Below are 89611 nucleotides of genomic sequence, written 5' to 3'. Positions count from 1 at the left end.
GGGCGGGGGCCCCGGGCGGCCACTCAACCACCCCCCCCCCCTGCCAGGGGCCGGGCGCGTCGCGCCGGGCCCTTCCGCCTTGTCCCCTCCCCCGCCCGGACCCCGCCCGGACCCCGCCCGGACCCCGCCCCGCCCCGCCCCGCCCCGCCCCGTCGATCATGGAGTTGTGGTGGGGGACGAAGCGGTGAAGTCGCCTCGTTCCGGGCACCACGAGTTCATGATCGACGGGGCGGGAGCGGGGCGGAGCGGGGGCGGCAGGGATGGGGCGGCGGTGGGCCGACGTTCCTGGTGGGGACGCCGGGCCACCGCCGGGGCGGGTGACGCCGGGAGGACGCGGCTGGTCAGCCGACGGCGGCCAGGTCGGTGAGCCGGGCCAACGAGTCCTCCAGGTCGGCGCCGACCCGGCGCAGGCCCAGGCGCAGCAGAGCCGCCTTGACGGGGCCGGCCGGCCAGCGGACCACGATGAGCCGCACGACCGTCCCGCCCTCCTCCTCGTCCTCGGTGAGCTGGACGTAGATTTCGGTGCGCGCCTCCGCACGGGCACCGGCCCCCTTGGCCCGCTCCCGCCAGCCGATCAGTGTCGGCTCCTGATAGGCGATTACCTCGGCCTCATGCGCCGAGCGCCCCGCCTGGACCAGTTGTCGCCGCCCGAAGCCCTCCCCCGAGAGCACTTCGGCCGCGCGAACCCCCGCCAGCCAGGCCGGCAACTGCTCGGCCCGCTGGACGACGTCCCAGACCACTTCCATCGGCGCCGCCACGTGCGCACTACGTTCCACGAGGATCATTTCCGTCTTGCCTCCAGTGAGGACATCCCACGATATCGGCACTCTATGCGTCAAATCGGACTTACCTGGACGGGTTCGGAAAAAGACACGCCGATCAACCATTGCGGATTACGCCAGCCCGACCTATGGCGCATTCATCGACAGCGTCCTAGAGTCCCGAACACGTTTCACGTTCACCGGGAGAGCGCATGTCGACCGCACCGATGCCCGAGTTCCCCGACGGCTTCCGCTGGGGCGTCTCCACCTCGGCCCACCAGATCGAGGGCGCCACCACGGCCGACGGACGCGGAACGTCCATCTGGGACACCTACGCGCGCGAGCCGGGCCGGATCAGCGACGGCAGCAGCGGCGCGGTCGCCTGCGACCACTACCACCGGTACGCCGAGGACGTCGCGCTGATGGCCGGGCTGGGCGTCGGGGCGTACCGGTTCTCGATCGCCTGGCCCCGCGTGCAGCCGGACGGCAGCGGCGCGACCAACGCCGCCGGCCTGGACTTCTACGACCGGCTGGTCGACGACCTGCTCGCCGCCGGCATCGACCCGGTGGCCACCCTGTACCACTGGGACCTGCCGCAACCCCTCGAGGACGCCGGCGGCTGGCTGCACCGGGACACCGCCGCCCACTTCGCCGAGTACGCCGAGCGGACCGCAGCCCGCCTCGGCGACCGCGTCCGGCTCTGGATCACCCTCAACGAGCCGTTCATCCAGATGAGCCTCGGCTACGGCATGGGCGTGCACGCCCCCGGCCAGATGCTCCTCTTCGGCGCCTTCCCGGTCGCCCATCACCAACTGCTCGGCCACGGGCTCGCGGTACAGGCGCTGCGGGCGCACACCGACAGCCCCGTCGCGATCGCCAACAACTACTCGCCGGTGCGGGTGCTCGGCGACAGCGACGCCGACCGGGCCGCCGGGGCCGCGTACGAGACGTTGCACAACCGGCTCTTCACCGACCCGCTGCTCGGACGCGGGTACCCCGACCTGCCCGGCCTCGACCCGACCGTCATCCGCGCCGGCGACCTGGACACCATCGCCGCGCCCATCGACGTGCTCGGGGTCAACTACTACAACCCCACCGGAGTACGGGCAGCCGAGGAGGGCTCGCCGCTGCCGTTCGACCTGGTGCCGCTGGACGGTTACCCGCGTACCGCCTTCGACTGGCCGGTCGCCCCGGACGGGCTGCACGAGCTGCTCCGCTGGCTACGGAACACGTACGGCGAGGCGCTGCCACCCATCGAGATCACCGAGGGCGGCTGCGCGTACGACGACGAGCCGGACGCGCACGGGCAGGTGGCCGACCCGGAACGGATCGCGTACCTCGACGGGCACCTGCGGGCGGTCCGGGCCGCCATCGACGACGGGGTGGACGTCCGCGGGTACTTCGTCTGGTCGCTGCTGGACAACTGGGAGTGGGCCGAGGGATTCACCAAGCGCTTCGGTCTGGTGCACGTCGACTACGCCACGCAGAGGCGTACGCCGAAGTCGTCGTACACCTGGCTGCGGGACGTGATCGCGGGCAGCGCGCCGGGGGCGGCGCGGTGACCACCGTCGACCCGGCGGCGGCGGCGCTGCCGGCGGCGCTCGCCGAGCCGACCGTGCCGGTCCGGCGCGGCTGGATCGGCCTGGTCTTCGCCGCCAACCTGGGCGTGTGGATGGCGTTCTTCACCCCGATCCAGGTGCTGCTGCCGCAGCAGATCGAGCGGATCGCGCCCGGCGACAAGGAGACCATGCTGGCCGTGGTCACCGGCCTGGGCGCGTTGGCGGCGGTGCTGGCCAACCCCCTGGCCGGCGCGTTGTCCGACCGGACCTGCCTGCGGGTCGGCGGTCGGGAGTTCGGTCGGCGGCACGTCTGGACCGCCGGCGGGGCGGTGCTCGGCGCGGCGGCGCTGGTGCTGCTGGCCCAGCAGCGGACCATTCTCGGGGTCGCCGTCGGCTGGGTCGCCGCGCAGGTCTGCTTCAACGCGATGCTGGCCAGCCTCACCGCCGCCATCCCGGACCGGGTGCCGGTGACGCAGCGCGGCAGCGTCTCGGGCTGGGTGGGCATCCCGCAGGCGCTCGGGCTGGTCCTCGGGGCGGTGCTGGTCACCGCCGTGGTCACCGGGAACGCCGCCGGCTACCTGGCGATCGCGGTGGCCATCCTGCTGCTGTCGCTGCCGTTCGCGCTGCTCACCCCCGACGACCCACTGCCCCGCGCGAACCGCCCGGCACTGCGCGTCCGTACGCTGTTCGCCTCGATGTGGATCAGCCCGCGCCGGCACCCGGACTTCGCCTGGGCGTGGATCACCCGGTTCCTGGTCCAGCTCGGCAACGCGCTGGGCACCCTCTACCTGCTGTACTTCCTCACCGACGGGGTTCACTATCCCGACCCCGAGGGCGGCCTGCTGGTGCTGATCCTGCTCTACACGTTGGGCATGATGCTGACCGCCGTGGTCTCCGGCCGGCTGTCCGACCGCTCCGGGCGGCGCAAGATCTACGTGATCGTCTCCGGGCTGATCATGGCCGTGGCCGCGCTGTTGCTCGCGGTCGCACCCACCTGGCCGATGGCGATCGTCGCCGCGCTGCTGCTGGGCGCGGGTTACGGCGTCTACCTCTCGGTGGATGCCGCGTTGATCACGCAGGTGCTGCCACGCGCCACCGATCGGGCCAAGGACCTTGGCGTGATCAACATCGCCAACTCGGCGCCGCAGGTGCTCGGTCCGGCGCTCTCCGCCCCGCTCGTGGTCCACCTGGGCGGCTATCCGACGCTCTACGCGGTCACCGCCGTGGTCACCGTGGTGGGCAGCGCCCTGGTGGTCAAGATCCGCTCAGTCGCCTGAGGTGTAAGGAAGGGCACCTTGTACAACACCAGGCGATAAGAAGGGGCCCTTCCTTACCGGGTCGACGGCCGCCGTAGGCTGGAGGACGTGACGGTACGTGTGCGCTTCGCCCCCTCCCCGACCGGTATGTTCCACGTCGGCGGCGCCCGCTCGGCGCTGCAGAACTGGATCTACGCCAAGCAGCAGGGCGGGGTGTTCGTGCTCCGCATCGAGGACACGGACGCGGCGCGCAACAAGCCCGAATGGACCGAGGGCATCCTCTCCGCGCTGGACTGGATCGGCATCTCCCGGGGCAGCTACGAGGGGCCGTACTTCCAGTCCGAGAACGCTGGCGAGCACCGGGCCGCCGCCACCCGGCTCTACGAGTCGGGCCGCGCCTACTACTGCGACTGCACCCGCGAGGACGTACAGGCCCGCACCGGCTCGCAGTACCAGGGCTACGACGGCTACCACCGCGACCGTGGCCTCGGGCCGGGGCCGGGCCACGCGCTGCGCTTCCGTACGCCCGACGAGGGCACGACCGTGGTCGTCGACCTGATCCGGGGCGAGCCCACCTTCGAAAACAAGCTCATCGAGGACTTCGTCATCGCCCGGGGCGACGGATCGCCGGTGTTCCTGCTGGCCAACGTCGTGGACGACATGACCATGGGCATCACCCACGTGATCCGTGCCGAGGAGCACCTGCCCAACACGCCCAAGCAGCAGCTCCTGTGGGACGCCCTCGGGGTCAAGCCGCCGGTCTGGGCGCACGTGCCGGTGGTCGTCAACGAGAAGCGGCAGAAGCTCTCCAAGCGCCGCGACAAGGTCGCCCTGGAGGCGTACCGCGACGAGGGCTACCTCGCCGGCGCGATGCGCAACTACCTCATGCTGCTCGGCTGGGCGCCCTCGGGCGACCGGGAGATCGTGCCCTGGTCGGTCATCGAGGACGAGTTCCGCCTGGAGGAGGTCAACCCCTCCCCCGCGTTCTTCGACGAGAAGAAGCTGCGCGCGTTCAACGGCGAGTACATCCGCGCGCTGCCGGTGGCCGAGTTCGTCGACGCCTGCCAGCCGTGGCTGACCGGCACCGGGACCATCGCGCCGCCGCCATGGCAGCCCGAGGAGTTTGACGCCGACGCGTTCGCCGCCGTGGCGTCGCTGGCCCAGACCCGGATCGCGGTGCTCAGCGAGATCGTGCCGAACGTCGACTTCCTCTTCCTGGCCTCGCCCACGATCGACGAGGCCGCCTGGACGAAGACGATGAAGGACGGCTCCGCCGAACTGCTGGACGACGCGGTCGCGGCCTTCGAGGCGCTGGAGTCCTGGGACGCCGAGGCGCTGAAGTCGACGCTGGAGGCCGTCGGCGCCGAGCGCGGCCTCAAGCTCGGCAAGACGCAGGCGCCCGTACGCGTCGCGGTCACCGGCCGCACCGTGGGCCTGCCGCTGTTCGAGTCCCTCGAGGTACTAGGCCGCGAACGCACCCTGACCAGAATGCGCGCAGCCCGCCTCCGCCTCCCCTAACCCCCTGCGCCGCCGCCTCCGCCGCTTCGCGGCCCCGCCCCGCCCCGCCCCGCCCCGCCGATCATGGAGTTGTGGTGCCGGGTTGGGCACCCTTATGACGGCTTTGTCCTCCACCACAAGTCCATGATCGACCCAGACTGGGCGGGCGGCGGGGACGGGGCGGCGGGACGGGGGCGGCGAGGGTCCGGCTCGCTTTGGGCGGTGTCGCGTCTGCGCTCTCCGCCGCGCCGATCTTGCAGTTTCGGTTGTCGATATGAGTGGGTTGCACGCTATGTCGCCACAGAAAGCGCAAGATCGGCGCCGAGACGCAGCGGCTGTCGCCGAGCCACGCCCTGCCTTCGCACCCCGCCGCGCCGATCTTGCAGTTTCGGTTGTTGGTATGGGGTTGGATGCCCGTTACGTCGCCACAGGAAGTGCAAGATCGGCGGACGCGGGGACGCGGGGCGGTTAGCGGGTTCGGCGGCGGAGCAGCAGGGCGGCCGTCAGGGCGGCTAGCAGTAGCGCGCCGCCGAGTGCCCAGGGCCACCAGCGGCTCCCCGAGTCGGATCGTTCCTCGGCGGCCGGTACGGCGGAAACGGTGTCGGCGGACGGCGACACGGGTCCGGCGGGGGATGCCGTGGGCGAGCCGGGCGCTGACGGGCCGGTGCTGGCCACTGACGGACTGCCGGACGGGCCGAGGGCTGAAGAGGGGCTGGCGGACGGGTCCGCAGCCGTGCCGGTGGTGAGGGTGAACCGCACCTCGCCCTTGATCGGGTGGCCGTCGTTCGACGGCAGCTGGTAGGCGACGGCGTAGAGCCCCGCCGCGCCGGGCGTGAACGGCACGCGTACCCGGGTGCCGTCGAACGTGGGCCGCCCGCCGGCGACCACATTGTCCGGTCCGGTTATTGTGATCTTCGTCGTAGCCGGCGGCGGCTTGGCCAGGAAACGTAGCTCGATCCGGGTGGGCGCGGTGGCCACCCGGGCGCCGTCGGGCGGATCGCTGCCGGTCAGCGAGTTGTGCGCGGCGGCCGGCGTCGCCGGGGCCAGTAACGACACACCGAACGCCACGCCGAGTACCACTGGCACGAGCCGTGCCATCCGTGTAACCCTGCCCCCCATGAACCCCTCCGTAAGGGTACGATCCGCCCGCTGATCAAACAGCTCCTCGTTAGTCGAGCAGAGATCGCAGATAGTTCCAAATACTGTTCCACAAGCTGCAATCCATCGACGTTCTGCGGAGTCTGTGAGAGTGGGACCGACCCGGTCGGTGCCGTCACCGGCCGACCGACCCGGACGTCACGGCGAAGCCATCCATCGAACGGGGCGAGGAGGCGGGATGGTCCGACAGATGAGGCGCCGGCTCGCCGTGCTGGCGGGCACGCTGGCTGCGGCAGTGCTGGTGCTTGGCGTGGCCGGCCCGGCGAGCGCGGCGCCCAAGCCTGCGCCCGCCGGCGTGGACGTCACCGGCGAAGGGCTCACCGAGCCGCTGCGGCTACGGTCCGAGACCCAGCCCGCGCACGTCCTCGCGGTCATCGACCAGATCAACTTCTTCGGTCGTACCGGAATGCCGACCGGCCCCAAGGCGGCTGACCTCGGTCCGAAGTACACGGTCGTGGTGCTCGCCGGGGAGACCCCGAAGCAGATCTTCGACCTCTACCCCAAGGCGGCCGGCGGCCCGCGCGTCTACCGCCCGGCCAAACAGCCGGACGGTCGCCGGACCAGCGCTGGCTGGTTCCTGGGACGGCTCAGCATGTCCGAGACGCTGCGTACCGCCGGGGTGCCGCTGGAGCGACAGTTCGACACGGTCAGTGGCGGCGTGGGCGGCGGCGAGCGGGTGCTGCCGGAGGACACGATGGATCCGGTGCGGGACATCGACGAAGCACTCGGTGAGTTGCAGCGGCTGCTGCTGCTCAACGTCGGGGTGATGCTGACCATCACGGTCGGCCTCGCCGGGATCGCCCTGCTGATCCGCCGCCGGACCCGCTGACGCGGCCATCCGCCGGACCCGCTGAGGGCCGCCGGAAGGCGCGGGTACGCCAGAAGGCACGGGTACGCCAGAAGGCACGGGTACGCCAGAAGGCACGGGTACGCCAGAAGGCACGGGTACGCCAGAAGGCACGGGTTCAGCGAGCCACAGCGCTCGGCCCCCACGGGGTCAGCACCAGCGGCGCGGCGGGCGCTCCCGTCGAGTGCCCCGCTGACGTGGCCGGACCGGGCCGTGCCGGTGGGCACCCGCCCATCCAGGAAGTTCACTGAGGCAACCAGCGGGGTCACCCGGCTCCGGCTCGCCCAGGGCCACCGGCTCGGCGGCCCGTTGGCGCGGGATCTCCTCGTCCGGCCGCCCGGTGGACGCCTCGCTCGGGTGCGCCGCCGCCGGGCCGATCGGCCGGCGAGGCTTGCCGGCCACCTGCGGGTCGTGGTGCCCCAGGCGGCAGGGCTCGCCCTGGGCGCAGCCGTGCTCGGCCTCCCCGTGCGCCATCCCCGGTCTCCTCACGCTCGCACTCACGCGCAGGTGCTCCCCCCGTACGTGCCCTGTCACCGTACTGGCCGGGACCGACGGCCTGTGCACGGCGTACCCCGGGGTCAGCGCTTCGGGCGACCGGGGAACAGGGGCGCCCAGACCGGGAAGGCGACCAGCCAGATGAGGATCACGGTGGTCAGGCTGCGGATCCAGTTGCCCAGTTCACGGGTTCTTTCCGCGTCGTTCACCCAGAGGATCGCCGCACCGAGCTGGCCGCACGCGACGGCCCAGCCGAGGAGTGCCCTGGCCCACTCCCGCCACCCGTGGCGGGCGTGGGCCCAGCCGGCGCGAGGAGGCCGCACGGGCGGCCGGCCACCGGCGAACCGGTGGGCGAAGCACTCGTCCGGCCACCGGACGATCGAGCGCCCGAAGGCCACCGCGAAGCCGAGGTAGGCGGCGGGGCCGTGACCGAGGTCCGCGGTCGCGCCGCGCGCAGGTCGAGCACCGACGCGGCGAGCAGTGCCAGATCGACAAGCGGTACGCGGACCGGCAGCGCCCCGCCGAGCCGTGGCCGGCGCAGCGGATAGCGGGCCACCAGCCCGGCGGCGATCAGCACCCGGAACGCGATCTCACCACCGATGATCACCGCGACCAGCATGGCCGCTCCCCTCGTCGCCTGACGGCAGCCTGCGCAGCCGGGTGCGGGCCGCGATCCTGGCCCGGGGGGCTGGGCCTGTCCGCGCCGCCGCGACCCTGAGTCGGCTGCTCCACAGGGGACACCCTGCCGGACTGCCCTGTCGTACGCTGCCCGCCAGCGGTACCGATGATCACTGCCCGACGGAGACGACATGCGACGCCTGTGGGAAACGACGGTCCTGGTGGCGCTGATCGTGGGGGTGAGCGGCTGTGACAGCGGTCCCACCGAGGCGGAGGGCTCGACCTTCGCCCCCGCGTCGGGAGTGTGCCATGCCACCGCCTCCGACGATCGCAGCCCCGAGACGTACGCGCCGATCCCCTGCTCCTCCAAGCACGAGGCGGAGACGTTCCTGGTCGGCGTCATCCGTGGCACGGACGGTGTCGCGTCGGCGCCTCCGGCGGCGGACACCGACGCGATGTGGCGTCTCCACGATGCCTGCGACAGTGCGGCGGCCCGCTTCCTGGGCGGGGAGTGGCGCGAGTCACGACTGGCGATGCGGACGCTGACCCCGTCGACGGCGCGTTGGCAGGCGGGCGAACGGTGGTACCGCTGTGACCTGGTGGAGATGCTCGCGCTGGACCGGTGGGTGCCGAACCCCCGGGCGAACAGCCTGCGGGCCGGCCTGACGGGTGACTCACCGCTGCGGCTGACGTGCTTCACCGCGCCCGAGGAGAACGCCGACGACCTGGTCGACCTGCCACCGGCCTCCTGCACCGGGCCGCACGGCACCGAGTTCGCCGGCATCTGGCCGGCCGGCCCGGAGGTGGAGGAGCTCACCGAGGAGGTCATGCAGGCGGGATGCCGATCGACGGTCGCCCGGTACGTCGGTGCGCCAGAGGCCGCCCTGGAGGGCCGGCTGGAGGTGTTGGCGTACGTCCTGGAAAGTGAGCCGGAATGGCTCGCTGGCCGACTCAGCGCCATCTGCTTCCTGCACAGCCCGAACCGGCATCTCGACGGGTCCCTCAGGAATACCGGCCTGCCGCCCCGCTGATCGGTGCCGGCGTTCGTGGCCTGCTCACGACGTGTCAGGCTAGAGGGGTGAGCACGGCCGAGGGTGGGGAGCTGGCGGCCACGCTGCGCCGGATCGAGCGTTCGGCGGGAGCGTTGGCCACTGCCAGCGTGGCCCGGATGGACGAGACGCTGCCGTGGTTCCGGGCTCTGCCGGCCGACCAGCGCTCCTGGGTGATGCTGGTGGCCCAGGCCGGCGCCCGCTCGCTGGTGCAGTGGCTGCGCGAGGGCGGCGGCACGGCGGACAGCACGCAGGAGGTCTCCGACGACGTGTTCGACGCGGCGCCCCAGGCGCTGGCCCGGTCGATCACCCTCCAGCAGACCGTGGCGCTGATCAAGGTGACCATCGACGTCGTCGAGGAACAGGTGTCGCAGCTCGCCGCCGAGGGCGAGGAGCAGTTGCTACGCGAGGCGGTGCTGCGCTTCTCCCGGGAGATCGCGTTCGCCGCCGCCCGGGTGTACGCGCGGGCCGCCGAGTCGCGCGGCGCGTGGGACGCCCGGTTGCAGGCGCTGCTGGTCGACGCGCTGCTGCGGGGTGACTCGCCGGACGTCCTGGCGAGCCGGGCCGCCGCGTTGGGCTGGGCGGACGCGCCACCGGTCGCGGTGGCGGTCGGCCACTCCCCGGGCGGGGAGGTCTCCGCCGTGCTGCACGTGGTGTACCGGCTGGCGCGGCGGATCGGTGTCGAGGTGATCGGCGGGGTGCACGGCGATCGGTTGGTGATCGTGCTGGGTGGCGCGGCGGACCCGCTGAGCGCCACCGGCAAGCTGCTGGACGCGTTCGGTGACGGCCCGGTGGTGGTCGGTCCGGCCGTACCCAGTCTGGACGAGGCGACGGAGTCGGCGCGGTCGGCGCTGTCCGGCTTCCGGGCGGCGCCGGCGTGGCCGGCCGCCCCCCGGCCGGTGGCCGCTGCCGACCTGTTGCCGGAGCGGGCCCTCGCCGGCGACGCGGAGGCCCGCCGGCGGCTGCGGCACGACGTGTACGCGACGCTGGTCCGCGCCGGTGGCGAGCTGCTGGAGACCCTGGACGCGTTCCTGGCCGCCGGTGGCACGCTGGAGAGCGCGGCGCGGGCGCTGTTCGTCCACCCGAACACGGTGCGGTACCGGTTGCGCCGGATCGCGGAGGTGACCGGTTTCTCGCCGCTGTCGCCCCGGGACGCGTTCGCCCTCCAGGTGGCGTTGACTGTCGGTCGGCTGGACCCGGTGGTCCCGGTGGCCTCGGCGGTCCCGACCCAGACATTGACCCCGGCCGCCCGGAAATCCGCCCAAACCAGCGATGATCCCCGCCGATCTTTGTAAGAAACCTCCAAAGGTTCTAGTGCGGTTTGGTCGGCCCCGGCACAGCGCTACCCACGCGTATCCGGGAGAGTCATAGGCGTGCTCGCCGTACTTAGTCCCGGCCAGGGTTCCCAGAAACCCGGCTTTCTGACTCCCTGGCTCGACCTGATCGGCACCGAGGCGCGTCTGCGCTGGTGGTCCGCGCTGGCCGGCGTGGACCTGGTGCACCTGGGCACCGCCGCCGACGCGGACGAGATCAAGGACACCGCCCGTACCCAGCCGCTGCTCGTCGCGGCGGCGCTGCTCGCCGCCGAGCACCTGCCGCTGGACGGCGTGGCGCTCACCGCCGGGCACAGCGTCGGCGAGCTGGGGGCCGCGGCGGTGGCCGGGGTGCTGTCGGCCGAGGCCGCGATCACCCTCGCCGGCATCCGTGGCCGCGAGATGGCCGCCGCCTGCGCGCTGGAGCCGACCGGGATGGCGGCCGTGCTCGGCGGCGACCCGGACGAGGTGCTGGCCGCGATCAGCGCCGCCGGGCTGCACCCCGCCAACCGCAACGGCGCCGGCCAGATCGTCGCCGCCGGCTCGCTGGACGGCCTGGACAAGTTCGCCGCCGCGCCGCCGGCGAAGACCCGGGTCATCCGCCTCCAGGTGGCCGGGGCCTTCCACACCCCGTACATGGCCCCGGCCGAGGCCGCGCTGGCCGCCGTCGCCGCCGGGATCGCCCCCGTCGACCCGGCGCGGATCCTGCTGTCGAACCTTGACGGCACCGCCGTCACCGACGGGCACGAGCTGGTGCGACGCCTGGTCCGCCAGGTCACCGCGCCGGTGCGCTGGGACCTGTGCATGCGCGCCCTTGCCGAGCACGGCGTGACCGGCGTGATCGAGCTGCCCCCGGCCGGCACCCTCGCCGGTCTGGTCAAGCGGGAACTCCGGGGCGAGGGCGCCCCGGAGATCGTCACCCTGAACACCCCGGACGACCTGCCGGCCGCACGGGACCTGATCGCCCGCCACGCCACGCCGGGCCAACCGCTCGCCCCCATCGGAGGACACTCATGACTGGCAGTCGCATCGTCTCGATGGGGCACTACCAGCCCTCCCGGGTGGTGACCAACGACGACATCGCCCAACTGGTGGACACCAACGACGAGTGGATCCGCGACCGGGTGGGCATCGCCACCCGGCGGATCGCCGACAGCGAGACGGTGGCCGACATGGCCGCCGCAGCCGCCGGTAAGGCGCTGGCCAACTCCGGGCTCAGCGCCGCCGACATCGACCTGGTCGTGGTCGCCACCTGCTCCTCGATCGACCGGAGCCCCAACGTGGCCTGCCGGGTCGCCGCCAAGCTGGGCATCGCCGCACCGGGCGCGTTCGACGTCAACACCGCCTGCTCGGGCTTCGCGTACGCGCTGGGCACCGTCGACCACGCCATCCGGGCCGGCGCGTCGCGCAACGCGATCGTGATCGGCGCGGAGAAGCTGTCCGACTTCACCGACTGGACCGACCGCTCCACCTGCATCATCTTCGGCGACGGCGCCGGCGCCGCGGTGGTCACCGCCACCGCCGACGACGAGCCCGCCGGCATCGGCCCGGTGGTGTGGGGCTCGGCGCCGGAGAAGAGCGACGCGGTACGCATCGAGGGCTGGCGCCCGTACATCCAGCAGGAGGGCCAGTCGGTGTTCCGCTGGGCCACCACCGCGCTCGCGCCGCTGGCCCTGCAGGCGTGCGAGCGGGCCGGGGTCGACCCGTCGGAGCTGGCCGCGTTCGTGCCGCACCAGGCCAACGCCCGGATCATCGACGGCATCGCCAAGCGGCTCAACATCCCCAACGCGATCATCGCGAAGGACATCGTCGAGTCCGGCAACACCTCGGCGGCGAGCGTCCCGCTGGCCCTGTCGAAGCTCGTCGAGCGGCGGGAGGTGCCCTCGGGCGCCCCGGTCCTGCTGTTCGGCTTCGGCGGTGGCCTGACCTACGCCGGTCAGGTCGTCCGCTGCCCCTGAAGCCCCCTTGAGGCGCGTACGCGCTCCAGGAGCGGCGCCCGGCGACGCCGGCCGCCAGAGAACCCCCTATGAGAGGAACCAACCGCAATGACCCGTGACGAGATCACCACCGGCCTCGCCGAGATCCTCGAAGAGGTTGCCGGGGTGAACCCGGACGACGTGGCCGAGGGGAAGTCCTTCACCGACGACCTCGATGTCGACTCGCTCTCCATGGTGGAGGTCGTGGTGGCCGCCGAGGAGAAGTTCGGCGTCAAGATCCCGGACAACGAGGTGCAGAACCTCAAGACCGTCGGGGACGCCGTCAGCTTCATCGAGGCGCAGTCCTGATCATGAGTCGTCCTGACGTCGTCGTCACCGGGCTCGGCGCGACGACCCCGCTTGGCGGGGACGTCGCGTCGACCTGGGACGCCATGCTCGCCGGCCGCTCCGGGGTGAGTGCCCTCACCCAGGAGTGGGCCGCGCAACTGCCGGTGCGGATCGCCGCCCAGTTGGCCGTGGAGCCGTCCGAGGTGCTGGACCGGGTGAAGCTGCGCCGCCTGGACCGCTCCGAGGCGATCGCACTCATCGCGGCGCAGCAGGCCTGGGCGGACGCCGGTCTGGCGGACGCCGGCCTGGACGCCGAGCGGCTCGCCGTCAGCGTCGGCTCCGGCATCGGTGGCGCCACCACCCTGCTCGCCCAGGACGACATCCTGGAGGCGTCCGGGCCGCGGCGGGTGTCCCCGCACACGATCCCGATGTTGATGCCCAACGGGCCGGCCGCCTGGGTCGGGTTGGAGTTGGGCGCCAAGGCCGGCGTGCACACGGTGGCCAGCGCCTGCGCGACCGGCGCGGAGGCGATCGCGCTCGGCCTGGACATCATCCGCGCCGGCCGGGCCGACGTGGTGGTGGCCGGCGGCACCGAGGCCGTGATCCACCCGCTGCCGATCGCCGGCTTCAGCTCGATGCGGGCCATGTCGACCCGCAACGACGACCCGGAACGTGCCTCCCGCCCGTGGGACACCGGCCGCGACGGCTTCGTCCTCGGTGAGGGTGCCGGCATCGTGGTGCTGGAGCGGGCCGACCACGCCGCGGCCCGGGGCGCCCGGGTGTACGCGCGCCTGGCGGGCGCCGGCATCACCTCTGACGCGTACGACATCGTGCAACCGCACGCCGAGGGTGAGGGCGCCATCCGGGCCATCGCCAAGGCGATCGCGGACGCGGACATCGCCAAGCAGGACATCGTGCACGTCAACGCGCACGCGACGTCGACCCCGGTCGGCGACATGCTGGAGATCGGCGCGCTGCACAAGGCGCTCGGCGACCACCCGGTGCTGGCCGCGACGAAGTCGATGACCGGTCACCTGCTGGGCGCGGCCGGAGCGTTGGAGTCGATCGCCACGATCCTGGCGATCCGCGACAGCGTCGTGCCTCCGACGATCAACCTGGACGACCCGGAGCCCGGGCTCAGCCTGGAGGTCGCCGCGCACAAGGCACGCCACATGGACATCCCCGCCGCGCTGAACAACGCGTTCGGCTTCGGCGGTCACAACGTGGCGCTGGTCTTCGCGCGGCCGTGAGACAGCGGCCGTGAGACAGCGGCCGTGAGACAGCGGCCGTGAGCTGGCCGATCTGCGGATCACCGAAAGGGTCCCCTCTCGCGAGGGGGCCCTTTCGCGTGTTCAGCGTCGGTTGCGGGGGTGTTGCCGGGCGGTGCGCTCGTTGCCGTGGCGGTAGTTGCCGGTCCAGCGGGCCATCACCAGTTGCGGGTCGTCGTCGACCTCGGCGAGGAACTCCGCCGCGCGGGCGCCCCGCAGCGTGCCCGCCACCCGGCCGTGGTGGGTGATCACCACCGTGCCGTCGGCACGCTGGTCGTACCGGAAGCCCTGCGCCTGACCCATGGGCGACACGCTGCCAGGGTGGCCGTGCCGGCGCGACCGGATTCCCGGGCCGCGACCTCTTGCATAGAACATGAATATAAAAGCGCTATGCTTTTGGCGTGCGTCGTCCAGACACTCCTCCTGGCACGTCCGCCGCCATCGGGGCGGCCCTCTACGGCCTGGCCACCAGGGCCGCGAGACGCCTACCCCGGGACATGAGCCTGACCTCTGCCGCCACCCTGGCGACCCTGGACCGGACGGGTCCGCGGCGCATCACCGATCTGGCCACGGTCGAGGGCGTCACCCAGCCCGCGATGACCACCCTGGTCCGGGTGATGGAGGAATCCGGCCTGGTCGAGCGGCGGGGCGACGCGTCCGACAAGCGGGTCACGCTGGTGTGCCTGACCGAGGCCGGCGCCGCCTATGTCCGGACGCGCCGCCAGGCGGGGATCCACGCGTTCGAGCGGTTGATCGGCCGGCTCACCGGCGACGAGGTCGAGGCGCTGGTGGCGGCCCTGCCGGCGTTGGAGCATCTGGCAGCGCTCGAAGGACAGGACCGCGAAGGGCCGAAGCGGTGACCGGGCAGCCGATCGGCGGGGGTGCGCCGAAGGCGTTCCCGGTGCCCCGCCCCGAGACGCGGCTGCTGGTCCCCGCCCTGATGTTCATCGCCCTGGTCGTGGCGGCGGTCGCCAGCCTCGGTACGCCGCTCATCACCAGCGTGGCGACGTCGTTCCACGTCTCGCTCGGCAGCGCGCAGTGGACGCTGACCGTCGCGCTGCTCAGCGGCGCCGTCGCCACGCCGGTCCTGGGCCGGCTCGGAGCCGGTCCACACCGACGGGCCACGATCCTCGCCACGTTGGCCGTCGTCGTCGCCGGCAGCGCGCTCACCGTGCTGCCACTGCCGTTCGCGTGGCTACTGACCGGCCGGGCGGCCCAGGGCGTCGGGCTCGGGCTCACGGCGCTGATGATGGGCGTGGCCCGGGACCACCTCCCCGAGGAGCGCGGCGCGGCCGTGATCGCTCTGATCTCGGTGGTCTCGATCATCGGCGCGGGCGTCGGCTACCCGCTGGCCGCCCTGCTCGCCGAGCTCGGCGGAGTACGGGCCGCCTACGGCCTCGGCCTGGTCGTCACCGCAGCCGCCCTCCTGACCGCGTGGCGCGCCATGCCCGAAGCTCCCGAAGGCCGGTCCGCCCACGTGGACGTGGCAGGCGCGGTCGTCCTGAGCGCTGCGCTGCTCCTGGTGCTGTTCCTCGCCGGTGAGCGGAACCTGTGGAGCAGGCACCTCGCCGTGGCGGCGGGCCTCGCCGTCGGCGCGGTGGTGCTGCTCTGCGTCTGGGCCGTCATCGAGCTGCGCAGCCCGACGCCCCTGGTCGATCTGCGGGCGGTACGGCACCCGGCGGTCGCGGGGGCGAACCTCGCCATGTTCGTCGCCGGGATCGGCATGTACCTCCTGCTCACGCTCATCACCCGGTACGCGCAGACGCCGCCCGGCGTCGGCTACGGCTTCGGGCTGACGACCTTCGTCGCCGGGCTGGTCCTGATCCCGTTCTCGGTGCTGGGGTTCGTCGCCGGCAAGCTCACGCCGCGGGTCCGCACGCGGGTCGCCGACCCCCTGCTCCTGGCCGGCAGCGCTGTCGTGGTCGGCGTCGGGTTCGCCCTGTTCGCGGCGGCCCGGTCGAACCTGGCCGAACTGTTCGCGGCGATGGGCGTGCTCGGCTTCGGCGTCGGCGGCTTCTCGGCCGCGATGCCCGGTGTCATCCTGGCCGCCACTGCCAGGAGCGAGACGTCGAGCGCCATGAGCTTCAACTACGTCGTCCGCAGCGTCGGGTACTCCCTGGGCAGCGCTGTCGGCGGCCTGGTCCTCGCCGCGGGCACCCGCCCCGGCCACCTCTTTCCCGACGACCGCGCCTACCGCACCGCGGCAATGGTCGGGATCGGCGCCATGGCGATCGCGACGCTGACAAGCCTCGCTCTCGCCCGGCGACGCTCGGCCACGACCAACACGTGAGTCGGACGCACTCCCCCACCACAGGAGGTTCCATGCTTAAGGGCTACTGGGTCAGCGCCTACCGCACCGTTTCCGACCCCGAGAAGCTGGCCGCCTACAACGAGCTGGCCGGCCCCGCTGTCCGGGCCGGGGGCGGCCGGGTCCTCGTCCGTGGCGGTCGGATCGCCGCGTACGACGCCGGAATCGCCGAGCGTACGGTCCTGATCGAGTTCGACAGCTTCGAGCAGGCCGTCGCGGCGCACGAGAGTGCGGCCTACCAGGAGGCGCTGGCCGCACTCTCCGACGGCGTCGAGCGCGACTTCCGCATCGTCGAGGGCATCGACTGACCGAGTCGCGGTCGGATCTCCTGCCGGTGCCGTCAGCTCTTGCAGGTGGTGGCCGGCAGTCCGGGCACCAGCACCGGTGACCGGCCACCCGGGCGGGCCTTGCCGGCCAGTACGGCGGCGAGCGCGGTCATCGACGCCCGGCTGGAGGAGTACGTGGCCAGCAGCGTCGGCGACTTGGCCTTGGCCAGCACGTACGGCGTGTCCATGGCGACGGTGACCGCCGCACTGGCGCTCAGGTCCTTCTCCCCGTCGCCGTAGCCGACCAGGTGCACCACCGTCCCGCCGCTCGGCTTCACCGTCACGCCGGCCGCGGTCAGCGCGGCGGTGAGCGCCGCCCGGGTGCCGTCCCGGCCGCCGGAGGAGGTGACGGTGACGGGGCCGTGCACCGCGCCGCCGCAGGCCCCCCGCAACACGGTGACCGCTCCGGCGGCCAGCGCGTCCGCCGCCGCCCGGTGCGCCGGGGTGTTGAGCGTGGACATCGGCTCGGCGGGTCCCGCCGCCAGCCGGAACTTCATGGTCAGGATCCGGGTGACCGCGTCGACGAGCCGGGCCCGGGGCAGCGACCCGCCACGCAGGGCGGCGAGCAGCCCGTCGTACGCCTGACCGACGTTCGGGGTCATGAGGATCAGGTCGTTGCCGGCGTTCAGCGCGCGGACGGCGGCCTCGCCGGGCGCCCACCGCTTCGCCGGTGGCATGTTCATCCCGTCGGTGATCACCACGCCCTTGAAGCCGAGCTGACCACGCAGCACGTCGGTGAGCAGCTTGTGGGAGAAGGTCGCCGGGGTGCCGGGGTCGATGGCCTGCACGTCCAGGTGGCCGGACATCACGGCCATCGCGCCCGCGTCAAACCCGGCGCTGAACGGCGGCCACGCGCCGCTCTGCAGCGCCGCCGCGGACTGGGTGAGCACCGGCAGGTCCTTGTGCGAGTCGTCCGCGCTGTGGCCGTGCCCCGGGAAGTGCTTCAGGGTGGCCGCGACGCCGCTGGCCTGTAGGCCCCGGACCGCGCCGCCGACCTGCGCGGCGGCGATCTTCGGGTCGGCGCCGAACGACCGGGAGCCGATGACCGTGCTGCGGGTGGCCAGCACGTCGGCGACCGGGGCGAAGTCGATGTTGATGCCCATCGCGGCGAGTTCGGCGCCGGCGGCCTGCCAGGCGGCCTCGGTCAGCTTCGGGTCACCGGCGGCACCCGCCGCGAGGGCGCTGGGCAGGATGGTGACGCCGTCGGTGACGCGGGTGACCACGCCGTACTCCTGGTCGGTGCCGATCAGGAAGGGCGCCGGGCCGGCGGCCAGCCGTCCGGCGGCCCCCCGCAGTCCGGTGGTCAGGTCGTGGACCTGCTTCGGGTTGTCGACGTTTGTCGTCTCCTGATTGCCCTTGGTCGGGTCGTCGGCGCTGAAGCCGACCAGGATGAGCCCGCCGAGCCGGTACTTGGCGATCATCTCGGCGGGGGTGTCGACGCCGGCGAGCGCCTGGTTGCCGGCCGCCGAGCCGGTGGAGACCTTGGTGGCCGAGTCGCCGTACGCGTAGGGCATCAGCACCTGCCCGACCAGGTCCTCGTCGGAGAGCGTCGCGACCAGCGCGGCGGCCCGCGCGGCCGGGTCGTCGTTCGGCGGCGAGGCGGGTGCGCTCGGGGCCGCCGACGCGCCGGTCGGGCCGGGCGTCGGGTCGGGACGATCCGGGGTACCCGAGCAGCCGGAGACGATCAGGGCGGTCAGGGCGGCGACGGCGACACCTGCGTGTCGCGGGCGAATCGGCACGCCGACCATCCCACCAGTTCCCCCTTATCGGGGCAACTTGACCTTACCGGTCGCCAGCGTGAGGGTGACGCAACACCCAGGTCCGCAGCGCGTGCGGCCCCGCCGTCAGCCGACCCGGGTGAGCAACGTCACCGGTGCGCCGTCACCGGCGTACCGGTAGGGCTCCAGGTCCGCGTCCCACGCGGTGCCGAGCGCCTTGTCAAGGGCGTGCGACAACGCCTCCGGGGCACGGGCGGAGGCCATCAGGGTCCGCAGCCGGTCCTCGCCGAGCTGGATGTCACCGGCCGCCCCGACGGTGGCCCGGAACAGGCCACGGGCCGGCACGTACATGAAACGCTCACCGTCGACGCCGGGACTCGGCTCCTCGGTGACCTCGAAACGGATCATGGGCCACTGCCGGAGGGCAGCAGCCAGCTCGGCGCCCGTTCCCGGACGGCCGGTCCACCCACACTCGGCCCGGCGGGCGCCGGGGTCGACGGGCTGAGCCGTCCACTGCAGGTTGACCGGCGCGGCTAGGACGCGCGCGATCGCCCACTCGACGTGCGAGCACACGGCGAGCGGGGTCGAGTGGACGTATACGACGCCACGCGTTGGCACGGTGACCTCCCGGAGAGCGAGGTGCGTCTTCCCCTACGACCTCGTCCACCCGAGTGGTTGCTGCAACACATGATGACTCGTGTGACGGATGGTGCGCCAGAGAATCGGAAAAAACGCCACCCGGAATAGCCGGACGGGTGGTCTCCGTTGCCTCTCAGGACACCGCGACGACCAGCCTGATGTCGTGGTCATGTACAGTTCCATCGGCGGCTTCTGCCGCGTTCCACCTCTGCGGGCCGACGCAGTGTCACCCGCACACAGCCCCCGGACGTCCAGTCCTCCCGTACGTCTTGCAAGGAGTACCTCCGTGGCGAGCAACACCTCTAAGACCGCGCGCGCGTCCGTCCGGGCCGGCCAGGCTGGCCAGGGTGGCGCCCTCAGCGTGCTGGGCGAGTTCAAGTACCTCATCCCGCTCAACGGCGGCAAGCACGCCTACGTGCGTAACCTGACCAACGGCAAGACCGCGCACCTGCGTACCGACTCCGACGCGTTCGTCGAGGAGATCCGGGCGCTGGCCGCCGCCGGCCACGCCGCCAAGATCCGGGCGGAGATCAACAACCTGGCCACCGTTCACCCGAACGACGGCTGGGAGGCCACCGAGAAGCGTCTGGTCGCGGCCGGCGTCTTCGAGGGCTGAGCCCTCCCCCACCGCACCACCGACCGCCCGCCGGGAGTTCCCGGCGGGCGGTCGTTCGTTTGTCAGGACGCCTCGAGCAGAGCAACCTCGCCGGTGCTCAGGTCGTAGAGGCCGCCCACCACGGCCACCCGGCCGGTGGCCACCGGCCCGGCCAACAGGTCGTCGACGCGCAGCGCGTCCACGGTGCGCCGGACGTGTCGGCGGACCGTGAGCGCGAGCACCGCCGGATCGTCGAGCCCCACCTCGACGACCGCCGGGGCGATCTCGTCGACCAGGTGGGCCAGCGACCCACCGGGGCGCTCGCCGGTGCGCAGGGCGTCCACGGTCGCGCCGACCGCACCGCAGCGCTCGTGCCCGAGCACCATGACCAACGGCACGCCGAGCTGCCCCACCACGTACTCGATGGAGCCGCACACCGCCCGGTCGAGCACGTGCCCGCCGGTGCGGATCACGCAGATCGCCCCGAAGGTCTGGTCGAAGATCGCCTCCAGCGGCACCCGCGAGTCGATGCAGCCGAGGACCACCGCGTACGGCTGCTGGTCTCCGGAGGCGGCCGCCGCGGCGGCGGTGACGTCGTGCCCGTGGATCGGCTGGCCGCTGACGAACCTCCGGTTGCCGCCGAGCAGGTCGGCCAACGCGGCCCGGGGCGTGCCGCCGGCCTGCCGTCCCCGCCCCCCGGACCCGCCCGTCGGCGGAACCGGCGTCGCCCGCGCCGACTCCATGCCGTTCAGCTTGGCCCGCCGGCGCACGGCCAGGGGCGGGGTCGGGAATGTTCGCCCGACCGCGATTGGCGTGGCGTCCCGACGGGTAGCCGGTGTTACCGCCGGGTATCGGAGGTACGGGTGATGCCGGGGCGAGCCTGGGAGGTGGCGATGCCGGAGCGACTCGAAGTCGGTATGCCCGACGGCGTACGGCTGCACGTCGAGACCACCGGTCCCGTGCACGCCCCGGTGACGGCGGTCCTCCTGCACGGCTGGACGCTGGACGGGCGCAGCTGGCACCGGCAGCTCGACGCGCTCACGTCGTCCTTCGGCGACTCGGTGCGGGTGGTCACCTACGACGCGCGGGGTCACGGCCGGTCGAGCTGCATGGCGCTGCCCACGGCCACCCTGGCCCAGCTCGGCGACGACCTGGCCGCCGTCCTCGACGCGGTCGCGCCGAGCGGTCGGGTGGTTCTGGTCGGGCACTCGATGGGCGGAATGACGATCATGGAGTACGCGCACCGCCACCGGGAGCACTTCGCCGCGCGTACGGCCGGACTGGTCTTCGTCTCGACCACCGCCGAGGGGCACACGCACACCGTGTACGGGCTCTCGCCACGCATCGCCCGGCTGATCCGGCTCGCCGAGACGACCGGTGCCGGCGTGCTGGCCCGCTGCGGCTCGTGGCGAGCGCCCCGGGCGCTGCTCAACGCGCTGCAGCCGAGCATCCGGTGGATGCTCTTCGGCGACCGCTGCGATCCCTCCGACATCCGGTTGGTCACGTCGGCGGTGGCCCGCGCCTCGCTGCGCTCGATCGGCGGTTTCCGCGCCTCGATCGGCGCTCAGCGCCGGCTGGACACCCTCGCCGCCCTGGCGCACCTGCCGGCCGCCGCCCTGGTCGGTGACCGGGACCGGCTGACCCCGCCGCCGTGCGCCGAGTCGATCGCCGCCGTCCTGCCGGCCACCGAGCTGACCGTCTGCCCGGGCGCCGGCCACATGCTGATGATGGAGCGTCCGATTGAGGTGAACGCGGCCCTGACCGGTGTCCTGGGCCGGGTGCTCGCCGCACCCTCGCCGCACGGGCCCGGCCCCAGCGCCGCACCCCCGCCGCACGGGCCGGTCGTGAGCGCCGTCGCGGCGGGTCGCTGAGCACGTTCGCGCACCTCGGGCGCGGCGGGTCGGGTCGGGGGCCGTACCCTTCTGCGGTTGGCCCGCGCGGTTCGCGCCGCTTGCCGGCGACATCGAAGGAGCGTGCGTTGACCGACCAGACCGCCCTGGAGCAGGAGATCGCCGTCGAGCAACGGCACCTCGACCGGGTGTACGCCCGACTGGCCGAGCTACGGCAGTCGGCGGTGCGCGCCGAGCGGGACGGCTACCGGATGGCGCGGGTGGGCACGTTCGGCGCGCTCGTCGAACGCGACGCGATGGTCTTCCACGCGGCTCAGCGGCGGCACACCCTCGACGCCGAACACGAGGGCCTGGTCTTCGGCCGGCTGGACCTGCGCGACCGGCAGGTGCTGCACGTCGGGCGGCTCGGCATCCGTGACGAGGACGCCAGCACCCTCGTCGTCGACTGGCGGGCGCCGGCCGCGTCGGCGTTCTACCAGGCCACCCCCGCGCAGCCGCTGGGCGTGGTGCGTCGCCGCACCATCCAGTCCCAGCGGGAGCGGGTCACCCGCATCGAGGACGACCTGCTCGATCCGGAGGCGGCCCCGGAGGGGATGACGGTCGTCGGTGACGGCGCGCTGCTGGCCACCCTCTCCCGGGCCACCGGTCGCGGCATGCGCGACATCGTCGCGACGATTCAGCGGGAGCAGGACGAGGCGATCCGGTCGCCCGGCTCCGGGGTGACGATCGTCGCGGGCGGCCCGGGGACCGGCAAGACGGCGGTCGCCCTGCACCGGGCGGCCTTCCTGCTCTACTCCGACCGCAGCCGGTACGCCGGTGGCGGCATCCTGGTGGTCGGGCCGTCGACCGTCTTCGTCGAGTACATCGCCTCGGTGCTGCCGTCGCTCGGCGAGGACACCGCGACCCTGCACTCGCTGGGCACCCTGTTCCCGGGGATGACGGCCACCCGAACCGACCCGCCCGAGGTGGCGGCGGTGAAGGGCTCGCTGCGCATGCGCCGGGTGCTGGAACGGGCGGCCCGCGACGCGGCGCCGGGGGCTCCTGGCGAGCTGCGCCTGCTCTACCGGGGCGGGCTGCTGCGGTTGGACCGCCGCGAGCTGGACGCGATCCGGGACCGCGCGCTGCACCGGGGCGCCCGGCGCAACGAGGTTCGCCGCGCCGGCTTCGACGGTGTCTTCGCCGCGCTGTGGGCGCAGGCCCGGCGCGTGAACATCGGCCGGCTGCCCGAGCAGCGGGCCTTCGAGGACGAGATCGCGGAGCGGCCGGAGTTCCGGGAGTTCCTCAAGGCCTGGTGGCCGCGCCTGCACCCCCGGCACGTGCTGGGCTGGCTGGCTCGACCGGATCGGCTGCGCCGGTACGCCGGCGGGATCCTCTCCGGCGCGGAGATCCGGCTGCTCGGCACGGCGTACCAGAGTCTGGACAGTGCGGGCCTGACCATCGCGGACGTGGCGCTGCTCGACGAGCTGGACGCGCTGCTCGGCAAGCCGGTGAAACCGGCGCGGGCCCGGCGCGACCCGTTCCAGCTCGCGGGCGGCGTTCGTGAGCTGAGCACCGCGGCCGACCGGCAGCGGGCCGCCCGCGCGGCGGCCCGGGAGCGGCCGGAGGACTACCGGGAGTACGCGCACGTGGTCGTCGACGAGGCGCAGGACGTCTCGCCGATGCAGTGGCGGATGATCGGTCGGCGTGGGCGGTTGGCCTCGTGGACGGTGGTGGGCGACCCGGCGCAGACCGCCTGGACCGGTGACCCCGAGGAGCTGACCCGCTCCCGCGACCAGGCGCTGGGCCGGCGCAAACGGCACGAGTTCACGCTCACCACCAACTACCGCAACTCGGCGGAGATCTTCGCGGTGGCGGCGGCGGAGATCCGCCGGCTCTATCCGGACCTGCCCCTGCCGAGGGCCGTCCGCTCCACCGGCGTCGACCCGGTCGAGCTGGTGGTGCCGCCCGCCGGGCTCCAGGCCGCGGCCGTACAGGCGGCCACCGGCCTGCTGGGCGAGGTCGACGGCACGGTCGGGGTGATCACGCCGGTCACCCGCCGCGACGAGGTCGCCGGCTGGCTCGACGCGCTCGGCGCGACGCGCTTGCAGGTGGTGACCAGCCTGGAGGCCAAGGGCATGGAGTACGACGGGGTCGTGCTGGTCGCCCCCAGCGAGATCCGGGCCGATCCGGGCTCGGGTGTACGCACGCTCTACGTGGCGCTCTCCCGGGCAACCCAGCGGCTCACCACCGTCGACCCGACCGGCTGACCGTCGGGTTGGCGCGCCCAGGGGCCGGCCCTCGCCCTACACTTGCACACATAGCGATGTGAGCATACATTTGACCGGGTCCCGGGCGACGTCGGAGGGTGGGTCTCGTGGGAGCAGGACATGACCACCACCACGGGTCGGTCGCCAACGCCGCCCACCAGCATCGCGGACGGCTCTGGGCGGCCTTCGGACTGCTCGCTGCCCTGATGGTGGTCGAGGCGGTGACCGCCTTCCACACCGGCTCGCTGGCGCTGCTCTCCGACGCCGGGCACATGTTCACCGACGTACTCGGCATCGGGATGGCGCTCGCCGCGATCACCGCCACGCGGCGGGCCACCGGCGACCCGCAACGCACCTTCGGGCTCTACCGCCTCGAAGTTCTCGCCGCGCTGGCCAACGCCGTCCTGCTCTCCGGCGTGGCGGTCTACGTGGTGATCGAGGCGATCGGCCGGTTCGGCGACCCGCACCGGGTGCTCAGCGGTCCGATGCTCACGGTGGCCATCCTCGGCCTGCTCGCGAACGTGGTCGCCTTCGGGCTGCTGCGCGCCGGCGCCCGGGAGAGCATCAACCTCCAGGGCGCCTACCTGGAGGTGCTGGGCGACCTGCTCGGCTCGCTCGGCGTGATCGGCGCTGCGCTGCTCATCGCCGTCACCGACTGGTGGTGGGCCGATCCGCTGGTCGCGGTTGCGATCGGCGTGTTCATCCTGCCGCGCACCTGGCGGCTGGGGCGGGCCGCCGTACGCATCCTCGTGCAGGCCGCCCCGGAACACCTCCAGGTCACCGCCGTGCACGACCGTCTGGCCGCGGTGCCCGGCGTGGTCGAGGTGCACGACCTGCACGTCTGGACGCTCACCTCGGGCATGGAGGTGGCCTCCGCGCACCTGACCATGGCGCCCGGCGCGGAGGTCGGCGCGGTGCTCACCGCGGCGCGTACCGCCCTGCGGGACGACTTCCGCATCGAGCACGCCACGCTGCAGACCGAACCCGGTGCCGCCCCGGGCGCCTGCGGTTCCGTCGAGTGGTGACCGTCATCCTTCGCGATGGTGCCGGCACCTTCCGTCACATCGGCTGCACAGACCCCACCAGCACCGGTAGGCTCTGTCCCGGCCACCACCCGGCGGCGCCTCCCGGCGCCGGTGGCGGCCGTCGCCTAATCGCCCGGCAGGGCGAACCGGGGAACCATGTTCCTGGGGTGCATCCGCGTCAGCGGTAGGGATCTTCCGTCCCGAACCCGTCAGCTAACCCGGTCGGCGGCTGACGGAAGGACATGCGTAGTGGCACCAGCACGACCACCCGCCGCCCGGCTTGCGGCACTGATCGTCATGATGGTCACCCTCGGCGTCGCGCTTCCGGTCGGCGCCGCCACCGCCGCTCCCCCCGCCGGCCTGCGGGCCGCCGCCGCGCCCGACGGCGACGAGGAGGGCGGCACCCCGGCGCTACGGGCCCAGCTCGAGGCGGCCAGCAAGGGCTACCTGGACGCGAAGCGCGCGCTGGACACCTCCATCCAGCGGCAACAGCAGCTCGCGGTCAAGCTGAAGGACACCGAGGCCGAGATGACCGTACGCAACGGCAAGGTCGGCGAGATCGCCGGCGTCGCGTACCGCACCGGCCGACTCAGCACCGTCTCGGCCCTGCTCAACAGCAACACCCCCGAGGGCTTCATGGACCGGGCGGCCGCCCTCGACGTGGTGGCCGCCAACGAGGACCGGGTGCTGCGCGACCTGCACGCCACCCGGGACGAGGCGAACCGCACCCGCGTCGCCCTCGACGGCGAGATCCGGGAGCAGCGTAAGCAGGTCGAGGTGATGGCCAAGCGCAAGGAGCAGGCCGAGCGGGCCCTGACGGTCGCCAACGACAAGGCACGCGCCAGCGCCGCCGCCGACACCGACACCGGCTCCAACCGTGGCACCTCCACCGCCAACGCCCAGCCCGCACCGCGCAACTCCGACGGCTCCTGGCCATCCGAGTCGTGCAGCATCAACGACCCCACCCCGGCCAGCGGCTGCATCACCCCCCGCACCCTGCACGCGCTCAACCAGGCCAAGGCCGCCGGCTTCACCCGGTACGTCTCCTGTCACCGCAACGGCGGCTCGGGCGAGCACCCCAAGGGCCGGGCCTGCGACTTCGCCGCGCAGAAGGGTGGCTTCGGCGGCATCGCCACCGGCGGCGACAAGACGTACGGCAACAACCTGGCCGCGTACTTCATCCGCAACGCCGACCGGCTCGCGGTGCTCTACGTGATCTGGTTCAAGCAGATCTGGCTACCCAGCAGCGGCTGGAAGTCGTACAGCGGGGGGAACGGCGACCCCTCCAGCGACCACACCAACCACGTGCACCTGTCGGTGTACTGACCACCGACGCCGTCCGGGGTACGTCAGCGGGCGTACCCCGGACGTCGTCGCTGGTCGGACGACCACGCGGGGTCGGGCCGGGAGCATTCGGGTATGCCGCGAATCGCGCCCCGCACGCGCAAGGCCCTGCTCACCCTGCACCTGGTCACCTCCCTCGGCTGGCTCGGGGCCGACCTGGTGCTACTCACCCTCGGCATCGCGGCACAGCGCGGCGCCGACCCGGCCGTGGTCTACCCGGTCGCCGGGCTCGTCGGCACCGTGCTCTTCGCGCCGCTGAGCGTGCTCGTGTGGCTCGTCGGTGTCGCCAGCGCGCTGCTCACCCCCTGGGGCCTGCTGCGCTACCGCTGGGTGGTGATCAAGCTCGTGATCACCACAGTGATGGTCGGGCTGGTGCTGTTCCTGCTCACGCCGAACCTGCGGCACGCCGCCGCGCTGGGCGCCGCGCTACCGACGCGGGACCGCGCCGACCTGGTGATCGCGCCCGCGGTGTCGACCAGCCTCATGATCATCGCGACGGTCCTGTCGACGTACAAGCCCTGGGGACGCCGACCCGCCGGCGGCACGACGCGGGATCGCCCTGCGCGCCCCGTGACGCCACGTCACGCACCAATAAGGAAGTAGTGGGCGCGGGACCGAGGGCTCACGGCGCGGGGTCGTCGAGGGCCGCGCCGAGGCGCGCGGCCAGGGCGAGGTGGGCGGCGCGGGCCTGACCGAAGGCGTACCGGAACAGGGGTGTCGGCGCGCGCAGGGTGATGTCGACGTCGATGCGGACCAGACCGTCCGGCTCGGCGCGCAGCCGGGTGTGGTTGCGAACCGTGGTGGCGGGCCACTGGCGGGCCACGGTGACGATCTCGTCGGGCTCGCTGACCAGCACGTCCGCGTGGTACGTGGTGCGAAAGCGCAGCGGGCCGGCGACCAGCCTGTCGTTGATCGTGTAGCTGGCGCGGGCCCCCGGGCGGGGCGGCACCTCGCGCACCCGCACGATCAGGGGATGCAGTTCACCCTGACGGGTCAGGTCGCTCAACAGCGCCGCCGCCTCGGCGACTGAGCAGCGGGCCTGGACGGTGTAGCTGAAGGTATCGCTGCCGAACACACCGTCTCCCGACGTCGCTGGTCGCACGATCGTCCCGTACGCCGCCCTGGGCTGGCAACGGCCGGACGGACTGGTGCTGTCCCTCGGGGTCGACGTGGTGCTCTGCGCCGCCTCGTTGCAGGAGCCCGGGCAGGCCGCGCAGCCCGGCACCGACGTGGCGTTGCTGGCCGCCGGCTACGCGTCGGTCACGGCGATCCGGGCAGTCACCGAGGTGACCGACGTGGACCTGACCGGTCCGGACGCGCAGGCCTGACGGTGGCCGCCCGCGCCTCAGGCGCCGGGAAGCACCTCGGGGGTGGCGGCCCCGGCGAAGTAGGGCTCCGGTGCGCCGAAGAGACCGAGCAGGCCGGTCACCCAGAGCTGACGGTGCACGAACCGGCTCGGCTCGGTGACGACCAGCTTGACGCCACTGACCTCGGCGGTCTGGAAGCCGGCGACCATGGCGCTGATGCCCACGGAGTCGATGAAGGTGACCAGCCTCATGTTCAGCTCGATGCGCAGCGGACGGCTCTTGGCCAGCACCTCCGCAATCGCCTCTCGCACCTCGTACGCTGTGTCGACGTCGATCTCACCCCGCGGGGCGATCTCGACGACACCACCGGACAGGACCGACTTCACGATCGACAGGCTCACGCGAGCACCTCCACCCGCCCGTCCCCCGGGCGCCTCATCAGTACGCGGGCCGCGACCGAGAGTATTCCTCCAACGGCCTCGGTCGCCACCCCTCGGGATGAGCAATTCACGGATCCGAGCGGACAAAGTCGCCCATATCCCCACTTTTCGGCATCTGATCATTCAATACTTTTCGTTATCTGATCAGTCGACGATCGGTCGGAACCGACGCGTCGCCGGACCAGGGTAGCGGTCGCGGTCCGGCAGGCCCGGCATCCGTGCCGTCCCGTACGCCCGCCCCGCGTGGGACCGGCGTGTCGCGCCAGCGGTCCCGGCCCGACCCGCCAGCGTGGTTGCCGACGCTTCCTAGCATCGGCCCGGAACACCCACCGTGACGGAGAGGACCTTCGATGATCAAGCGACTGGCCGGGTTGGCCGGCGTCGGTCTGCTGCTCGCCCTCGTACTGGCCTGCGGTTTCGGCGGCGGAGACGACGACGATGACGATGACGACGATTTCGCACGCGGCGTGGCCGCGGTGGCGGTGCGCTGACCCCCGACGGGTGCGCCACGCGGGGCCGGGTTTGCGCGCCACCGGCCCGGGGCACTGCGCAGTCAGCGAACCGTGTCGCGCTGGACGGACGCCGAGGTCCGAAGTGGCCGGCGGCTTCGGCACCTGAGGAGGTAACCACGATGTTCGGAACCAACCTACTGGACCGGCGAAGTAAGCCGGAGCGGATCGCGGACCAGGCGTGGGAGCAGCTGCTCTCCGCCGTCAGCTCCGCGGGCGACAGCGTCCGGGACACCGCGCGGTCGGCCCGTCGCAGCAGCGGCGACCTCGCCGACGGCGCCGGTGACCTGGTGGGCTCGGCGGCGGAGGAGGCACGGCGTCGCGCGGCGCGCGCCTTCGACGCGCTCGCCGGACGCCAGCCGGCGCTGCCGTGGACGCTGCTGATCGGCGCCGCGCTGGTCGGCGCGGCGGTCGGCTGGGCCGTCGGCTCCGCCGCTCGCGCCGCCGGCAGTCGAGACGACCGCGCGGTGGACGACGTCGAGTTCGTCGACGTCGACCGCCCCAACTCCCCCGTCGGCCTGGACGACTAGCCACCGGTACACCGAGCGGGCCCCGTCGACATCGCGTCGGCGGGGCCCGCTCGCGTACCGGTGGCGGTGCTGGGCGGAATGTGCGCCCGGTCCGCCGGGGTGCCGGACCCCTCAGGCAACCCCGGCGGACCGGTGTTCTCGGGTGGCCCGGACGACGCCGGGCCACCGGGTCAGCGACTCGTGCAGCTCACCGAGGCCGGCGGCGAGTTGGTGCCGGTCCAGGAACCGAGGAAGCCGATCGTGGTGCTGGCCCCGGGGGCGAGCGCGCCGTTCCAGCCGCTGTCCACAACCGAGACGACCGCCCCGGTCTGGGTGTGGGTGCCGCCCCAGAGCTGGCTGACGCGCTGGCCGTTGGGGAATGTCCAGCCGAGCGTCCAGCCCGCGATGGGCCTGGTGCCGGGGTTGCTGACCACGACCTCGGCCTGGAAACCGCCCGTCCACGAGCCGGTCACCCGGTAGGTCGCCGCGCACCCACCAAGCGGAGGCGGCGTCGTCGGAGGCGGCGTCGTCGGAGGGGGCGTGGTCGGAGGGGGCGTGGTGGGAGGTGGCGTGGTCGGAGGGGGCGTGGTCGGAGGCGGCGTGGTGGGAGGCGGCGTGGTGGGAGGCGGCGTCGTCGGCGTGCCGCCGGTGCGGTCGGCCACCAGGATGCCGCGACCGTTGGTGCCCAGGTAGACCCGCCCGTAGACCCGGGGATCGCCGGTCAGCGCCTCGGTCGGGTTGCCGTACTGGTGACGGTCGTCGTTGACGCGTACCCACGTCGTGCCGCCGTCGTCGGAGCGGTGTACGCCGGGCTGGCCGTCCACCGTGCCGTAGAGGAAGACGGCGGGGTTGGTCCGCCCCGGCGCGGCCTTGCCGAACCCGACGTTGCCGGAGGCGCTGACGCCGCCCAGCTTGGTGAAGCTGGCCCCGGAGTCGGTGGACCGCCAGAGCCCGCCCGGGCCGGCCAGCCACAGCTCGCCGGCCTTGCCGGGCAACGCCTTGAAGCGCACGTCGGAGGTGGGCAGGCCGGTCGCCGCCGTCGCGGTGAAGCTCGCTCCGCCGTTGGTGCTCAGGTAGAGCCGGCCGCCGCTGAAGCCGTAGAACCGGTTGGGGTCGACCCGGTCGGATTCGATCGTCGCGTTCGCCGGAATGCCCGTGGACGGCGCCCACGAGTTGCCGAAGCCGACCGCGTAGACGACGCGTTGGCCCGCGTCGCCGGGCGACCAGACGAACCGGCTGCCGTCGGCCGCCGCGGCGACCGTGCCGCCGGCGTTGACGCCCGACGGCTCGGTGCCCTGGAACCAGGTGGCCCCGCCGTCGGTGGAGAAGGCGACGTGGCTGTCGTTGGGCCGGTCGGAGTCGGTGAAGTTGCCGGCACGCACCAGCACGGCGGGCTTGCTCTCGGCGTAGTCCAGGCTCGTGGTGCTGGTGAAGACCGGCTGGGTGAAGAGCATCGACGGAATGGTGTCCAGGTCGGTGTGCCGGAAGCCGCCGACGTCGCCGAGCGCGCTGATCAGGGGTGCGCCGCTGGGTGGGCTGACCAGATCGAGGACGGCCGTCTCCTCCAGGCCCCGGACCATCGGCCGGATCGTGAACTGACCGCCGGTGTCCCACTTGGTGAGGTCGGTGGTGCCGTAGATGGTGGCCCCGGTGCCGTACATCATGCGGTTGGAGTCGTGCGGGTCGATCTCCACCGACTCGTTCATCCAGCCCAGCTTGGGGGTCTCCTCGGGGGGCGCCGGGTTGGTGCCGAAGGTCAGCCAGGGCACCGAGCTGATGTCCATGGTGTAGCGCTTGGACCGCTGCGGGTAGCTGGTGAAGTCCCAGATGCGGGTCCAGCTCGCCCCGCCGTCAGTGCTGCGGAAGAAGATCGCGTCCGGCCACCAGGAGACCTGGGTGGCCACCATCAGCGTGTTCGGGTGCTGCCGGTCGATGGTCAGCCCGCTGTAGCCGAAGTAGTCGTCGCCGCTGGTGGAGGGGATCGGGCTGATCCGCGTCCAGGCCCCGGTGGACCGGGTGAACTTCCAGACGTCGCCCTTGCCGCCGTCGTACGGGCCGCCGGTGTCGCTGGTGGCGATGTAGAGGTGACCGCCGACCGGGTCGACGACGCCCTTGTGCGCCAGGTAGCCGGTGGGTTGCCCGGGAATCCGCGCCCAGGTGACACCACCGTCGGTGCTGCGGTAGACCGGGTTGTCCTTGTCCGCCACACCCACATAGATCGTCTGCGTGGTGGTGCCGGCGGCGCCGGTGCTCTTGTCGAAGCTGACCCAGGTGAGGCCCTGGTTCTGCCCGTTGTAGCCGTTCGGGTCGCTGGGGTCGGCCCGGTAGTTGCCGACGTTCGGGAAGGCGGTGACCTTGGCCCAGGTCGCCCCGAAGTCGGTGCTGCGCCACAGCCCGTTCCCGCCCTCGGCGGCGTAGTAGAGGGTGCTGTTCCGGTTGGGGTCCACGGCCAGCCGCTCGCCCATGCCCCGGCCCGGCATGTTGCCGCCGTTCTTGAACGGCAGCTCGGTGACCTGCCAGGTGGCGCCCTTGTCGGCCGAGCGCAGGATCGCGCCGTTGTTCGGGTCCCAGCCGTTGGTGTACATGCCGACCGCCGCGTACACCCGGTTGGTCTGCACCGGGTCGGTGGCGATGCTGACCACGCCGTTGTAGCCCCAGCGGTCCGCGCCGACCCAGTCGAGCAGCGGCGTCCACGACTGGCTGGACTGCTCCCAGCGGTAGGCCCCGCCGATGTCGGTCCGGGCGTAGATCAGGTTCTTCTCGGTCGGGTTGAAGACGATGCCGGGCACGAAGCCACCGCCGCCGACCGGGACGTTGCGCCAGGTGTACGCCTCGGCGGCGGCCGGTGCCGGCGCCGATCCCGCGGCGGTGATCGGGACCGCCACGACGGCCGTGGCGACGGTCAGCGCCGCCACGACCACGCTGGTCAGTGATCTGGGCATCTGCGTTCCTCTCCGGGGGTGGGGGCCCGGGAGTCGGGATCGACCGGGGTGGCGTCGCGGCCCGGGGGACGAGCACGGCGGCGCGGGGACGGGTCGACCAGAAGTGGCGCGTCGGGGCCCGGGGGACGGACGACGACGCGGGGGGACGGATCGGAGCTGCCCTGGCTCCAACCACCCGACGCGAGGCTCCCGCGATCGAGGAACGCACTCACCCTAACCGATCCGACGCCGCTATGGAAGCGCTCCCAACACTGCTGGCGAGCCCGCCACGCACGCAGGTCCGCAGGGTGGCCCCACCCGCATCGGGTGAGGACGGGTAACCCGCCCGGCCGGCAGGATCGGACCTCGGCGGGCCGGTCACGGCCAACACCCGGTCCGCCAGGCACGCGAGCGGATGGGAGGGGCAGATGGCCATCGCGACGATCACGCGCACCGACCAGGACATCCAGTCCGCCGTCCTCGACGAGTTGACCTGGGAACCCCGGGTGCAGCCACACGAGATCGGCGTGACCGTGGCCGAAGGCGTCGTCACGCTGAGCGGACGGGTGGACAGCTACGCGAAGAAGTGGGCCGGCGAACGGGCCGCGCACCGCGTCGCCGGTGTCCGGGCGGTCGCCAACGACCTGACCGTGCAACTGGCCGGCAGCGACGAACGCGCCGACCCGGACCTGGCCGGCGCGGCCAGCGACGCCCTGGAGTGGGACGCGTTCGTACCCATCGAGAAGCTCCAGGTCACCGTCTCGGCCGGGTGGGTGACGCTGCACGGTGAGGTCGAGTGGGAGTACCAGCGCCGGGCCGCCGAACGAGCGGTGTGCCGGCTGACCGGCGTCCGTGGGGTCAGCAACGGCATCACCGTCCAGCCGAACGCGACGCCGGACGGCGTGAACCTGGCCGGGAAGATCGTGGACGCGCTGGCCCGGGCCGGCGCCACCGAGGCCGAGCGGATCACCGTCCGGGTGCACGGCGACACGGCGGTGCTCGCCGGGTTGGTGCACTCCATGCCCGAACGCGCCGAGGTCGAGCAGGTGGCCTGGTCCGCGCCGGGCATCCGGGAGGTCCAGAACCACATCGCGGTCGCCCCGGTGCTGCGCTGAGCGCGGGTACCACCCGGGACGGGTGAGTCCGTCTCACCCGTCCCGTCGGCAGGCTGGTGGCATGAGTGATCCGAACGGGCTGATCCAACCCGGGCACCCCGCCCCCGGCTTCACCCTGGCAAGCACTCCGGACGGGCGTCAGACCGGCCCCGAGCAGTTCCGGGGTCGGCCGGTCGTCCTGGTCTTCTATCCCGCCGACTGGAGCCCCGTCTGCGGTGACCAGATGTCGCTCTACCAGGCGGCGGCGCCGGTGTTCGAGCAGTACCAGGCCATGGTGCTGGGCATCTCGGTGGACAGCATCTGGTCGCACCGGGCGTTCGCCGAGAACCAGGGCATCACCTTCCCGCTGCTGTCCGACTTCGAGCCCAAGGGTGAGGTGTCCCGCCGGTACGGCGCGTACACCTCGCGGGGTGAGTCGGCCCGCGCGCTGGTGGTGCTCGACCAGGCCGGGACGGTGGCGTGGAGCTACCTGTCGGCTCCCGACGTCAACCCGGGCGCGGACGGGATCTTCGACGCGCTGGACAACCTGACCAACGAGCGGAAGGTGATGGCCCGATGACCACGCCACTGCAGGTCACCGCGCGGCTGCGCGAGCCGCTGACCGTCGAGGACCACGTCCGCGGGCCGTCCGACGCCGCGGTGACCATCATCGAGTACGGCGACTTCCAGTGCCGGTTCTGCGGTGCCGCGTACCCGAACCTGCACGAGCTGCTGCGCCAGCGCGCCGACACGGTACGGCTGGTCTACCGCTACTTCCCCATCGCCAATGTCCACCCGTACGCCGAGCGGGCCGCCGAGACGGCGGAGGCCGCCGCGGCGCGCGGCAAGTTCTGGGAGATGCACGACTGGCTGTACGAGCACCAGGACCAGTTGGACCCGGTGCACCTCTCGCTCGGCGTCGAGCAGCTCGGGCTGCCGACGGACGAGGTGAACGGCGAGGTGGACCGCCGGACGTACGCCGACCGCGTACGCCGGGACTTCGTGGGCGGGATCCGCAGCGGGGTCAACGGCACGCCGACCCTGTTCGTCAACGACGTCCGGCACGACGGCGGGTACGACCTGCCCGACCTGCTGGCCGCCGTGGACGCGGCGGCGAACGCCTGACCCGCTCCGCCGCTCAGATCAGCCGCAGCTCGCGCGCCCGCCGGACCGCCTCGCGCCGGCGGGTCGCGCCGAGTTTGCGGTAGATGTTGCGCACGTGCGTCTTGACCGTGTTGACCGACAGCGACAGCTCGCCGGCGATCTCCACGTTGGACAGGATGCTCTGCAGGTACCGCAGGATGGTCAGCTCCCGCTCGGTGAGCGGCTCGTCGAGCAGGCCGCCCGGCTCGACCGCCGGCCGGGCGGCGCCCTCCTCGACGCCCCGGACCAGGTCGCCGACCAGCGGGAAGTGCGCGGTGCCCGCGTCGAGGTGGGCGGCCAGCAGGTCCCGGACCGACGGTTGTGCCCGGGTGAACGCCCGACGGGAGCCCTGCGGGCCGGCCAGGTCGAGCACCTGTTCGAGGACCCGCCTGGCCCGTCGTCCGTCCCCGGCCCGTTCGGCGAGCACCGCCTCCAGCAGCCCGGCGTCCAGGCGTACCGACAGGGGCCAGGCTGCGGCCGGCGGCCCCTGCCAGTCCGGTAGGGCCCGCCCGGCGGCGCCGAGGTCGCCGGCCCGCAGCTCGACCCGGGCCAGAACCACGTCGAGCGCCGGGGTGGCCGGGTCGCCGGCGACGTCCGCGAGCAGGTCCCGGGCGGCGTCCAGGTCGCCCCGCTCGGCGCGGGCGTCGGCCTCGGCGGCCCGGAGCAGACTCGACAGTTCGGCGGCGGCCGGCTCGTCGGGCAGTGCCTCGCGCGCGCCCACGAGCAGCCGCTGGGCGGCGGCCGGGTCACCGGCGTCCCGGGCCAGACCCGCGCGGCACAGCGCGAGGACCGCCGCCGCCACCGGCTCGTCGCCGGGCTCGTCGGTGGCCGGTGCGGCCAGCGCGAGGTTCGCGGCGGCCTCCTCGGGCTGGTCGCGGTGCAGGGCCACCGCCGCCAGGGCCAGGTACGCGTAGCCGCAGTCGAGCCGGCAGGACCAGCCCCGGCAGGGCGGCATGCCCAGCGCGTCGTGCGCCGCCTGCTCCGCCGCACGCAGGTCACCGCGCACGGCGAGTAGTAGCGCGGTGCGGCTGGCGGCGACCAGCTCGGTACGCGGCCGGCCGGCCTCCCGGGCCGCCGCCCGGGCCCGGACGAACCGGGCGTCGGGCAGCCCGCCGGCGGACATCCCGACCAGGCCCAGCGCGGTCCCGGTGAACGCCCGCAGGTCGGCGTCCCCGGGCCGCGGGGCGTCGGTCAGCGGCCCGGCGGGCGGGCCGTCGGGTGAGCCGGCGGTCGGGGCGGCCGTCGGGCGGGTGCGCAGCAGTCGGGCTGCGGCCGCACGGGTCTGCGGCAGGTCACCGGCGAGCCGGGCCAGGGTCAGCTCCAGCGCGGTCGCCAACCGCAGGAACCGGTCCCGCCGTGGCGTCGGCAGCGCGTCCGCGTACGACGCGGCGGTGCGCAGGTGGGCGGTGGCGGCGCTCAGGTCGCCGGCGTACGCCCGCTCGGCGGCACTGGCGAGGGCCACCTCCGGATCGGCCTCGACCGCCTCCGGGGGCGCGGACGGCGGCGGCGGGCCTCCGACCGGGTCGTGGTCGTAGCGGGTCAGCTCCGGCCAGTGCGCGACGAACAGGTCGGCGGCCAGGTCCCAGCGGCCGGCGGCGAGGGCGTGCCGGAGGCCGTCGGCGGGTCGGCCCGCGCCGGCGTACCAGTCGGACGCCCGCGCGTGCAGCTCCCGCACCTCGTCGGCGGGCAGCCGGGCCAGCTCGGCGCGGAGCAGGTCGGCGAGCAGCGGGTCGCAGCGGTACCAGGGTGGTCGGCTGTCCTCCCGGCGTAACAGGCCGCCGGCCCCGGCCAGGTTTGCCAGCGCCTGCTCGGCGTCCGCGCGGCCGGTCAACGCCTCGGCCAGCTCGGCGCAGACGCTCTCGGCGAGGGCCGTACGACGCAGCAGGTCCCGATCGGCCGGGTCGATCGCGGCCAGCACCTCCTCGTGCAGGTAGCCGGCGATCTCCGGCTGGTCGCCGCCGAACTGCCCCACCCACCGTTCCGGGTCGGGCTGGCCGCGCAACGCCAGCGCGGCGATCCGCAGCGCGGCCGGCCAGCCTCCGGCGCGCTCGCGAAGCCGGTGTACGGCGGCGGCCGGCAGCGGCGCACCGTGCGCGGTCAGCAGGTCGGCCACCTCGTCGTCGGTGAAGGCCAGCTCGTCCGTGCCGACCTCGGTCAGCTCGCCGGCGAGGCGTAGGCGGTGCAGGGCCAGTGGCAGCCCGGCCCGCGCGCCGACCACCAGGCGCAGCCGCTGCTCGGAGTGCCGCAGCAGGAACTCCAACCCGCTCAGCGCGGCCGGGTCGGTGATCCGGTGCAGATCGTCCAGGACCAGCAGTACGGGTCGTTCGGCGGCGGCCAGCCCGGCCGCCAGCAGTTCCAGCTGGTCGGGGCGCGGCGGGCCGGTCGGCAGGGGGGCGACCAGGTCGTCGTCCGCCGCGCCGGTGGCCGTGCGCAGGGCCGCCGCCAGGTACGCCCACAGCCGGTCGCCGTCGTCGCCGACCTCCACCGAGACCCACGCCGGCGCTGGGGCGTCCTCGGGTTCGGTCAGCCGTACCCAGGAGGCGAGCAGGGTCGTCTTGCCCCACCCGGCGGGCGCGACAACCAGGGTGACCGGCCCGGCGCTGCCCTCGTCGAGGCGGCGCAGCAGGCGCGGCCGGGCCACCACCGGCTCGGGCGGCACGGTCGGCGTCAGCCGCGACGACAGCAGCGGACGCTGCTCCCCCGGCCGCACCGCCGCCGTGCCGACCCGTGCGGAATCCTGCTGTTCCGGCACCCGGCCCCCACCCCCACCGCCCGCGTTCCGCCCCCCGGTCGGCGAGCGGTTACCCGGCGGGGGCCGGTTCACCCCTTCCGGGCGAGCCCGCTTCACCCGGGCCCGACCGACGATCGGGGGACGTGGACCGGGAGGACCGATGGGACGCAGGAGACGGCTGGCACGGGCGGGATCGGCCCTCGGCGGCGGCGCGTTGGCCGGGGCGGCACGGCTGCTGCGCGTACCCCGGTGGCGTGGCCGGTCCGGCGCGGACCGCGACCTCACCGCGGCCGGGTGGGAGGTGGTGACCGTGGACCGCCCCCCGGAGCAGGTGCTTCCCGACGGCCGGTGGCCGGAGCCGTTGCGCCGCCTGGACGGCGTGGTGGAGGTGCGGGTGCGGCAGGCGCCGGGTGAGCGGGGCACCGAGCTGGCCGCCCGGCCACTGGCCCGTGCCGCCGCGACGGCAGGCCTCGCCGCCCACCTCGTCGGCGACGATCCGCGCCTGCTGGTCCGGCGGACCCTGCGCCAGGTGAAGCAGCGCGCCGAGGCCGGCGAGGTGCTGCGCGCGGACCGTTCGGCGCTGGACCGCCTGAGGGTCCCCGGGTGAGGGCGCTGTGCTGGGTGGCCGCCGACGAGCTGGCGGTACGCGAGGTGCCCGACCCGGAGTTGCGCAACGAGCGGGACGTCATCGTCCGCGTCCGCCGCAGCGCCACCTGCGGGGGTGACCTGCCCCTGCTGGCGGGGCGGGACCCGCTGCTGCGCGCCGGTGACGTGCTGGGGGCCGAGTTCGTGGGCGAGGTGGTCGAGGCCGGGCCGGCGATCCGGCGGCACCGGATCGGCGACCGGGTGGTGGTCGGCGCGGGCGTGGCGTGCGGCGGCTGCTGGTACTGCCGCCAGGGGCGGCACTCGTGCTGCGACAACTCCGCCGTCGACGTGCCGAGCGTCGATCCGGGCCGGGAACGTCCGGACGCCGGCTGCTTCGGCCGGCCCCGGGCGGCGGGCGGCTTCGCCGGTGGACACGCCGAGTACGTGCGGGTGCCGTACGCCGACGTCGGCGCGTTCCGGGTGCCGGACGCGGTCGACGACGACCGGGCGCTCTTCGCCGCCGACGCGGCGCCGACCGGTTGGCTCGCGGCCGAACTGGGTGAGGTACGACCCGGCGACGTGGTGGCGGTCTGGGGGGCCGGCGCGGTGGGCCAGTTGACCGCCCACGCCGCCGTGCTGCGGGGCGCGGCCCGGGTGCTCGTCGTCGACCGGTACGAGGAGCGCCTGCGGATGGCCGAACGGCACGCCGGGGCGGAGCCGCTGGACTACCGCCGGGCCGATGTGACGGCCGAGCTGCGCGAGCGCAGCGGTGGGCGGGGCCCGGACGTGTGCGTGGTCGCGGTCGGTCCGCCGCCGCCCCGCTCGGTCGTCGACCGGTTGGCCGGCGGTGGCCGCCCGGACCCGGTGCGCGAGGCGGTGCACGCCTGCCGCAAGGACGGCGTGGTGGTGGTGCTCGGCGGCACCGACGGGTCCGTCGACGGGTTCGCCCTGGGCACGGTCACCGACAAGCGGCTCACAGTGCGCGGGGCCCGCCGGCCGGACCTGCGGGACGTACCGATGCTGCTGCACCGGATGGCCCGCGACGAGCTGCGGACCGAGCACCTGGCCACCCACCGGTTGCCGCTCGCGGACGGCCCCTCGGGGTACGCGCTGTTCGCCGACCGCGCCGACGGCTGCGTCCGGGTCGTGTTCACGCCGTGACCCGCCCTCGCCGGATCGGCGCGCGACGATGACCGGTGGCAGACTCGGAGGATGACTGGCGAGCGGGCGTACGACGTGGTGCTGTTCGGCGCGACCGGCTTCACGGGCGGGCTGACGGCCGAGTACCTGGCCCGGCACGCGCCGCCCGGGTTGCGCTGGGCCCTGGCCGGGCGGGACCCCGCTCGCCTGGCCGCCGTGCGGGACCGGCTCGCCGCGATCGACCCCGCCCTGGTCGACCTGCCGCTGCTGCACGCCAACGTGGGCGACGCCGGGTCGCTGCGGGTGGTGGCCGAGAGCGCCCGGGTGGTCGCCAGCACCGTCGGGCCGTACGTCCACCACGGCGAGCCGCTGGTCGCGGCCTGCGCCCGCGCCGGCACCGACTACCTGGACATCACCGGCGAGCCGGAGTTCGTCGACCTGATGTACGTCCGCCACCACGCCGAGGCGACCCGCACGGGCGCCCGGCTGGTGCACGCCTGCGGGTTCGACTCCGTCCCGCACGACCTGGGCGTCTGGTTCACCGTCAAGCACCTGCCGGCCGGCGAACCGATCACCGTGGACGGTTACGTGCGCGCCGGCGCCCGGTTCTCCGGTGGCACCTACCATTCCGCGCTCACCGCCTTCGCCCGGACCGGGCAGGCCAGCCGGGCCGCCCGCGCCCGCCGGGCGGTCGAGCCGCGTCCCACCGACCGCCGCGTCCGCGCGGTACCCGGCCGGCTGGCCCGCTCGGCGGAGCTGGGCAGCTGGACCGTGCCGCTGCCCACCATCGATCCGCAGGTGGTCCGCCGGTCGGCCGCGGCCCGCCCGGAGTACGGGCCGGACTTCCGCTACCGGCACTTCGCGGCGCTGAAGCGGCTGCCGACGGTGCTCGTCGGCGCGGTGGGGCTCGGCGCGCTGCTCGGCCTGGTGAAGGTGCCGCCCACCCGGCGGTGGCTGCTCGGGCGGCTCGCCTCCGGGCAGGGGCCCAGCGCGCAGCAGCGGGCGTCGTCCTGGTTCCGGGTCCGGTTCGTCGGCACCGGGGGCGGGCAGCGCGTGGTCACCGAGGTCGCCGGCGGCGACCCGGGCTACGACGAGACAGCCAAGATGCTCGCCGAGTCGGCGCTCTGTCTGGCGCTCGACGACCTGCCGCCGACCGCCGGCCAGCTCACCCCGGTCACCGCGATGGGCGACGCGCTGCTCGACCGGCTGGTCCGCGCCGGGCTCACCTTCCGGGTGCTGAAACGGGACGAGGTCGCAGCCGGCTCGTCGGCGGCGGGAGCGACACGCGATGCGGCGGCCGGAGCGACACGCGACACGGCGGCGCGTGGGACCGGGCCGGCCGCTTGACCCTCAACCAGGTCGAGGGGGCAGGATGCCCGACGTGGTGAGCGACCTGCACAGCATCGGCGAGTTGGCCCGCGCCAGCGGCCTGACCGTCAGCGCGCTGCGCTTCTACGACTCGGCGGGCGTGCTGACGCCGGCCCTGGTCGACCCGGTGACCGGCTACCGCTGGTACACCGACGCGCAGGTCGCCCCGGCCCGGCTGGTCGCCGGGCTGCGCCGGGTCGGTATGCCGGTGCCCGACATCGCCGCCGCCGTCCGCGCCGAGCCGGCCGAGGTGCACCGGCTGCTCGACGCGCACCTGCGCCGGCTGACCGACGGGCTCGCCGACGCACGCCGTGAGATCACGCGGCTGCGTACCCTGGTCGATCCGGCCCCGGCCGTGGTGACCACGCTGCTACTCTCCCCCGCCGAGCTCACCGCCGCGCTCGACGCGGTCCGCTTCGCCGTCGGCGTCGACCCGGAGCTGCCGGCCCTGTCCGGGGTGCTGCTCGACGTCGAGCCGGACGGGGTGCGGTTGGTCGCCACCGACCGGCACCGCCTCGCGCTGGCCCGAGCCGGGGCCGCCGTCGACGGGCCGCCCGTGCGGGTGCTGCTGCCGGTGGACCTCGTCGACCGGCTGCGCCGGCTGCTGGACACCGACGACGGGCCGGTACGACTGACGGTGGCCGGGCCTGAGCTGCGGGTCATGGTGGCCGGCCGGACGCTCACGGGCGTCGCCCTGCCGTACGACTTCCCGGACTACCGGCGGCTGCTGCGCGAGGCGGTCGGCGCGCGGCCGGCCGCGTACCGCATCCCGGTGGACGTGGTGGCCCTGCGCGCCGCGCTGCGCGACCCGGCCGCACCCACGCTCGCCCGCGAGTACGCGGGCACGCCGCTGGCGGTCTCCGTCCTGGGCCTCGACGAGGCGGGTGGCCTGCGGCTGCTGCACCCCACCGAGCTGACCGGGCTGCCCGCCGATCCGAACGGCGAGCTGCGGTTCGGGGTGAACGGCGCGTACCTGCTCGACGCGCTGGACGCGGCCGGCGGCCCGCAACTGGTGCTGGAGCTGGACGGGCCGATCGCCCCGCTGGCCGTACGCCGCCCGGACGACGAGGACACCTTCTCCGTCCTGATGCCGATCCGGTTGTAGAAACCCCTCGCGCTCCCCGTCCCCGGGTGGAAACGTGCGCGACGGTAACATCTGATGGTTCACCAGTGAACCCCGGACGGAGGCGTACGGAGCAGCATGCTCGACATGGAGTTGATCCGGAAGGATCGCGAGGCGGTGGCGACCGCGCTGGCGAAGCGACTGGATCCCGCCGAGGTCACCCGATCCCTGGACGAGATCCAGCGGCTCGACCAGGAACGCCGCGCCCTGATCACGGAGATCGACGCCGAGCGGCAACGCCGCAAGGCCGAGGCCCGGGCGTACGCGCAGGCCAAGCGCGCCGGCACCGAGCCGCAGGTCTCCGCCCCCGAGGCGGAGCGCAAGCAGCTCGCCGACCTGGAGTCCCAGTTGGACGAGGTGCAGGCCCGGCTGCGCGACGCGATGAGCGAGCTGCCGAACCTGCCCGCCGACGACATCCTCCCCGGCGGCAAGGAGGCCAACCGGGTCGTCAAGACCTTCGGTGAGCCACCGGTGATCGAGAAGGTCCGCGACCACGTGGAGCTGTCCCGGGCGCTCGGTCTGGTCGACTACGAGCGCGGCGTCAAGCTCGGCGGCTCCGGCTTCTGGATCTACACGGGTGTCGGTGCCCGGCTGGAGTGGGCGCTGCTCAACTACTTCGTCGACCAGCACATCAAAGCCGGGTACGAGTTCCTGCTCCCGCCGCACCTGCTGCTCGACTCGGCCGGGTTCGCCGCCGGCCAGTTCCCCAAGTTCTACGACGACGTCTATCACCTGGACGCCGCCTCCGCGCCGCGTGGGCAGTTCCTGCTGCCCACCTCGGAGACGGCGATCCTGGGCGCGTACCAGGACGAGATCCTGGAGACCACGAAGCTGCCGTTGAAGGCGTTCGCGTACACGCCGTGCTACCGCCGCGAGTCGGCCGGGTCGCACTCGGACGAGCGCGGCACGGTGCGCGGGCACCAGTTCAACAAGGTGGAGATCTTCCAGTTCACCCTGCCAGAGCAGGCGGACTCGGCGCTGGAGGAGATGCTCGCCCACGCCGAGAGCCTGGTTGAAGGGCTGGGCCTGCACTACCAGCGCACGCTGCTCTCGGCCGGCGACGCCAGCGCCTCGATGAAGAAGACCCTCGACATCGAGGTGTGGATGCCGAGCACGGGCAAGTACAAGGAGGTCTCGTCGGTCTCCTGGGCCGGCGACTACCAGGCGCGTCGGGCGGCCATCCGCTACCGCGAGCCGGGTGGCAAGCAGACCCGCTTCGTGCACACCCTCAACGGCTCCGCCCTGGCCACGAGCCGCCTCTTCCCGGCCATCCTGGAGCAGTACCAGCAGGCCGACGGCAGCGTCCTGGTCCCCAAGGTCCTCCAGGACCGTCTGGGCACCGACCGGCTGACCCCCCTGCGCTGAGTCAGTCGGCGGCGGGGCTGGTGCGATCCGCACCAGCCCCGCCGTCGTTTGTTCGAACTTTCAGGCGGCGAACACCTCCACGGAGGTCAGCCGGGCGTCACCGGGCTGCCAGTCGGCGACCGCGACCGCCAGGTACCGCGCGGAGGACGTGGTCGTGACGGTGGTCTCGGGCTTCGGCTTCGGCACCGAGGCGACCGTCTTGTAGCCGAGTCCGTCGGCCGAGGTGGCCACGGTGATCGGCCGCCGCCGACCGGGCGTCCAGGTCAGGCGGACCGAGGCCAGTTCCCGCGACGATCCGAGGTCGATCACCATTCGGCCGTTCGGGCCCGGTTGCCAGGCGGTCCCCGGGTCGCCGTCGACGGCGGCCGACGGGTCGGTCATGCCGGCCGGCAGCGGTGACGTCGGGTAGGTCGTCCGAGACCGGGCCAGGTCGCTGGTCGGCGTCACCGTTGCGCCCGCGAACGCGACGTCCTTGCTGTGTCCGGCGGGAACCGTCAGCCGCTGGCGGGCGCCGCCGGCCGCGGACTCCACCTGCACCTTCACGATGTGCCCGGCGGGCGCGGTGACTCGGACCTGGTGCGAGTCGGTGACGTCGAACCGGGTACCGGCGGGAATCGCCTTCTCCGGCTGTGCCGCGGTCACGGTGAAGCGGGGCGGCTCGACGCGTGCGGTCGCGGCGGCAAGGTCGACCTGGTAGGTCGTGGTCCCCGATCCGGTGACCTGGCTTCCGTGGTACAGCCGCAGCGTGGCGGGCTGCGAAAGCGTGACGGCCGCCGCCGTGATGGCGCTGTCGGACAGGTTGAACAGGCTCAGGTATCCGTCCGCGTCACTCACCCGCAATGCCTCCGGACCGCCGCCGGGCAGGGTTCGCGACGCCGCGGCGGCCAGGGCCGGCCGGCTCGCGCCCGCGTACCCCTCGATGATCAGCCGGGTGCTGCCGGTGGCCGGCCCGCTGGACAGGGTGACGGTGGTGGCGGTCACGGTGATCGGGTTCTGCGCGTTGTGGACCACCAGACCCGCTCGTCCGTCGATGTCCAGCCAGGAGCCGGCGATGGTGGGGCTGTCCGGCACCGCCGCCGCGTCGCTCCAGTCGGAGCCGTCGAGAGAGGTCTGGATGACGTAGCGGGTGCCGTACGCGGACTCCCAGTCCAGGCGTACGCCGCTGATGTCGATCGGCTCGCCGAGGTCGACGGCGAGCCAACTGTCCACGCGGGCGCGTTCCTCCCGGGCGACCGCCCAGCGGGTGCCGGGATTGCCGTCGGTCGCCCGCGCCGCGGGGTAGGCGGGGTCGGCGGACGAGGCCGTGGCGGTCCGGCCGGCGGCGCGGTCGACCCCACCGGCGTCGAGCACGGCGAAGGTGAACAGCGAGTAGCCGTACTGGGTGGCGGGGGAACGGCCGAGCATCCGCACGTACCGGGCGGAACGAGACGCGAAGCTGATCTGGTCGGTTCCACCGTCGCCGACGCCCGATTGTCCGGCCAGGGTGACGGATCCCTGTTCGCCGGTGAAGGTACGGGTGCCGGTGAGCCCGGGTACGCCGGGCATGTCCAGGTTGAACAGGGTGAGCGTGCCCTCGTCGGCACTGATGCCGGTGGTGGCGTACACGACCGTACCGGTGGGTAGCGTGACGTATCCGGCGGTGCCGTCGGCGACGCGCAGAACGGTCGCCGTGGCGTCGACACCGTCCCGGGCCACGGTGTACGCGGCGGAGGTACGGCCGAGGACCGGCGCGGACTGCCTCGGCAGCAGCGAGGCGGCCCGGGTGTCGAACAACCAGTTGTCGTGGGCGGGCGCCCACTGGAACGAGACGAATCCGGTCTTGCTGACCGCCGCGGCGAACGCGGCCGGGGTTTGTTGGGCGGTCAGCCCGGCCTGCTCCCCGAAGTCCCGGGTGCCCGCAGCCGCCGCGAAGAACGTGGTGCTGGCGACCGGCTGGACCACGCCGCCGTTGGCTGCCCGCCGGGAGTGGAACAGGTAACTGATCGCGATCTCGGCCCGGGCCTCGGGCTCGTACTTCGGCTCGCCGCTGAACTTGGTGAGCCGATTCTCGGGTGGGTAGTTCAGGTAGGGCATGAGCCGGTCGGCGAGGTCCGCCTCGGCCCGGGCGGCGTGTCGGTCGCCCTGGACCTGCGCGAGGAAGGCCAGCGGTAGGACATCACGGCCGTACAGGTGGTAGCGGTCCGCGACCATCGGCATGAAGGGTTCGCCGGCGTCGCTGGCCAGCAGCCGCATGGTCCGCCACAGTTGGTCGCCGCTGGGCTGCCGGGTGAGTGCCTCGGGAAGCGGTTGGCCGGCGGTCAGGAAGTGCGCCGCGGTACGACCCCCGGTGCGCCACAGTTCTTCCTGGTAGTGCGGGCCGAAGGAGCCGTGGTTCTCGACGAGGAACGTGTCGTGGATGTTGTGGGCGGTGTTCCAGTCCGCGATCGCCCGCCCGTCGACGACGGCGGGGTTGGCGCGGTCGGCTGCCGGTAGTCCGGTCGCGTTGAGCGTCCACATCGAGAACCGCTCGCGCCACGCCGCGGCTGCGGGGTCGTCCGGCGCCCAGGCCAGGCCGGGAGCGATCGCCTGTGCGTAGACCCCCATCTCCTCGAGCTTGGTGTCACCGATCCAGCCACCGGTGCGGCCGTTCGGCGTCCAACTGCCACTCAGTGGGTCGTTACCGGTGCCGAGGGAGTGGGCGTACGCGGCCTGTCCCCGGGCGATGCGGTCGACGTTGGTGCGGGTCACCTCGTCCAGGTCGGACCAGAGCAGTCGGGCGGCCAGGACGAAGTACAGCTCGAAGGTGCTGTCCCAGAAGAGCTGTCGGCCCCACTCGGTGCCGCCGGCGAGCCGGTTGGTGGCCGCGAACCGGCGGATGGTGGCGATGGTACGGGCGTGCAGCGTGTCCCGGTCGACGCCGGCCGCCGCCGGGTCGTACCCGGGCGAGATGAGCAGAACGGCGTTACCGAGGACGACCGCGAACCTGAAGTCCGCGAGGCGGTACGCGTTGATCGCCGGATCCCACTGCTCCTCGGCCCACCGGGTGTGGGCGAGCAGCAGCGAGTGGTAGGTGTGGGCAACCGGGCCGGTGGCCGCGGCCGGTGGCGTGGGGGCGGCCGACGCGGCCTGGGCGGCGGCGGGTCGGGCGATGGCGAGTCCAGCGCCGATGGCGCCGCCGAGGATGAGCAGCCGCCGCCTGCTCAGCTCGAATTCGGAGATACGCATGGTGGCCCTTCGGTGGTGACAACGTTGTCAGCCAGGCTCCGACGATCGCTTCCGGATGTCAAGACCCATACCCCCCCCCCGCGCGCTAGACCAGCTCACCCCGCCGATCTTGCACTTGCTGTCGTCTCGATGCCCCGATCCGCGTCTTTTGGGGCGACAGAAAGTGCAAGATCGCGGGCATGACGGCGGGAGCGCGCGGTGCGGGCTGCCAGGAGGAGCAGCGCTGCCAGGGTGGCCAGGAGCACCGCCGGGCCCAGGGTGTCGACGGTGTTCGACAGGGCGTGCTGCACCTGCGCGGCTGCTTGGATGACCGGGTCTTCGAGGGCTTCTCGCCGGCCGGCGGCCAGCCGTAGCTCGTACCAGCCGTACCAGGCGACGTAGCCGCCCGCCAGCAGCAGAACCAGGCCGCTGAGCCGGGGCACCAGCGCGCCCGCGACGCGCAGCCGGGCCACCAGCGAATCGCGCAGCAGCGCCACCCCGACCGCGGCGACCGCGACCACCAGACCCATCCCGAGGGCGTACGCGCCGAACAGCGCCAGCCCACGCCCGGTCGAGCCGGCCTGGAGGCTCGTCACCACGATGGCCAGAAAGGGCGCGATGGCGCACCCCAGCGAGGCCAGCGCGTACGCCGCCCCGAACAGCGCCATCGACGGCCACGACCTGGTCAGCCGGGGCGCCCGAGCGGTCCAGCCCGGCGCGGGCAGTCGCCGGCCGGCGAGCAGCCAGCAACCGGCCGCCACCAGCAGCAGCCCGAGCACCACCGTCAGCCACGGCAGCCGGGGTCGCAGCCAGCCGGCCAGCGGCGCGAGCGCCAGACCGAAGGCGCCGAAGACCACCACGTACCCCAGGGTGAGCCCGGCCGCCGCGGTGAGCGCGCGGCCGACCGCGCCGCGGGCGTCCGACGCTCCGGCGACCAACAGTGAGAGGTACGCGGGCAGCAACGCGAATCCGCACGGGTTGACCGCGCCGAGCATGCCGGCGGTCAGCGCGAGCAGCAGCGGGCCGGTCACGCCCCGGCCAACGCGCTAACCCGGGCGGTGAGTGACTCACCGTCAAGGAAGCCCTGGTGGACGACCTTGCCGTCGCGGTCGATGATCACGAAGATGCTCTGTTCGGTGACCTTGAACCGCTTCCAGAGCACGCCCTTGCGGTCGTCGATCTGGGGCATGTCGCCGAGGTCGAACTCGGTGACGAAGTTCTTCATGTCGCGCTGCTCGCCCAGCCCGGCGACGCCGACGATCGGCACGGTGTCCCGATACTTCGGGGCGATCTCGGCCACCGTCCAGGCCTGGCTGGCGCAGGTGGCGCACCACGGCGCCCAGAACCAGAGCACCACCGGTCGGCCGGCCAGTCGCGTCGCGTCGAAGGCGCTGCCGGCGAGGGTCGTGCCGGTGAAGCGCAGGGTGTCCGGGACCGGGGCCGCCGGGGCCGACGACGCCCCGGCCGAGGGGGTCGGGGAACTGGTCGGGGCCGGCGCGGTCCCGGCGGCGGCAGCGTCGGGCGGCACCGTGCCGGTACAGGCCGTCGTGGCGAGCAGGGCGGCGACGAGTACTGCTGCCGCCGCCGGCCCGATCCGCTTGCGCATCCGTGCTCCTCCACAGTCGTAAGGAAGGGCCCCTTGCTATACACGAGGCGGTAAAAAGGTGCCGTTCCTTACTCGGCCTTGGCGAGGCGCAGGGCGAGTTCCGGGCAGACCTTGACCGCCTTGAGGGCGCCCTCGCGCAGCCACGTCGGCACGGGCGTGGCGGGGAAGGCGGGGTAGCCGTTGGCGTCGAGCCGGATGAAGTCCGGCACCACGTGCGCGCAGAGGCCGTGCCCGTCACAGCGGGACCAGTCCAGGGTGAGCTTCTGCGGGTTCGGGTCGGGTGCGCCGGGCAGCCCCATGACGCCCTTGACCCGCCGACCGCAGCCGTCGCCGGTGCTGTGCAGCCGCAGGTCCTCGGCGAAGACCTCGATCGCCGAGAGCGCGAACCGGGCCGTACCGTCGGGGTGGCTGCATGCTCCCCGGCCCTTGACCTCGCCCGCGGCTGCGCGGACGACGTCGGCCGGTTGGCTGCCGGCCACGGCCAGGTCGACCGCGCGGGCCAGGTCCGGCAGGCCCATCTTGCACGGGCCGCACTGGCCGGCGGACTCGCCGGCCAGGTAGCGCACCACCTGCGCGGCCTCCCCGAGCGGGCAGGTGTCCACGCCGATCGGAATGATGATGCCCGCCCCCAGGGTGCCGCCGACCGCGGCCAGGCCCTTGCGGGAGACCTCGGCCTTCTCGGCCGCCTCGGCGGTGATCCACTTGCCGTGGTAGCCGCCCATCAGGATGCCCTGCACGTCCGGGACCTCGCACAGGTCGAGGACGTCGCGCAGCGGCATGCCGGCGGTGCACTCCACCACGGCCGGCCGGGCCGCCGCGCCGGTCACCGTGAGCAGCACGGTGCCCGGCTCGTCGTCGGTGCCGAGGGCCGCGTACTCGTACGGGCCGAGTCGCGCGCCGACCGCGAGCTGGGCGTACGTCTCGGCGTTGGACAGCAGGGTGGGCAGGCCACTGACCCCGGAGTCGCTGGAGCGCTTCTTGGTGCCGGGCGGAATGTGCGGCAGCCCGTTGATCCCGTTGACCAGGGCGCCACCCTCGCCGGAGATGAACCGGTGCGGCACGGTGACGATGGTGGTCGGCACCGGCATCCGGCGCTCGTCGAGGGCCTCCATCAGGGAGTCCCGGCCGACCCCGTCGTCCGCCACGCCGATGACGATCTCGTCGGCGTCCAGCGCGTACGCGGCCAGCGCCGCGCCGTCGAGGACCAGGTGCGGGGCGCGGGTCAGCAGCACCTTGTCCTTCCAGCTCGCCGGCTCGCCCTCGGTGGCGTTTACCACCACCACCGCGGAGAGGTCCTGCCGCTCGCACGACTCCAGCACGGCGCGCATCTTGCGGGCGAACGGGAAGCCCGCGCCGCCCTTGCCCTTGAGCTGCATGCCCTCGGCGAGCCGGAGCAGTTGCGCCGGCTCCATCGGGCCGATCGGTCCGTGCACCTCCTCGTGCGCGGCCAGGTCGAGGCGTCCGAACTCGGCGAACCCGGCGGTCAGTCGAGGCTCACCGACGCAGGCCACCGGAGGCACGGTCGTCCGCATCACTTGGCCTCACCCCGCAGACCCGCCCAGTACGCCCCGTCCACGGCGTCCGCGCTGGCCTTGCGGCGCTTGGCGGACCGGCCCTCGGCCCGCCGCGCGCGACGAGATGCCAGGTCGACCAGGGTCGGGGTGTCGTCGACGGGCGGCGGAACCTCGTCGGGGACGTACCGGGCCGGCGGGCGCCAGTAGTCCGGCTCCTCCGGCAGGTCGTCCTCCGCGCTGTGCCGGCCGCTGCCGCTGCGCGGCGCCGCCGAGATCGGACCGGCCGAGATCGGGCTGCTCGAGATCGGGCCGGCCGAGATCGGCTCGACCGAGACCGGACCGGCCGAGATCGGCTCGGCGGCCTGCCAACGGCGCGGGCTGTCCCACGGCTCTTCGGGCTCGTCGGTGGCCCGCCGGGGCGGGGCGGAGTACCGGGTGCCCTCGTCCTCGGTGCGGGACCGTCGTCCGCTCCGCTCGGCCGCCGGTTCCTCGGCGCGCCGCCGCCGGGTGGGGGCGGTCTCCTCGTCCCGGTCGCGGCTGCGCGACGCGCGCCGCCGGGTCACGGGCTCCATCTCCTCCTCGTCGTTGCGGCGGGCGGAGCGGCGGGTCGCCGTCGTCTCCATCTCTTCGCGGCGGTCCTGCCGGGCGGCGGGCTCCTCGTCGCGGCGACGGCGACTCGGCCGGACCGGCTCAACCAGCGAACCGGGCTCGGGCACCACCGGAACGGTGAACCGCTCGGGGTCCCGCCGCCGCGGACCGGTCGGCGCCGTCCACGTGGCGGTGGTGGCCTCCGCCCAGGCCGGACGCTTGTCCTCGCTCTTCTCGCGGCGGCGACCCAGGCCGGCCAGCAGCGAGCGTCCACGGCCCTCGTCGGTGGCCCGCCCGGCCATCGCCGCGTTGCGCACGGCGGCCTGCTGCTGCTCGCGACTGCGCCGGCCGATGGTGACCGAGAGCCGCACCAGCAGCGCCAACACGACGAGCAGGACGCACGCGAAGTAGCTGAGGACCACCCAGGACGCCGCGGCCCGACCGGCGTTGAGGCCGTGGAAGATCGCGAACGGCCAGGCGAGGTAGGCGGCGGAGTGCAGCGTGCGCCACAGCCACTTCGGACCGACGCCGGCGAAGCGGGCCCGGATGATGCCGGTCCAGATCACGCTGACCATGAGCAGGGCGGCCACGGTGCCGAGGCCGACGTAGAGCCCTCGGCCACCGATGAACGGCACGAGTGAGTCGGTCGCCGCGGCCCGACCGGTGGCGATCTTGGTGAGCACGTGGAAGACCAGTCCGGCCGTACCCAGGACGCCGGTGGCGCGGTGCGCGGACTGCATCAGCACGCGGTGCGAGATGTTCAGCACCAGCCGGTCGGTGGCGAGCAGTCCCAGCATCACGGTGAGACTCAGCGACACCAGGGCGATCACGCCCGCGAAGAACTCGGTGAAGAAGAAGCCGTACGCGTACGCCATCTGACCGGCGCCGGTCAGCATGGTCGCCGCCCAGAAGGCGGCGAGCAACGAGGCGATCAGCATCGTCGTCGCCGAGCGGGACCGCGTCCGCACCCCCCGACTGCTGGTGCTGGTCCGGACCTCGGCGGCCTTCTGGTTCTGCTTTGCCCGGGCCATCTGCTCCTCGATCGTCTCGCGGCGGCGTACCACCGGCCGACCCCTGCTCCCCCATCCAGTACGGACCGGCGGCGCGCGCGGATCACCCGGGGGGAAAAAATTCTGGGCCGCCATCGAACCAAGTGACGTCCCGGTGCGTTGTGCACGCTCCCCGCACGTGGCAGGCAGTGACGCAGGTCCATGCATTGACAGTCCTTGCAACACGCTTGTAACCTTTCGGCAAATTTTCAGCACGTATTGCAAGATCCGAGCAGCCCTGTGCTCCCCCCGGCACCACCACCCCCACCCCCGCTCCCGTCAGGAGTCCCGATGCGCCAACGTCGACGCGGCTCGGCGATCCTCGCCCTCGGCCTGGTCGCCAGCCTGTTGGTTCCCCTCACCGCGACGGCGTCCCCGGCCGCCGCCAGCCCGTCCGGCGCCAAGAAGGTCATCGTCCAGCTCTTCGAGTGGAACTGGCCGTCGGTCGCCAGCGAGTGCCAGAGCACCCTCGGCCCCAAGGGCTACGGCTACGTGCAGGTCTCGCCCCCGCAGGAGCACGTGCGGGGCAACCAGTGGTACATGGCGTACCAGCCGGTCAGCTACCGGATCGAGTCCCGCAAGGGCACCCGGGCGCAGTTCCAGTCGATGGTGAACACCTGCCACGCGGCCGGCGTCAAGGTGATCGTCGACGCCGTCATCAACCACATGTCCGGCCAGGACAACGGCGGCACCGGTTGGGCCGGCTCGTCGTACGCGCACTACGACTACCCGGGCATCTACCAGACCCAGGACTTCCACCACTGCGGACGCAACGGCGGCGACGACATCGCCAACTACAACGACCGGTACGAGGTGCAGAACTGCGAGCTGGTCAACCTGTCCGACCTGAAGACCGAGTCGGACTACGTCCGTACGAAGATCGCGTCGTACCTCAACGACCTGCTGTCCCTCGGTGTGGACGGCTTCCGGATGGACGCCAGCAAGCACATGCCGGCCGCCGACATCGCCGCCATCAGGAGCAAGCTGTCCCGCTCGGTGTACGTGGTGCAGGAGGTCATCTACGGTGCCGGCGAGCCGGTCCAGCCGACCGAGTACACCGGCAACGGCGACGTGCACGAGTTCCGCTACGGCAAGGACCTGGCCCGGGTGTTCCGCTCCGAGCGGCTCGCCTACCTGAAGAACTTCGGCGAGGGCTGGGGGCACCTGCCCTCCGGCTCGGCCTCGGTGTTCGTGGACAACCACGACACCCAGCGCGACTCCAGCGGCGTGCTGACCTACCGCGACCGGGGGATCTACGCCCTCGCGAACGCCTTCATGCTGGCCTGGCCGTACGGGTCGCCGACCGTCATGTCCAGCTACACCTTCAGCGACCGGGACGCCGGCCCGCCCTCGGACGGCAGCAACAAGACTCTCAACACCACCTGCTACTCGGGCTGGGAGTGCGAGCACCGTTGGCCGGTGATCGCCAACATGGTCGGCTTCCGCAACGCCACCGAGGGCGCCGGCGTGGCCAACTGGTACGACAACGGCAACAACCACATCGCGTTCAGCCGCAGCGGTAAGGGCTACGTCACCGTCAACGACGAGGACGCCGCGGTGAACGGCCGCTCGTACTACACCGGACTACCCGCCGGCCGGTACTGCGACGTCATCCACGGCACGTACGCGAACGGATCGTGCAGCGGCCCGGTGATCACCGTGGACGGCAACGGTTGGTTCGCCGCGAACGTGCCGGCGCACGACGCGGTGGCCATCCACATCGGCGCGCGGCTCTGACCGACTCCCGGGGCCTCCAGGCGGCGGGTATCGCCGAACCGGGGGCCCCGGACCGTTCACCGCCCTAGAGTGGTTTAGTGCCGTTTGACCGAATGTCCCCGTACCGTCGTCGCGCCGGCTGGATCGTCGGCGCGGTCGCCGTACCCGTGCTGCTGGTCGCCGCGCTGCTGACCGGCCAGGCTCTCACCCCACGCTCGACGGCCCCCGACGACCAGAACGCGGCGATCGCCGACCCGACGCCGAGCAGCGTCGAGCAGAGCCTCCAGGAGTCGGTCCCGCCGGCCGCGCCCGCTCCGGACGGGCTGCCGGTGCTCGACTACGACCCCGCGCCCAGGGGCTTCCCCGCCGACCCGGCCACGATGGACACCACGCCACTGGCCGAGGGCGTGCACCCGACCCGGCGGATCGCCGCGTACGACGCTCCCGGTGGCCGGCCGCTGGCCTTCGTCGAGCCGACGCTCGCGGGGGCCGAGCTGACCGTGCCGATCGCCCAGCGGCGGGCCGGCTGGACGGCCGTCCTGCTGCCGTCGGCGAACCGGCAGCTCGCCTGGCTGCCGCCGGGCGGGTTCGACACCGTGGCGCTGCGCGACCAGATCGTGGTGGAGCGCAGGGCACACCGGCTGACCTGGTACCGGGCCGGCAAGGCGGTGCGCTCCTGGAAGACGAGCCTCGGCCAATCGGGGCAGGAGACGCCGCTCGGGCGCACCTTCATCCTGGGCCGCACCCCGCCACCCGAGGAGGTCTACGGCGGCGTGGACATCTACGCCCTCGGCTCGGTGCCGGACGACCCGGAGGCGGTGCCGACCGGGCTCAGGGGCGCGCACATCGGCCTGCACACCTGGCAGAACGACGACGAACTGGGCGAGAACACCACCAACGGCTGCATCCGGGTGACCCGCAGCGGTCAGCGGGAACTGCTCGCCGAGGTTCGGCCCGGCAGCAGCCTGGTGGTCGTCGACCAGCTCCCCACCCCGCCGTCGACCGCCTGAGCCGGGCCGCTCAGTCGCCGAGCAGCCACCCGTTCTGCTCGGCGATGTGCACGGCCGCGGCGCGGTTGCGGGCACCGGTCTTGCCGATCGCCGCCGACAGGTGGTTACGCACCGTCCCCTCGGACAGGTGCAGCGTCTTCGCCAGTTCGGCGACCGCGCCGCCGCCCCGCGCCGCGCGCAGCACCTCGGTCTCGCGCTCGGTCAACGGGCTCGTCCCGGTGGCCAGGGTCTCCGCGGCCAGCGTCGGATCCACCACCCGCAGTCCGGCGTGCACCCGGCGGACGGCGTCGGCGAGCTGCCGGGCCGGGGTGTCCTTGACCACGAAGCCGTTCGCGCCGGCCTCCATGGCGCGACGCAGGTAGCCGGGCCGACCGAACGTGGTCACCACCAGCACCCGGCAGGCCGGCAGCGCGGCCCGCAACGCGGCGGTGGCGGCGATCCCGTCCAGGCCGGGCATCTCCACGTCCAGCAGGGCCACGTCGGGCGTGTGCCGCAGGGCCTCGGACACCACCTCGTCGCCCCGGCCCACCTCGGCCACGACGGTCAGGTCCGGCTCCAGCGACAGCAGCGCGGCCAGCGCGCCACGCACGAGCGCCTGGTCGTCGGCGAGCAGCAGTCGGATCGGCGTGGACGGGCCGCTCACCGGGCCTCCGCCGGGGCGTGCACCCGCAGCAGGAAACCGGTGCCGTCCCGCCGCCGACCCACGGTCACCACGGCATCCAACCGGCGGGCCCGCTCCCGCAGGCCCACCAGCCCGTACCCGGCGGCGTCGACGTCCGGCGTGGACGGTCCCCGACCGTCGTCGCTCACCTCGACCCCGTCCGGGCGGACCCGGATCGTGCAACACCGCGCCCCGCTGTGCCGGACCACATTTGTCACCCCTTCGCGTACCGTCCACCCGAACAGCCGGTCCCACTCGGGCGGCAGCTCCGGCATCTCGGCCGGCAACTCCGCCGCGATGCCCGCCGCGGCGAGGGCGGATCGCGCGCCGGCCAACTCCCCGGCGAAGGTGACCTCCCGGTACGCCCCGACGGTCTGCCGCACGTCGGCCAGCGCCGCCCGCGCCAGCTTCTCCACCTCGGCGATCTCGGCGGCCGCCCGGACGGTGTCGACCTCGATCAGCCGCCCGGCCAGCTCGGCCTTGATCGCCACCACGGTCAGCGAGTGCCCGAGGATGTCGTGCAGGTCGCGCGCGGCGCGGGCCCGCTCCTCGGCGACCGCGAGCCGGCCGATCTCCTGCTGCGCGGCCTGCAACTCGCTGTTGCGCTGGGCCAGCCCGGACACGCCGAACATTGCGAACGAGGCGAGCAGCACCGCGAAGACGATGCCGTTCTCCGCCTCCCACCCCGGCACCAGCCGGGACGCCAGCGCGGGGGTCACGGCGCAGAGCGCCACGGTGGCCAGCGCCTCCGACAGCGGCAGCAGGAACACCCCCGCCGCGGCCACGTAGACCAGGGTCGCCAGCCAGTCGCCGCCGGTGCCCGGGATGCTGGCCAGGCCCACCCCGAGCAGCACCAGCAGGCCCAGACGTGCTCGCCCCGCCGGAATCGGCAGCAGCAGCCGACGCAGCCGACGGGCCCACTGGAACAGCAGCACGTAACCCAGTCCGAAGACGACGAGGGCGGTCACTCCGACGAACCGCCGCCACGGCTCCGACTGGTGCAGCGCGGTGGAGATCGGCACGTTGAGGAAGAACAGCCACACGGCGGCCAGCAGCCAGCCGATGTACCGCCAGTGGCGGTTCATCGGCTGGGGCTGCCCCGTCGGGAGGTCCATCGGGTTCACGCTAGCGGTCGGACCGGTCAGACCCGAGCGGTGTCCCGGCGGAACAGCCGGGTCGCGCCGACACCGAAGGCCAGGGTCCAGAGGACGATGTTGGCCACCGCCGCCATGCTCACGCCGTCGCCGGTCAGTGGCGAGCGGGCCAGCTCACCCATGCCGTACACCGGGGTGAACTTCGCGACCTGCTGGAGCACGTGCGGCAGCACGTCGACCGGCACGAACAGCCCGCCGAACATGGCCAGCACCGCCAGGATCGGCCCGATGAACTGCATGACGTTCTCGGCCGGCACCAGGTAGCCGATGAACAGGCCGAACGCGGCGAACACCAGTGAGCCGACCCAGGCGGCCAGCCCGGACAGCAGCCAGACGTCCAGCGGGAGGCGGACGCCGGCCGCGGCGCCCACCACGAACTCGATGACGACCGCGATCAGGCCGAGCGTCATCGCGGTGGCCAGCTTCGTCGCCACGTACGCGGTCGGCCGCAGCGGAGTGAGCCGTAGCTGCCGGCTCCACCCCAACGCCCGCTCGGTGGCGACCGCGCCACCCGCGCTGGTCGTCGCCACCATCGCCGCGTACACGGCGAGGCTGATCATGACGTACGCCGTGACGGGCCGGCCGTTGTCGAGGGTCTGCCCCCGTTGCGGCAGACCGAAGATGAGGAAGAAGACGCCCGGCATGATCAGCGTGAAGGCGAGGGTGCGGCGGTTGCGCAGCACCCGGCGCAGCTCGATGCCGAGAACCGCCGGTGCGGGCAGGGTGGTCATGGGTCAGGCTCCGATACGTTCGGTGGTCAGGGCGAGGAAGGCGTCCTCGAGGTTGCGGGAGGTGATCTCCACGTCCCGGGCGGCGGTCCGGGTGAGCAGGTGCCGGGCGACCGCGTCCGAGTCGCCGGTACGCACCAGCACGCTGTCGCCGCGTACCTCCACGGCGTCGACGCCGGGCAGCGCGGCGAGCGCGGCCTGGTCCGCGCCGGGCAGGGTGGCCCGCACCGTACGGCCGGCGGCCAGGTTCTTGATCTCGGCGGTGGTGCCGTCGGCGACGACGCGTCCCTGGCGGACCAGCACGATCCGGTCGGCGTACGCGTCCGCCTCGTCCAGGTAGTGGGTGGCGAAGATGACGGTCCTGCCGTCGCGGGCGTCGCGGCGCAGGGCCTGCCAGAAGTCCCGCCGACCCTCGACGTCCATGCCGGTGGTCGGCTCGTCGAGGACCATCAGGTCCGGGTCCGGCAGCAGCGCCAACGCGAAGCGCAGCCGCTGCTGCTGACCGCCCGAGCACCGCCCGACGAGCCGGTCGGCGATGTCGGCGATACCGGCGCGCGCCAGCACCTCGGCTGCCGGTCGGGTGCGCCGGTAGAAGTGCGCGGTCATCCGTACCGTCTCGCCCACGGTGAGGTCCTTGAGCAGGCCGCCGGTCTGGAGCACGGCGGCGATCCGCCCCCGGGCCACCGCCTCGTCGGCGGTGCCGCCGAGAACGCGCACGGTGCCCGCGTCCGGGCGGGCCAGGCCGAGCAGCATGTCGATCGTGGTGGTCTTACCCGCCCCGTTGGGGCCGAGGAACGCCACCACCTCGCCGGGCTGCACCCGCAGGCTCAGTCCGTCGACCGCGGTGACCGTACCGAAGGTCTTGGTGAGGCCGTTCAGCTCGACGGCCGGATGCGTACTCGTCATGGCATTGATGCTGGGGTGTCGCGGACCTCGACTCCTGAAGCGGCCGTCACGTTCCGGCCGTGACATTTGTCAGGGCCGGACGGCACGGCTCAGAGCCCGGCGGGCACGCAGCGTGACGGGCCGGCGGGCGAGGACCCCGACGAGCGTGATGCCACCCAGTCATCAAGATGCCCCTGAGTCATCACGCCCACCGGCACATCCGCCCCCGACACAGGCATTCCGGGTCCGGCAGCGGGTAAGCGCGCCGCCGGACGCCGCGACACCGGGAGGACGCGATGGGTGCCACACCGCAGGGCCAGGTCGACACGATCGTGCTGATCCACGGGCTCTGGATGACCCCACGGAGCTGGGAGGGGTGGGCCCAACGATTCACCGAGCGCGGCATGCACGTCATCGCTCCCGCGTGGCCCGGCATGGACCGCTCCGTCGAGCAGTTGCGCGACGACCCCAGCCCGATCGCCGAGCAGAGCATGGCGACGATCGTCGCCCACTACGACCGGATCATCCGGGCGCTCCCGCGTCCGCCGATCATCATGGGCCACTCGTTCGGTGGGCTGTTCGCCCAGGTCCTCGCCGACCGGGGACTCGGCGCGGCGGTGGTGGGGGTACATCCGGCGGCGATCAAGGGGGTGCTCAAGGTGCCGTTGAGCCAGTTGCGCTCCGGCTTCCCGATCCTGCGCAGCCCCGCCAACCGGAGCAAGGCCGTCCCGTTCACCCCGGACGACTTCGCCTACACCTTCGGCAACACCTTGAGCCGTGAGGAGTCCGACCGGGCCTGGCAGCGGTACGCGGTCCCCGGAGCGGGCCGGGTGTTCTTCGAGGGCGCGTTCGCCAACGTCGACCCGCGCTCGCCCGCCCGCGTCGACACCGGACGCGTCGACCGGGCGCCGCTGCTGCTGATGGCCGGCGGGCAGGACCACGTGGTGCCGGCGTCGGTGGTCCGCGCCAACGCGGGGCTCTACCAGAAGTCCCGCGCGCTCACCGCGTACGAGGAGTTTCCCGGCCGGTCGCACTTCACCGTCGGAGCGCCCGGCTGGGAGGAGATCGCCGACTACGCGCTGGACTGGGCGATGCGGGCGGCGGCGCTGCCCCGCGAGGCGACCATCGCCAGCGAGACCCCCCGCCGCTGACGCCCGGCCAGAGGTAATCCGCTCGCCGGCATCTACGTCCGGGGCTGCGAACGGCGCGTGATGTCGGTTAGTGTTCGTCCCTCCACGGAACGTACGAAGATGGCTCGCGTCGCGCGTGGTCGAGCGGGGAGGACAGCATGGCCAGCATCGAACAGGTATTGGTCCGGCTGCGCGCCGCCGGCACCGGCCACCCGACGCTCGCCGAAGCCATCGCTCGCGCCGAGCAGAGCAAATAGCGGCTGGTCGAAGGGGCAACCACCCTGCAGGGCAGCAGTCAAGCAGCGCGACAGTACATGAGCGTGCTGGGCTGACCGTGAGCATCGGCGAGATCAAAGCGATCCTCTACGAAGCCGACCGCTCGCTCAGCGAAGCCGCCGCCACAGTCAGGGAAATCGGCACTCAGCTCGACGAGGCGACCGGCCTCGCCCTCGCCACTCTGCATGACAGCCAGCACGCCGAGGCCAACAAGGTCCGTGCTGACCTCATTTCGGCCCAACGCGAGGTGGAACTGACCCTCCGCGTGATCACGGTGGTCAAGGACAACGCCGGCAGCTATCGGGAGTCACTCGGATGACTGGGCTTCTGGCCCAGGTCGTGGCGCAGCTTAACGCCGCGATCGACAAGTTGGACGCCCTCGCCGTGAGAGCGGGCCACGCCCAGCAGGACGTCGCCGAGGCTCGGCGAAATCTCCACCAACTCGCTAGCGGAAGCGAGAACCCGAAGCTCGGCCTGGCGATCAGCAAGAGCGGCACCGCTGTCGACAAGGCCGGCCGGCTCGGCCGACTGAGTAGCAACGCCGCACAACATCTCGCCAACTACGTCAACGTGATCGCCCCTGGATCTGCCCCCACCCGCCTCGACGAAGACCGCGGATCACCAACGGGTGAGCGGGTGGTCGCAGAGGCAGAAGCCAGGGGCAACCGAGCCGAAGCCTTCCTCCGGCGTCACGTGAAGAAGGCGGACGAGACCGAGGGCAACCTTCAGGACGCCGAGCAGGCCACCACGGCCGGGCTTCGTGAGTTGATGCATCAGATCAAGAGCGGCCCCGGCGGCACCGCGACCTCCACCACCGGTCGGTGACGCCGACAGCCTGATCGACCTTCTGTCACCAAGGCGGATCCGCGCCCGATCTCAGCTGCTGCACCTTCCGCAGCGACGACCTGAGCGCCGCGTGTCGCATGGCTCGGCTGACCGTGGGTATGAGCCCGGGATGAGGGCGAGTTTCCGGATCGGTCGGATCGCGGGAGTGCCGGTCGGCGTCAACTGGAGCGTGCTGGTCATCTTCGCGCTGATCGCGTGGGGGCTGGCCGCCAACCAGTTTCCCCGCTCGTACCCGGATCGCTCCGCCGTGGCGTACACCCTCGCCGGCCTGGCCGCGGCGGTGGTCTTCTTCGTCGGCCTGCTCGCCCACGAGGTGTCGCACGCGGTGGTGGCCAAACGCAACGGGCTGGAGGTCGACGGCATCACGCTGTGGCTGTTCGGCGGCGTGGCCGAGCTGAAGGGCGAGCCGCGTGACCCGGGCGCGGAGTTGCGCATCGCGGGCGTCGGCCCGCTGGTCAGTCTGCTGCTCGGGGCGTTCTTCGGCGTCATCGCGCTGCTGTTCGCGCTGGCCGGGCAGGGCGGGCTGCTCTTCGGGGCGATCGCCTGGCTGGCCGGCATCAACGTGCTGCTGGCGATCTTCAACGTGCTGCCGGCCGCGCCGCTGGACGGCGGTCGGCTGCTACGTGCGGCGGTGTGGAAGGCCACCGGCGACCGGACCCGGGCGTCAGTGGTCGCCGCGCGGGCCGGCTGGGTGCTCGGCGCGCTGCTCATCGGCCTCGGGCTGTGGCAGTTCCTGTCCGGCGTCGGCTTCGGCGGGCTGTGGCTGGCGCTGATCGGCTGGTTCCTGATCGGGGCCGCCGGGGTGGAGGAGCGACAGGCCCGCACCGGAACCGCGCTGCGCGGAATCCGGGTCGGCGACGTGATGACACCGCAGCCGCAGACCGCGTCGGCGGACATGACGGTCGCCGACTTCGTCGACCACTACCTCTTCGCGTACCGGCACTCGGCGCTGCCGCTGACCGACCAGGGGCGGCCGACCGGCCTGGTCACCGTGGACCGGGTGCGGGGCGTACCGCCCGAGCGGCGCGCGTCGACCACGCTGGCCGAGGTGGCCTGCCGGGCCGACGAGCTGGTGCTCGCCCAGCCGGGTGAACAGCTCAACGACCTGCTCCCCCGGCTCACCGAGTGCGCCGACGGCCGAGCCCTGGTGGTAGCCGAGGACGGCCGCCTGACCGGAATAGTCTCCCCCAGCGACATCAGCCGCGCAGTCCAACGCGCCACCCTACGCACCCCCACCCCCACCCCCACCCCTTCCCGCTAACGCCCCTCTCCCGCCCGCCCACGCCGCGTCGATCATGGAGTTGCGGTGGGATCAAAACGTCTTCGAAGCCCCCTGAACGGGCACCACAACTCCATGATCGACGTGGGTAGGGCGGCGCGGGGAGCTAGCGGGGGAAGTAGTGGTTCAGCTGGTCGGTTCCGAACTTGTTTTTGGGGTCCAGCTTCGTCAGCAGGGACGTGAAGTCGGCGTACCTCGGGTAGCGGCCCGACAGGTCCTCCGGGTCGGTGACGAAGACCTTGCCCCAGTGCGGGCGCGGAGCGAACGGGGCCAGTCGCGCCTCCACCTCGGCCAGCACGGGTAGCACCGCGTCGGTGTCGTCGACCCAGGTGAAGTGGACGACGAAGCTGTCCCGCTGGTGGTTGGGGCTCAGCCACAGCTCGTCGGCCGCCACCGTCCGCAGCTCGCACACGTGCAGGACCGGGGCGATCAGGTGCGCCACGTCGGCCAGGGCGGCGAGCGCGTCGGCGACGGCGGTACGTGGCAGGTGGTACTCGGACTGCAACTCGTCACCGCTGCTCGGGGTGAAGCCGAGCTTGAAGTGCGGCAGGCGCTCGTGCCACGGGCCCGGCTCGCCGAGTTGCGGGGTGCAGTTCTCCGGCGGCATGCCGAGCACCGGGTGCCGTGGCTGGTCGGCCGGGGTGGTGCCGAGCCAGTCCGCCTCCGGCGGCGGCTGGTCCGCGAGCTGCTTGCGCCACACCTCCCGCAGTCGCGGCCTACGCCAGTCGGTGAAGACACTCACGCTGTACGCCGAGTCGAGCGCCTCGTCCAGCGCGGCCGGGTCGAGGTCGAGCCGTACGTACTGGCGCAGCTCGAAGGCCGGCACCAGGTCCAGGGTGACCCGGGTGACCAGGCCGAGCGCGCCGAGCCCCACCACCATGCCGGCGAACGTGTCGTCGTCGCGGTCGACCCGCAGCAGGTCGCCGTCGGCGGTGACCAGCTCCAGGCCGGCGACGGCGCTGGCCAGGTTGCCGTGGGTGGGGCCGGAGCCGTGGGTTGCGGTGGCCACCGCGCCGGCGACCGAGATGTGCGGCAGCGAGGCCATGTTGGCCAGCGCGTACCCCTGGGTGTGCAGGTGTCCGGCGAGGTCGCCGTAGCGCATCGCGCCGCTCACGGTGACCTGGCCCCGTTCGCGGTCCACCTCGACGGTCGGCGGCAGACCGGCCAGGCTCACGAGGTCGCCGGCGGTGTCGCCGAAGCGGTTGAAGGAGTGCCCCGTGCCGAGGGCGCGGACGCGCCGACTGCCGGCGACGAGGCGACGCACCTCGTCGAGGGAGGTCGGTCGGTGGAACGCCCGCGCCGCGTACCGGACGTTGCCGGCCCAGTTGCGGCGTGGCACCTCGGAAGCTGCGGTCGACGTGGCGTTCGGTCCCGGGGTGGTCACGTGGCGGTCTCCCGATCGGTGGACTGCTGGTCGCTCAGAGCGGCGATGAGGGCGTCTAGAACCGTATCCACCTGGAACGTGTGGTAACCACGTTGGGCGCGCGGCAGACCGGCCGCGCTGGCGCGTTCGATCTCGACGCGGGCTGCCTGCCGGGCCGCCGCGTCGCCGGACAGCAGGGCGTCCTGGCCGCGCCGGATCAGCCGATCGACCCGGTCCATGGCGTAGCCGCGCAGGCCCACCGCGATGTCCGGGACGGCGAAGGCGGCGCGCCGCAGAGCGAGCAGGTCGACGAAGCGGTCTCCGGCATGCCGGGTGAGCGCTTCGGACACCTGCTCGGGTTGCTCGCGGACCTGGTCGAGAACGAGCAGCTCGATGGCCGGCCGGCCGTCGAGCGGGTGGCGGGCGGTCACCAGCTCACGCGGCATACCCTGCACAGGCACCAGCAACAGCCTCGGCGGGGTCGGGTAGCCATCCTGTCGAGGCGGCTCGTCGAGGACCACCGTGTCGACCTCGGCCCACCGGAACTCCCGGCGCAGGCCCGGCCGCCGGATGCTCAGCCCGTCCGCGTGGATCCCGAACCGGAACGGCCGCAACGCGCTGACCAGCGCCACCGTGCCGAGCGCGATGACACCCACCGCGATGATCGTCCGTAGCAGGGCGCGGTCGCTGGGATAGGCCAGCAGGATTACCCCACCGAGTACGCAGGCCAGGGCGAGCGCACGGGCCCCCCGATTCCGGCGCAATTCCACCCGCGGACCCCCGTTTCATGACCGTGGCGTCGGTCCCGACATCTTCCGCCAGACCGGGCACCGAGGACACCGGACGATCGGGCACGGTTGTTCTCGCCGTCGGCGGGGAACCCTACGCCCATGAGCAGCTACCGTGATCCGGCCGCGCGGGGCGACGTCTTCCCGTCGGAGGAGGAGCTGGACCCGACCGGCAGCGCGGTCGAGCCGGCCAGTGCGCCGCCAAACGTCCGGTTGCCGAACCACCCGGCGCCCACACCCGGTCCCCGGCCGACGCCCGCTCCCGCTCCCGCGCCGACGCCCGTACCGTCGCCGGGGCCACCGCCCCGCGAGCCCGCCGGCGAGTCGCGGTCGATCGTGACGCGCCACCTGGACGGGTCGGTCGAGATCGTCACCGACCTCAACGGTGACGGCGTGGCCGACGTCGTCCAGATCGACGTGGACGGTGACGGCGTACCGGACATCACCTATGTGGACAGCGACCGTGACGGCCGGTTGGACACGGTGCTGCGCGAGCCGGGCCGGCACGCGCAGCACCGCGCCTGACGGGTCACAGGTTCGCCAGCACCTCGCTCGCTACCAGGTCGAGGTGGTCGAGGTCGGCCAGGTCCAGCACCTGGAGGTAGATCCGCTGGCTGCCGATCTTGGCGTACCGGTCGATGGTGTTCAGGACCTCGTCGGGCGTGCCGGCGATGCCGTTGGCCCGCAGCTCGTCCGGGTCCCGGCCGATGGCGGCGGCCCGGCGGGCCACCTCGGCGTCGTCGCGTCCGCAGCAGAGCACCAGGGCGTTGGACCAGACCAGTTCCGCCGGGTCGCGGCCGATCTCGGCGCACGCCGCGCGGACGCGCTCGAACTGCGCCGCCGAGTCCTCCGGCGAGGCGAACGGCAGGTTGAACTCGTCGGCGTAGCGGGCGGCCAGCCGGGGCGTCCGCTTCGGCCCCATCCCGCCGAGCAGGATCGGCGGGCGGGGCTGCTGCACCGGCTTGGGCAGGGCGGGCGAGTCGGTGACCGGGTAGTACCGGCCCGGGTGGCTGAACGTCTCGCCCGCCGGGGTGGACCAGAGGCCGGTGATGACCGCGAGCTGCTCCTCCAGCCGGTCGAACCGTTCACCCAGGGCCGGGAACGGGATGCCGTACGCGGTGTGCTCGTCGCCGTACCAACCGGTGCCGATGCCCAGCTCCACCCGACCGCCGCTCATCTGGTCGACCTGCGCCACCGTGATCGCCAGCGGGCCGGGCAGCCGGAACGTGGCGGCGGTCATCAGCGTGCCCAGCCGGATGCTGCTGGTGTCGCGGGCCAGACCGGCCAGCGTCGTCCACGCGTCGGTGGGGCCCGGGTCGCCGCTCACCGAGCCCATCTTCAGGTAGTGGTCGGAGCGGAAGAACGCGCCGAAGCCGGCGTCCTCGGCGCGGCGGGCGACCGCGAGCAACTGGTCGTAGGTGGCACCCTGCTGGGGTTCGGTGAAGATCCGCAGTTCCATGCTCCGAGCATAGGTAGCCGTCCCCGATGCCGCTCCGGGACGGCCGCCACCGTCATATACTTTGACAGACATATGACGGCAGGGGCATATTGAGCGGGTGTCCAGCGACGCCTTCACCGTCCTCGCCGAGCCCACCCGACGCCGGATCCTCGACGCCCTCCGCGACGCCGACCGCAGCGTGAACGAGCTGGTCGACGGGCTCGGTGTCAGCCAGCCGGCCGTCTCCAAACACCTGCGGGTGTTGCGCGAGGCCGGCTTCGTCTCCTGCCGGGTCGCCGCCCGGCGGCGGATCTACCGCCTCGACCCGGGTCCGCTGCGAGCGGTCGACGGCTGGCTCGACCCGTACCGCCAGCTGTGGAGTCGTCACCTGGACGCCCTGCAACGGCACCTCGACAGTCAGGAGCAGTGACATGGACCGCGACACGTTCCGCCCGAGCCCACCCGCCGAGGCGCGCGCCGAACACGCCGACGGCGGTGCGACCCTGGTGTTCGTCCGCGACCTGCGGCACCCACCCGGCGCGGTCTGGGCGGCGCTGACCGATCCGGCACAGCTCGCGCAGTGGGCGCCGTTCCTCGCCGACCGGGACCTCGGCAGCCCCGGCGCCGCCGTGCTCACCCTCGTCGACGGCGAGACGTCGGTGCAGCAGACCGCGGCCGTACGCCGAGCCGAGCCGCCTCACCTGCTCGAGTACACCTGGGGCGACGACCTGCTGCGGTGGGAGCTGACGGCCTCGGGTAGCGGCACCCGGCTCACCCTGCGACACACCGTCGCCGAGCCGGGCGCGCTGCCGATGGTCGCCGCGGGCTGGCACCTCTGCCTCGACGTGGCCGACCGGCTGCTCGACGGAGACCCGGTCGGCCCGATCCGCGGCGCCGAGGCCAAGGACTTCGGCTGGCCCGCACTGCGCGACGCGTACGCCGAGCGGCTCGAAGCGGAGTGACCGCGTCGATCAGACGTACGGTCGGGTGGCGTACGCGGTGCGCAGCGCGGCCAGCCCGGCCGCCTTCGGCGACAGGGTGCCCCACCCGGAGTTGAAGTAGTTGGTCCGCGCGATGAGGGGACCCCGCTCGGCGTTGAGCTGGGCGATCGCCGCCGGAACGGTGGCGATCCAGGCGGCCTGGTCGGGGATCTCGGCGGACCGCACCCCGTACTCCGCGATGATCACCGGCCGGGACAGCGCCACCGGGCCGAGGTCCGCCACCGCCCAGTCCTTGGTCCGGCGGAAGCGGGCCAGCGCGGTCTGGCCGGAGGCGGTCGCGTAGGCGTTCCACTGGAGGTAGTCCAGTCGGGACATCAGCGCCTCGGTGTGGGTGCGCTGGAAGCACGCCCGGTCGAAGCCGCCCACCCCCACGGAGAAGGTCGTGCCGGTGGGCAAGGTCCGGGCCTTGAACCAGGTGACGATGTACGACACGGCCTGCACCGCCCGCGCGTCGGACTCGGCCCAGGTGTACGCCTTGCCGGCCTCGGTCGTACCGAACTCGTGGTCGGTGTCCAACTCGGACGCGAGTTGGATGTTCACCCCGAAGCCGAGCGTCCGGTACTGGGACAGGGCCCGCGCGAACAACCCGTCGCACTGGCCGTTGAGCACCTGGGTGTAGCCGTACGCCTTCGGCCAGCTGGTGCCCGGACGCTGCTGGATCGTCATCGACGGCGCGGGCACGGTGTAGGTGACGCCGTCCACGGTGAAGGTCTGCGGCCCGGCGTCGCCCGCGCCGTAGTGCTTCAGCTCCAGGACCATGTTCATCTGCACGCCGGCCTTGCCCAGGTTGACCAGCCATGGCCGGTTGTAGCCGGGAAAGATGTACCCGTCGGCGAAGCTGCGGTACTGGGTCAACGAGCGGAAGTTGCCACCGGCCATGTCGGCGGTGGGGTCGGCCCCGCCGGACAGGTAGTAGCCGCCGAGCACCGGTTGGCGCACGGTGTAGTCGACCCCGGCCGTCGCCGTGTGTCCGGCGGCGTCGCGGACCTGGACGGTGACCCGGGGCATCACGCCACCGCCCGGTACACGGCCACGGAGCCGTTGTCGGAGACCCGGGTCCAGGTACGCCCGGAGTTGTCGGAGACGGTCACGGTGAGCGGGTCGATGACCGCGGTGACCTTGACCGGCGCGCTGCTGTTGCCCTGCGCGTCGGTGACCACGATGGTGACGGTCAGCGGTTTGGTGTCGGCGTCGGAGTACGTGACGGTCAGCAGCATCTGGTCACCCGGCGAGAAGACGGATGCGTTCAGGGCTGCGGTCGCGGTGGGAGCCGCCATGACAGGGCCTCTCTGATTCGGTCGCCCGGCCCGGCGCGCGGGTGAGCGACGCCGAACAGGGCGGGATCCACGATGCGTGTGGTCGGCAGGGCACGTGGGCGACGTGCCGGTGGGCGACGTCGCCGGCGGTGGACGGTGACACCGCTGCGGGCGCCTCCAGCGGTGTGGGACGGCCGAGCCGTACGCGTCGTCGGGGCCGGCGGCGGTGCCGGGCCCGCACCGGCGGGGCCGGGCCGGCGAGGGCGGCACCGGAGCGGACGATGCTGTCCGCACCGGGCGCGCGGGTGGGGATGTGGCCCGACATCCCTCGCCCTCTCGCCTGCCTTAAGGGTCCTCTACCAGGGGCTTTACCGTCTTGTCCGGTTAGCGACATCTGTCCTCGACGGACGGATTGATCACCTTCGCAGCCGCTGGCCACCGCGGCGCGGCGCACGCCGCGAGCGCTGACACATTCGTAAACTTGGACGGCAACTCGGCGTAAATGTGGTGGTTTCTACTGCGGATACCATGCGGTCGTCTCCGTCAGGTGCGACCGAAAAGGTGCCGAGTGCTCAGGACGGCGAGAAGAGTCAGCACGACGATGAGCATCTGGCGGCAGGGCCTGTGGCGGTACCGCCTGACCGCCGCCGGCGTCGGCCTGGCGATCCTGAGCGCGGCGACCGCCACCCAGAGCCCACCGCTGGCGCTCAGCGTCGCGGCGGCCACGGCGGGTCTCCTGGTCTCGACCCTGGAGATCCTCGCCAACCGTCGACGGACTCGACAGTTCCGCTTCCATCCGCGCGACGGCGACGACTATCGGGACATCGTCGAACAGGTCCGGTACCCGAGGCGGGTCCTCACCAGTGCCCACAGCACCGGCATCATCCCCACCGACGAGAGTTCCCGGCTGCGGGGCCAGCGCATCCGCTGCGCCGTCTCGCCGACGAGCTACGTCCTCGGCCGGGACCTGCGGCGCTGGTCGTTCGACTTCCTGGCCCGGCACGCCCGGACGGCCGCCATGTACAACGGAGCGGTGTTGGGCCTCGCCGACGACCTGCCGACCGGTGCCGACGACCCGGTCGTCACGCTGCGGCCGGCGCACTACTTCGACTTCTTCTGCAGCAACCTGCTCGCGCCGTACGACGTCTACGAGGCAGGTCGGGACACCCGACCGATGCGTGGCCGTGACCTGATCCTCGACCACCGGGACCGGCTGCGACGGTTCGCCGACAGTCGGCTGGCAAACGTGGTGGGCATCTCCACCCTGGCGTTCACCCTCGACGGACGGCTGCTGCTCGTCGCACAGACCCGGGACAACGTGGGCAGCCCCGGGCTCATCGCACCCTCCGGATCCGGTTCGTTGGAGCCCGGGGACGCGGCGGCGACGGTTACCGCGCCCAGCCTTCAGGAGGTCATCGTCGCTGGCGCGCTGCGCGAACTGCGCGAGGAGTGCCACCTCGAACCACACGAGATAGCCGAGAGCGTGGTCCTCGGCTTCGGGCGGTGGATCAGTCGGGGCGGCGTGCCGGAGTTCTGCACGGTCACCCTGCTCAAGGTCACTGCCGACGAGGTGCTGCGGCGGGCCGTCCTCTGGACGGAACGGCCGTACGTGGGTGAGGTGCTCGCCGTACCCGTTCCGACCACCGCACAGTGGGATCCCGACGACCCTCTCGCGCTGCTGCCCGCCGAGAATCGGCACAGCGCCTCGTGGCCGCTTGCCTTCGGTCTCTCCTGCCTCACCGACTGCATGACCGACGAGGCCTGGCCACAACGCGCGGCCCTGACGGCGCTCGTCGACCAGTAGGGACGTGTGTCAGAGGCTCTGGTCGAGGTGGTCGGCGGGGGCCGACTGGAGCAGCCACGCCAACGGCATCTTCGCGTGCTCCTCGTACGACCCGTTTCCACCCAGCCGGTAGAGGGTGACCGTCTGCGCCCCGTCGCGGTCCACGACCCAGTACTGCGAGATGCCGGCCGACGCGTACTCACGGACCTTGGTCACCGAGTCCATCGCCTCCGAACCCGGCGAGACGATCTCCACTACAAGCGCGATTTCGGTCACCGACGCCCAGACACTGCGGCCCGGCGGCTTGCGCCAGACGCTGAGATCGGGAATCCGGCCACCGTCACCATCCGGGCCGGAGATCCGCACACCGACGGCTTGAAGCACCTGCTCGGCGGGCCAACCAGCCATAATCAGCCAGGCAAAGAGCCGACTCGCGATCGTGGCGTGCTCCGAATCGGGCGGCGGCATGACCGACAGGACCCCCTCGGGGCTGGTCTCGTAGCGGTGGCCATTCGGATCGGCGGAGTTCATCGCCGCGACGTCGTCGAGCGTCACGACGGCGGGCATGTACATGCCTACGGCCTCGGCGCTCATGGCCCACATCCTAACGGCCAGTAGTGGGATCTGCGGCCGCTGACGTCCCGGTTTGCGCCTACCGAGCGCGCCGAATCACCGCGCAACCGGCTCGCCGAGCCGCGCGACAGGCGCGGTTACTGTCGAGCCATGCCACTGCGTTCCGACGAGATCGAGGTGTTCGAGCGCTCCCGGCCCCGCCTGGAGGCGATCGCCTATCGACTGCTGGGCTCGGCCAGCGACGCCGAGGACGCGGTCCAGGACACGTTCCTGCGCTGGCAGGCCACCGACCGGGAGCGCGTCGAGACGCCCGAGGCCTGGCTGACGAGGGTGCTCACCAACCTGTGCCTCAACCAGCTCACCTCGGCGCGCGCCCGGCGCGAGACCTACGTGGGCACCTGGCTGCCCGAGCCCGTCCTCGCCGGGGACCGGATGCTCGGGCCGGTCGACACCGTCGAGCAGCGCGAATCGGTCTCGATGGCGGTGCTCACCCTCATGGAGCGGCTGTCGCCCAACGAGCGCGCGGTGTACGTGCTGCGCGAGGCGTTCGGCTACCCGCACAGCGAGATCGCCGAGATCCTCGACCTCACCGAGTCGAACTGCCAGCAGATCTACCGGCGTGCCAAGCAGCACGTCGCCGCCGGCCGGGCGCGCGGCGAGGTGGACGACGCCGCCGCCCGGCAGATCGTCAGCGAGTTCCTCACGGCGGCCAACAGCGGCCAGATCCAGCGGCTGGTGGAGTTGTTGACCGGGGACGTGACGAGCGTCGGTGACGGCGGCGGCAAGATCCCGGCCCGCACCACGCCGGTCGTCGGCGCGCTGGCGGTGGCGAAGTTCCTGCGCGGTCTCTTCCGGCCCAGCGACGTGAAACGGAACCTGGTGGGCGGCAGCAGCCCCGCCCTCTACGCCGAGGTCGTCAACGGCGGGCCCGCGGTCGTCGTCGTGACCGGCGAGCAGGTCGTCGGTGTCATGTCCCTGGAGATGACCCCCGAGGGAGTCGCGGCGATCCGCGTCCAGGTCAACCCCGACAAGCTCGAACGCGTCACCCGCCAGTGGTCCGTCACCGCGCACTCGGAGCCGCTCCTGCACGTCTGGTGACCCAGGTCATAGCCGCCTCCTGTCAGCAACGGCGTCGCCGCCCGGTTCAGGTAGCGACCATCGCCGAGACAGGAGCGCCGCCATGAAGCACCGCATCGTCGTCCTCGGAGCCGGCTACGCCGGAGCGACCGCCGCGGGCCGCCTCGCCCGCCGGTTGCACCCCGACGACATCGAGATCACCGTTGTCAACGCCGAGGCCGACTTCGTCGAGCGGGTCCGCATGCACCAGCTCGCCGCCGGCCAGGACCTCACGCGCCGCGAGCTGAGCCGGGTGTACGCCGGCACCGGCGTGCGGGTCCGCGTCGCCCGGGTCACCGCCGTCGACGTCGACCGCCGCACCGTCGCGCTCACCGACGCGCACGGCAACGACGAGATCGCGTACGACACGCTCGTCTACGCCCTCGGCAGCGCCTCGGCCGACCACGGCGTTCCCGGCGTCGCCGAGCACGCGTACGACCTCGCGGGCCGACCGTCAGCGCTGCGGCTGCGGGACCGTCTCGCCCACCTCGCGGCCGGGCAGCGGGTGCTCGTGGTCGGCGGGGGTCTCACCGGCCTCGAGGCCGTCACCGAGATCGCCGAGGCCCGGCCCGACCTCGACGTCGCGATCGCCGTCCGCGGCGGTCTCGGTGACTGGCTGAACGGCAGGGCGCGACAGCACCTGCGGGGCGTCACGAACCGGCTCGGCATCTCGGTGCACGAGCACACCGACGTCGTTCGGGTCGAGCCGGCCGGCGTGGTCAACGCCGACGGTGGCACGATCCCGGCCACGGTGACCGTGTGGACGGCCGGCTTCGCCGTCCACCCCATCGCCGCCGCCACCGGTCTGACCGTCGCGGCCACCGGGCAGATCATCGTCGACGACACCATGCGGTCCGTCTCGCACCCGGACGTGTACGCGGTCGGCGACGCCGGACTCGCCGCCGGGCCGGGCGGCAAGCCGCTACGGATGTCCTGCGCCTCGGGAACTCCGATGGCCTGGCAGGCGGCCGACGCCATCGCCGCGCGCCTGACCGGCCGGACGAAGATGCCGAATGCCCCGCTGCGCTACTTCAACCAGTGCATCAGTCTCGGCCGCCGCGACGGCATCATTCAGTACGTGACCGCCGACGACCGGGCCAAGCCGTCCCAGCTGACCGGGCGGCTGGCGGCCCGCTACAAGGAGGTCGTCTGCAAGGGCGCCGCCTGGGGGATCTCCCACCCGATCCCGTACCCGGTGCGCCGCCGCCGGGTCGTCGCGACCCGGACGCGGGCCACCGCCTCGATGTGACCCTCAGGAGAAGGTGCGGCGTGCCCACGTCCGGAAGTCGGTCGTGGGCAGGCTGAGCGCCCGGGTGATCTCGGGACGGGCGGGACTGCCGTTCGCGTTGATCCGCTCGACCGAATTGACCATGGCGGGAAGCAGTCCGCGTTCGACGGCTTCCCGCGGAGTGAGCACGGGCGCGGAGATCGTCCGGCCGGTGACCTCGCTGAGGATCGCGGCCACCTCGGTCATGGTGAGCAGGTCGCCGGCGAGTTCGACGTCCAGGCCGTCGAGCCGTCCCGGCTCCGTGAACGCGATCGCCGCGGCCTCTCCGATGTCGTCGACGGCGACCCAGGGAAGCTGGGTGTCCGCCGCGAAGCCGGTGATGATCGTGCCGCTGGACCAGTCACCGAAGAGGTACGACCAGCCAACGAGGTTCTCCATGAACGTCGAGGGCGCCAGGACGGTCCAGTGCGCGAAGCCACCGGTGCGGACCATCTCGTCGATCGCCGCCTTGCTCTCCCAGTAGTGCCGGTCCCAGCGGCCCTCGGCCCAGCCGGGCTGGCTGCGGTGGAAGTCGCCCGCGCCGGACACGCTGCTGTGTACGACGTGTGCCACGCCAGCCCGGCGGGCGGCCTCGACGACGTTCCGACCGCGAGTCAGCTCGGCGTCGCCCTGCAGGTTCGCCACGTCGGGAAACGGGATCGAGAAGAGGCCGTCCATCCCCTGGGCCGCGGCGAGCAGCGACGCGGGATCGTCCAGGTCGCCCTTGACCAGTTCGGCGCCGCGCGCGGCCAGAGCCTGTGCGCTGTCGGTGGCGACGTCGCGGACCAGGGCACGGACCACGACGCCACGGTCGAGCAGTGCTCGGGCGGTAGCCCCTCCCTGCTTGCCGGTCGCGCCGATGACGAGGACAGCCATGATGCCTCCAAAATAAGTGGGGCATCCCCCCACTTGTCGCCGGTTACGATATGGGGGACCACCCCACTTTGGCAAGGGCGGGCCATGAGAGCCGACGCACAACGCAACTACGACCTCATCGTGAAGGCGGCCGCCGAGGCGATCGCCCGCGATGGCGCGTACGCCTCGCTGGAGGAGATCGCCCGCTCCGCCGGGGTCGGCTCGGCGACCCTGCACCGGCGCTTCCCGTCCCGGTGGTCCCTGCTCCAGGCCGTCTTCGGGACCTGCGTGCAGAACCTCGCCGGTCGCGCCGAGGACCTGCTGGCCGAGCCGGACGCTCTCGCCGCCTTCACCACCTGGTTGCGGGAGGTCACCGTGTACGCCACGACGACCCGTGGGCTCGCGGTGACACTGCTGAACGCGCCACCTGAGGAGAACGAGACCTGCGGCGCGACGCTCTGCGCGGCGGGCGAGAAGCTGTTGCGTCGGGCCGTCGAGCAGGGAACCGTACGCGCGGATGTCGTCATGGCGGACGTGATGACCCTCGCCAACGCCATCTCACTCGCCGCCCAGCCGGCCGACGCCACGAAGGCGGAACGACTCCTGGCCCTCTCCCTGGCGGGAATCCAGCCCCCCGCACGGTGACCGACCTCAATCCACGATGGAGTGTTCGGGGCTGGCGAGCTTGACTCGATCGTCATGCTGGAACCCGATGCCCGCGCCCGTACCGTCGTTGGAGGACCCGTGCGCAAGCCAGCCAGGACCGCAGCCGTCCTCGTCGGGCTCGGCGTCGGCGGCGCGGTCGGTCCGGCCCTCGGGCCGGCCGCCGTCTGGTCCGGTGTCGCGGTCGCCGCGATCGGAGTCGCGCTCTCCCTGATCGGCACCGGCGAGTCCCACCTCGTCGAGGACGGCCTGGCCGACCGGGGGGAGGACGACCAGGCCGCCGCCGCTCCGCGACGGCGCAAGCGGGAGACGCCGACCCTCAGCGGCCTGGGCACCCGGGTGGAGCAGATCCTCGACCTCGCCGAGAAGCAGGCCGAGGACCACCGCGCCGTCGCGCGACTCGAGGCGGAGAGCATCGTGACCGCCGCGCGGCGGGAGGCGGAGTCGATCCTCAACCGCGCGCACGAACAGGCGGCCGGGATTACCGGTACCCGCTGGGAGCCGCCTTCCTACGGCGTCGGCTCGCCGTAGCGGCCGGAAGGTAGCCGCGCAGGTCCGCGTGCGATGTCACCGGACCGACGATGCTCGGTGGTCGGTGCCGCACAGCGCCGTCTCGACGCTCTCGTTCACCTCGGCGAGCATCTGCTCACCGGTCGGCAGGCCGGTCACGGCGACCACGGCACCGCGGCCGTCGCGGGTGACCAGGTTGCGGGTCTCGAACCCCTGGATGTCCCCGCCGTGACCCCAGGCTTCGACGCCGCAGGGCAACTCGTGGCTGGCGATGCCGAGCCCGTACGCGTACTCGCCGGTCGGCTCGAAGCCGGGCGCGGGCACGGTGGTCATCATCGCCTTCTGCTGCGCGGGCTTGAGCAGCCGGCCGTCGACGAGCGCCTGGAAGAAGGTCCGCAGCTCGTCCGGGGTGGAGACCAGTTGGCCGGCGGCCCAGCCCAGCGACGGGTCCATGTCGGTGACGTCCACCCACGGTGCGCCGGGGCCCACTGCGACGTAGCCGTGCGGGTGCGTACCCCGAAGAGACTGCTCCCCCACTCCCGGCCAGTAGGTGTCGCGCAGGCCGAGCGGCCTGATGATCCGGTTGGTGATCTCCTCGCCGATGGGACGCTCGGTGACCTGCTCGACGATGAGCCCGGCGAGGACGTAGTTCGTGTTGCTGTACTCCCACCTCGCGCCGGGCGCGAAGTGCGGCGCGTTCGTCAGCGCGGCATCCACCAGCCGCCTCGGCTGGTAGTACGAGTGACTCTTGTCGATGAGGTCCTGCGCCTTGGTGAAGAGCACGTCGTCGTAGTCCGCCAGGCCGCTCGTCTGCTGCAACAGCTGACGTACGGTGATCGCGTTGCCGTCGTTGCCGTGACCTCGCACGACTCCGGGCAGGTAGTGCTCGACCGTGGCATCCAGGTCGATGCGTCCCTCCCCCACCAACTGCAGGACGACCACCGCGGTGAAGGTCTTGGTGTTGCTGCCGATGCGGACCTGGCCGTCCCGGGGAACCGGGCGACGCGTCTGGAGGTCGCCGACCCCGGCGGTGTAGTCGCGGACCCGGCCGTCGGCCCCCCGTACGGAGGCGAGGACGCCGGGGAAGCCACTCTCGCTGACCAGGTCGTCCAGTTGCCGCTGCACGGCATCGGGTGGCCCGGCCGGGCGACCGCTGTCGGTGGCGGCGAACGCGGCGGACCCGGTCAGGATGGTGGCGGCGGCCAGTGTCGCGGCGACCGCCCGCAGGGCTGGGCGGCGCGTGGACGTGACGGCGTGCGGCGGCATGACTGCTCCCTGGAGTCTCGGAAACGCTTGACGCCATCAAGGGTTCAAGAATTCCGATCCGGGGACGATCCCCGCAGCTGCCCTCCTGCCGGTACAGCCTGCGCTACCCGGCCGGCCGGGTCTGCTCGACCAACCACAGCGGCGGTGGTGAGCGGTATACCTCAGTGGAATGTTCATACCTCTGAGGCATACCGCACTTCAGCACAGCTAGAACCACCCGCTTCAGGGGCGGGACGAGCACTTCCATGTCGTGCCGTCGTGGTGCGGAACGCAGACCACCCGGATCTTCCCGATGAAGGTCACCCTCGACGGTCGGCGCGGCGGAGCATCTCCTCCATCTCGGGGTCGGCCATGATCTCCCGGACCTCCTGGGCGCAGCGGCAGCCGGCGGCGAACTTGGCAGCCCATCCGAGCGCCTCCTCGCGGGTGGTCACGTCGACGACCACGAACCCGCCGATGACCTCCTTGGTCTCCGGGTAGAGGCCGTCGGTGACCGACCCGTCCGTGGCCACGATGTTGGCCCGCTGCCGTTGAAGGCCGCCGCCGAACACCCAGACGCCCGCGTCGACGGCCTCCTGGAGTACGGCGTGCGCCGCCTTGCCCACCTCGGGCAACTCCTCGGCGGGGATGTGGTCCATCGCGCCGTCGTTGAACGAGATCAGGTACCGCGCCATCTCAGAACTCCTCGTCTCCCGGGCGGCCTTCGCCGACCGCCTCCACCCGTACCACGAACGAGCAGCCCTCGATTCGACGCCGGGCCGGAAAAAGTCCCGCCGCCCGCCGATCTGCTGCTCGTGGCGTGGTGTTCGTGGTGTGGTGTGGTGTGACAGCAACTTCGGGGATGTTGCTGTCTCCGGCGCGGCTGAGGCAGCAACATCGGGGATGTTGTCCGGATCTTGGCGTCGATCCGACCCCGTCAGCCGGTCTCCCGCACGAGGCGGTACAGGTCCTGGCGCACCGCCGGCCACTCCTCGCCGAGCGCGTGCCGCGCGGCGCCCAGCGCGTCGACGCCGGCCATTCCCGCACCCAGCGCCGCGTGCAGGGCATGCACGGCATCGGCGCCGGCCCGGACATCACCGCCCTGCGCCGTGAGGCGGACGATCCTCCACCGGGTCTCCTCGTCCACGGTCAGCCCTCGCTCGACGGCGTCGATCGCCTGCCTCGCCAGCTCGTCGTCGCTGAACCGGAGCCGCATGGTCACCGCCCGTACGGCGTGCGCCACCGCCGCCCGCCGTACCTCATCCGGCGCGGACCGCAGCCGAGCGTCCAGGTCGGGCTCGTAGTGACCGAAGTTCGACGGCGGCCTCGGGTCGGCCGGGATGTGCGGCAGCCGCACCGTCACCCACGGCCCGGCCTGCGGGTCGACCCCCTCGTCGCTCATCCACTCGGCCGGCAGCCGCACCCCGGTCCGCCGTTCGACGAACGCCATCGCCGCCGACCGCACGTACCCGGTTCCGCGCGCGGCGCGTACGTCGTCCAGGTCGTCGGCGAACGCGGACGGGTCGTCGCCGTGCCGCCGCTCCGGGTCGTTCAGGTCCATCCAGGCGAGCACCCGGCCGTACACCGCGTACGTGAGGCCGCCGTTGCCGTTCACGGTCCACTCGACGGTGTGCACCCGCGTGCCGTCGCTGAGCCAGCGCAGCACCTCGGGCCGGCTCAACGCGCAGCCATTGTCCTGGAACACCAGCACGTTCGGGCCGATCTGGGCCAGGTCGGCGAGCTCGCCCGACTGGTCGTCACCCGGCTCGACACGCCTGGCCCGCAGCCGCTTGATGATCCCGTCGACGGTGGCCTCGGCACTCGCCGGCTGCACCACAGCCCAGCTCAACCCCTCGGCGAGCCAGTCCCGCTCGGTGAGGAAGTCGTCGTAGTACCGCACCGCGTCCGAGACCATCGGAACACGGTACGACGTTCATCGACGCCTAGGACTGCGTGATCCACTCGGGTTCCTGGAAGTCGGTCCGAAAACGGCGTCCTGATACCCCGATTTCCCGGAGGCCGAGTCGATCAATCGTCCGCCGCGGCGACGGGGCGTGGTGTGTGTCGATCCGGTTGTATCGTCTCGCTGATGGGGCGGCTCATGGACCGGCGCCGCGATCTTGCCGGATGGTTGGTAACGCCACTGTTCACCCTCGTGGCGGCACCGGTGTTGGCTGGCATAGTCGGAGTGTTGGGAAACATCGGAGACAGCAACGGCCCGCCGATGCTGTGCAAAGAGGCAATCGCCGACAACAGTTGCGAGGAAACCAGCCTCAGAGTGATCGGCGTACATGTGGCGATCGCGGGCACCATGTGGCTGCTGCTATGGATCATCCCGTGGTGGCGAGGTCTTCGCACCGTGCGCGTGCTGCTCGCCGTCGCCGCGACCGTCGTCCTCGTACTCCTGCCGGTACGCATGTTCGACTGGTCCATCCGGTACTTCTGATGTCCACAGTGATGCGAGGCCCTCGCCGTCGCCGGCGCACGCCCCCGGGGGACGGCGGGCGACGGCGTTGTCTTCTAAAATCTCGTGGGCAGCACTGAACGCAGATCCGGGGGGGCTGAGGTGACATCGACGAACCCCAACGGGATCGACAAAGTGCTCACCGACACGCTGCGTGCGCTGTCCGCACAGCAGTCCGGCGGGGCGGACGGGGCGGACGTGCCCCAGCCTGAGGGTCACGGCGAGGCGGCGGACGGGATGGTGCGGGCCACCGCTGCGCCGCCGGGCCGGCTGACCGCACTGGAGGTCGACCCAGGCCTCCGGCGGCTCGACCTCACGACCCTGACCGAGCACATCCTCACCGCCGTCAACGACGCCATGGCAGACCTGCAGCAGGCGACGACGTCCACCACGGAACAGGTTGACCTGAGTGACCTCGGGCGGCAGTTGACCGAGATTCAGCGGGATGCCGCCCGGCAGTTCACCACGTTCCTCGACGGGCTCGCCGACGCGCAGGACCGGCTGGGCCGCCGAGGCGGGTGACGGCGCCGTGCAGATCGACCCGGAGGGCATCTCGGCTGCCGGCACCACCATGCGGTCGTTGGCGGACGGTTTCGCCGACAAGCTGACCGCCTTCCAGGCCCGACTGGCATCGATCGGTCCCGCGTTCGGCGACGACGAGACCGGGTCACTGCTCGGCGTGGCATACGACGAAGCGGCGGCGTACGTCTTCGAGTCACTGCTCGAGGCGCTCGATGAGGTCGGTTTCGCTGGCGACGACCTGACCGGGATGGCTCGTGCCCACGAAGCCAACGAGGCCGACACCGGCGACCTGTTTCGCGTGCTGCTCAAACGAATGGAAGGCTGACGGGTGGGTCTGCAGATTCCGGGTGAGCTGCGCAGCCTGCTCGACATCCTGGGCTACACCTGGCCAGCTTCTGACGAGCAGAAGCTCTTTGAGCTCGGCCAGGCCTGGTGCGAATTCAGCAGTGACGTGGCCGAGTTCATTCAGCAGGCGGAGACGGCCGCCAAAGCCGCGCTGAGCGGCAACGAGGGTGCCGATATCGAGGCATTCCGTGCCTGGTGGGGCCAACAGGAGAGCCCGGTCGACAGCCTTCAGAGCAACGGCACCGGCGCGCTGGTCGGCGGTGCCGGACTCATGATCGCTGCCGCGATCGTACTGGCCCTGAAGATCGCGGTCATTGTGCAACTGGTCCTGCTGGCGATCCAGATCGCGCAGGCAATCGCCACCGCTGGCCCGACGTTCGGCGCCTCGCTGCTGGAGATTCCGGTGTTCCAGACGCTGACCCGCACCATCGTCGGCAACCTGATGCAGGAAGCCCTCTGGCGGTTGGCCGATGGTTAGGAACCGCACCGGCAAGATCGCCGCCAAGTTCGCCCGGGAATGGGTCAGAGACCTCAAGAAGGTCAAGCGGCGACGCCGCGGAAATCCGGACGCACGGCCGACCAGAAACGCGTCTCCCTCGCGGCAGGCCTCGTACCGTGCCCGTCAGGAGGCCGACCGCCAGCAGCGCAACGGACGGGTCAATGGCACCGCCGAGGCCGTGACCACGGCTGATGGGCGGCACACCGCCGTCTCGGTGAGCGACGGCCCCGACCGGATCTATCCGCACAACCGCGAGGTGGCCGGTGCGCTCGACCGGGTGCCGCAGAACCTTCGCGCGCCGTGGCACGGCAACTGCGCGTTACCGCAGTCGTTGTCAAAGCTGCTGGACCGGGGCATCGACCCGCGCGGTGGCGCGATTGGGGCCGCACGGATTCGCGCTCCGGGTAACCCCGGACACGGCGCGCACAACCCGTGCTGCAACAGTTGTAAGTCGTTGCGCAACGAGTTCGACCTGAGAGAGGTGCTGTGATGCGGGGAGATGACCGCGCACTGCCGGACCGTGCGGCGCAAGCCCTCAGGATGGCGGGTTGGTCACCACGCCGCCGAATGGACGTCGGCGAGTGGGAGTCGGCGCTCGCCCCGGAGGGCTTTGCCATGCACGCTCCCGCGCGAGCTTTCCTCACCGAGTTCGGTGGACTGGTCGTGCCGGTGAGCGGTCCCGGTCGGGACTCGGCCCGCATCGGTCTACGGCTCGACCCACTGTTGTGCCTCGGTCAGAAGGTCTGGTTCGACAGCCTCTCCGGATCCACGGCCGGTCTGCTCTACCCGCTCGGCGAGGAACACGACGGGCACGCCAGCCTGGCCATGGACGAGGAGGGCACGATCTATCTGCTCTTCAACGACCAGATCAAGAGGATCGGCCCCGGCCTGACCGGCCTGGGCCGACTGCTCGAGGGCGAAGAGGCCCCGGCCGGGCGTTAACGGGCCGCAGTCAGCGAGGCTGCTTGGCGCTGCTGATGAACGCCGACCAGGCGGCCGGCGCGAAACTCAACACCCCGGCATCCGGAGCCGTGGAATCGCGAACGTCGACCCCGGCAACAGCCGACGTGGCCCGCTTGGCCGCCGCCATCGGACTGACCCGGCGCTGGCGCGCTGTTCGGGTCGGTGTACGGAACATCGACGACCGTAGACTGCCCGCCGTGGGATATTCCGTGTGGCCTTCCGGCCGTCTGCACCTACCGGAGTCGGACGACGCCGCCGCAACGGCCGCCGCCAAGGCAGCCATGGCCGAACAGAGTCGTTGGTACGAGCCCGACATGACTGACGTGAGTGACCGGATCGTCGACATAGCGAGCGAGGCCAGGGCCTCGATCACCCGCGACGGGGACTGGATCGAGTTCGATCACGACGACGCGGGCGACCCCAAGTGGTCGCACCAGGCCATCGCCTTCTACGTCGCGATCGCGCCGTTCGTTCGCTCCGGCGTCGTCCACTTCGACGGTGAGGACGGTGCCCACTGGTCCTACACCTACGCCGACGGACGGATGACCCAGCAGGGTTGGCTCGGCTGGGACGGATCGGTCGAGCCGTTCGGCGAGTACGTGGATCCCCCGTCCCTGGAGTAGGGAGGGGCAGAGCCTTGAGGTCTTGCTGCCCTAGCCTGGCCGCTCGCAGAAACCACCGCCTGCCGCAAGCATGGATCCGAGGCGTTCGCTGCCAAGCCAGCGGCGCACGGAAGATCGAATAAGCTGCCCGCGTGACGCGACACGTCCGTGACGCACCGTCCAACCTGAGTGTCCGGGCTCGCCGCTTCGTGGCGGTCCATGGAGTTTGGCTCGACGTGCCCTCTGTCAGTGACTGGCGCGAGCAGTGGGAGGCCAACGGCATTCCGTCGGAAGTCGTCGACCGGGCGGAGAGCTATCAGGCTCGCTGGGGCGGACTCGCCCTACCTCCGTCGTTCAGCTACGACGGAGGGCCGCGAATGCTGCGTGCCGACACACCGGAGTGGGAGAACGACCTCCCCGAACCGGACTGGTGGTTCGAGGCAGGACCGCAACGAACGGCGTTGCCGTACTCCTTCCTGATCGGACCTGACGGAAGCTTCGGCATCGCCATGGACAGTTGGGTGCCTCTGCACGTCCGCATCGAAGGCTGGGTCGAGTCACTGGCACTCGCCCAGTCGGCAGAGCAGATCGCAGAGACGGTTACCAGGCTTTCTGGCGACGCGGTTGCCGACCTTGACCTCTCCGATATGCGACCCGTGCCAGAGACGGCCGGCATTGTCGACACCTGGTGGCATGGGGCAGGCTCTCTGATCGCGATCTACAACGGCGAAGCGGAGCTGTTCGGACGTCCCGACTATCGGGTTGCGCGCGTCTACTCCGGCAACATCGACATGGAGTGGCTGTAGGAGGCATGGATCCGAGGCGTCTGAGGAGGCTGTCGCCCGTGGCAGAGCGGGATGAGCTCGATGTGGCCCGACGTCGCTTGCCCGTGGGTGAACACGTCACGGGCCAGGTCGTCCGTGTACCGAGGCCCGGAGCGATCGGGCTGCTCGTGGACCTGGGCCAGGAGCTGGAGGGCTTCGTTGACGTCCTCGTCCTGCCTCATGACCCGGCCGAGTGGCCTTCGGTCGGCGCAGTGATGACGTTCGAGGTTCTCCAGCACCGGCCAGGCCAGGTGCGTCTCTTCCCACTCGACGCGTCGTTCCGCTCCCGGACCTACCTCCCCGCCAGCACGAGCAACGAGGAGTGGCTGGTCCTCAAGATGCGCTTCCCGATCGGCTCTGCGGTCACCGCCACCGTCACCCACGTCTTCACCTCGAACAGGGAGTATGTGGTGCGGTTCGAAGACTGCTCATCAGCCCTGGAATGGACCGGCGAGGCCCCGATGGTTGGCGCCACCGGCAGGTACACGATCACGCGCCACCTGGATCACACCCGACGCGTCGTACTCACGCCGGCCGATCCAATCCAGGATTGATCTGGACCGGCATCCTTGCCAACCGCCCGCTCATCATCGGCTCGACGCGATCGGCTCAGGGCCCGTCCGCGACCGCACTGCATTGCACTGCACCGGTGGAGATCTGGAACGGACGCTCGATGTGAGCCTTGCTCGGCGTTGCTAGCGTCGTGGCTAGGTCTGAGGGCGAACAGGCAGGACGGACGCCATGGCCAGCAGCGGAAGTACAGCTAGCTCGGCGAATCGGCGTGCTCGCGCGCCGATGTTCGTGATCGGCAGCGTCGTGGCGTTGGCCGCCCTCATCGCGCTGGGGTACCGGCTGAGTAGCGACCCGCGGGTCGGGCACGAAGCGGGCGTCATCCGCGTGGCGCTGGCTCCGGGAGCCTTTCTGGTGCTGACCTGGCTCGTCCGCCTGGTGCAGTGGTGGGGCGCCGCTCGTGCTCCCGCGAGGCGCGTCATGGTGACCGCGCATCTGGCGCAGGGGAAGCAGCCGGGAAGCGCGGGGCTGGCCACAGCTGCGGCGCACGCCGTGAGCTCCGCCGGCGGGATCAACACCAGCCCCAAGGGATACTCCGTGTGGCTGACGGTGGGCGGCCGGGGCAGGGGCGTCGTCCTGCACCAACGTGTCGTCTGGGAACCGTGGTTGCGCGAGCTGACCAGGTCGCGTCCGGCTACGATCCGGCACGGGCCCGGCGTCAGCGTGGTCGACGTGGCCGGGTACGGGCGGCTCTGGCCGGCGAGTTCCACGCTGCTCCGTCGTCCCTACGGGGTCAGCCTCATTCCGTTCCGCAAGGCCCATGAGTTGCCGAAGAGCGGGAGCCTCTCGTACGGCCGTCTGGCCTACCTTTTTCTCGTGTTCCTCGCGCTCGGCCTGGCCGACCTCGTCGGCCACGGTATGTGGGCGCTGCTCGGGTGGTGGGCGGCGTACCTCGTCGCCTCGATGGCCGCCATCGGAGCCTGGTTCGGCCTCGTTCCGCCCGGCGTGCGTTGGGAAGCAGCCCCTCGGGGCCACGTCGCGACGACCTCCTGACCACGGACGCGATCGAGCGAACAGGCGGCGCCCTCGGCCAGAGCCTCGTCTCCCCATCAGAAACGGTCGCCTGCTCCTGCGGCCACACTGCGGGCCTTGGAGCCATCTCCGCCATGAGGCCGGGGCCGTGCCGGCGCGACCCGCCTTGCGGTGCTCACTCGGCAGTGGTCAGGGGAACTCGCTGCCCTTGCCTCGCTTCGAGGACTACCCGTTGACCCAGAGGCTGAGCCAAGTTCAGATTGGCAGTTCGTCGGTAGCCGACAAGCGTGCATACCTCGTTGGCGGCGTGAGGCTGGGCGATAACGATGACGACGACGGCGACGGCGTTGGCAGACTCGACCGCCTCGGCGTGGTAGTCGGCACCGCACGGTCTGGTTGCCGGCTCCCGAGTGCCAGTGAAGGTGACAGTCAACCGGGTGCTGGCCCTGGTACTGGTGGCTGATTCGATGGAGATGCCGGGTGGGGAGTTCCATGGCGGCGGCGTCACGGTGACGGTGGCTGCACCATCAGCGTTGATAACCGCCTGCTCATAGCGGGCCAGGGCCTCACCCGCTTGCTGGCGCATCTCCCCCAAGCTTTCCCCCTTGGGTAGTGCACCCTCATGCGGGTCGTTCACCTCCGAGCTGCAACCAGCCAGCACTACCACGGCCGCACCCCAGAACAGCCAGCGCCGGCGAACCACCGTCAAGCACCTCCGCATCGCCTGAGCACACCGGCCGGATCCGCAGGGTCGACCGGTGTGCGGCCTTCGGCAGCCATCAGGGGGTCGATGGCGACCAAGAGTATCGACGGAGGGCTGGCTGTCCAGACCAACCGTCAAGCATCAGGTGAGACTAGACAAAGCCGTCGATGGCTGCCCTCCGTCGGCTGTCGTGCGACAGTCGTCCGCCAACCGAACCGCGACGTCAGCGCGGATGGCGGCAGGAGACAAACTTCTGGGCCAGCCCGGTAGGCGCCGATCGCGTACCTTGCACCCATGGCAGTGCCATTCCCCGACACGATGCAGGAGGCGGCGGCCCCTACTCCACCACATCGCCGCCTCCCCACGGTTGCGTTCTCTCTGGCGCTGGTCGCCGTAGGGCTGATCGGCGGCTTCGGGGCCGCCAAGCTCGGCGACGAACCGCACACTGCCAAGGCGGAGCTGCTCGTCGGGACGGTCACCTGGTCGAACGACGAGACCAGGTCCATCGCGTTTGCCGAAGACGGGGCGCTCCGGAACCCTCTCGATGGCGACACGATCTACTCCGTGATCGCCGAAAGCTGGCAGGACGCGCGCGGGACACTGCACAACGACGGCACGTATCCCACCTGCCTGGTCGGCGAGGAGAACGAGCCCGCCTCAGCGGACCAGCGCCGTGTCGAACTTGAAGTCCTACACCGAGACACGGGCGGCGCTCAGCCACAGCACATCGCCGTTCACGTCCACTGCCTCGATTGATGGCATCGGACCTCGATGCGGCTCGCCTGGTTCGTCGGAACCATGGCCGACCAGAGGTAAGTGGTGGGGCGGGCGGGACTCGAACCCGCGACCGAGGGATTATGAGTCCCCTGCTCTAACCGGCTGAGCTACCGCCCCGGAACCGCGCGGATCTTATCCCGCCCGGTAGATCACGGGCCAGCGCCGATGCGGCCCCGTCCCATCACCGCCGCCGTCGCCACAGCAGCACGATGGGCAACGCGAGGATAACAGTGAGCAGCCAGCCTGCCACGACGACGCCCCAGAGCCACTCTTCGCCCGGCTCGGTGCCGGCGGCGACCATGACGTACGTCACCAGCAGGCTCACGGCGCCCGCCACGAGGACGGCGACGCCGCTGACCACGATCATCGCGACCTCCCACCAGGGGCGGTCGCCGGGCGCGCGGGCCGGCTTCTCCGGCGCGGAGGGCTGCGGGATCTCGTCCGGCGTACGTGCCGGCATGCTGATGTGCCGGTCGGCCGGCACCTGGGCGTCGATGACCGGGAGCGCCGCCGGGTGCAGGTGGAACATCGTCGGCTCGATGTGCAGCACGATGGCGTCCGCGCCGATCAGTTGCCGTGCTCCGTCGGGCCAGGTGAGCATGGCGGCGCAGTCGGCGTAGCGGACGGTCAGCGGCTTGTCGCTCTGGAGCAGGGTCACCCCGTCGACGCCGATCCGCAGGGCGGCGTTGCCCTCCTTCGCCGAGTAGCCGGTGCCCTCCAGGATCTCCGTCGAGTGGGTGGGCGCGGCGACGAAGCCGGCCCAGTCGGCGGTGAGCCCTCGCGGCACCATGAGCAGCGCGGAGCCCATCACCTCGCCGGCGACCTCGTGCAGGTCGGCGAGGTTGATGGCCTTCAACTCGGCCCGGTGCTCGTCGATGGTGAGGTTGGGTTCCCCGGTGAGCACGTTCAGGGCGTACCCGGGAAGTCGCGCGGCATCGACCTCGGCGGTGCCGAGCAGGTCCTCGCGCTTGGCCACGGTGGCGTCCAGGTCGGCCTGCTCGATCCGGCCGACCCGCAGCTTGGCGAGCACGTCGACGAAGCCGCCGAGAACGGCGTCCTGCTTCTCCGCCAGCGCGTCGGCGAGCGCCCGCAGCGTGGCGTTGCCGTCGCCGCGCGGGTCGTACCCGGTGGTGGCGGTGTAGGAGAGACCGGATTCCTGGCGCAGCGACCGGTACAGCTCCCGTTCCAGCACACCGGCGAAGACGGCTGCGGCGGCGCTGCGCCGCACCACGGCGTCGAGCACCACCGCTCGGGCGCCGTGCACGAAGTACGCGGGGGTCTGCGGCAGCGCCGACGAGACCGCCGGGACCGGCTGGCGTACCCCGGTCGGCAGCGGCAGCCGGAGCCCGGCGGGCACCCGGTCGCCGCAGATCCACAGCACCGCGTTCTCCCGGGTGAACCAGCGGGCCGTCCACTCGCGCAGGTCGTCGGCGGTCAGCGCGCCCAGGCCCCACTCCGGGTAGCTGCTGAGCCCGAAGTCGCGGGCCCCGTGCCGCCACAGCGGGATGTCGTCGATCGCGGCGGCGCCCCGGCTGCTCCACTCGGTACGCAGGATGTCCTTCTCGACGTCGAGTCGCGCGAGCGGCAGGTCGGACAGGTGCCCGCAGACGGCGGTCAGGAACGCCGCGATGTCGGTCTCGGAGCCCTGCGTGTGGAACATGGTGAACGCTGGCGCGGTCACGCCGTTGACGTGGTAGTCGGCCAGGCCGAGCGGCGCGAGCGCGAGGTGCTCGATGAGGTGAGTGGTGCCGGCGCGGGCGAGGGTCTCGTCGGCGGTGCCGACCCGGAAGGTCAGCCCGGCGCGCATCGGTCCACCGGTGGGGGCGAGCAGCGTGGGCACCCCGTCCACGTCCAGGTGCTGGATCACGACTGGCCACCCTTCGCGTACGCCTTCGCGCGGTACTTCGTGTAGCCCTCGGCGTCGTCCGCGTACGTCCAGGGGAATTCCGAGCCGAGGTTGCCGAGCGCTCTGAACTGGCTGGCCGCCGCGGACCACTGCTCGGTGAGGCTGAACACCAGCGCGAACGACGAGCGGACCCAGACCCAGCCGGGCCGGTCGACGAAGTCCGGGTGCAGCACGGACCGCTGCCCGGCCTGCATGATCTCGTCCACGACGGGGGCGCTGCGCACGTACGCGGCGCGTTCCCGCTCGGTGTCGAAGTCGAGCCAGCGTTCCAGGTGCGCCTCGGCGAGCACCACGGCGTTGGGCGCGCCGGCGGGCGCGGCCTGCGCGCACTCGCGGGCGAAGGCGAAGGCGCGGTCCCAGTCGCCGCTCCACTTCGGGCAGAGCTGCTGAAGCAGCGTCGCCTGGGCGGGCGCGTGGTGGGGGTGGTGCTGGGCGAGTCGGTCATAACGGCGACGCGCCTCGTTCTGGCCCAGTTGCAGACCTCGGGCGATGGTGATGCGCTGGGTCCAGGCGGCCGCGTCGTCGGGGCGCCGGGCGGTGACGTCGATGAGCACCCGCTCGGCGCGACGCAGATGGTCGTGGAACTGGTCGAACTGCTCCCGGCTGACGTACCGGGCCCGGTAGCCGCTGCGGATCCGCCAGCCGGCGCGGATGAGGTGGTTGCCGAGCAGGGTCCCGGCGAGCGGGTCGGTGGGGTCCGCGTCGTACGCCTGGCGCAGGAACGGCTCGGTCCCGGGCTTGTCGCCGGCCGCGGCGACGAGCAGCGTGCGGCCGTCCGGGTCGCGGTCCGCGAACACCGCCCGCACCGCGGGCCAGTCGGCGGCGTCGAGCGCCTTGTGCAGGTCGCTGACCTCGGGGTACGCGTCGGCGACGTCGAAGGTGGGCGCCGGGAGGGTGGCGGGCATGGCGGCGATCATAGGTGATCAACTACGGCTGCGGTGTCCCCTTTCGAGGCGCGAGGTCAGCCGGCGCGCAGGGCCTCGAGGACCGCGCCGGCGGCACGCCAACCGCTGGCGAGAGCGCCCTGGATCGACGGGCTGTCCCGGTGGTCACCGGCCACGAACAGCCCCTGCCCGAGCGCGACCGGCTTGCGCAGCCGTCCCTGCGGGGGTGGGGCGGCGGGCAGCGCGTCCGGTACGGACACGGTGGTGAGGTGCGTCCAGTCGGCGGTGGATCGTCCGTACAGCCGGGTCAACTCGGCCCGGATGGTCGGTTCGGGCGGGGCCGTCGGGCCGACCACCGAGGTGGCCACGAGGTGCCGGCCGGCCGGGGCGTAGGTCGGCACGGCGTTGCTGAGCACCACCGTGTTCGCCACGATCTCCCGACGGTCACCGTCGACGAGCAGGATCGGCTCGCGAAGCGGCGGTTCGGGAGCGCTGTGGTAGTACGTCGTGTAGCTGTGCATCCGTACCCTCGTCAGAGCCGGCAGCAGCGCGGCCGCGGCGGGCGGGTCGACGGCGACCACGACGGCCCGGCAGCTGATGTCGCCGGCCTGCGTGCGGACCAGGCCGGGCGCGACCTGCGCTACCGGCGTGTCCAGGTCGAGCAGGTCGACCGGGAGCGGCTCGGCGATGGCCCGGGGCAGCGCGGCCATCCCCTCGGCGGGCAGGCCGATGCGCCCCCGGGCGAACGAGCGCAGCACCATCGCGAACACGTGGCTGGAGGTCGCCAACTCCCGGTCGATGAACACACCGGACAGGAACGGCCGCAGCAACTCCTCGATGATCGCGTCGGAGAGACCGGCCCGGCGCAGCGCCGTCTCCGTGGTGGTCTCCGACGCGGCGAGCAGGCGGGACGCCGGCAGGGTGGCGGCGCCGGTGGCGAGCGCGGCGAAGCGGATCCGGTCGAGCAACGAACCGACGCCGGCGAGGGCGGTACGCGGGCCGCCGGTCGGCTCGCGCAGCGGGTTGACCAGCCGCAGCAGGTCGTCGCCCCGACGGACCAGCACGCCGGAGGTGAAGTATCCGAGGTTCAGGCGGTCCGTGTCGAGCAGCGTGCCGAGCTTCGGGTAGGCGGTGTTGAGCACCTGGAAACCGCGGTCGATCAGGTACCCGTCGACGACGTCGGTGGCGACCCGACCCCCCAGCCGGCCACCGGCCTCCAGCAGCCGCCAGGGCACGCCCGCGCGGTGCAGCCGGCGAGCGGCGGCGAGACCCGCCAGGCCACCGCCGACGACCACCACGTCGGTCTCAGCCAGCATCGCGCGCCTCCCGCTCGCCGTTCGTCCGGGACAACCGGCCCGGCCACCAGATCTTCGGCCCGATGTCGTACGCGAGCGCGGGCACCAGCAGCGACCGGACGATGATCGTGTCGATCAGTACCCCGATCGCGACCGCCGTACCCAACTCGACGAGCACCACCAGCGGCAGGACGGCGAGGGCGGAGAACGTCGCCGCGAGCACGATGCCGGCGGACGTGATCACCCCGCCGGTGACCGAGAGACCGGCGAGCACACCGGCCCGGGTACCCCGCTTGACCGACTCCTCGCGCACCCGGCTCGTCAGGAAGATGTTGTAGTCGATGCCGAGCGCGACCAGGAAGACGAACGCGAACAGCGGAAACGACGAGTCCACGCCAGGAAAGCCGAAGACGTGGCGGAACAGCAGCGCGCACAGGCCGAGGGTGGCCGCGAAGCTGAGCAGCACCGTGCCGATGAGCAGCAGCGGCGCGAGGAGGGCACGCAGCAGCAGGGCCAGGATCACCGCGATGACCACCAGCACCACCGGGATGATGACGTTCTGGTCGCGCTTCGCGGCGTCCGAGGTGTCCACGTTGATCGCGGTGAAGCCGCCCACCACGGCGTCCGCGTCGGGCACCCGGTGTACGGCCTCCCGCAGGTCACGGATGGTCCGCTCGGCGCCGTCACTGTCCGGTGGGTCGGTCAGGGTCGCCTCCAGTTGCACCCGACCGTCGACGACCTTCGGGGCGGCGTTGCCGTCCGGCGGCCCGCCCTGCTGGCCGCCGCTGAACGGGCGGACGGCAGCCACCCCGGGCACACCCTGCGCGACTGCGGCCACCCGCTGCGCGGACTGCTCGGTGGTGAAGATGGCGGCCGGGCTGCCGGTACCGGCCGGGTAGTGCCGGGCGATCACCTCCTGACCGTCCACCGAGTCGGTGCGCTGGGTGAACAGGTCGGACTGACCGAGAATGGTCGCGCCGAGCTGGGTGAGGCCGAGCGTGAGCACCGCCAGCACGACAGCCGTGCTCAACCAGATCGGGCGGGCGTGCCGGGCCACGAAGCCGGCGATCCGACTCCAGATGCCATGCTCGGCCTGCGGGTCGGCCTGGTCCACCCGGGGACGCCGGGGCCAGAACGCCCACCGACCGCCCAGCACCAGCAGCGCGGGCAGGAAGGTGAGCATCACCAGCAGCGTGGCGGCGATGCCGATGGCGGCGACCGGGCCGAGCGCCCGGTTGGAGTTCAGGCTGGACAGCAGCAGGCACAGCAGGCTGACGATGACCGTGCCGCCGGACGCGATGATGGCCGGCGCGGCACCCCGCCACGCGGCACGCATCGCGCCCCACGGCCGGTCGTGCCGGTGCAACTCCTCCCGATAACGGGCGATCAGCAGCAGCGCGTAGTCGGTGCCCGCGCCGAAGACCAGCACGGTGAGGATGCCCTGCGCCTGCCCGTTGAGCTTGACGATGTCGGCGTCGGCGAGCAGGTAGACGAAGACCGCGGCGAGGGCGTACGACATCCCCGCGGCGAGCAGGGGGAAGACCCACAGGACCGGGCTGCGGTAGACGATCAGCAGGATGACCAGCACCACGACAAGCGTGACGAGCAGCAGCGGCCCGTCGATGGCGGAGAACACCTCGATCAGGTCGGCGAGCAGACCGGCCGGGCCCGCGACGTCCACGGTGAGCCCGTCCCGGTCGCCCCCGGCGATGTCGCGCACCTGTCGGACGACCGCGCCGATCTGCTCACCCTCGGCGTCGTCCACCGGCACGACGACCTGTAATGCCTGACCGTCCTCGCTGGGAATCGGCGGCGGCAGCGGAGTGACGACGCCCGGCACCCGGGCGAAGCGGGCCGCGTCGGCGGCGACCCGCTGCCGGTCGGCGTCGGTGATCCCCGACGACCGCTCGTAGACGACCAGCGCCGGAGTGGTCTGCCGGTCGACGAACCCACCGGCGAGATCCTGGGCGCGGGTCGCCTCGGCGTCGGTGGGCAGGAAGGCGGCATTGTCGTTGGTGGAGACCTCACCAAGCCGCCCGGCGTACGGGCCGGCCACCGCGCCGATCACCAACCAGGCCAGCACGACCACCACCGCGACCAGCGTGGCCCGGCCGAAGCCCCGTCGTCCGGACATTCGCGCTCACTCCAAGAATCGACGCATAAATCGACGCAGCGGGAGTCTAAGTCGACATCGCCATCCTGCCGGGCCCACGAGCCCCAAGCGGGCCGAACCTCTCATTCCGTGCTCTCGTGCTCTCGTGCCCCGCGCCGTCGTGCCCCGCGCCGTCGTGCCCCGCGCCGTCGTGCCCCGCGCCGTCGTGCCCCGCGCCGTCGTGCCCCGCGCCCCGCGCCCCGCGCCGTCGTGCCCCGCGCCCCGCGCCCCGCGCCCCGCGCCCCGCGCCCCGCGCCCCGCGCCCCGCGCCCCGCGCCC

At 72.4% G+C, this 89611-nt stretch carries 89 protein-coding genes, 1 tRNA gene, 3 pseudogenes and 1 riboswitch; of the genes and pseudogenes, 55 read left to right on the top strand and 38 right to left on the bottom strand.

Annotation, left to right across the window (positions count from 1 at the left end; all coding sequences use genetic code 11):
* Nucleotides 1-341: 341 nt before the first annotated feature.
* The gene (locus tag AB0I89_RS27185; protein WP_355051413.1) at nt 342-785 is read right to left on the bottom strand and encodes an SRPBCC family protein; all 444 of its coding nucleotides are present in this window, start codon (nt 783-785) and stop codon (nt 342-344) included.
* Nucleotides 786-973: 188 nt separating this feature from the next.
* On the opposite strand from AB0I89_RS27185, the gene AB0I89_RS27180 reads away from it, so the two are divergent.
* The 3 genes from AB0I89_RS27180 to gltX all read left to right on the top strand — a co-directional run bounded on the left by AB0I89_RS27180 (nt 974) and on the right by gltX (nt 5094).
* Nucleotides 974-2323, top strand: coding sequence for a GH1 family beta-glucosidase (locus AB0I89_RS27180; RefSeq protein WP_357132520.1), 1350 nt, complete (start codon nt 974-976; stop codon nt 2321-2323).
* Complete coding sequence (locus AB0I89_RS27175) at nt 2320-3597, top strand: MFS transporter (protein WP_357132517.1); 1278 nt, start codon at nt 2320-2322, stop codon at nt 3595-3597. Before AB0I89_RS27180 ends, AB0I89_RS27175 begins: the two co-directional genes overlap by 4 nt.
* 87 nt (nt 3598-3684) lie before the next feature.
* Complete coding sequence (gltX, locus tag AB0I89_RS27170; RefSeq protein WP_357132514.1) at nt 3685-5094, top strand: glutamate--tRNA ligase; 1410 nt, start codon at nt 3685-3687, stop codon at nt 5092-5094.
* 447 nt (nt 5095-5541) lie between these two features.
* Here gltX and AB0I89_RS27165 read toward each other — a convergent pair whose 3' ends face one another.
* A complete protein-coding gene (locus AB0I89_RS27165; protein WP_357132511.1) occupies nt 5542-6171 on the bottom strand; it encodes a copper resistance protein CopC in 630 nt (209 codons plus the stop codon).
* 238 nt (nt 6172-6409) lie between these two features.
* On the opposite strand from AB0I89_RS27165, the gene AB0I89_RS27160 reads away from it, so the two are divergent.
* Nucleotides 6410-7060: a hypothetical protein gene (locus tag AB0I89_RS27160; protein WP_357132508.1), complete on the top strand. Its 651-nt coding sequence runs from the start codon at nt 6410-6412 to the stop codon at nt 7058-7060.
* A 168-nt stretch (nt 7061-7228) separates the two neighbouring features.
* On the opposite strand, the gene AB0I89_RS27155 is transcribed toward AB0I89_RS27160, so the two are convergent.
* Nucleotides 7229-7552: a hypothetical protein gene (locus AB0I89_RS27155; RefSeq protein ID WP_357132505.1), complete on the bottom strand. Its 324-nt coding sequence runs from the start codon at nt 7550-7552 to the stop codon at nt 7229-7231.
* A gap of 104 nt (nt 7553-7656) precedes the next feature.
* A pseudogene (locus AB0I89_RS27150) lies at nt 7657-8192 on the bottom strand (hypothetical protein).
* Nucleotides 8193-8382: 190 nt separating this feature from the next.
* Here AB0I89_RS27150 and AB0I89_RS27145 point away from each other — a divergent pair.
* The 6 genes and pseudogenes from AB0I89_RS27145 (at nt 8383) to fabF (ending at nt 14067) form a co-directional block, all read left to right on the top strand.
* Nucleotides 8383-9222, top strand: coding sequence for a septum formation family protein (locus tag AB0I89_RS27145; RefSeq protein WP_357132502.1), 840 nt, complete (start codon nt 8383-8385; stop codon nt 9220-9222).
* 20 nt (nt 9223-9242) lie between these two features.
* Nucleotides 9243-10535: a helix-turn-helix domain-containing protein gene (locus tag AB0I89_RS27140; RefSeq protein WP_357132742.1), complete on the top strand. Its 1293-nt coding sequence runs from the start codon at nt 9243-9245 to the stop codon at nt 10533-10535.
* Between the two features lie 78 nt (nt 10536-10613).
* Nucleotides 10614-11528, top strand: a pseudogene (locus AB0I89_RS27135) (ACP S-malonyltransferase); the annotation flags it as partial.
* Between the two features lie 38 nt (nt 11529-11566).
* The gene (locus AB0I89_RS27130; protein ID WP_357132499.1) at nt 11567-12511 is read left to right on the top strand and encodes a beta-ketoacyl-ACP synthase III; all 945 of its coding nucleotides are present in this window, start codon (nt 11567-11569) and stop codon (nt 12509-12511) included.
* Between the two features lie 87 nt (nt 12512-12598).
* On the top strand, nt 12599-12838 hold the full coding sequence (locus AB0I89_RS27125) for an acyl carrier protein (protein WP_007463517.1): 240 nt from the start codon (nt 12599-12601) through the stop codon (nt 12836-12838).
* A gap of 2 nt (nt 12839-12840) precedes the next feature.
* Nucleotides 12841-14067 (top strand): beta-ketoacyl-ACP synthase II, encoded by a 1227-nt coding sequence (gene fabF, locus AB0I89_RS27120; protein ID WP_357132496.1) that lies wholly within the window; start codon nt 12841-12843, stop codon nt 14065-14067.
* 102 nt (nt 14068-14169) lie between these two features.
* Here fabF and AB0I89_RS27115 read toward each other — a convergent pair whose 3' ends face one another.
* Nucleotides 14170-14388 (bottom strand): hypothetical protein, encoded by a 219-nt coding sequence (locus AB0I89_RS27115; protein WP_355051399.1) that lies wholly within the window; start codon nt 14386-14388, stop codon nt 14170-14172.
* 98 nt (nt 14389-14486) lie between these two features.
* Here AB0I89_RS27115 and AB0I89_RS27110 point away from each other — a divergent pair, with 98 nt between their 5' ends.
* From AB0I89_RS27110 to AB0I89_RS27100, 3 genes are read left to right on the top strand one after another with little or no spacing between them, the layout of a single operon-like run.
* Nucleotides 14487-14945 (top strand): MarR family transcriptional regulator, encoded by a 459-nt coding sequence (locus AB0I89_RS27110; protein ID WP_357132493.1) that lies wholly within the window; start codon nt 14487-14489, stop codon nt 14943-14945.
* Complete coding sequence (locus tag AB0I89_RS27105; protein WP_357132491.1) at nt 14942-16375, top strand: MFS transporter; 1434 nt, start codon at nt 14942-14944, stop codon at nt 16373-16375. Before AB0I89_RS27110 ends, AB0I89_RS27105 begins: the two co-directional genes overlap by 4 nt.
* Before the next feature lie 32 nt (nt 16376-16407).
* Nucleotides 16408-16701, top strand: a complete 294-nt coding sequence (locus AB0I89_RS27100; protein ID WP_357132488.1) for a DUF1330 domain-containing protein — start codon at nt 16408-16410, stop codon at nt 16699-16701.
* A gap of 32 nt (nt 16702-16733) precedes the next feature.
* On the opposite strand, the gene AB0I89_RS27095 is transcribed toward AB0I89_RS27100, so the two are convergent.
* Nucleotides 16734-18467, bottom strand: a complete 1734-nt coding sequence (locus tag AB0I89_RS27095; protein ID WP_357132485.1) for a glycoside hydrolase family 3 N-terminal domain-containing protein — start codon at nt 18465-18467, stop codon at nt 16734-16736.
* Nucleotides 18468-18563: 96 nt separating this feature from the next.
* Nucleotides 18564-19055 carry a DUF3145 domain-containing protein gene (locus AB0I89_RS27090; protein ID WP_357132482.1) on the bottom strand — a complete coding sequence of 164 codons (492 nt, stop codon included), beginning with the start codon at nt 19053-19055 and terminating at the stop codon, nt 18564-18566.
* Between the two features lie 307 nt (nt 19056-19362).
* Between AB0I89_RS27090 and AB0I89_RS27085 the strand changes: the two genes are divergently transcribed.
* On the top strand, nt 19363-19692 hold the full coding sequence (locus AB0I89_RS27085) for a hypothetical protein (RefSeq protein WP_355051393.1): 330 nt from the start codon (nt 19363-19365) through the stop codon (nt 19690-19692).
* 62 nt (nt 19693-19754) lie between these two features.
* Here AB0I89_RS27085 and AB0I89_RS27080 read toward each other — a convergent pair whose 3' ends face one another.
* Nucleotides 19755-20414, bottom strand: a complete 660-nt coding sequence (locus AB0I89_RS27080) for a carbonic anhydrase (RefSeq protein WP_357132478.1) — start codon at nt 20412-20414, stop codon at nt 19755-19757.
* Nucleotides 20415-20564: 150 nt separating this feature from the next.
* On the opposite strand from AB0I89_RS27080, the gene AB0I89_RS27075 reads away from it, so the two are divergent.
* From AB0I89_RS27075 to AB0I89_RS27055, 5 genes are all read left to right on the top strand, one after another.
* On the top strand, nt 20565-21542 hold the full coding sequence (locus AB0I89_RS27075) for an alpha/beta hydrolase (RefSeq protein ID WP_357132475.1): 978 nt from the start codon (nt 20565-20567) through the stop codon (nt 21540-21542).
* A gap of 107 nt (nt 21543-21649) precedes the next feature.
* Nucleotides 21650-23767 carry an AAA family ATPase gene (locus AB0I89_RS27070; RefSeq protein ID WP_357132472.1) on the top strand — a complete coding sequence of 706 codons (2118 nt, stop codon included), beginning with the start codon at nt 21650-21652 and terminating at the stop codon, nt 23765-23767.
* A gap of 107 nt (nt 23768-23874) precedes the next feature.
* The gene (locus tag AB0I89_RS27065; protein ID WP_357132469.1) at nt 23875-24792 is read left to right on the top strand and encodes a cation diffusion facilitator family transporter; all 918 of its coding nucleotides are present in this window, start codon (nt 23875-23877) and stop codon (nt 24790-24792) included.
* Between the two features lie 112 nt (nt 24793-24904).
* Nucleotides 24905-25036, top strand: a riboswitch (cyclic di-AMP (ydaO/yuaA leader).
* Between the two features lie 53 nt (nt 25037-25089).
* Nucleotides 25090-26118, top strand: a complete 1029-nt coding sequence (locus AB0I89_RS27060; RefSeq protein WP_357132740.1) for a hypothetical protein — start codon at nt 25090-25092, stop codon at nt 26116-26118.
* Nucleotides 26119-26211: 93 nt separating this feature from the next.
* Entirely contained in the window at nt 26212-26739 is a 528-nt protein-coding gene (locus AB0I89_RS27055) for a hypothetical protein (RefSeq protein WP_357132466.1), read from the top strand.
* A 19-nt stretch (nt 26740-26758) separates the two neighbouring features.
* Here AB0I89_RS27055 and AB0I89_RS27050 read toward each other — a convergent pair whose 3' ends face one another.
* Nucleotides 26759-27211 (bottom strand): SRPBCC family protein, encoded by a 453-nt coding sequence (locus tag AB0I89_RS27050; RefSeq protein WP_357132463.1) that lies wholly within the window; start codon nt 27209-27211, stop codon nt 26759-26761.
* A 73-nt stretch (nt 27212-27284) separates the two neighbouring features.
* Between AB0I89_RS27050 and AB0I89_RS27045 the strand changes: the two genes are divergently transcribed.
* On the top strand, nt 27285-27464 hold the full coding sequence (locus AB0I89_RS27045) for a hypothetical protein (protein ID WP_357132460.1): 180 nt from the start codon (nt 27285-27287) through the stop codon (nt 27462-27464).
* Between the two features lie 17 nt (nt 27465-27481).
* Here AB0I89_RS27045 and AB0I89_RS27040 read toward each other — a convergent pair whose 3' ends face one another.
* Nucleotides 27482-27844 carry an STAS domain-containing protein gene (locus AB0I89_RS27040; protein WP_007463546.1) on the bottom strand — a complete coding sequence of 121 codons (363 nt, stop codon included), beginning with the start codon at nt 27842-27844 and terminating at the stop codon, nt 27482-27484.
* 389 nt (nt 27845-28233) lie between these two features.
* On the opposite strand from AB0I89_RS27040, the gene AB0I89_RS27035 reads away from it, so the two are divergent.
* Both AB0I89_RS27035 and AB0I89_RS27030 read left to right on the top strand, forming a co-directional pair.
* Complete coding sequence (locus AB0I89_RS27035; protein WP_355051383.1) at nt 28234-28374, top strand: hypothetical protein; 141 nt, start codon at nt 28234-28236, stop codon at nt 28372-28374.
* Between the two features lie 140 nt (nt 28375-28514).
* The gene (locus AB0I89_RS27030) at nt 28515-28922 is read left to right on the top strand and encodes a hypothetical protein (protein ID WP_357132455.1); all 408 of its coding nucleotides are present in this window, start codon (nt 28515-28517) and stop codon (nt 28920-28922) included.
* Between the two features lie 170 nt (nt 28923-29092).
* Here the strand turns inward: AB0I89_RS27030 and AB0I89_RS27025 are convergent, their stop codons facing one another.
* Nucleotides 29093-31843: a cellulose binding domain-containing protein gene (locus AB0I89_RS27025; protein ID WP_357132452.1), complete on the bottom strand. Its 2751-nt coding sequence runs from the start codon at nt 31841-31843 to the stop codon at nt 29093-29095.
* Between the two features lie 407 nt (nt 31844-32250).
* On the opposite strand from AB0I89_RS27025, the gene AB0I89_RS27020 reads away from it, so the two are divergent.
* The 3 genes from AB0I89_RS27020 to AB0I89_RS27010 all read left to right on the top strand — a co-directional run bounded on the left by AB0I89_RS27020 (nt 32251) and on the right by AB0I89_RS27010 (nt 34041).
* Nucleotides 32251-32937 carry a BON domain-containing protein gene (locus tag AB0I89_RS27020; protein ID WP_357132449.1) on the top strand — a complete coding sequence of 229 codons (687 nt, stop codon included), beginning with the start codon at nt 32251-32253 and terminating at the stop codon, nt 32935-32937.
* A 61-nt stretch (nt 32938-32998) separates the two neighbouring features.
* Entirely contained in the window at nt 32999-33496 is a 498-nt protein-coding gene (locus AB0I89_RS27015) for a redoxin domain-containing protein (protein WP_357132446.1), read from the top strand.
* Nucleotides 33493-34041, top strand: a complete 549-nt coding sequence (locus tag AB0I89_RS27010; RefSeq protein WP_355051378.1) for a thioredoxin domain-containing protein — start codon at nt 33493-33495, stop codon at nt 34039-34041. Before AB0I89_RS27015 ends, AB0I89_RS27010 begins: the two co-directional genes overlap by 4 nt.
* A gap of 13 nt (nt 34042-34054) precedes the next feature.
* Here AB0I89_RS27010 and AB0I89_RS27005 read toward each other — a convergent pair whose 3' ends face one another.
* On the bottom strand, nt 34055-36769 hold the full coding sequence (locus AB0I89_RS27005) for a LuxR C-terminal-related transcriptional regulator (protein WP_357132738.1): 2715 nt from the start codon (nt 36767-36769) through the stop codon (nt 34055-34057).
* Between the two features lie 181 nt (nt 36770-36950).
* On the opposite strand from AB0I89_RS27005, the gene AB0I89_RS27000 reads away from it, so the two are divergent.
* From AB0I89_RS27000 to serS, 5 genes are all read left to right on the top strand, one after another.
* Complete coding sequence (locus AB0I89_RS27000) at nt 36951-37397, top strand: hypothetical protein (RefSeq protein ID WP_357132442.1); 447 nt, start codon at nt 36951-36953, stop codon at nt 37395-37397.
* A complete protein-coding gene (locus tag AB0I89_RS26995; protein ID WP_357132439.1) occupies nt 37394-38536 on the top strand; it encodes an alcohol dehydrogenase catalytic domain-containing protein in 1143 nt (380 codons plus the stop codon). The genes AB0I89_RS27000 and AB0I89_RS26995 overlap by 4 nt, the downstream gene beginning before the upstream one ends.
* A 51-nt stretch (nt 38537-38587) precedes the next feature.
* Entirely contained in the window at nt 38588-39862 is a 1275-nt protein-coding gene (locus tag AB0I89_RS26990; protein ID WP_357132436.1) for a saccharopine dehydrogenase NADP-binding domain-containing protein, read from the top strand.
* A 25-nt stretch (nt 39863-39887) separates the two neighbouring features.
* Nucleotides 39888-40988, top strand: coding sequence for a MerR family transcriptional regulator (locus AB0I89_RS26985; RefSeq protein ID WP_357132433.1), 1101 nt, complete (start codon nt 39888-39890; stop codon nt 40986-40988).
* A 96-nt stretch (nt 40989-41084) separates the two neighbouring features.
* Nucleotides 41085-42371 (top strand): serine--tRNA ligase, encoded by a 1287-nt coding sequence (gene serS / locus AB0I89_RS26980; protein ID WP_357132430.1) that lies wholly within the window; start codon nt 41085-41087, stop codon nt 42369-42371.
* Between the two features lie 60 nt (nt 42372-42431).
* Here the strand turns inward: serS and AB0I89_RS26975 are convergent, their stop codons facing one another.
* From AB0I89_RS26975 to AB0I89_RS26955, 5 genes are all read right to left on the bottom strand, one after another.
* A complete protein-coding gene (locus tag AB0I89_RS26975) occupies nt 42432-45575 on the bottom strand; it encodes a discoidin domain-containing protein (protein WP_357132427.1) in 3144 nt (1047 codons plus the stop codon).
* Between the two features lie 95 nt (nt 45576-45670).
* Entirely contained in the window at nt 45671-46585 is a 915-nt protein-coding gene (locus AB0I89_RS26970; protein ID WP_357132424.1) for a cytochrome c biogenesis protein CcdA, read from the bottom strand.
* The gene (locus tag AB0I89_RS26965) at nt 46582-47160 is read right to left on the bottom strand and encodes a thioredoxin-like domain-containing protein (RefSeq protein ID WP_357132421.1); all 579 of its coding nucleotides are present in this window, start codon (nt 47158-47160) and stop codon (nt 46582-46584) included. Before AB0I89_RS26965 ends, AB0I89_RS26970 begins: the two co-directional genes overlap by 4 nt.
* Before the next feature lie 68 nt (nt 47161-47228).
* A complete protein-coding gene (locus AB0I89_RS26960) occupies nt 47229-48692 on the bottom strand; it encodes an NADH-ubiquinone oxidoreductase-F iron-sulfur binding region domain-containing protein (protein WP_357132418.1) in 1464 nt (487 codons plus the stop codon).
* On the bottom strand, nt 48692-50326 hold the full coding sequence (locus tag AB0I89_RS26955) for a hypothetical protein (RefSeq protein WP_357132414.1): 1635 nt from the start codon (nt 50324-50326) through the stop codon (nt 48692-48694). The genes AB0I89_RS26960 and AB0I89_RS26955 overlap by 1 nt, the downstream gene beginning before the upstream one ends.
* Nucleotides 50327-50602: 276 nt before the next feature.
* Between AB0I89_RS26955 and AB0I89_RS26950 the strand changes: the two genes are divergently transcribed.
* A complete protein-coding gene (locus AB0I89_RS26950; protein WP_357132411.1) occupies nt 50603-52048 on the top strand; it encodes an alpha-amylase family glycosyl hydrolase in 1446 nt (481 codons plus the stop codon).
* A gap of 77 nt (nt 52049-52125) precedes the next feature.
* Nucleotides 52126-53037: a L,D-transpeptidase gene (locus AB0I89_RS26945; RefSeq protein ID WP_357132408.1), complete on the top strand. Its 912-nt coding sequence runs from the start codon at nt 52126-52128 to the stop codon at nt 53035-53037.
* Between the two features lie 10 nt (nt 53038-53047).
* Here AB0I89_RS26945 and AB0I89_RS26940 read toward each other — a convergent pair whose 3' ends face one another.
* Genes AB0I89_RS26940 through AB0I89_RS26925 form a run of 4 tightly spaced genes read right to left on the bottom strand, consistent with a single transcriptional unit; the run spans nt 53048 to nt 56486 of the window.
* Nucleotides 53048-53680, bottom strand: coding sequence for a response regulator transcription factor (locus AB0I89_RS26940; protein ID WP_357132405.1), 633 nt, complete (start codon nt 53678-53680; stop codon nt 53048-53050).
* Complete coding sequence (locus tag AB0I89_RS26935) at nt 53677-54813, bottom strand: histidine kinase (RefSeq protein ID WP_357132402.1); 1137 nt, start codon at nt 54811-54813, stop codon at nt 53677-53679. Before AB0I89_RS26935 ends, AB0I89_RS26940 begins: the two co-directional genes overlap by 4 nt.
* A 26-nt stretch (nt 54814-54839) precedes the next feature.
* The gene (locus tag AB0I89_RS26930) at nt 54840-55583 is read right to left on the bottom strand and encodes an ABC transporter permease (protein ID WP_357132399.1); all 744 of its coding nucleotides are present in this window, start codon (nt 55581-55583) and stop codon (nt 54840-54842) included.
* 3 nt (nt 55584-55586) lie between these two features.
* Nucleotides 55587-56486, bottom strand: a complete 900-nt coding sequence (locus AB0I89_RS26925; protein ID WP_357132396.1) for an ABC transporter ATP-binding protein — start codon at nt 56484-56486, stop codon at nt 55587-55589.
* Nucleotides 56487-56761: 275 nt separating this feature from the next.
* Here AB0I89_RS26925 and AB0I89_RS26920 point away from each other — a divergent pair, with 275 nt between their 5' ends.
* The 4 genes from AB0I89_RS26920 to AB0I89_RS26905 all read left to right on the top strand — a co-directional run bounded on the left by AB0I89_RS26920 (nt 56762) and on the right by AB0I89_RS26905 (nt 59978).
* On the top strand, nt 56762-57616 hold the full coding sequence (locus tag AB0I89_RS26920; protein ID WP_357132393.1) for an alpha/beta fold hydrolase: 855 nt from the start codon (nt 56762-56764) through the stop codon (nt 57614-57616).
* A 313-nt stretch (nt 57617-57929) separates the two neighbouring features.
* On the top strand, nt 57930-58190 hold the full coding sequence (locus AB0I89_RS26915) for a hypothetical protein (protein WP_357132390.1): 261 nt from the start codon (nt 57930-57932) through the stop codon (nt 58188-58190).
* Nucleotides 58187-58696, top strand: a complete 510-nt coding sequence (locus AB0I89_RS26910; protein WP_357132387.1) for a hypothetical protein — start codon at nt 58187-58189, stop codon at nt 58694-58696. The genes AB0I89_RS26915 and AB0I89_RS26910 overlap by 4 nt, the downstream gene beginning before the upstream one ends.
* A gap of 130 nt (nt 58697-58826) precedes the next feature.
* The gene (locus AB0I89_RS26905; RefSeq protein WP_357132384.1) at nt 58827-59978 is read left to right on the top strand and encodes a site-2 protease family protein; all 1152 of its coding nucleotides are present in this window, start codon (nt 58827-58829) and stop codon (nt 59976-59978) included.
* A gap of 124 nt (nt 59979-60102) precedes the next feature.
* Here AB0I89_RS26905 and AB0I89_RS26900 read toward each other — a convergent pair whose 3' ends face one another.
* Nucleotides 60103-61380, bottom strand: a complete 1278-nt coding sequence (locus AB0I89_RS26900; RefSeq protein WP_357132381.1) for an FAD-binding protein — start codon at nt 61378-61380, stop codon at nt 60103-60105.
* Nucleotides 61377-62129 carry a hypothetical protein gene (locus tag AB0I89_RS26895; RefSeq protein ID WP_357132377.1) on the bottom strand — a complete coding sequence of 251 codons (753 nt, stop codon included), beginning with the start codon at nt 62127-62129 and terminating at the stop codon, nt 61377-61379. The genes AB0I89_RS26900 and AB0I89_RS26895 overlap by 4 nt, the downstream gene beginning before the upstream one ends.
* A gap of 120 nt (nt 62130-62249) precedes the next feature.
* On the opposite strand from AB0I89_RS26895, the gene AB0I89_RS26890 reads away from it, so the two are divergent.
* Nucleotides 62250-62672, top strand: coding sequence for a hypothetical protein (locus AB0I89_RS26890; protein WP_357132374.1), 423 nt, complete (start codon nt 62250-62252; stop codon nt 62670-62672).
* 4 nt (nt 62673-62676) lie between these two features.
* On the opposite strand, the gene AB0I89_RS26885 is transcribed toward AB0I89_RS26890, so the two are convergent.
* Nucleotides 62677-63606, bottom strand: a complete 930-nt coding sequence (locus tag AB0I89_RS26885) for an LLM class F420-dependent oxidoreductase (RefSeq protein ID WP_357132371.1) — start codon at nt 63604-63606, stop codon at nt 62677-62679.
* A 97-nt stretch (nt 63607-63703) separates the two neighbouring features.
* Between AB0I89_RS26885 and AB0I89_RS26880 the strand changes: the two genes are divergently transcribed.
* Nucleotides 63704-64015 carry a metalloregulator ArsR/SmtB family transcription factor gene (locus AB0I89_RS26880; protein ID WP_357132369.1) on the top strand — a complete coding sequence of 104 codons (312 nt, stop codon included), beginning with the start codon at nt 63704-63706 and terminating at the stop codon, nt 64013-64015.
* A 1-nt stretch (nt 64016) separates the two neighbouring features.
* A complete protein-coding gene (locus tag AB0I89_RS26875; protein WP_357132366.1) occupies nt 64017-64547 on the top strand; it encodes an SRPBCC family protein in 531 nt (176 codons plus the stop codon).
* 9 nt (nt 64548-64556) lie between these two features.
* On the opposite strand, the gene AB0I89_RS26870 is transcribed toward AB0I89_RS26875, so the two are convergent.
* Entirely contained in the window at nt 64557-65594 is a 1038-nt protein-coding gene (locus AB0I89_RS26870; protein WP_357132362.1) for a hypothetical protein, read from the bottom strand.
* Nucleotides 65594-65863 (bottom strand): hypothetical protein, encoded by a 270-nt coding sequence (locus tag AB0I89_RS26865; RefSeq protein ID WP_355051350.1) that lies wholly within the window; start codon nt 65861-65863, stop codon nt 65594-65596. The genes AB0I89_RS26870 and AB0I89_RS26865 overlap by 1 nt, the downstream gene beginning before the upstream one ends.
* 580 nt (nt 65864-66443) lie before the next feature.
* On the opposite strand from AB0I89_RS26865, the gene AB0I89_RS26860 reads away from it, so the two are divergent.
* Entirely contained in the window at nt 66444-67646 is a 1203-nt protein-coding gene (locus AB0I89_RS26860) for a hypothetical protein (protein ID WP_357132359.1), read from the top strand.
* Nucleotides 67647-67655: 9 nt separating this feature from the next.
* Here the strand turns inward: AB0I89_RS26860 and AB0I89_RS26855 are convergent, their stop codons facing one another.
* Nucleotides 67656-68219, bottom strand: coding sequence for a Uma2 family endonuclease (locus AB0I89_RS26855; protein WP_357132356.1), 564 nt, complete (start codon nt 68217-68219; stop codon nt 67656-67658).
* Nucleotides 68220-68348: 129 nt separating this feature from the next.
* On the opposite strand from AB0I89_RS26855, the gene AB0I89_RS26850 reads away from it, so the two are divergent.
* Together AB0I89_RS26850 and AB0I89_RS26845 are read left to right on the top strand one after the other, a co-directional pair.
* The gene (locus tag AB0I89_RS26850) at nt 68349-69296 is read left to right on the top strand and encodes an RNA polymerase sigma-70 factor (RefSeq protein ID WP_357132353.1); all 948 of its coding nucleotides are present in this window, start codon (nt 68349-68351) and stop codon (nt 69294-69296) included.
* Between the two features lie 82 nt (nt 69297-69378).
* The gene (locus AB0I89_RS26845) at nt 69379-70563 is read left to right on the top strand and encodes an FAD-dependent oxidoreductase (RefSeq protein ID WP_357132350.1); all 1185 of its coding nucleotides are present in this window, start codon (nt 69379-69381) and stop codon (nt 70561-70563) included.
* 3 nt (nt 70564-70566) lie between these two features.
* On the opposite strand, the gene AB0I89_RS26840 is transcribed toward AB0I89_RS26845, so the two are convergent.
* Nucleotides 70567-71457: an NmrA/HSCARG family protein gene (locus AB0I89_RS26840; RefSeq protein ID WP_357132347.1), complete on the bottom strand. Its 891-nt coding sequence runs from the start codon at nt 71455-71457 to the stop codon at nt 70567-70569.
* Nucleotides 71458-71541: 84 nt separating this feature from the next.
* Here AB0I89_RS26840 and AB0I89_RS26835 point away from each other — a divergent pair, with 84 nt between their 5' ends.
* Nucleotides 71542-72081, top strand: a complete 540-nt coding sequence (locus tag AB0I89_RS26835) for a helix-turn-helix domain-containing protein (protein WP_357132344.1) — start codon at nt 71542-71544, stop codon at nt 72079-72081.
* Nucleotides 72082-72411: 330 nt separating this feature from the next.
* A pseudogene (locus AB0I89_RS26830) lies at nt 72412-72561 on the top strand (cell division protein DivIVA); the annotation flags it as partial.
* A 105-nt stretch (nt 72562-72666) separates the two neighbouring features.
* Here AB0I89_RS26830 and AB0I89_RS26825 read toward each other — a convergent pair.
* From AB0I89_RS26825 to AB0I89_RS26815, 3 genes are all read right to left on the bottom strand, one after another.
* Nucleotides 72667-73875, bottom strand: coding sequence for a serine hydrolase domain-containing protein (locus tag AB0I89_RS26825; protein WP_357132341.1), 1209 nt, complete (start codon nt 73873-73875; stop codon nt 72667-72669).
* A gap of 299 nt (nt 73876-74174) precedes the next feature.
* Nucleotides 74175-74549 carry a YciI family protein gene (locus AB0I89_RS26820; RefSeq protein ID WP_357132338.1) on the bottom strand — a complete coding sequence of 125 codons (375 nt, stop codon included), beginning with the start codon at nt 74547-74549 and terminating at the stop codon, nt 74175-74177.
* A gap of 242 nt (nt 74550-74791) precedes the next feature.
* Nucleotides 74792-75769: a DUF6461 domain-containing protein gene (locus AB0I89_RS26815; protein WP_357132335.1), complete on the bottom strand. Its 978-nt coding sequence runs from the start codon at nt 75767-75769 to the stop codon at nt 74792-74794.
* Nucleotides 75770-75943: 174 nt separating this feature from the next.
* Between AB0I89_RS26815 and AB0I89_RS26810 the strand changes: the two genes are divergently transcribed.
* From AB0I89_RS26810 to AB0I89_RS26785, 6 genes are all read left to right on the top strand, one after another.
* Nucleotides 75944-76300 (top strand): hypothetical protein, encoded by a 357-nt coding sequence (locus AB0I89_RS26810; RefSeq protein WP_357132332.1) that lies wholly within the window; start codon nt 75944-75946, stop codon nt 76298-76300.
* Between the two features lie 120 nt (nt 76301-76420).
* Entirely contained in the window at nt 76421-76840 is a 420-nt protein-coding gene (locus AB0I89_RS26805) for a YbaB/EbfC family nucleoid-associated protein (RefSeq protein WP_357132329.1), read from the top strand.
* A 7-nt stretch (nt 76841-76847) separates the two neighbouring features.
* Complete coding sequence (locus tag AB0I89_RS26800) at nt 76848-77165, top strand: hypothetical protein (RefSeq protein ID WP_357132326.1); 318 nt, start codon at nt 76848-76850, stop codon at nt 77163-77165.
* 3 nt (nt 77166-77168) lie between these two features.
* Complete coding sequence (locus AB0I89_RS26795; protein ID WP_355619480.1) at nt 77169-77663, top strand: hypothetical protein; 495 nt, start codon at nt 77169-77171, stop codon at nt 77661-77663.
* A complete protein-coding gene (locus AB0I89_RS26790; protein ID WP_357132323.1) occupies nt 77656-78174 on the top strand; it encodes a hypothetical protein in 519 nt (172 codons plus the stop codon). The genes AB0I89_RS26795 and AB0I89_RS26790 overlap by 8 nt, the downstream gene beginning before the upstream one ends.
* Entirely contained in the window at nt 78174-78626 is a 453-nt protein-coding gene (locus AB0I89_RS26785; protein WP_357132320.1) for an SUKH-3 domain-containing protein, read from the top strand. Before AB0I89_RS26790 ends, AB0I89_RS26785 begins: the two co-directional genes overlap by 1 nt.
* Before the next feature lie 10 nt (nt 78627-78636).
* On the opposite strand, the gene AB0I89_RS26780 is transcribed toward AB0I89_RS26785, so the two are convergent.
* A complete protein-coding gene (locus tag AB0I89_RS26780; RefSeq protein WP_357132317.1) occupies nt 78637-78774 on the bottom strand; it encodes a DUF397 domain-containing protein in 138 nt (45 codons plus the stop codon).
* A 70-nt stretch (nt 78775-78844) separates the two neighbouring features.
* Between AB0I89_RS26780 and AB0I89_RS26775 the strand changes: the two genes are divergently transcribed.
* The 4 genes from AB0I89_RS26775 (at nt 78845) to AB0I89_RS26760 (ending at nt 81636) form a co-directional block, all read left to right on the top strand.
* Nucleotides 78845-79270, top strand: a complete 426-nt coding sequence (locus AB0I89_RS26775; protein WP_357132314.1) for a hypothetical protein — start codon at nt 78845-78847, stop codon at nt 79268-79270.
* A gap of 131 nt (nt 79271-79401) precedes the next feature.
* Nucleotides 79402-80055: a hypothetical protein gene (locus tag AB0I89_RS26770; RefSeq protein ID WP_357132311.1), complete on the top strand. Its 654-nt coding sequence runs from the start codon at nt 79402-79404 to the stop codon at nt 80053-80055.
* A gap of 5 nt (nt 80056-80060) precedes the next feature.
* Nucleotides 80061-80627 carry a hypothetical protein gene (locus tag AB0I89_RS26765; RefSeq protein WP_357132308.1) on the top strand — a complete coding sequence of 189 codons (567 nt, stop codon included), beginning with the start codon at nt 80061-80063 and terminating at the stop codon, nt 80625-80627.
* 187 nt (nt 80628-80814) lie between these two features.
* A complete protein-coding gene (locus AB0I89_RS26760; protein ID WP_357132305.1) occupies nt 80815-81636 on the top strand; it encodes a hypothetical protein in 822 nt (273 codons plus the stop codon).
* A gap of 154 nt (nt 81637-81790) precedes the next feature.
* Here AB0I89_RS26760 and AB0I89_RS26755 read toward each other — a convergent pair whose 3' ends face one another.
* Nucleotides 81791-82318, bottom strand: a complete 528-nt coding sequence (locus AB0I89_RS26755) for a hypothetical protein (protein ID WP_357132302.1) — start codon at nt 82316-82318, stop codon at nt 81791-81793.
* A 294-nt stretch (nt 82319-82612) separates the two neighbouring features.
* Here AB0I89_RS26755 and AB0I89_RS26750 point away from each other — a divergent pair, with 294 nt between their 5' ends.
* Complete coding sequence (locus AB0I89_RS26750; protein ID WP_357132299.1) at nt 82613-83074, top strand: hypothetical protein; 462 nt, start codon at nt 82613-82615, stop codon at nt 83072-83074.
* A gap of 61 nt (nt 83075-83135) precedes the next feature.
* Here AB0I89_RS26750 and AB0I89_RS26745 read toward each other — a convergent pair.
* From AB0I89_RS26745 to AB0I89_RS26725, 5 genes are all read right to left on the bottom strand, one after another.
* Nucleotides 83136-83212, bottom strand: a tRNA-Ile gene (locus AB0I89_RS26745).
* A gap of 64 nt (nt 83213-83276) precedes the next feature.
* On the bottom strand, nt 83277-84962 hold the full coding sequence (locus AB0I89_RS26740; RefSeq protein ID WP_357132295.1) for an insulinase family protein: 1686 nt from the start codon (nt 84960-84962) through the stop codon (nt 83277-83279).
* On the bottom strand, nt 84959-85906 hold the full coding sequence (locus tag AB0I89_RS26735; protein ID WP_357132292.1) for a hypothetical protein: 948 nt from the start codon (nt 85904-85906) through the stop codon (nt 84959-84961). The genes AB0I89_RS26740 and AB0I89_RS26735 overlap by 4 nt, the downstream gene beginning before the upstream one ends.
* 56 nt (nt 85907-85962) lie before the next feature.
* Entirely contained in the window at nt 85963-87201 is a 1239-nt protein-coding gene (locus AB0I89_RS26730; protein ID WP_357132289.1) for an FAD-dependent oxidoreductase, read from the bottom strand.
* Complete coding sequence (locus AB0I89_RS26725; RefSeq protein ID WP_357132286.1) at nt 87191-89314, bottom strand: MMPL family transporter; 2124 nt, start codon at nt 89312-89314, stop codon at nt 87191-87193. The genes AB0I89_RS26730 and AB0I89_RS26725 overlap by 11 nt, the downstream gene beginning before the upstream one ends.
* Nucleotides 89315-89611 lie beyond the last annotated feature (297 nt).

The organism is Micromonospora sp. NPDC049801, assembly GCF_040656575.1.
Classification (GTDB): Bacteria; Actinomycetota; Actinomycetes; order Mycobacteriales; family Micromonosporaceae; genus Micromonospora.
This window is presented reverse-complemented; position numbering and strand designations above follow the sequence as displayed.

Excerpts from the sequence above, each read along its gene's own strand:
- AB0I89_RS27185 (WP_355051413.1), bottom strand. The coding sequence starts at position 785 with ATGATCCTCGTGGAACGTAGTGCGCACGTGGCGGCGCCGATGGAAGTG.
- AB0I89_RS27180 (WP_357132520.1), top strand. The coding sequence starts at position 974 with ATGTCGACCGCACCGATGCCCGAGTTCCCCGACGGCTTCCGCTGGGGC.
- AB0I89_RS27165 (WP_357132511.1), bottom strand. The coding sequence starts at position 6,171 with ATGGCACGGCTCGTGCCAGTGGTACTCGGCGTGGCGTTCGGTGTGTCG.
- AB0I89_RS27160 (WP_357132508.1), top strand. The coding sequence starts at position 6,410 with ATGGTCCGACAGATGAGGCGCCGGCTCGCCGTGCTGGCGGGCACGCTG.
- AB0I89_RS27155 (WP_357132505.1), bottom strand. The coding sequence starts at position 7,552 with ATGGCGCACGGGGAGGCCGAGCACGGCTGCGCCCAGGGCGAGCCCTGC.
- AB0I89_RS27145 (WP_357132502.1), top strand. The coding sequence starts at position 8,383 with ATGCGACGCCTGTGGGAAACGACGGTCCTGGTGGCGCTGATCGTGGGG.
- AB0I89_RS27130 (WP_357132499.1), top strand. The coding sequence starts at position 11,567 with ATGACTGGCAGTCGCATCGTCTCGATGGGGCACTACCAGCCCTCCCGG.
- AB0I89_RS27125 (WP_007463517.1), top strand. The coding sequence starts at position 12,599 with ATGACCCGTGACGAGATCACCACCGGCCTCGCCGAGATCCTCGAAGAG.
- fabF (WP_357132496.1), top strand. The coding sequence starts at position 12,841 with ATGAGTCGTCCTGACGTCGTCGTCACCGGGCTCGGCGCGACGACCCCG.
- AB0I89_RS27115 (WP_355051399.1), bottom strand. The coding sequence starts at position 14,388 with ATGGGTCAGGCGCAGGGCTTCCGGTACGACCAGCGTGCCGACGGCACG.
- AB0I89_RS27100 (WP_357132488.1), top strand. The coding sequence starts at position 16,408 with ATGCTTAAGGGCTACTGGGTCAGCGCCTACCGCACCGTTTCCGACCCC.
- AB0I89_RS27095 (WP_357132485.1), bottom strand. The coding sequence starts at position 18,467 with ATGGTCGGCGTGCCGATTCGCCCGCGACACGCAGGTGTCGCCGTCGCC.
- AB0I89_RS27080 (WP_357132478.1), bottom strand. The coding sequence starts at position 20,414 with ATGGAGTCGGCGCGGGCGACGCCGGTTCCGCCGACGGGCGGGTCCGGG.
- AB0I89_RS27075 (WP_357132475.1), top strand. The coding sequence starts at position 20,565 with ATGCCGGAGCGACTCGAAGTCGGTATGCCCGACGGCGTACGGCTGCAC.
- AB0I89_RS27060 (WP_357132740.1), top strand. The coding sequence starts at position 25,090 with ATGATGGTCACCCTCGGCGTCGCGCTTCCGGTCGGCGCCGCCACCGCC.
- AB0I89_RS27055 (WP_357132466.1), top strand. The coding sequence starts at position 26,212 with ATGCCGCGAATCGCGCCCCGCACGCGCAAGGCCCTGCTCACCCTGCAC.
- AB0I89_RS27035 (WP_355051383.1), top strand. The coding sequence starts at position 28,234 with ATGATCAAGCGACTGGCCGGGTTGGCCGGCGTCGGTCTGCTGCTCGCC.
- AB0I89_RS27030 (WP_357132455.1), top strand. The coding sequence starts at position 28,515 with ATGTTCGGAACCAACCTACTGGACCGGCGAAGTAAGCCGGAGCGGATC.
- AB0I89_RS27025 (WP_357132452.1), bottom strand. The coding sequence starts at position 31,843 with ATGCCCAGATCACTGACCAGCGTGGTCGTGGCGGCGCTGACCGTCGCC.
- AB0I89_RS27020 (WP_357132449.1), top strand. The coding sequence starts at position 32,251 with ATGGCCATCGCGACGATCACGCGCACCGACCAGGACATCCAGTCCGCC.
- AB0I89_RS27015 (WP_357132446.1), top strand. The coding sequence starts at position 32,999 with ATGAGTGATCCGAACGGGCTGATCCAACCCGGGCACCCCGCCCCCGGC.
- AB0I89_RS27010 (WP_355051378.1), top strand. The coding sequence starts at position 33,493 with ATGACCACGCCACTGCAGGTCACCGCGCGGCTGCGCGAGCCGCTGACC.
- AB0I89_RS27000 (WP_357132442.1), top strand. The coding sequence starts at position 36,951 with ATGGGACGCAGGAGACGGCTGGCACGGGCGGGATCGGCCCTCGGCGGC.
- AB0I89_RS26990 (WP_357132436.1), top strand. The coding sequence starts at position 38,588 with ATGACTGGCGAGCGGGCGTACGACGTGGTGCTGTTCGGCGCGACCGGC.
- AB0I89_RS26985 (WP_357132433.1), top strand. The coding sequence starts at position 39,888 with ATGCCCGACGTGGTGAGCGACCTGCACAGCATCGGCGAGTTGGCCCGC.
- serS (WP_357132430.1), top strand. The coding sequence starts at position 41,085 with ATGCTCGACATGGAGTTGATCCGGAAGGATCGCGAGGCGGTGGCGACC.
- AB0I89_RS26975 (WP_357132427.1), bottom strand. The coding sequence starts at position 45,575 with ATGCGTATCTCCGAATTCGAGCTGAGCAGGCGGCGGCTGCTCATCCTC.
- AB0I89_RS26965 (WP_357132421.1), bottom strand. The coding sequence starts at position 47,160 with ATGCGCAAGCGGATCGGGCCGGCGGCGGCAGCAGTACTCGTCGCCGCC.
- AB0I89_RS26960 (WP_357132418.1), bottom strand. The coding sequence starts at position 48,692 with ATGCGGACGACCGTGCCTCCGGTGGCCTGCGTCGGTGAGCCTCGACTG.
- AB0I89_RS26950 (WP_357132411.1), top strand. The coding sequence starts at position 50,603 with ATGCGCCAACGTCGACGCGGCTCGGCGATCCTCGCCCTCGGCCTGGTC.
- AB0I89_RS26935 (WP_357132402.1), bottom strand. The coding sequence starts at position 54,813 with ATGGACCTCCCGACGGGGCAGCCCCAGCCGATGAACCGCCACTGGCGG.
- AB0I89_RS26930 (WP_357132399.1), bottom strand. The coding sequence starts at position 55,583 with ATGACCACCCTGCCCGCACCGGCGGTTCTCGGCATCGAGCTGCGCCGG.
- AB0I89_RS26925 (WP_357132396.1), bottom strand. The coding sequence starts at position 56,486 with ATGACGAGTACGCATCCGGCCGTCGAGCTGAACGGCCTCACCAAGACC.
- AB0I89_RS26920 (WP_357132393.1), top strand. The coding sequence starts at position 56,762 with ATGGGTGCCACACCGCAGGGCCAGGTCGACACGATCGTGCTGATCCAC.
- AB0I89_RS26910 (WP_357132387.1), top strand. The coding sequence starts at position 58,187 with ATGACTGGGCTTCTGGCCCAGGTCGTGGCGCAGCTTAACGCCGCGATC.
- AB0I89_RS26905 (WP_357132384.1), top strand. The coding sequence starts at position 58,827 with ATGAGGGCGAGTTTCCGGATCGGTCGGATCGCGGGAGTGCCGGTCGGC.
- AB0I89_RS26890 (WP_357132374.1), top strand. The coding sequence starts at position 62,250 with ATGAGCAGCTACCGTGATCCGGCCGCGCGGGGCGACGTCTTCCCGTCG.
- AB0I89_RS26885 (WP_357132371.1), bottom strand. The coding sequence starts at position 63,606 with ATGGAACTGCGGATCTTCACCGAACCCCAGCAGGGTGCCACCTACGAC.
- AB0I89_RS26875 (WP_357132366.1), top strand. The coding sequence starts at position 64,017 with ATGGACCGCGACACGTTCCGCCCGAGCCCACCCGCCGAGGCGCGCGCC.
- AB0I89_RS26870 (WP_357132362.1), bottom strand. The coding sequence starts at position 65,594 with ATGCCCCGGGTCACCGTCCAGGTCCGCGACGCCGCCGGACACACGGCG.
- AB0I89_RS26865 (WP_355051350.1), bottom strand. The coding sequence starts at position 65,863 with ATGGCGGCTCCCACCGCGACCGCAGCCCTGAACGCATCCGTCTTCTCG.
- AB0I89_RS26860 (WP_357132359.1), top strand. The coding sequence starts at position 66,444 with ATGAGCATCTGGCGGCAGGGCCTGTGGCGGTACCGCCTGACCGCCGCC.
- AB0I89_RS26855 (WP_357132356.1), bottom strand. The coding sequence starts at position 68,219 with ATGAGCGCCGAGGCCGTAGGCATGTACATGCCCGCCGTCGTGACGCTC.
- AB0I89_RS26850 (WP_357132353.1), top strand. The coding sequence starts at position 68,349 with ATGCCACTGCGTTCCGACGAGATCGAGGTGTTCGAGCGCTCCCGGCCC.
- AB0I89_RS26845 (WP_357132350.1), top strand. The coding sequence starts at position 69,379 with ATGAAGCACCGCATCGTCGTCCTCGGAGCCGGCTACGCCGGAGCGACC.
- AB0I89_RS26840 (WP_357132347.1), bottom strand. The coding sequence starts at position 71,457 with ATGGCTGTCCTCGTCATCGGCGCGACCGGCAAGCAGGGAGGGGCTACC.
- AB0I89_RS26835 (WP_357132344.1), top strand. The coding sequence starts at position 71,542 with ATGAGAGCCGACGCACAACGCAACTACGACCTCATCGTGAAGGCGGCC.
- AB0I89_RS26825 (WP_357132341.1), bottom strand. The coding sequence starts at position 73,875 with ATGCCGCCGCACGCCGTCACGTCCACGCGCCGCCCAGCCCTGCGGGCG.
- AB0I89_RS26820 (WP_357132338.1), bottom strand. The coding sequence starts at position 74,549 with ATGGCGCGGTACCTGATCTCGTTCAACGACGGCGCGATGGACCACATC.
- AB0I89_RS26815 (WP_357132335.1), bottom strand. The coding sequence starts at position 75,769 with ATGGTCTCGGACGCGGTGCGGTACTACGACGACTTCCTCACCGAGCGG.
- AB0I89_RS26810 (WP_357132332.1), top strand. The coding sequence starts at position 75,944 with ATGGGGCGGCTCATGGACCGGCGCCGCGATCTTGCCGGATGGTTGGTA.
- AB0I89_RS26790 (WP_357132323.1), top strand. The coding sequence starts at position 77,656 with ATGGTTAGGAACCGCACCGGCAAGATCGCCGCCAAGTTCGCCCGGGAA.
- AB0I89_RS26785 (WP_357132320.1), top strand. The coding sequence starts at position 78,174 with ATGCGGGGAGATGACCGCGCACTGCCGGACCGTGCGGCGCAAGCCCTC.
- AB0I89_RS26780 (WP_357132317.1), bottom strand. The coding sequence starts at position 78,774 with ATGGCGGCGGCCAAGCGGGCCACGTCGGCTGTTGCCGGGGTCGACGTT.
- AB0I89_RS26765 (WP_357132308.1), top strand. The coding sequence starts at position 80,061 with ATGGATCCGAGGCGTCTGAGGAGGCTGTCGCCCGTGGCAGAGCGGGAT.
- AB0I89_RS26760 (WP_357132305.1), top strand. The coding sequence starts at position 80,815 with ATGGCCAGCAGCGGAAGTACAGCTAGCTCGGCGAATCGGCGTGCTCGC.
- AB0I89_RS26750 (WP_357132299.1), top strand. The coding sequence starts at position 82,613 with ATGGCAGTGCCATTCCCCGACACGATGCAGGAGGCGGCGGCCCCTACT.
- AB0I89_RS26735 (WP_357132292.1), bottom strand. The coding sequence starts at position 85,906 with ATGCCCGCCACCCTCCCGGCGCCCACCTTCGACGTCGCCGACGCGTAC.
- AB0I89_RS26730 (WP_357132289.1), bottom strand. The coding sequence starts at position 87,201 with ATGCTGGCTGAGACCGACGTGGTGGTCGTCGGCGGTGGCCTGGCGGGT.
- AB0I89_RS26725 (WP_357132286.1), bottom strand. The coding sequence starts at position 89,314 with ATGTCCGGACGACGGGGCTTCGGCCGGGCCACGCTGGTCGCGGTGGTG.